106 protein-coding genes and 1 pseudogene (1 of these 107 only partly in view) are annotated in these 111,999 nt (G+C 70.5%); 66 read left to right on the top strand and 41 right to left on the bottom strand.

Going from position 1 to position 111,999, the window contains the following annotated elements; translation table 11 throughout:
* The 6 genes in view from ELI80_RS07220 to xylB are tightly spaced (at most 12 nt apart) and all read left to right on the top strand, a layout consistent with a single transcriptional unit that may run on beyond the window.
* On the top strand, positions 1–702 hold the 3' portion of the coding sequence (locus ELI80_RS07220) for a carbohydrate ABC transporter permease (protein ID WP_136650438.1). Its footprint begins 129 nt before the window's first position; the window shows 702 of its 831 coding nt (coding positions 130–831); the start codon falls outside the window, past its left edge; the stop codon is at positions 700–702.
* A gap of 12 nt (positions 703–714) precedes the next feature.
* Positions 715–1,713: an ABC transporter ATP-binding protein gene (locus ELI80_RS07215; protein WP_136650437.1), complete on the top strand. Its 999-nt coding sequence runs from the start codon at positions 715–717 to the stop codon at positions 1,711–1,713.
* Complete coding sequence (locus ELI80_RS07210; RefSeq protein WP_136650436.1) at positions 1,710–2,474, top strand: L-iditol 2-dehydrogenase; 765 nt, start codon at positions 1,710–1,712, stop codon at positions 2,472–2,474. The genes ELI80_RS07215 and ELI80_RS07210 overlap by 4 nt, the downstream gene beginning before the upstream one ends.
* Before the next feature lies 1 nt (position 2,475).
* Positions 2,476–3,936, top strand: coding sequence for a mannitol dehydrogenase family protein (locus tag ELI80_RS07205; RefSeq protein ID WP_136650435.1), 1,461 nt, complete (start codon positions 2,476–2,478; stop codon positions 3,934–3,936).
* Positions 3,933–4,598: an HAD family hydrolase gene (locus tag ELI80_RS07200; RefSeq protein ID WP_236641375.1), complete on the top strand. Its 666-nt coding sequence runs from the start codon at positions 3,933–3,935 to the stop codon at positions 4,596–4,598. Before ELI80_RS07205 ends, ELI80_RS07200 begins: the two co-directional genes overlap by 4 nt.
* A gap of 4 nt (positions 4,599–4,602) precedes the next feature.
* A complete protein-coding gene (xylB, locus tag ELI80_RS07195) occupies positions 4,603–6,030 on the top strand; it encodes a xylulokinase (protein ID WP_136650434.1) in 1,428 nt (475 codons plus the stop codon).
* Positions 6,031–6,044: 14 nt separating this feature from the next.
* On the opposite strand, the gene ELI80_RS07190 is transcribed toward xylB, so the two are convergent.
* Genes ELI80_RS07190 through ELI80_RS07180 form a run of 3 tightly spaced genes read right to left on the bottom strand, consistent with a single transcriptional unit; the run spans position 6,045 to position 10,336 of the window.
* On the bottom strand, positions 6,045–7,076 hold the full coding sequence (locus ELI80_RS07190; protein ID WP_136650433.1) for a siderophore-interacting protein: 1,032 nt from the start codon (positions 7,074–7,076) through the stop codon (positions 6,045–6,047).
* Positions 7,073–8,284 (bottom strand): MFS transporter, encoded by a 1,212-nt coding sequence (locus tag ELI80_RS07185; RefSeq protein WP_136650432.1) that lies wholly within the window; start codon positions 8,282–8,284, stop codon positions 7,073–7,075. The genes ELI80_RS07190 and ELI80_RS07185 overlap by 4 nt, the downstream gene beginning before the upstream one ends.
* Positions 8,285–8,287: 3 nt before the next feature.
* Positions 8,288–10,336 carry a TonB-dependent siderophore receptor gene (locus ELI80_RS07180; RefSeq protein WP_136650431.1) on the bottom strand — a complete coding sequence of 683 codons (2,049 nt, stop codon included), beginning with the start codon at positions 10,334–10,336 and terminating at the stop codon, positions 8,288–8,290.
* Between ELI80_RS07180 and ELI80_RS07175 the strand changes: the two genes are divergently transcribed.
* Complete coding sequence (locus tag ELI80_RS07175; RefSeq protein ID WP_136650430.1) at positions 10,293–10,547, top strand: hypothetical protein; 255 nt, start codon at positions 10,293–10,295, stop codon at positions 10,545–10,547. The two genes, ELI80_RS07180 and ELI80_RS07175, sit on opposite strands and share 44 nt — an antisense overlap.
* A gap of 40 nt (positions 10,548–10,587) precedes the next feature.
* Here ELI80_RS07175 and aat read toward each other — a convergent pair whose 3' ends face one another.
* The 7 genes from aat to tkt form a co-directional block, all read right to left on the bottom strand.
* Positions 10,588–11,205, bottom strand: coding sequence for a leucyl/phenylalanyl-tRNA--protein transferase (gene aat / locus ELI80_RS07170; protein WP_136650429.1), 618 nt, complete (start codon positions 11,203–11,205; stop codon positions 10,588–10,590).
* Between the two features lie 59 nt (positions 11,206–11,264).
* Positions 11,265–11,648 (bottom strand): VOC family protein, encoded by a 384-nt coding sequence (locus tag ELI80_RS07165; RefSeq protein WP_136650428.1) that lies wholly within the window; start codon positions 11,646–11,648, stop codon positions 11,265–11,267.
* A 119-nt stretch (positions 11,649–11,767) separates the two neighbouring features.
* A complete protein-coding gene (gene accC, locus ELI80_RS07160) occupies positions 11,768–13,114 on the bottom strand; it encodes an acetyl-CoA carboxylase biotin carboxylase subunit (RefSeq protein WP_136650427.1) in 1,347 nt (448 codons plus the stop codon).
* A 1-nt stretch (position 13,115) separates the two neighbouring features.
* The gene (gene accB, locus ELI80_RS07155; protein WP_136650426.1) at positions 13,116–13,652 is read right to left on the bottom strand and encodes an acetyl-CoA carboxylase biotin carboxyl carrier protein; all 537 of its coding nucleotides are present in this window, start codon (positions 13,650–13,652) and stop codon (positions 13,116–13,118) included.
* A gap of 71 nt (positions 13,653–13,723) precedes the next feature.
* Positions 13,724–14,752 (bottom strand): lysophospholipid acyltransferase family protein, encoded by a 1,029-nt coding sequence (locus tag ELI80_RS07150; protein ID WP_136650425.1) that lies wholly within the window; start codon positions 14,750–14,752, stop codon positions 13,724–13,726.
* A complete protein-coding gene (locus ELI80_RS07145) occupies positions 14,752–15,750 on the bottom strand; it encodes a DMT family transporter (protein WP_236641374.1) in 999 nt (332 codons plus the stop codon). The genes ELI80_RS07150 and ELI80_RS07145 overlap by 1 nt, the downstream gene beginning before the upstream one ends.
* Positions 15,751–15,850: 100 nt before the next feature.
* A complete protein-coding gene (tkt, locus tag ELI80_RS07140) occupies positions 15,851–17,872 on the bottom strand; it encodes a transketolase (protein ID WP_136650424.1) in 2,022 nt (673 codons plus the stop codon).
* 132 nt (positions 17,873–18,004) lie between these two features.
* Here tkt and ELI80_RS07135 point away from each other — a divergent pair, with 132 nt between their 5' ends.
* Positions 18,005–20,026, top strand: coding sequence for an O-fucosyltransferase family protein (locus ELI80_RS07135; protein ID WP_136650423.1), 2,022 nt, complete (start codon positions 18,005–18,007; stop codon positions 20,024–20,026).
* Here ELI80_RS07135 and ELI80_RS07130 read toward each other — a convergent pair.
* The 3 genes from ELI80_RS07130 to ELI80_RS07120 are packed head-to-tail and all read right to left on the bottom strand — an operon-like array spanning position 20,023 to position 23,037.
* Entirely contained in the window at positions 20,023–21,024 is a 1,002-nt protein-coding gene (locus tag ELI80_RS07130; RefSeq protein ID WP_136650422.1) for a site-specific tyrosine recombinase XerD, read from the bottom strand. The two genes, ELI80_RS07135 and ELI80_RS07130, sit on opposite strands and share 4 nt — an antisense overlap.
* Positions 21,021–22,688, bottom strand: coding sequence for a hypothetical protein (locus ELI80_RS07125; protein WP_136650421.1), 1,668 nt, complete (start codon positions 22,686–22,688; stop codon positions 21,021–21,023). Before ELI80_RS07125 ends, ELI80_RS07130 begins: the two co-directional genes overlap by 4 nt.
* Entirely contained in the window at positions 22,675–23,037 is a 363-nt protein-coding gene (locus ELI80_RS07120) for a hypothetical protein (RefSeq protein ID WP_236641373.1), read from the bottom strand. Before ELI80_RS07120 ends, ELI80_RS07125 begins: the two co-directional genes overlap by 14 nt.
* Before the next feature lie 44 nt (positions 23,038–23,081).
* Between ELI80_RS07120 and ELI80_RS07115 the strand changes: the two genes are divergently transcribed.
* Together ELI80_RS07115 and aroB are read left to right on the top strand one after the other, a co-directional pair.
* Entirely contained in the window at positions 23,082–23,627 is a 546-nt protein-coding gene (locus ELI80_RS07115; RefSeq protein ID WP_201740577.1) for a shikimate kinase, read from the top strand.
* On the top strand, positions 23,624–24,721 hold the full coding sequence (gene aroB / locus ELI80_RS07110) for a 3-dehydroquinate synthase (protein WP_136650419.1): 1,098 nt from the start codon (positions 23,624–23,626) through the stop codon (positions 24,719–24,721). Before ELI80_RS07115 ends, aroB begins: the two co-directional genes overlap by 4 nt.
* A 38-nt stretch (positions 24,722–24,759) precedes the next feature.
* On the opposite strand, the gene ELI80_RS07105 is transcribed toward aroB, so the two are convergent.
* The 4 genes from ELI80_RS07105 to hisA all read right to left on the bottom strand — a co-directional run bounded on the left by ELI80_RS07105 (position 24,760) and on the right by hisA (position 28,963).
* Positions 24,760–25,587: a hypothetical protein gene (locus ELI80_RS07105; RefSeq protein WP_136650418.1), complete on the bottom strand. Its 828-nt coding sequence runs from the start codon at positions 25,585–25,587 to the stop codon at positions 24,760–24,762.
* Between the two features lie 112 nt (positions 25,588–25,699).
* Positions 25,700–27,346, bottom strand: coding sequence for a CTP synthase (pyrG, locus tag ELI80_RS07100; protein WP_136650417.1), 1,647 nt, complete (start codon positions 27,344–27,346; stop codon positions 25,700–25,702).
* A 149-nt stretch (positions 27,347–27,495) separates the two neighbouring features.
* A complete protein-coding gene (gene secG, locus ELI80_RS07095; RefSeq protein WP_136650416.1) occupies positions 27,496–28,137 on the bottom strand; it encodes a preprotein translocase subunit SecG in 642 nt (213 codons plus the stop codon).
* Between the two features lie 109 nt (positions 28,138–28,246).
* Positions 28,247–28,963, bottom strand: coding sequence for a 1-(5-phosphoribosyl)-5-[(5-phosphoribosylamino)methylideneamino]imidazole-4-carboxamide isomerase (hisA, locus tag ELI80_RS07090; RefSeq protein ID WP_136650415.1), 717 nt, complete (start codon positions 28,961–28,963; stop codon positions 28,247–28,249).
* Positions 28,964–29,139: 176 nt separating this feature from the next.
* Between hisA and ELI80_RS07085 the strand changes: the two genes are divergently transcribed.
* A complete protein-coding gene (locus tag ELI80_RS07085; RefSeq protein ID WP_136650414.1) occupies positions 29,140–29,526 on the top strand; it encodes a DUF2147 domain-containing protein in 387 nt (128 codons plus the stop codon).
* 124 nt (positions 29,527–29,650) lie between these two features.
* Here the strand turns inward: ELI80_RS07085 and edd are convergent, their stop codons facing one another.
* Positions 29,651–31,453 carry a phosphogluconate dehydratase gene (gene edd / locus ELI80_RS07080; protein ID WP_136650413.1) on the bottom strand — a complete coding sequence of 601 codons (1,803 nt, stop codon included), beginning with the start codon at positions 31,451–31,453 and terminating at the stop codon, positions 29,651–29,653.
* 156 nt (positions 31,454–31,609) lie between these two features.
* Here edd and ELI80_RS07075 point away from each other — a divergent pair, with 156 nt between their 5' ends.
* Genes ELI80_RS07075 through ELI80_RS07065 form a run of 3 tightly spaced genes read left to right on the top strand, consistent with a single transcriptional unit; the run spans position 31,610 to position 33,760 of the window.
* Entirely contained in the window at positions 31,610–32,902 is a 1,293-nt protein-coding gene (locus ELI80_RS07075) for an adenylosuccinate synthase (RefSeq protein ID WP_136650412.1), read from the top strand.
* Between the two features lie 4 nt (positions 32,903–32,906).
* Positions 32,907–33,113 (top strand): DUF2842 domain-containing protein, encoded by a 207-nt coding sequence (locus tag ELI80_RS07070; RefSeq protein ID WP_136650411.1) that lies wholly within the window; start codon positions 32,907–32,909, stop codon positions 33,111–33,113.
* A complete protein-coding gene (locus ELI80_RS07065; protein WP_136650410.1) occupies positions 33,110–33,760 on the top strand; it encodes a thiamine diphosphokinase in 651 nt (216 codons plus the stop codon). The genes ELI80_RS07070 and ELI80_RS07065 overlap by 4 nt, the downstream gene beginning before the upstream one ends.
* 33 nt (positions 33,761–33,793) lie before the next feature.
* Here ELI80_RS07065 and ELI80_RS07060 read toward each other — a convergent pair whose 3' ends face one another.
* The 4 genes from ELI80_RS07060 to ELI80_RS07045 all read right to left on the bottom strand — a co-directional run bounded on the left by ELI80_RS07060 (position 33,794) and on the right by ELI80_RS07045 (position 39,384).
* Entirely contained in the window at positions 33,794–34,717 is a 924-nt protein-coding gene (locus tag ELI80_RS07060; protein WP_136650754.1) for an ABC transporter permease, read from the bottom strand.
* Positions 34,718–34,796: 79 nt separating this feature from the next.
* Positions 34,797–35,804, bottom strand: coding sequence for an ABC transporter permease (locus ELI80_RS07055; protein WP_136650409.1), 1,008 nt, complete (start codon positions 35,802–35,804; stop codon positions 34,797–34,799).
* 91 nt (positions 35,805–35,895) lie between these two features.
* Complete coding sequence (locus tag ELI80_RS07050; protein ID WP_136650408.1) at positions 35,896–37,596, bottom strand: peptide ABC transporter substrate-binding protein; 1,701 nt, start codon at positions 37,594–37,596, stop codon at positions 35,896–35,898.
* An 84-nt stretch (positions 37,597–37,680) separates the two neighbouring features.
* Positions 37,681–39,384: a peptide ABC transporter substrate-binding protein gene (locus ELI80_RS07045; protein WP_136650407.1), complete on the bottom strand. Its 1,704-nt coding sequence runs from the start codon at positions 39,382–39,384 to the stop codon at positions 37,681–37,683.
* A gap of 261 nt (positions 39,385–39,645) precedes the next feature.
* Here ELI80_RS07045 and ELI80_RS07040 point away from each other — a divergent pair, with 261 nt between their 5' ends.
* From ELI80_RS07040 to ELI80_RS07025, 4 genes are all read left to right on the top strand, one after another.
* Positions 39,646–41,487 carry an ABC transporter ATP-binding protein gene (locus ELI80_RS07040; RefSeq protein ID WP_136650406.1) on the top strand — a complete coding sequence of 614 codons (1,842 nt, stop codon included), beginning with the start codon at positions 39,646–39,648 and terminating at the stop codon, positions 41,485–41,487.
* A 28-nt stretch (positions 41,488–41,515) separates the two neighbouring features.
* Positions 41,516–42,859 (top strand): NAD(P)/FAD-dependent oxidoreductase, encoded by a 1,344-nt coding sequence (locus ELI80_RS07035; protein ID WP_136650405.1) that lies wholly within the window; start codon positions 41,516–41,518, stop codon positions 42,857–42,859.
* Between the two features lie 52 nt (positions 42,860–42,911).
* Positions 42,912–44,078: a M20 aminoacylase family protein gene (locus ELI80_RS07030; protein WP_136650404.1), complete on the top strand. Its 1,167-nt coding sequence runs from the start codon at positions 42,912–42,914 to the stop codon at positions 44,076–44,078.
* A 70-nt stretch (positions 44,079–44,148) separates the two neighbouring features.
* Positions 44,149–44,355: a hypervirulence associated TUDOR domain-containing protein gene (locus ELI80_RS07025; RefSeq protein ID WP_136650403.1), complete on the top strand. Its 207-nt coding sequence runs from the start codon at positions 44,149–44,151 to the stop codon at positions 44,353–44,355.
* Positions 44,356–44,365: 10 nt separating this feature from the next.
* Here ELI80_RS07025 and ELI80_RS07020 read toward each other — a convergent pair whose 3' ends face one another.
* Genes ELI80_RS07020 through ELI80_RS07000 form a run of 5 tightly spaced genes read right to left on the bottom strand, consistent with a single transcriptional unit; the run spans position 44,366 to position 50,159 of the window.
* Positions 44,366–45,067, bottom strand: a complete 702-nt coding sequence (locus tag ELI80_RS07020; RefSeq protein ID WP_136650402.1) for an SDR family oxidoreductase — start codon at positions 45,065–45,067, stop codon at positions 44,366–44,368.
* A 10-nt stretch (positions 45,068–45,077) separates the two neighbouring features.
* Positions 45,078–46,469, bottom strand: coding sequence for a dihydrolipoyl dehydrogenase (lpdA, locus tag ELI80_RS07015; protein WP_136650401.1), 1,392 nt, complete (start codon positions 46,467–46,469; stop codon positions 45,078–45,080).
* 42 nt (positions 46,470–46,511) lie between these two features.
* Entirely contained in the window at positions 46,512–48,341 is a 1,830-nt protein-coding gene (locus tag ELI80_RS07010) for a DUF924 family protein (protein ID WP_161596434.1), read from the bottom strand.
* Positions 48,335–49,396: a tRNA preQ1(34) S-adenosylmethionine ribosyltransferase-isomerase QueA gene (queA, locus tag ELI80_RS07005; RefSeq protein ID WP_136650400.1), complete on the bottom strand. Its 1,062-nt coding sequence runs from the start codon at positions 49,394–49,396 to the stop codon at positions 48,335–48,337. Before queA ends, ELI80_RS07010 begins: the two co-directional genes overlap by 7 nt.
* 46 nt (positions 49,397–49,442) lie before the next feature.
* Entirely contained in the window at positions 49,443–50,159 is a 717-nt protein-coding gene (locus ELI80_RS07000) for an HAD-IA family hydrolase (protein WP_136650399.1), read from the bottom strand.
* Between the two features lie 104 nt (positions 50,160–50,263).
* Between ELI80_RS07000 and glmU the strand changes: the two genes are divergently transcribed.
* The 3 genes from glmU (at position 50,264) to ELI80_RS06985 (ending at position 54,216) form a co-directional block, all read left to right on the top strand.
* The gene (gene glmU / locus ELI80_RS06995) at positions 50,264–51,715 is read left to right on the top strand and encodes a bifunctional UDP-N-acetylglucosamine diphosphorylase/glucosamine-1-phosphate N-acetyltransferase GlmU (protein WP_136650753.1); all 1,452 of its coding nucleotides are present in this window, start codon (positions 50,264–50,266) and stop codon (positions 51,713–51,715) included.
* Position 51,716: 1 nt separating this feature from the next.
* Complete coding sequence (gene glmS, locus ELI80_RS06990; RefSeq protein ID WP_136650398.1) at positions 51,717–53,534, top strand: glutamine--fructose-6-phosphate transaminase (isomerizing); 1,818 nt, start codon at positions 51,717–51,719, stop codon at positions 53,532–53,534.
* Between the two features lie 79 nt (positions 53,535–53,613).
* On the top strand, positions 53,614–54,216 hold the full coding sequence (locus ELI80_RS06985; protein WP_136650397.1) for a phosphatase PAP2 family protein: 603 nt from the start codon (positions 53,614–53,616) through the stop codon (positions 54,214–54,216).
* Positions 54,217–54,285: 69 nt separating this feature from the next.
* Here ELI80_RS06985 and ELI80_RS06980 read toward each other — a convergent pair whose 3' ends face one another.
* Complete coding sequence (locus ELI80_RS06980; protein WP_328592240.1) at positions 54,286–54,747, bottom strand: hypothetical protein; 462 nt, start codon at positions 54,745–54,747, stop codon at positions 54,286–54,288.
* Between the two features lie 165 nt (positions 54,748–54,912).
* Here ELI80_RS06980 and moaA point away from each other — a divergent pair, with 165 nt between their 5' ends.
* The gene (gene moaA / locus ELI80_RS06975; RefSeq protein WP_136650751.1) at positions 54,913–55,950 is read left to right on the top strand and encodes a GTP 3',8-cyclase MoaA; all 1,038 of its coding nucleotides are present in this window, start codon (positions 54,913–54,915) and stop codon (positions 55,948–55,950) included.
* Between the two features lie 8 nt (positions 55,951–55,958).
* Here the strand turns inward: moaA and ELI80_RS06970 are convergent, their stop codons facing one another.
* Positions 55,959–56,309, bottom strand: a complete 351-nt coding sequence (locus ELI80_RS06970; protein ID WP_136650396.1) for a GFA family protein — start codon at positions 56,307–56,309, stop codon at positions 55,959–55,961.
* A gap of 136 nt (positions 56,310–56,445) precedes the next feature.
* On the opposite strand from ELI80_RS06970, the gene uvrA reads away from it, so the two are divergent.
* The 28 genes from uvrA (at position 56,446) to aroA (ending at position 84,021) form a co-directional block, all read left to right on the top strand.
* Positions 56,446–59,352, top strand: a complete 2,907-nt coding sequence (gene uvrA, locus ELI80_RS06965) for an excinuclease ABC subunit UvrA (RefSeq protein WP_136650395.1) — start codon at positions 56,446–56,448, stop codon at positions 59,350–59,352.
* Complete coding sequence (locus ELI80_RS06960) at positions 59,349–59,690, top strand: hypothetical protein (RefSeq protein WP_136650394.1); 342 nt, start codon at positions 59,349–59,351, stop codon at positions 59,688–59,690. Before uvrA ends, ELI80_RS06960 begins: the two co-directional genes overlap by 4 nt.
* A 391-nt stretch (positions 59,691–60,081) precedes the next feature.
* Positions 60,082–60,447 carry an NADH-quinone oxidoreductase subunit A gene (locus tag ELI80_RS06955; protein WP_136650393.1) on the top strand — a complete coding sequence of 122 codons (366 nt, stop codon included), beginning with the start codon at positions 60,082–60,084 and terminating at the stop codon, positions 60,445–60,447.
* Entirely contained in the window at positions 60,438–61,085 is a 648-nt protein-coding gene (locus ELI80_RS06950) for a NuoB/complex I 20 kDa subunit family protein (protein ID WP_328592239.1), read from the top strand. The genes ELI80_RS06955 and ELI80_RS06950 overlap by 10 nt, the downstream gene beginning before the upstream one ends.
* A 3-nt stretch (positions 61,086–61,088) precedes the next feature.
* Positions 61,089–61,736, top strand: coding sequence for an NADH-quinone oxidoreductase subunit C (locus ELI80_RS06945; RefSeq protein WP_136650392.1), 648 nt, complete (start codon positions 61,089–61,091; stop codon positions 61,734–61,736).
* A complete protein-coding gene (locus tag ELI80_RS06940) occupies positions 61,736–62,974 on the top strand; it encodes an NADH-quinone oxidoreductase subunit D (RefSeq protein ID WP_136650391.1) in 1,239 nt (412 codons plus the stop codon). Before ELI80_RS06945 ends, ELI80_RS06940 begins: the two co-directional genes overlap by 1 nt.
* A 37-nt stretch (positions 62,975–63,011) precedes the next feature.
* The gene (gene nuoE, locus ELI80_RS06935; protein ID WP_136650390.1) at positions 63,012–63,884 is read left to right on the top strand and encodes an NADH-quinone oxidoreductase subunit NuoE; all 873 of its coding nucleotides are present in this window, start codon (positions 63,012–63,014) and stop codon (positions 63,882–63,884) included.
* Positions 63,885–63,890: 6 nt separating this feature from the next.
* Positions 63,891–64,667, top strand: a complete 777-nt coding sequence (locus ELI80_RS06930) for a hypothetical protein (RefSeq protein WP_136650389.1) — start codon at positions 63,891–63,893, stop codon at positions 64,665–64,667.
* The gene (locus tag ELI80_RS06925) at positions 64,664–64,900 is read left to right on the top strand and encodes a DUF5337 domain-containing protein (protein WP_236641372.1); all 237 of its coding nucleotides are present in this window, start codon (positions 64,664–64,666) and stop codon (positions 64,898–64,900) included. Before ELI80_RS06930 ends, ELI80_RS06925 begins: the two co-directional genes overlap by 4 nt.
* 13 nt (positions 64,901–64,913) lie before the next feature.
* On the top strand, positions 64,914–66,209 hold the full coding sequence (gene nuoF / locus ELI80_RS06920) for an NADH-quinone oxidoreductase subunit NuoF (RefSeq protein ID WP_136650388.1): 1,296 nt from the start codon (positions 64,914–64,916) through the stop codon (positions 66,207–66,209).
* 137 nt (positions 66,210–66,346) lie between these two features.
* Positions 66,347–66,781 (top strand): DUF5333 domain-containing protein, encoded by a 435-nt coding sequence (locus tag ELI80_RS06915; RefSeq protein ID WP_236641371.1) that lies wholly within the window; start codon positions 66,347–66,349, stop codon positions 66,779–66,781.
* On the top strand, positions 66,778–67,011 hold the full coding sequence (locus ELI80_RS06910) for a hypothetical protein (protein ID WP_143803205.1): 234 nt from the start codon (positions 66,778–66,780) through the stop codon (positions 67,009–67,011). The genes ELI80_RS06915 and ELI80_RS06910 overlap by 4 nt, the downstream gene beginning before the upstream one ends.
* 28 nt (positions 67,012–67,039) lie before the next feature.
* Complete coding sequence (gene nuoG, locus ELI80_RS06905; RefSeq protein ID WP_136650386.1) at positions 67,040–69,073, top strand: NADH-quinone oxidoreductase subunit NuoG; 2,034 nt, start codon at positions 67,040–67,042, stop codon at positions 69,071–69,073.
* Between the two features lie 4 nt (positions 69,074–69,077).
* Entirely contained in the window at positions 69,078–69,890 is an 813-nt protein-coding gene (locus tag ELI80_RS06900; RefSeq protein WP_136650385.1) for a YNQ4 family lipoprotein, read from the top strand.
* Positions 69,891–69,908: 18 nt separating this feature from the next.
* The gene (gene nuoH / locus ELI80_RS06895) at positions 69,909–70,973 is read left to right on the top strand and encodes an NADH-quinone oxidoreductase subunit NuoH (RefSeq protein WP_136650384.1); all 1,065 of its coding nucleotides are present in this window, start codon (positions 69,909–69,911) and stop codon (positions 70,971–70,973) included.
* A gap of 3 nt (positions 70,974–70,976) precedes the next feature.
* A complete protein-coding gene (locus ELI80_RS06890) occupies positions 70,977–71,174 on the top strand; it encodes a hypothetical protein (RefSeq protein ID WP_136650383.1) in 198 nt (65 codons plus the stop codon).
* Between the two features lies 1 nt (position 71,175).
* A complete protein-coding gene (gene nuoI / locus ELI80_RS06885) occupies positions 71,176–71,667 on the top strand; it encodes an NADH-quinone oxidoreductase subunit NuoI (protein ID WP_131673199.1) in 492 nt (163 codons plus the stop codon).
* A 51-nt stretch (positions 71,668–71,718) separates the two neighbouring features.
* Positions 71,719–72,126, top strand: coding sequence for a carboxymuconolactone decarboxylase family protein (locus tag ELI80_RS06880; protein ID WP_131673198.1), 408 nt, complete (start codon positions 71,719–71,721; stop codon positions 72,124–72,126).
* Complete coding sequence (locus ELI80_RS06875) at positions 72,123–72,725, top strand: NADH-quinone oxidoreductase subunit J (RefSeq protein WP_136650382.1); 603 nt, start codon at positions 72,123–72,125, stop codon at positions 72,723–72,725. Before ELI80_RS06880 ends, ELI80_RS06875 begins: the two co-directional genes overlap by 4 nt.
* Before the next feature lie 138 nt (positions 72,726–72,863).
* Entirely contained in the window at positions 72,864–73,169 is a 306-nt protein-coding gene (gene nuoK, locus ELI80_RS06870; protein ID WP_136650381.1) for an NADH-quinone oxidoreductase subunit NuoK, read from the top strand.
* 10 nt (positions 73,170–73,179) lie between these two features.
* Positions 73,180–75,486: an NADH-quinone oxidoreductase subunit L gene (nuoL, locus tag ELI80_RS06865; RefSeq protein ID WP_136650380.1), complete on the top strand. Its 2,307-nt coding sequence runs from the start codon at positions 73,180–73,182 to the stop codon at positions 75,484–75,486.
* Position 75,487: 1 nt separating this feature from the next.
* The gene (locus tag ELI80_RS06860; RefSeq protein WP_136650379.1) at positions 75,488–77,035 is read left to right on the top strand and encodes an NADH-quinone oxidoreductase subunit M; all 1,548 of its coding nucleotides are present in this window, start codon (positions 75,488–75,490) and stop codon (positions 77,033–77,035) included.
* A gap of 12 nt (positions 77,036–77,047) precedes the next feature.
* On the top strand, positions 77,048–78,559 hold the full coding sequence (gene nuoN, locus ELI80_RS06855; RefSeq protein WP_136650378.1) for an NADH-quinone oxidoreductase subunit NuoN: 1,512 nt from the start codon (positions 77,048–77,050) through the stop codon (positions 78,557–78,559).
* Positions 78,552–79,334 (top strand): biotin--[acetyl-CoA-carboxylase] ligase, encoded by a 783-nt coding sequence (locus ELI80_RS06850; RefSeq protein ID WP_136650377.1) that lies wholly within the window; start codon positions 78,552–78,554, stop codon positions 79,332–79,334. Before nuoN ends, ELI80_RS06850 begins: the two co-directional genes overlap by 8 nt.
* A 1-nt stretch (position 79,335) precedes the next feature.
* Entirely contained in the window at positions 79,336–80,115 is a 780-nt protein-coding gene (locus ELI80_RS06845) for a type III pantothenate kinase (protein ID WP_136650376.1), read from the top strand.
* Positions 80,108–81,781 carry a ribonuclease J gene (locus tag ELI80_RS06840; protein ID WP_136650375.1) on the top strand — a complete coding sequence of 558 codons (1,674 nt, stop codon included), beginning with the start codon at positions 80,108–80,110 and terminating at the stop codon, positions 81,779–81,781. The genes ELI80_RS06845 and ELI80_RS06840 overlap by 8 nt, the downstream gene beginning before the upstream one ends.
* Before the next feature lie 64 nt (positions 81,782–81,845).
* Entirely contained in the window at positions 81,846–82,541 is a 696-nt protein-coding gene (trmB, locus tag ELI80_RS06835) for a tRNA (guanine(46)-N(7))-methyltransferase TrmB (RefSeq protein WP_136650374.1), read from the top strand.
* A 148-nt stretch (positions 82,542–82,689) separates the two neighbouring features.
* Positions 82,690–84,021 (top strand): 3-phosphoshikimate 1-carboxyvinyltransferase, encoded by a 1,332-nt coding sequence (gene aroA, locus ELI80_RS06830; RefSeq protein WP_136650373.1) that lies wholly within the window; start codon positions 82,690–82,692, stop codon positions 84,019–84,021.
* Positions 84,022–84,069: 48 nt separating this feature from the next.
* Here aroA and ELI80_RS06825 read toward each other — a convergent pair whose 3' ends face one another.
* On the bottom strand, positions 84,070–86,352 hold the full coding sequence (locus tag ELI80_RS06825) for an NADP-dependent malic enzyme (protein ID WP_136650372.1): 2,283 nt from the start codon (positions 86,350–86,352) through the stop codon (positions 84,070–84,072).
* 61 nt (positions 86,353–86,413) lie between these two features.
* Between ELI80_RS06825 and ELI80_RS06820 the strand changes: the two genes are divergently transcribed.
* From ELI80_RS06820 to ELI80_RS06810, 3 genes are all read left to right on the top strand, one after another.
* The gene (locus ELI80_RS06820; RefSeq protein ID WP_268939852.1) at positions 86,414–86,890 is read left to right on the top strand and encodes a cytidine deaminase; all 477 of its coding nucleotides are present in this window, start codon (positions 86,414–86,416) and stop codon (positions 86,888–86,890) included.
* Positions 86,891–86,970: 80 nt separating this feature from the next.
* Positions 86,971–87,609, top strand: coding sequence for a uracil phosphoribosyltransferase (gene upp, locus ELI80_RS06815; RefSeq protein WP_136650370.1), 639 nt, complete (start codon positions 86,971–86,973; stop codon positions 87,607–87,609).
* A 45-nt stretch (positions 87,610–87,654) separates the two neighbouring features.
* Positions 87,655–88,782 carry an SPOR domain-containing protein gene (locus tag ELI80_RS06810; protein ID WP_136650369.1) on the top strand — a complete coding sequence of 376 codons (1,128 nt, stop codon included), beginning with the start codon at positions 87,655–87,657 and terminating at the stop codon, positions 88,780–88,782.
* 125 nt (positions 88,783–88,907) lie between these two features.
* Here ELI80_RS06810 and ELI80_RS06805 read toward each other — a convergent pair whose 3' ends face one another.
* The 3 genes from ELI80_RS06805 to ELI80_RS06795 form a co-directional block, all read right to left on the bottom strand.
* Positions 88,908–89,963 (bottom strand): hypothetical protein, encoded by a 1,056-nt coding sequence (locus ELI80_RS06805; protein WP_236641370.1) that lies wholly within the window; start codon positions 89,961–89,963, stop codon positions 88,908–88,910.
* Positions 89,964–90,163: 200 nt separating this feature from the next.
* Entirely contained in the window at positions 90,164–91,069 is a 906-nt protein-coding gene (rpoH, locus tag ELI80_RS06800) for an RNA polymerase sigma factor RpoH (protein WP_136650368.1), read from the bottom strand.
* A gap of 65 nt (positions 91,070–91,134) precedes the next feature.
* Positions 91,135–92,169, bottom strand: a complete 1,035-nt coding sequence (locus ELI80_RS06795; protein WP_136650367.1) for a pseudouridine synthase — start codon at positions 92,167–92,169, stop codon at positions 91,135–91,137.
* On the opposite strand from ELI80_RS06795, the gene ELI80_RS06790 reads away from it, so the two are divergent.
* Positions 92,168–92,473 (top strand): DUF6476 family protein, encoded by a 306-nt coding sequence (locus ELI80_RS06790; protein WP_136650366.1) that lies wholly within the window; start codon positions 92,168–92,170, stop codon positions 92,471–92,473. The genes ELI80_RS06795 and ELI80_RS06790 overlap by 2 nt on opposite strands.
* A 2-nt stretch (positions 92,474–92,475) precedes the next feature.
* Here the strand turns inward: ELI80_RS06790 and ELI80_RS06785 are convergent, their stop codons facing one another.
* On the bottom strand, positions 92,476–92,748 hold the full coding sequence (locus tag ELI80_RS06785) for an accessory factor UbiK family protein (RefSeq protein WP_136650365.1): 273 nt from the start codon (positions 92,746–92,748) through the stop codon (positions 92,476–92,478).
* A gap of 191 nt (positions 92,749–92,939) precedes the next feature.
* Between ELI80_RS06785 and lgt the strand changes: the two genes are divergently transcribed.
* The 3 genes from lgt to pgeF are packed head-to-tail and all read left to right on the top strand — an operon-like array spanning position 92,940 to position 95,627.
* Positions 92,940–93,824, top strand: a complete 885-nt coding sequence (lgt, locus tag ELI80_RS06780) for a prolipoprotein diacylglyceryl transferase (RefSeq protein WP_136650364.1) — start codon at positions 92,940–92,942, stop codon at positions 93,822–93,824.
* Entirely contained in the window at positions 93,821–94,879 is a 1,059-nt protein-coding gene (locus ELI80_RS06775) for a class I SAM-dependent methyltransferase (protein ID WP_136650746.1), read from the top strand. The genes lgt and ELI80_RS06775 overlap by 4 nt, the downstream gene beginning before the upstream one ends.
* On the top strand, positions 94,863–95,627 hold the full coding sequence (pgeF, locus tag ELI80_RS06770) for a peptidoglycan editing factor PgeF (RefSeq protein WP_136650363.1): 765 nt from the start codon (positions 94,863–94,865) through the stop codon (positions 95,625–95,627). Before ELI80_RS06775 ends, pgeF begins: the two co-directional genes overlap by 17 nt.
* Positions 95,628–95,637: 10 nt before the next feature.
* Here pgeF and ELI80_RS06765 read toward each other — a convergent pair whose 3' ends face one another.
* On the bottom strand, positions 95,638–96,138 hold the full coding sequence (locus ELI80_RS06765; protein WP_136650362.1) for an Lrp/AsnC family transcriptional regulator: 501 nt from the start codon (positions 96,136–96,138) through the stop codon (positions 95,638–95,640).
* A gap of 150 nt (positions 96,139–96,288) precedes the next feature.
* Between ELI80_RS06765 and trxB the strand changes: the two genes are divergently transcribed.
* From trxB to ELI80_RS06745, 4 genes are all read left to right on the top strand, one after another.
* Positions 96,289–97,290 (top strand): thioredoxin-disulfide reductase, encoded by a 1,002-nt coding sequence (gene trxB / locus ELI80_RS06760; protein ID WP_136650361.1) that lies wholly within the window; start codon positions 96,289–96,291, stop codon positions 97,288–97,290.
* 206 nt (positions 97,291–97,496) lie between these two features.
* Positions 97,497–99,206 carry a bifunctional sulfate adenylyltransferase/adenylylsulfate kinase gene (locus ELI80_RS06755; protein ID WP_136650360.1) on the top strand — a complete coding sequence of 570 codons (1,710 nt, stop codon included), beginning with the start codon at positions 97,497–97,499 and terminating at the stop codon, positions 99,204–99,206.
* Positions 99,207–99,331: 125 nt separating this feature from the next.
* Positions 99,332–100,126: a hypothetical protein gene (locus tag ELI80_RS06750; protein WP_136650359.1), complete on the top strand. Its 795-nt coding sequence runs from the start codon at positions 99,332–99,334 to the stop codon at positions 100,124–100,126.
* The gene (locus tag ELI80_RS06745) at positions 100,123–101,076 is read left to right on the top strand and encodes a glycosyltransferase family 8 protein (protein WP_136650358.1); all 954 of its coding nucleotides are present in this window, start codon (positions 100,123–100,125) and stop codon (positions 101,074–101,076) included. The genes ELI80_RS06750 and ELI80_RS06745 overlap by 4 nt, the downstream gene beginning before the upstream one ends.
* Here the strand turns inward: ELI80_RS06745 and ELI80_RS06740 are convergent.
* Positions 101,063–101,290, bottom strand: a complete 228-nt coding sequence (locus ELI80_RS06740; RefSeq protein WP_136650357.1) for a DUF1150 family protein — start codon at positions 101,288–101,290, stop codon at positions 101,063–101,065. The two genes, ELI80_RS06745 and ELI80_RS06740, sit on opposite strands and share 14 nt — an antisense overlap.
* A gap of 12 nt (positions 101,291–101,302) precedes the next feature.
* A complete protein-coding gene (locus ELI80_RS06735) occupies positions 101,303–101,713 on the bottom strand; it encodes an Hsp20 family protein (RefSeq protein WP_136650356.1) in 411 nt (136 codons plus the stop codon).
* A 191-nt stretch (positions 101,714–101,904) separates the two neighbouring features.
* Between ELI80_RS06735 and ELI80_RS06730 the strand changes: the two genes are divergently transcribed.
* The 3 genes from ELI80_RS06730 to ELI80_RS06720 all read left to right on the top strand — a co-directional run bounded on the left by ELI80_RS06730 (position 101,905) and on the right by ELI80_RS06720 (position 103,754).
* Positions 101,905–102,123 carry a YdcH family protein gene (locus tag ELI80_RS06730; RefSeq protein WP_136650355.1) on the top strand — a complete coding sequence of 73 codons (219 nt, stop codon included), beginning with the start codon at positions 101,905–101,907 and terminating at the stop codon, positions 102,121–102,123.
* A gap of 88 nt (positions 102,124–102,211) precedes the next feature.
* Positions 102,212–102,697, top strand: coding sequence for a 5-(carboxyamino)imidazole ribonucleotide mutase (gene purE / locus ELI80_RS06725; RefSeq protein ID WP_136650354.1), 486 nt, complete (start codon positions 102,212–102,214; stop codon positions 102,695–102,697).
* Complete coding sequence (locus ELI80_RS06720) at positions 102,690–103,754, top strand: 5-(carboxyamino)imidazole ribonucleotide synthase (protein WP_136650353.1); 1,065 nt, start codon at positions 102,690–102,692, stop codon at positions 103,752–103,754. Before purE ends, ELI80_RS06720 begins: the two co-directional genes overlap by 8 nt.
* Positions 103,755–103,870: 116 nt before the next feature.
* On the opposite strand, the gene ELI80_RS06715 is transcribed toward ELI80_RS06720, so the two are convergent.
* From ELI80_RS06715 to ELI80_RS06705, 3 genes are read right to left on the bottom strand one after another with little or no spacing between them, the layout of a single operon-like run.
* Positions 103,871–105,049, bottom strand: a complete 1,179-nt coding sequence (locus ELI80_RS06715; protein ID WP_136650352.1) for a dipeptidase — start codon at positions 105,047–105,049, stop codon at positions 103,871–103,873.
* Positions 105,046–105,549, bottom strand: coding sequence for a GNAT family N-acetyltransferase (locus tag ELI80_RS06710; RefSeq protein WP_136650351.1), 504 nt, complete (start codon positions 105,547–105,549; stop codon positions 105,046–105,048). The genes ELI80_RS06715 and ELI80_RS06710 overlap by 4 nt, the downstream gene beginning before the upstream one ends.
* Complete coding sequence (locus ELI80_RS06705; RefSeq protein ID WP_136650350.1) at positions 105,546–107,366, bottom strand: M3 family oligoendopeptidase; 1,821 nt, start codon at positions 107,364–107,366, stop codon at positions 105,546–105,548. The genes ELI80_RS06710 and ELI80_RS06705 overlap by 4 nt, the downstream gene beginning before the upstream one ends.
* Positions 107,367–107,591: 225 nt before the next feature.
* Between ELI80_RS06705 and ELI80_RS06700 the strand changes: the two genes are divergently transcribed.
* Positions 107,592–108,893, top strand: a complete 1,302-nt coding sequence (locus tag ELI80_RS06700; RefSeq protein ID WP_136650349.1) for an O-acetylhomoserine aminocarboxypropyltransferase/cysteine synthase family protein — start codon at positions 107,592–107,594, stop codon at positions 108,891–108,893.
* Positions 108,894–108,956: 63 nt separating this feature from the next.
* Here the strand turns inward: ELI80_RS06700 and ELI80_RS06690 are convergent, their stop codons facing one another.
* Positions 108,957–109,919 carry an SIMPL domain-containing protein gene (locus ELI80_RS06690; RefSeq protein WP_201740576.1) on the bottom strand — a complete coding sequence of 321 codons (963 nt, stop codon included), beginning with the start codon at positions 109,917–109,919 and terminating at the stop codon, positions 108,957–108,959.
* Positions 109,920–110,112: 193 nt separating this feature from the next.
* Between ELI80_RS06690 and ELI80_RS06685 the strand changes: the two are divergent.
* Positions 110,113–111,999: pseudogene (locus ELI80_RS06685) on the top strand (hypothetical protein); the annotation flags it as partial.

Genomic DNA, 111,999 nt, shown 5'->3' with positions numbered 1-111,999 from the left:
GCGAGCCCGCCGCGGTTCCTCGACTTCGACTGGACGCTGCAGAGCTATGCCGAGGTGCAGTCGCGGTCGAACTACTTCAGCCACTTCCTCAATTCCGTCATCATCGCTCTGGGATCGACGGCGGTCGGGTTGCTGGTCGCAATTCCCGCGGCGTGGTCGATGGCGTTCCAGCCCGCGCGCCGCACCCGCGACGTGCTGATGTGGATGCTGTCCACCAAGATGATGCCGGCGGTCGGCGTGCTGATCCCGATCTACATCCTGTTCCAGCGCTTCGGGCTTCTGGACAGCCGGGTGGGCGTGCTGGTCGTCCTGATGCTCATCAACCTGCCGATCATCGTCTGGATGCTCTATACCTACTTCCGCGAGATCCCGGCCGAGATCCTGGAAGCCGCGCGGATGGACGGGGCGCGGCTCTGGGACGAGATCCGCCACGTCCTTGCCCCGATGGCAGTGCCGGGGATCGCGTCGACCGCGCTGCTGAACGTGATCCTTGCGTGGAACGAGGCGTTCTGGACGCTGAACCTGACGACCGCGAATGCCGCGCCGCTCACGACGTTCATCGCCGGCTACTCCAGCCCCGAGGGGCTGTTCTACGCGAAGCTTTCGGCAGCCAGCACGATGGCGATCGCGCCGATCCTGATCCTCGGCTGGTTCAGCCAGAAGCAACTTGTCCGCGGCCTGACGTTCGGCGCGGTGAAATAAGAAGGAACGGTGATGGGCAGCATCACGCTTCAGGGCGTCCGCAAGGTCTTCGGCGATGTCGAGGTCATCCCCGGCGCCGACCTGCAGATCGAGAACGGAGAGTTCGTCGTCTTCGTCGGCCCATCGGGCTGCGGGAAATCGACGCTGCTGCGGCTGATCGCGGGGCTCGAGGACGTGACCTCGGGCCGGGTGCTGATCGACGGGCGCGACGTGACGCAGGCGCCGCCGGCGCGGCGCGGGCTTGCGATGGTGTTCCAGTCCTATGCGCTCTATCCGCACATGACGGTGCGCAAGAACATCTCCTTTCCGCTGCGGATGGCGGGCATGGATGCCGCCGAGCAGGCGCGCCGGGTGGACCACGCGGCGGGGATCCTGAACCTGACGCCCTATCTCGACCGCCGTCCGGGCCAGCTGTCGGGTGGCCAGCGCCAGCGCGTGGCCATCGGCCGCGCGATCGTGCGCGAGCCGTCGGCCTTCCTTTTCGACGAGCCCCTGTCGAACCTCGACGCCGCGCTGCGCGTCAACATGCGGGTGGAGATCAGCGAGCTGCACAACAAGCTGAAGACGACGATGGTCTATGTCACCCACGACCAGGTCGAGGCGATGACGATGGCGGACAAGATCGTGGTCCTGCGCGCGGGCCGGGTAGAGCAGGTGGGCAGCCCGCTGGACCTTTACCGCAGCCCCGCCAACCGCTTCGTCGCGGGCTTCATCGGCAGCCCCAACATGAACTTCATCGAGGGCGAGGCGGCGGCCCGCATGGGCGCCCACGCCATCGGCGTCCGCCCCGAACACTGGAACCTGTCCACGACCGACGGCGCCTTCGCGGGCCGCGTCGGCGTGGCCGAGCACCTGGGGTCCGACACCTTCCTGCACGTCGATCTTGACGGCGGCACGCACGTCATCGCGCGGGCGGCGGGCGAGATCCCCGTGGATCACGGCGACCGCATCTGGCTGACGCCGCAGGACGGGCGCATCTACCGCTTCGGCGCGGACGGGCTGGCGGCATGAGGTTGCAGGGAAAGACCGCGCTCATCACCGGGGCGGCGCGCGGGATCGGGCGGGCTTTCGCGGAAGCCTATATCCGCGAGGGCGCGCGCGTCGCCATCGCCGACATCAACGAAGCGGGCGTGCGGGCGACGGCCGCGGAGATCGGCGCGCATCCGGTCGTGATGGACGTGACCGACCAGTCCAGCATCGACGCGGGCGTAGCCGACGCGGTGGCGGCGCTTGGCCATCTCGACATCCTCGTCAACAACGCGGCGCTGTTCGACCTTGCCCCCATCGTGGACATCACCCGCGACAGCTACGACCGGCTGTTCGCGATCAACGTGGGCGGGACGCTTTTCACGATGCAGGCGGTCGCGCGGCACATGATCGATCGCGGGCAGGGCGGACGGATCATCAACATGGCGAGCCAGGCGGGCCGCCGCGGCGAGCCGCTGGTCGCCGTCTACTGCGCGACCAAGGCCGCCGTCATCAGCCTCACGCAGTCCGCCGGCCTGGACCTGATCCGGCACGGCATCAACGTGAACGCCATCGCGCCCGGCGTGGTGGACGGCGAGCACTGGGACGGCGTCGACGCGAAGTTCGCGGAATACGAGGGCAAGCCGCGCGGCCAGAAGAAGGCCGAGGTCGGCGCCGCCGTTCCCTTCGGCCGCATGGGCACCGCCGCCGACCTCACCGGCATGGCGATCTTCCTCGCCTCGCCCGAGGCCGACTACATCGTCGCCCAGACCTACAACGTCGACGGCGGCAACTGGATGAGCTGAGATGAAACTTTCGAACTCCACCCTTGGCGGCCTGCCGGTCGCCGTCCCGTCCTACGACCGCGCCGCGCTGACCGGCGGGATCGTCCATTTCGGCCTCGGCAACTTCCACCGGGCGCACCAGGCGGTCTATCTCGACCGGCTGATGAACGCAGGCAAGGGGCACGACTTCGCCATCATCGGCGCGGGCGTGATGCCGTCCGATGCCCGGATGCGCGAGACGCTCATGGCGCAGGGCTGCCTTTACACCGTGGTCGAGCAATCGGCGGAACGGTCCGACGCGCGCGTGATCGGCGCGATGGTGGACTACCTGCCCGCCGCCGACGCCGCCGCAATCGTGGCGCGGCTGGCCGCGCCGGAAACGAAGATCGCCAGCCTGACGATCACCGAGGGCGGCTATTTCATCGACGCCAGCACGGGGCATTTCGACCCGGCGCATCCCGACATCGCCGCCGATGGCGCGAACCCCGATGCGCCGCGGACGGTGTTCGGGATGCTCGTCGCCGGTCTGCGGGCGCGGCGCGCGGCGGGGCTGCCGCCATTCACGGTCATGTCCTGCGACAACATCCCCCATAACGGAGTCGTCACGCGCGAGGCCGTCGTCGAGACCGCGCGCCTGTCGGACGCGGACCTCGCGGACTGGATCGCGGGGAACGTCGCCTTCCCGAACGGCATGGTGGACCGGATCACGCCCGCGACCAGCGACCGCGAGCGGGCCATGATCCGCGACGACTTCGGCGTGGACGACGCGAGCCCCGTCTTCGCCGAGGACTTCATCCAGTGGGTGCTGGAAGACAACTTCCCCGCCGGCCGCCCGCCGCTGGAGGATGCGGGGGTGGAGTTCGTCGCCGACGTGACCCCGTGGGAGATGATGAAGATCCGCATCCTCAACGGCGGCCACGCCACGCTGGCCTATCCGGCCGGTCTGATGGGCATCCACTTCGTCCACGAGGCGATGGAGGACGACCTCGTCCGCGCCTTCCTCGACAAGGTCGAGACGGAGGAGATCATCCCCGTCGTCCCCGAGGTCCCGAACACCGACCTGAACGCCTATTTCGAGAAGGTGAAGGAACGCTGCGCCAACCCCAAGATCGGCGACACGGTGCGGCGGCTCTGCCTCGACGGGTCCAACCGGCAGCCGAAGTTCATCATCCCGACGATCGCCGACCGCCTGAACCGGGGCCTGCCCGTGGATGGGCTGGCGCTCGAATCCGCGCTCTGGTGCCGCTACTGCGCGGGCACCGCCGACGACGGAAGCGCGATCGAACCCAATGATCCGAACTGGGACCGCCTGACGGCAGCTGCGCAGGCGGCGCGGACCGACCCGCAGGCGTGGCTCGGCATGACCGACATCTACGGCGCGACAGGGCAGGATGCGCGCTTCGCCGGGCCGTTCGCGCGCCGGCTTGCCATGCTGTGGGACCGCGGCACGGCGGCCACGCTGCGGGACTATCTGGGATCGTGACCGCGCTCATCTTCGATTGCGACGGGGTGCTGGTCGACAGCGAGCCGCTGTCGGTGGCCGAACTCGGCGCGCTGCTGCGCGGCGCGGGCGTCCCCGTCGAGGATGCCGACATCTTCGACCGCATGATCGGTCGTCCCCTGTCCGAGATCCTCGGCATCTACCAGGGCGAGCACGGGATCGACGTCACCTCGCAGCTCGACGCCTACCGGGCCAGCCTCGCCGCGCGGTTCCGGGCCGAGTTGCAGCCGATCCGGGGCATCGCCCGCGCGCTCGACCTGATGGACCACATGCCGCGCGCCTGCGCGTCGTCCTCGACCCTGCCGAGGCTTGAGCTGACGCTGAAGCTGACCGGTCTGTGGGACCGCTTCGCGCCGCATATCTATTCGGCGACGCAGGTGGCGCGCGGCAAGCCCGCGCCGGACCTGTTCCTGTTCGCCGCGGAACGGCTTGGCGTCGCACCCGCCGACTGCATCGTGATCGAGGACAGCGCCGCGGGCGTGCGCGCGGCGAAGGCGGCGGGGATGCGGGTGATCGGCCTTACCGCCGGCAGCCACGCGGTCCAGGCGCGGCTGGCCGAGCGGTTGCCTGCGCTCCACCCCGATGCCATCGTGGCGGACGCGGCCGAACTGCCCGCGACCATCGCGCGGCTGCTGGGGGACTAGGCGCATGTATCTGGGCATCGATCTGGGCACGTCCGGGGTGAAGGCGCTGCTGATGGACGATGGCGCGAACGTCGTCGCCTCGGCCACGGCGCCGCTGACCGTCTCGCGCCCGCGCCCCGGCTGGTCCGAGCAGGCCCCCGCCGACTGGATCGAGGCGACCCGCGCGGCGCTGGCCCAGCTGCGCGCGGGCCATGACCTTTCCGCCGTCCGGGGCATCGGCCTGTCGGGCCAGATGCACGGTGCGGTGACGGTGGACGCGGGCGACCAGGTGATCCGCCCCGCGATCCTGTGGAACGACGGCCGCAGCGCCGCGCAGGCCGCGCGGCTGGACGCGGACCCGCAATTCCGCGCGGTTTCGGGCAACATCGTCTTTCCCGGCTTCACCGCGCCGAAGCTGGTCTGGATGGCCGAGAACGAACCCGCTGCCTTTTCCCGCGTGGCCAGGGTGCTGCTGCCCAAGGACTACCTGCGGCTGTGGCTCACCGGCGGGCACGTGGCCGAGATGTCGGACGCCGCCGGCACCAGCTGGCTCGACACCGGCGCGCGGGCGTGGTCGGACGCGCTGCTTTCGGCGTCCGGCATGCGCCGCGACCAGATGCCGGACCTGGTCGAGGGGAACGCCCCGTCCGGCCAGCTGCGCGCTGGCCTGGCGCGGGAACTGGGCCTGCCCCCCGGCATCGTCGTCGCGGGCGGCGCGGGCGACAACGCCGCGACTGCCGTCGGCGCAGGCACCGTCGCCGAGGGGCAGGGGTTCGTGTCGCTCGGCACCTCGGGCGTGATCTTCGCCGCGACCGACCGCTACCTGCCGCGCCCGGAAAGCGCGGTCCACGCCTTCTGCCACGCGCTGCCCGGCATGTGGCACCAGATGAGCGTGATCCTGTCGGCCTCGGCCGCGGTCGAATGGCTCGCCTCGATCACCGGGGCGCGCGCGGCCGAGCTGACGGGCGGGCTGGGACCGTTGCAGGCGCCGGGCGAGGTCACGTTCCTGCCCTATCTCTCGGGCGAGCGGACGCCGCACAACGACGCGACGGCGCGCGCGCGGTTCGAGGGGCTGTCCGCCTCGACCGACCGGGCCGCGCTGACGCGCGCGGTGCTCGAAGGGGTGGCCTTCGCGCTGGCCGACTGCATGGACGCGCTGAGGGCGGCGGGGTCGGACCCGCAGGCGCTGCTGGCGCTCGGGGGCGGGGCGCGCTCGGACTACTGGCTCGGCGCGATCGCGACCGCCCTGGGGCTGCCGGTGCTGGTGCCCGAGGCGGGCGACTTCGGCGCCGCCTTCGGTGCCGCGCGGCTGGGGATGATGGCGGCGACCGGCGCGGACCCGGCGCAGGTCTGCACGCCACCCCGCATCGCGGCCGAGATCGCGCCCGACCCGGCCCTGGCCGCGGCGTTCGCGGACCGGCTGGCGCTGTTCAGGTCGCTGTATCGGGGCTGAGCGGCCGACGGCGGTCAGTCGTCGGCGGATCCCGCCGCGTTCCAGTAGGCGGCGAGATGGGTCCGCGACTTTGGCACCGCGAGGGTGTCGAGGATCGCGCGCCTCAGGGGCGCCAGCCGCGGCTTTTCCGTCGCGAACCAGTAGTGGTCGGCTGGCGGCGCCGTCGCGATCTCGGCGGCGACGGCGGCCTCGGCGCGGGGACGATGGCTGGTCACGAGGCCGGGATGGGCCGGAAACGGGTAATCCGCCCGGTCGCCGAACAGCTGCGCCGTGATCCGCGCATGGGCTGCTTGCGCCGCGATGATGCGGGCGAGCGCGGGGTAGGCGGTCTCGTCCCCGCCGATCGACAGGGTCGCCGCGCGCGGGATGCCGCCGCCTCCCGGGCCGGTCAGACCCACCTCGGCCCCCGGAGGCGTGCGTTGGGCGAAGTCGCAGGTCCGTCCGCCCGCGTGGATGAAGATGTCGGTTTCCAGCCAGCCGGCGTCCGGGTCGATGGCGCTGACCGTGTAGGCCGGGCGGTGCAGGCCGGGGGGCCATTCCGTCCGCCCGTCGGCCCCGACCCGCGGCCAGCGGGCGGGCGTGTCGGCCGCGCCGGGCAGGACGAAGCGGAAATGGATCATGTCGCGGTCCAGCCGGGCAAGGTTCGCGCCTTCCAGCCTGACCCGCAGGAAGTCGCCCGACAGCCGGGTCACGCGGACCATGCGGGCAAGGCTGAAGTTCGGCGGCAGCCTGTGGGCGGCCCGCGCCCCGGACCATTGCAGCGCGGCCGTGCCGGGCAGGTGATGGGCCAGGTGCTCGTCAACGGTTTCGCCGATCGCGTGCAGCCAGTCGGGCCCCTGCGCGTGGACCAGCAGGACGCAACCCGACCCGTCGGGGCGGATGCCCAGTTCGCCCCCTTCGACCTCGGCCCAGACCGAGCCGTCCGGGGCAGTGCCCAGCGCAAGGTCGTGCTCCTCGGCCTCGTGGCGCAGCAGCGCCTCGAACGCGGCGAAGGGGATGGCGGACCGGGCCTCAGACCGGCAGGGGTGCAGCGATGTCTCGATCATGCGGCGTGCCCTGCAAGCCTTGCGTGCGCGACCGGCAGGACCAGCGCCATCAGCCCGGCGGCGCCCGCGCACAGCGTGAACAGCGCGCCGAAGCCCCAAGCCTCGGCCACGATCCCGGCTGCGACGCCAAGCCCCATGCTGATCGCGCCGTCGAGGCACTGGAACAGCGTGAAGTCCACGCCCCCCTGCGCCGGGTCGGCCCAGTCCATGAACTGCGCGTAAAGTGCGGTGAAGCCGATCGCCATCACCGCCGACCCGGCCAGCAGCGCCGACCCGACCAGGACCGGGCGCGGCAGGTCGATGCCCCCGGCGCTCAGCGCCATCACGCCCAGCAGCAGCGCCTGCAGCGCCAGCGCGACCCGCAGCGTGGCGGCGATCCCGATCGTGCGGACCAGCGCGCCGCCTGCGACCGCGCCGGCAAGCCCCAGCCCAAGGCTCGCGCCGCCCGCCAGCAGCCCCACCGTGGCCAGCGGCAGGCCGAGGTCGATGAGGTAGGGGCCGAACATTCCCATCGCGGCCTTCTGCGCGACGACGAAAGCGGCGGTCAGGACGAGCCCGCGCCGGATTTCCGGCCGCGACCAGGCGCGGCGCAGGCTCGGCCGCGCCACGGCGGCGGGCGCGGGGGTGGCGTCGCGGCTGACGGCGATGAACGCACCCAGCAGCACTGCCACCAGCGCCGCCATGGCCAGCGTTCCCGCCGTCCAGCCCCAGCGCGCGACCATGACGACGAACAGCCCGCCGCCGATGGCCGAGCCGACATAGGCCCCGCCCACCTGCGCGGCGTTGCCCCAGCCCAGCGAGCGGCCCTCCAGCGCGCCGACCGCATGGCCGTCCACCGCGATGTCCACGGTTGCGGTTGCGAAGGCCACGACCAGCAGCGCCGCGAGCACGGGCAGCAGCGGGTGCAGCGGCAGAAGCCCGGTCACGACCAGCCCCGCGACGGCGGCGGCGCCGCCGGTCGTCACGACGGCCGCCGTGCGGACGGCGCGGCCGGGCGGCACGCGCGCGGCCTCGACCCACGGGCTCCACAGGAACTTGACCGCCCAGGGCAGGATCAGAAGCGACAGCAGGCCGATCCGGTCCAGCGGCAGGCCCCGGTCGCGCAGCACCGCCGGCAGGCCGCCCCATGTCAGCCCGCCGATAACGCTTTGCGCCGCGTAGGCGGCCCAGAGACCCCCCAGCAACCTGCCCTGGCCCGCCTGTCCCATCCGTCAGAACCGCTTGCGCAGGCTGGCGGTCCAGGTGCGGCCCTCGTCGCGATAGCAGAAGGCCGAGGTGCAGGTCTGCTTCTCGCTGTCGAAGACGTTCTTGACGTTCAGCTGCGCCTGCACGCCCGGCGCCTGCGGCACGTCCCAGGTCGCGGCCAGGTCCACGAACACGCGATCGTCGTTCCGGATCGTGTTCAGGTCGTCGCCGTAGCTCTCGCCGACATAGCGGATGCCCGCGCCCAGCCCCAGACCCGCGGCCCGGCCATCCTTGAAGTCGTACTTGCCCCACAGCGACAGCACGTCGTTGGGCGTGCCGGAAAGCTCGTTGCCGTCGGTGCCGGCGGCGCCTTCCTCGATCTTCAGGCGCATGTGGGTGTAGCTCGCGACGGTGGACCAGCCATTGTCCCACGACGCGGCCGCTTCCAGCTCGATCCCCCGGCTGTTCAGGTCCAGCTGGCGCTGCTTGTTGGGCCCGGTCGAGGCGTCGTAGACCACGCCGTCGCGCTGGTCGATGTCGAAGAGCGAGGCGGTGACCAGCAGGTTGGTGTCGTCGGGGGCGTATTTCAGGCCGATCTCGCACTGGGTGGACCGGGTCGGGTTGGCGGGGCGGGTCACGTCGGTCGTCACGTCGTCATAGACGACGCCGATGTTGGGCGCGAAGGACGTGGACAGGTTGCCATAGGCGACCAGTCCCGAATCCCAGCGGTAGCTGGCGCCGATCCGCCCGGACCGGCCGCTGTCGTCCTGGGTGGTGCGCGTGCGGTCAGACGCGATCGAGGTCGTGTCCACCCTGTCGAAGCGGACGCTCGCAAAGCCGCTGAGCCGGCCCCAGCTCATCTGGTCGTGCAGGTAGATGCCCTTCTGCACGGTGTCCTGCCCGTTGGCGAACGGCACGTCCTGCGCGTCTGCGGAGGCGGCAGAGACGTAGTCCAGAAGGCTCCGCGCCTCGTAGTCGGCACGGGTCACGTCGATGCCCGCCAGCACCTCGTGCGTGACCGCGCCGGTCTGGCCGTTCCACTGCAGCGCGGTGTCGACAGACGTGCTGTCCACCTCTTCGAGGTAGTGGCCCCAGTAGCGCGCGAGCGTCGCCCCGGCCGGGTAGTGGCCGCTGTATTCAAGGTCCGCGTCCACATGCGTGATCCGCGCGTTCTGGCGCAGGGTGATCGCGTCGGTCAGGCGATGCTCGACCTCGTAGCCAAGGCGCCACTGCTGCTGGCGGAAGTCGTTGTAGTCCGGGTCGCCCTCATACAGGTCCGAGACCTCGCCCAGCGCCGGGTTGAAGAACGCCGCCGTGCCGCCGGTCAGCGTCTCCGACAGTTCCGCCAGCACCGTCACCTTCGTCACGCCATCGTCGTAGCGGAGCGCCGGGGCGAGGTAGGTCTTGTCGTCGGCGTAGCCGGGCAGATCGGTGTTGGCGTTCCGGTGCAGCGCGGTCAGCCGGTAGCTGAAGCGGTCGTCCCGCATCGGCCCCGACAGGTCGAAGGCCAGCTGCGCGCGGTCGTTGGCGCCGGTCGCGGCCTCGATCTCGCGGTAGGGCCTGTCCAGCGGCCGCTTGGTCACGATGTTGACGATCCCGCCCGGGCCGCTCACGCCATAGAGCGACGAGGCCGGACCCTTGAGGATCGCGATCCCCTCGGTCCCGTAGGGCTCGGCCTTGTAGATCGCGGTGGGCGAGTTGAAGACGCGCAGCCCGTCGCGGAAGACGCCGTTGTAGTAGGCCGGGAAGCCGCGCAGCGTGAAGGCGTCGAAGCGGGTGTCGAAGCCGTAGTTGTTGGAGTTGGCGCTGGCGGTGTAGTTCAGCGTCTCGTTCAGCGTGCGCGGGCGCTGGTCCTCGATCTGGTCCTGCGTGACGACCGTCACCGCCTGCGGGATCTCGGCCACCGGCGTGTCCAGCTTGGTCGCCTGCCGCGACACGGTCGCGACATAGCCCGACTGGGTCAGCGTGTCGTCGCTTTCCGCCTCCAGCACGACGGTGTCGAGCACGATGCTGTCCTGCGCGGACGCGGGCATGGCGACGCTCGCCATCAGCAGGAAGGGAAGGGAGCGGCGCATTCTTGACCTTTCAAGCCTGTCGGACGATGCCCCGGAGACCGCGCCGCCCCGCCTCGCATGGCCCGGCTGGGCTGAGAGGGGGCAGACGACACCGGGCAGCGCGATGGTGATCCGCCGCGACGTGACGCCGGACGTTTTCGATTTCCACGGGCGCTGGCGGCGGCTGGCGCGATGCGTGCTGGATATTAATCTTGATTGTTTGAGTCAATGATCCTGTTCATGGCGCTGTGGCGCGCGCTGCCGGGACAGGTTCAGACCGCAGGCAGCAGCTCCGCCGCGTCGGGGACGGGCCGCGCATGAAAGTCCGCCACGCGGGTGAGCGCGTGCCGCAGTTGCCGCTGATAGGCGTGGCGCGTGATCTCGACCCCGCCCATGCTGGCGAGGTGCGGGGTCAGGAACTGGCTGTCGAACAGGGTGAAGCCGCAGTCGGCGAGGTGCCGGGACAGCCAGACCAGCGCCATCTTGGACCCGTCGGTCCGGCGCGAGAACATGCTTTCGCCGAAGAACGCGGTCCCCAGCGACACGCCGAACACGCCCCCGGCAAGCTGCCCCTCGTGCAACACCGCCAGCGCGTGCGCGTGCCCCGATGCGTGAAGCTGCGCGTAAAGGCGGGTCAGCGGCGCGTTGATCCAGGTCTCGTCCCGATCGGCGCAGGCGGCCACGATCGCCGAGAAATCGCCGCCGATTTCGGCCCGCCATCCGCCGCGGCGCAGGTTGCGCCTGAGAGAGCGCGAGGCATGCACGCCGCCCACCGGCAGGACGCCGCGGCGGGGCGGGTCGTACCAGTGCAGTTGCGGGTCGTCCGCCGCCCGGGCCATCGGGAAGATGCCGTTCGCGTAGCTCGCCAGGAGTTGTTCGGCCGAAAGCATGCGCGGAGGCGTTCCTTTACCAGCAAGCGCCCGCGGCGCGCGTCGTCCCCGGACCCGGCTCAGCCGTGCGTGCTGATCCACCAGGTCGTGCCGTTCCCGTCCGAGATGCCGCCGCGCATGTCTCCGTCGGGGCCGCGCCCGGGTTCCTGGACGACCGTCCCCCCGGCCGCCCGCGCGCGGTCGAACGTGGCGACCGCATCCGGGACATAGACGTGGACGTTGATGTCGGACGCATCGGCCGCGCCGCCGCCCGGCGCCTCGCCCAGCATCACCACCGTGTCGTCGATCCACGCCTCGGCGTGCATGGTGCCGCCGCCCTCGCGCGGGATGACCTGGATGCGGCGGGCGTCGAAAACCGCCTCCATGAACGCAAGGGCCCGCTCGGCATCCTGCACGATCAGGTAGGGACTGACGCTGCTGTAGCCTTCGGCCTTCCACGACATGGCCGGACCTCCGTCAGGGCGGTTGCACCTGCCGGGAAGCGTAGAACGCAGCCCGCCCCGTGCGCAACCCGTCCGCCGGCGCGGGCTTGCGTCGGGCCGGAAAGCGCCGGCGCCGGCCGTCAGCGGTAGTGCCGTTCCAGCCAGCGTTCCAGCCAGTGGATCGAATAGTTGCCGCTCTGGATGTCCGGATCCTTCAGCAGTTCCCGGAACAGCGGCACGGTCGTGTCCACCCCGTCCACGATCAGCTCGCTCAGCGCGCGGTTCAGCCGCGCCAGCGCCTCGGGCCGGTCGCGCCCGTGGACGATCAGCTTGCCGATCAGCGAGTCGTAGTACGGCGGGATGCTGTAGCCGTCGTAGATCGCGGAATCGACGCGGACGCCAAGCCCGCCGGGCGCGTGGTACTGCGTGACCCGGCCGGGGCAGGGGGCGAAGTCGGGGACGCGCTCGGCGTTGATCCGCACCTCGATCGCGTGGCCACGGATCGACAGGTCCTCCTGGCGCAGCGTCATCTCGTTCCCGGCCGCGACGCAGATCTGCTCGCGCACAAGGTCGACGCCGAAGATCGCCTCGGTCACCGGGTGTTCCACCTGCAGGCGGGTGTTCATCTCGATGAAATAGAACTCGCCGTCCTCGTACAGGAACTCGATCGTGCCCGCGCCGGCATAGCCGAGCTGCGCCATCGCGTCGGCGCAGACCTTGCCGATGCGCGCGCGCTCCTCGGCGGTGATGGCGGGGCCGGGCGCTTCCTCCAGCACCTTCTGGTGGCGCCGCTGCAGCGAGCAGTCGCGCTCGCCCAAGTGGACCGCGCGGCCGCGCCCGTCGCCGAAGACCTGGATCTCGATATGGCGGGGCTTCTGCAGGTATTTCTCGATATAGACGTCGGGGTTGCCGAAGGCGGCCTTCGCTTCGGTCCGCGCGGTGCGGAAGGCGACTTCCAGCGCGCCGTCGTCGTGGGCGACCTTCATGCCGCGGCCGCCGCCGCCTGCGGTGGCCTTGATGATGACGGGATAGCCGATCCCGGCCGCGACCTGGCGGGCGGTTTCCACGTCTGCGACCCCGCCTTCGGACCCCGGCACGACCGGGATGCCCAGCTGCGCGGCGGTTTCCTTGGCGGTGATCTTGTCGCCCATGATGCGGATATGTTCCGCCCGCGGGCCGATGAAGGTCAGGCCGTGATCCTCGACCATCTGCACGAAGGTCGCGTTTTCCGACAGGAAGCCGTAGCCGGGATGGATCGCCTGCGCGCCCGTGATCTCGCACGCCGAGATGATCGCGGGCATCGACAGGTAGGACGAGGCCGAGGGCGGCGGGCCGATGCAAACGGATTCGTCGGCCATGCGGACGTGCATGGCGTCGGCGTCGGCGGTGGAGTGGACCGCGACCGAGGCGATCCCCATCTCGCGGCAGGCCCGGATGACGCGAAGCGCGATTTCGCCGCGGTTGGCGATCAGGATCTTGTCGAACATCTTATTCGATGACCATCAGCGGCGTGCCGAACTCCACCGGTGTGCCGTCGTCGACGAGGATCCGGCGCACCGTGCCCGCGCGCGGGGCGGGGATGTGGTTCATGGTCTTCATCGCCTCGACGATCAGCAGCGTGTCCCCTTCGGCGACCTGCTGGCCCAGCGTGGCGAAGGGCGCGGCGCCGGGTTCGGCGGCAAGGTAGACCGTGCCGACCATGGGCGATGTCACCGCGCCGGGCAGCACGGCGGGATCGCCGCTGGCCGCGGGGGCGGCGCCGCCGGCGGCCGCCGGGGCGGGCGCGCCCGGGATCGCGGCCGGGCCGGGCGGGGCGGCATAGGCGGGGGCGGGGGCGTAGGCGGGCGCGTTCGACTGCATCACGACCTGCTGCGGGCCCTGCTTGGACAGCTGCACGGTCAGCCGGTCGCTTTCGCCGTATTCGCGCTCGACCGACAGTTCCGTCAGATCGTTGCGGTTCAGAAGCTCGGCGAGGGCCTGGATGAAGGCCACGTCACCTTCGTGGTTCTTGTCTTTGTCGGTCATTCGGTCTCTGCCCTGTGCCGTACTGATGTGTCGTTCTGACGTGCCGTTCTGAGGCTGCGGCGCTGGCGCGCTTATAGACGCTTGTCGGAGTCAATGGAAACCGTTTCGGACCCGCCCGCCGGCACGCCCGATCCGGATATCGGCAAGCCCGGCCCGGACATCGGCAGGTCGGGATCGTCGCCGGGCCCGGCCTTGCGGCGCCTGGGCTTCCAGCGGCGGTGGATCCAGAACCACTGGTCCATGTGCGCCCGCACCACCCGTTCCAGGTCGTCGTTCAGGGCCTGCATCATCGCCTCGGGCTCGCCCGGCGGGACGGGCTCGCCCACCTGCACGGCGAAGCGAAGCCCGTCGGGCTGGCGGATCGCCGCAATCGGGATCAGCGCGGCGTCGTAGCGCAGCGCGAGCTCGGCGGGCGTCAGCACGGTCTCGCTCGGCAGGCCGAAGAACCGCAGCGTGCGTCCGTGCCGGTCGAACTGGTCGAAGCCGAGGCACAGGATCCCGCCGCCGCGCAGGAACCGGATCATCGCCGACAGCCCGGCGCGCCCGCGCGGGAACAGCGGCTCGGCGATCGACGTCATGGCCGGGATGTAGTGGCGGTTGAAGGCGCGGTTGTTCATCGGCCGGTAAAGCCCGCCGACCGTCCAGCCCCGCGCGCCGAGCGCCGCGCGCGCCGCGTCGTAGTTGCCGAAATGCGCGCAGGCGAGGATCACCGGCCGTCCGGCCGCGACCGCCTGTTCCAGCGCCGGAAGGCCCGGTCCGGTCAGCGGGTCGGCGGCGGCGACGCGGGCCGCGAACTCGGGCCCCGAGTAGATCTCCATGATCGACCGCCCGGCGTTGTCGGGGACGGCGTAGGTCAGGCGCCGCACCTCGGCCGGGTCGAGGTCGGGGCGGGCGAGCGCGAGGTTGTCGCGGATGCGCCGCCGCCATCCGGCCAGCGGCGCGGCGAGATGGGCGAAGGCCCAGCCCATCGCGGGGATCCGGCGGCGGTAGGGCAGGAGCCGCAGCACCCGGATCAGGCCGATGAAGGCGGCGCTGGTCAGGCGGTCGGTCAGGGGCACCGGGTCCGGCCGCGCCGCCGATTGTGCCGCTGGCCGCGCCATCAGGGGGCGAAGCCGTCGGGACCGGCGGCGTCCACCTGCGCCGCGCGCGACCGCGCCTCGCGCTGGGCGGACCGCGCGGCCTGCGCCTCGCGCGCCCAGACATACAGGCCGGCCGCCACGATGATCGCCGCGCCGACGAAGGTCCAGAGGTCGGGTACGACGCCGAAGAACAGCCAGCCCCACAGCCCCGCCCAGATCAGCCCGGTATAGCCGAACGGCGCGACCGCCGCCGCCTCGGCCAGCGAGAAGGCGCGGATCAGCAGCGCCTGCGCCATCGTGCCCAGAACGCCCATCACCACGAAGGCCCAGAGGTCGCCCGTCTGGATCGGCTGCCACACGAAGGGCGCGACCAGCGACGCGCCGATCGTGGCTACGCCGGTGGACCACAGGATCGACGTCGCGGTGCTGTCGCCCCGGACCATCCGCGTCATCACGGCGCCCGCGGCGTAGCTGACCGCCCCGATCAGCGGCAGGACCGCGGCCGGGTGCAGCACGCCCGCGCCGGGGCGGATGATGATGAGCGCGCCCGCCAGCGCGACCGCGATCCCGATGATCCGGCGGATGCCGATGCGCTCACCCAGGAACAGCGCCGCCCCCAGCGTGATGAGGACCGGGTTGATGTCCATGATCGCGGTCGCCTCGGCCAGGCCGATGAACTGCAGCGCGGTGAAGAAGCAGGCGATCGAGCCGAGCTGCGTCAGCCCGCGCCCGACCTGAAGCGCGGGCGAGCGCGACCGGATCACCTGCCCGAGCCGGGGGGCGAGGATCACGAGCACGATCACGAGGTTCAGCGCCATGCGCGCCCAGATGATCTGCCCGGGATGGTAGCGTTCGGTGAGGTGCTTGCCCGTCGCGTCCATCAGCGTGAACAGCAGGACCGAGACCAGCAGCAGAAGGATGCCGGTGGTCTGGGTGTCGCGCGGGCGCGCCGAGGCGGGCAGGCGCGCGCCGTCCGCCTCGCGTCCCATCAGGGCCATGGCGCGGGGCAGCGGGCGCATCAGCGCCGGCCTCGGCGCGCGGCCTTGCGCTGATCGTCGGGGCCGGACGCTCCGCGGGGGATACTTGGGGACAGAAGATCGGTGGGCGCGCCCGGGGGGGTCACAGCAGGGCCTTGACCTTGGCCACCGTGTCCTCGGGCGTGATGCCGAATTCCCTGTAGAGCCGCTCGGCCGGGGCGGACGCGCCGAAGCCGGTCATGCCGACGAAGTCGCAGCGCTTCCAGTCGCCGCGCTCGCCCATGAGCAGCCAGTCCCACGGCTGGCGCACCGCCGCCTCGATCGCGACGCGGACCGGACCTTCGGGCAGGATCTCGGCGCGGTAGGCTTCGTCCTGGTCGCGGAACAGTTCCATGCAGGGGACCGAGACGACCCGGGTGGGAACGCCGTCCGCTTCCAGCTGCTCGGCGGCTTTGACCGCGATCTCGACCTCGGAGCCCGAGGCCATGAGGATCGCGCGGGCGTCGGCCGAGGCCTCGCGCAGGATGTAGGCGCCGCGGGCGGTCAGGTTCTCGTCGCTGTGGGTGGTCCGCACGGTGGCGAGGTTCTGGCGCGACAGGGCCAGGACGGAAGGCGTGCTGTCGGTCGTCAGCGCGAGTTCCCAGGCCTCTGCCGTTTCCACCACGTCGGCGGGGCGGAAGGTCCAGGTGTTGGGCGTGGCGCGCAGCATCGCCAGATGCTCGACCGGCTGGTGGGTCGGGCCGTCCTCGCCAAGCCCGATGGAATCATGCGTCATCACGTAGACGACCGGCGCGCCCATCAGCGCCGACAGCCGCATCGCGCCGCGGGCGTAGTCCGTAAAGGCAAGGAAGGTGCCGCCATACGGCCGGAAGCCGCCGTGCAGCGCCAGCCCGTTCATCGCCGCCGCCATCCCGTGTTCGCGGATGCCGTAGTGGATGTAGCGGCCCAGCCGGTTCTCGGCCGAGAACACGCCAAGGTCCTTTGTGCGGGTGTTGTTCGACCCGGTGAGGTCGGCCGAGCCGCCGAGGGTTTCGGGCAGGATCGGGTTCACGACCTCGAGCACCAGCTCGGACGCCTTGCGGGTCGCGACCTTGGGCCGGTCGGCGCTGGCCTTGCGCTTCAGCTCCGCGATCGCGGGGGCGAGCCTATCCGACGGCTCGCCCGAGACGCGGGCGGCAAAGGCGTTGCGCCTGTCCTCGTCAAGGCCGTCGACGCGGGCGGCCCACGCCTCGCGGTCGGCCGCGCCGCGGCGGCCGAGTTCGCGCCAGCGCGCCACCAGTTCGTCCGGCAGCTCGAAATCGCCGTGGTCCCAGGCATAGGCGAGGCGGGTCGCCGCGATCTCCTCGATCCCCAGAGGCGAGCCGTGGACGCCCGAGGTGCCGCCCTTGGCGGCCGAGCCGAAGCCGATGATGGTCTTGCACGACACCAGCACCGGGCGGCCGTCGTCCTGCCGGGCCTGCGCCAGCGCGCGGTCGATGTCGGCCGGGTTGTGGCCGTCGCAGCTGAGCGTGCGCCAGCCCGACGCCTCGAACCGCTTCAGCTGGTCGGTCGAATCCGACAGCGACACCGCGCCGTCGATGGTGATGTCGTTGTTGTCCCAGAGCACGATCAGGCGGCCGAGCTTGAGATGCCCGGCAAGCGCGATCGCTTCCTGGCTGATCCCTTCCATCAGGCAGCCGTCCCCGGCGATGACCCAGGTGCGGTGGTCGCACAGGTCCGCGCCGAACTCGGCCCGCATCTTCTCCTCGGCCATCGCGAAGCCGACCGACGCGGCAAGACCCTGGCCCAGCGGCCCGGTGGTCGTCTCGACCCCCTCGGCGTGGCCGTATTCGGGGTGGCCGGCGGTCGCCGCGCCCCACTGGCGAAAGTTCCTGATCTGGTCCAGCGTCATCTGCTCGAACCCGGTCAGGTGCAGCAGCGAGTAGAGCAGCATCGACCCGTGGCCCGCCGACAGGATGAAGCGGTCGCGGTCGAACCAGTTGGGCGCGGCCGCGTCGAACTTCAGGTGCCGGCCCCACAGCACGGTCGCCACGTCCGCCATGCCCATCGGCATGCCCGGGTGGCCCGAGTTCGCGGCCTGCACGGCGTCCATCGACAGCACGCGGATCGCGCTGGCGAGGCTCCAGTGATCGGGGTCAGCCAGGCGGTGCGAGGTCAGATCCATGGCGGCGGTCCTTCATGCGCGGGGGTCGGCCCCTGATAGGCAGGGGGCGGCCCGGTTGCAAGCGGGCGCGCCGGTTGTGCCGCTGCCGCCCGCCGGCTAATCAGGGCCCGACACGTCATCGGGGCCACAGCATTGACCCAGGAACCGGCGATCATCGGATTCCGGCAGGACCGGGTGGGCGCGCGCATCACCGGGATCGTCAGCCTGATGCGGCTGGCCCATGCCTTCGGCGCGACGACGCGCTTCGCGTGGCTCGCGCAACCGGACGGCCCCTGGCCCGAGCTGTCCGACCCCACGGCCTTCTTCACGCCCGATTTCGTGGCCAGTCACATCGTGGTCGTGGACCGCGCGCCGCCGCTGGACGGCCGCCGCAGCCTGCACGCCGAATCCGCCCATCTGAACCGCGCGAACTTCGCGCGGGCGCTGGCGAACGGGGTCCGGTTCCACAGCGACGCGGCCTTCGCGGTGGCGACCTTCCAGGGCGAGCCCGCGGCGCAGGTCGAGGCCGAGGTGCGCGCCGTCGCGGCGCAGCTGCAGCTGGCCGCACCGCTGGCCCGCGCGCTCGACCGCATGGACGCGGCGATCCGGGCGATCGGCGGCGGCCCGGCCTCGGCCATCCACGTGCGGCGCGGCGACATCCTCGACAGCTTCCCGTGGTCATACAGCGCGTGGCCGGGCAAGTTCGTCCCCGACGAGTTCCTGCGCGCCTTCGCGGAAGGGCAGGACGGCGCGGTGATCGCGTTCTCGGACACGCCCGCCGCGGTCCTGCACCTCGCGCAGGGGAACGGGCGGATCATTCCGGTGGACCGGCTGCTGGCAGAGCACGCGCCGGACGTCGCCCGCGACAGCGCCGCGCGGGACGTGCTGGAGCTGATGCTGATGGCGCGCTGCGCGACGGTCGGCGCCCCGTCGCAGAGCGCCTTCTCGCAGGCGGCCAACGTCATCGGCGGGGTGCGGATCGTTCCGCTGCCCGCAGGCCTGCCGCGCGGCGTCGCGATTGCGTCGCACGACGCTTTGCTGGACCGCCTGATCGCGGCGCCCGGCAGCTTCTTCGCGCCGGGCGACATGGCGCAGTCGGTGGCCTACGCCGCGCCGCATGCCCGGTCGGTCGGCCGCGTGCCCGAACTGATCGCCGCCTTCGCGGACCGGCCCGGGATCATGGCGCGGTTCCCGTTCGTGCCGCGCCACCTCGCGGCCGCGGCCGAGGCTGCGGGGCTCGGCGAGGCCGCGGTCCATCTGGCAAGGCTGGCTCTGGGGCAGAAACTGCTGCGCGCGCGGGACCGGGTCTATTGCGACAGCATCGTGCTGCTGGCCGATGCGCGGCGCCGGGCCGCCGGCGATGCCGGGGCGATGCCTGAACCGACGCTGCATGCGCGCTTTGTCGAGCAGGCGTTAGAGGGTCGGTCGAACGACGGGCAGGCGGCGAAGGCGACGGCCTCGCTGATCCTGTCGCGGCCGGGCGTCGCGTCCGACCAGCTGATGTTCCCGCCGCGGCTGCACCAGATCCTGGCCCGGCACGCGGACGGATCGGACGGGCAGATGCCGCTTCACGCGTTCCTGTGCGACTGGGACGAGCTGGTGCAGGACGACAGCACCCGCGCCAGCCTGCGCCGCTGGCCGGTGCTGGATCTCAAGCTCGGACCCGCCCTGACGCCGCTGACCGTGTTCGAACAGGCGGTGGCCGCGGGCGTGGCCATGCCGCAACCCGACGAGGATGTAGCAATCCTGCTGGGGTTCGCGGCAAGCGTCCTGACGCTGCATGGCCGGCTCAGGCGGTCGTTCGCGGTGCTGGAGTGGCTGGACCGGGTGCGGCCGGGCCAGGCCATCACGGCCAAGCGGCTGGCCAACGCCTATTTCCAGAACGGCAACACGGGCGCCGCCTGGAAGCACATGGACCGGGCGATCGCAGCCGCGCCCGGCAATGCGCTTCTGCACCTTTCGGCGGCGGTGCGGGCGCAGGACGATGCCGAGCGGCGGCTGGCGCACCTGACCGCCGCGGCCGCGAACTGGCCCGAGCTGGCGCGCCCGGCGCGCGCCCTCGCACGGCTGAGGAACGCGGCGGCGAAGGACCGGAAAGCGGCCGGGAAAGCAACGGGGAAAGCGGCGGCGAAGGCGGCGGCGAAAACGGGCGGGCGGGCAGGCGGAGCCGCCTAGCCCCCGCGCGCCAGCGGGTGATGCTTCAGGACCAGATCGCGTTTCCGCTCGTCCAGGACGTGGGTGTAGATCTCGGTGGTGCCGAGGTCGGCGTGGCCCAGCAGGGTCTGGATCGACCGCAGGTCGGCGCCGCCTTCCAGCAGGTGGGTGGCGAAGGCGTGGCGGATGACATGCGGCGTCACCCGGTCGGGCGCGATCCCCGCCGCGACGGCGATCCTGCCCAGCAGCGCGTGGAACGCCTGCCGCGTCATGTGGCCCGCCGCGCCCTTCGCGGGGAACAGCCAGCGCGCGCCGTTCCCCCGCACGAGCCTGCCGAGCGCCGTGTCCGCCCCCGCGCCTTCGCGGTGCGATAGCCAGTCCCGCAGCGCAGCCCGCGCGGGGCGGGTCAGGGGGACCATGCGTTCCTTGCCGCCCTTGCCCCGGATCATCAGCAGCCGCGGATCGCCGCGGCAGGCATCGACGGGCAGGCCCACGAGCTCGCTGACCCTCATCCCGGTGGCGTAGAGCAGTTCCAGCGCGCAGACGGTGCGGGCGCGGTCGGGCGCGCCCGCGTCGACGGTCGCGGCCGCGTCCAGAAGCGCGGTCATCTCGGCCGGCGACAACGTGCGCGGCAGGCGCTGCGCGCGGCCCGGGCCGGCGATGCGGATCGCGGGGTCGTCGCCGCGCCATCCTTCGTCCAGCGCGAAGCGGAAAAGCTGGCGGATCGCGCTCAGCCGCCGGGCGCGGGTCGCGCGCGACAGCCCGATCGCGTCGCAGCGGGCCAGGTAGCGTTCGATGTCGTCGCGGCCGGTGGCGTCCAGCGCAATGTCATGGGCCGCCAGCCATCCGGCGAAGTCGCGTAGATCGCGGCCATAGGCGAGGATCGTGTTGCGCGCCGCCCCCGCCTCTGCCGCCTGCGCGTCGAGGAACGTGGCGATCCGGCGCAGGTCGGCAGATGGCGGGTCGGCGGACGGCGGGCCAGCAGATGGCGGGTCGGCCGGGGCTGCCCGCGCCGTCATTCCGCCGCCCGCGAGAGCTGCGGCAGGATCATCAGCTCGACCGCCGCCTGCCGCGCGGTCGCGGCGTAGCCCAGTTCCGAAAGCCGGCGCAGGCCGCGTGCGGCGCGGTCCACGTCGCCGTCGAGCCCCGCGTCCACGTCGGCCATGGCGGCGAGCGCCGGGAGCCCGGAACCGGGCTGCGGGGCCGCGCCCGCGAGTGCCGGATCGACCCCGGCGGCCAGCGCGGCTGCGCGGCCCTGCGGATCGTTGGGCGCCGGCCCCGCGTGGGCGGTGCCCGCCGCCACATCCACCAGCCAGCGCAGTTGCGGCAGCGTCCCTTCGGGCGCATCGACGGGCAGGCCCGCGAGCAGGCGCAGGGTCACGATCCCGTCGGCGCCATCGCCATCGGGCGGCGGCTCGGGCAGGCCCGTGGCTACCATCCGCGCCAGGTGCGGGGCGAGCCCCGCCTCGCCGAAGCGCGCGAGGGCGGGGGGAACGGCGGCGGCCACCGCCTCGATGTCGCCCGCGTTCATCGCGGCCGTCAGCGCCTGCAGCGCGGCCGCGCGGTCCCAGACGCCGCCGGATGCCGCCGGGCGCTGTTCGGTGTAGATCGCGGCGAGCTGCGCGGGCGGCAGGACGCCCGCGCGGCCCAGCCGCTCGGCCGCCTCCAGCCGCGCCTTCCAGCCGCCGTTCGGGCCCAGGTCCGACCACGCGAAGATCAGCGGCAGCGGCCCGGTCGCCAGCGGCTGCCCGACCGCCTCGTGCAGGTGAAAAACCAGCGGAGTCACCGTTTCGGGCGCGGGCAGCGTGTCCGCAACGTCGGAATAGCTGTCGTCGAGGAACCGCGCCAGCAGCGCCGCCGTGGCCGGATCGACCAGCCCCAGCGGCTCGGCCCCTTCCAGCGTCAGGGCGGCCCCGCCCCAGTCGCCGTTGAGCGCGAGGCAGTAGATCCGCATCGCCATGTCGCGGGCGAGGCCTGGCCGCCGGGCCAGCGCGCCGCAGGCACGCAGGTCCTCGCCCGTGAGCATGTCGAGGTCGAACATCCGGGCGAAGCGGCCGGCGTCGTCCGCGCCCGCGGATTGCAGCAGCGCACGGGCGAAGGGCAGGTTGCCCATCTGCAACAGCCGGTCCACGCGGGCAAGCAGAAGCGCGCCGTCCGGCAGGTCCTCGCGCGCGGGGACGGCAAGCTGCGCGGTCAGGAAGCGGTCGAACAGGTCCTGCGTGGCGGGCAGGCGGGGCGCGCTGCCCGCGATCGCCTGCGCGACCTCGGCCGCCGTCGCGCCGTCCCAGAGCGCCGCGGGCAACCCCGCCGAGCGGGCGGAGCGCAGGCCCGCCGCGTCGGCATCGGCCTGCCCCAGCCGGGTGACGGTGACGGGCGCCGCGCTGGCGTTGCCCGCGACGGGCGCGGTCGGAACGGGGGTTCCATCGGGGTTGAGCGCGGGCTTGCGGCTGTCCGGGCGCGCGGGCGGCGGCCGCCTTTGCGCCGCGTCCGGGGGCACGCCGTCCGAAGGCCGCCAACCGGACGACGTCCTGGGCGCGGGTGCCGTTCCGGCGACCCAGTCGTTGGCCGACAGCGGCGCCTGCGCCGCGCCGGGGCCTGCCGGCACGGTGCAGGCCATCAGGGCCAGCAGGGCGGCGCGGACGGTGCCGGCCCCGCGCCGGGCCGTGCCGTCAGTCGATGTCATCGGATGCCCCGGCCGGTGGCGCTTCGGTCCCGCCCGCTTCTTCTGCACCCGCATCCGCATCCGGTGCCGCGGGAACGGCGGGTGCGGTGACGGGCGCGTTCGGCTCGACCGCGGTGTCTGCGTCGGGATCCTGCAGTTGCAGTTCGACCGGGACCCGCATCTCGGTCGGGTCCGCCGCCATGTCGCCGAAGAAGGCGTACCCCGCGAGGCCCAGCAGCCCCAGTATCAGAAGGGTCGCCAAGACCCGCAAAAGCCGCATCTCTGTCGCCTCATGGTTGCTCTTTTTCCGGTCTGCCCGCCGGTTCGGCGCGATTATAGATGGAATTTCCGGAAAGATCACGCCATTCACGACAACCGGCAGGAAACGGCGGGCCTGCGGGGCCGGGGCATGGAATGCGGAAGTTGAGGCAGAGCATCGTTCTGATCGGCATGATGGGCGCGGGTAAGACCGCGGTCGGGACCGAGCTCGCGCGTCGGCTGTCCGCGAAGTTCGTCGATTCGGACGCCGAGATCGAGACCGCCGCGGCCCTGACCGTCAGCGAGATCTTCCAGCGCTACGGCGAGGGCTTTTTCCGCGACCGCGAGACGCAGGTGCTGGACCGGCTGCTGTCGGGACGACCGGGCGTCCTCGCGACCGGCGGCGGCGCCTGGGTCCAGCCGCGCAACCGCGAGCTGATCGCGCAATCGGGCGTGTCGGTCTGGCTTGACTGCGACGTTGAAACCCTGTGGCGGCGGGTCCGCGCCCGGCCCAACCGGCCGCTGCTGCAGACGCCCGATCCGCGCGGCACGCTGGAACGGCTGCTGGACGCGCGCCGGCCGGTGTATGCGCAGGCCGACGTCGCCGTCGCGGTCGCGCCGGACGACGCGTTGGCCGCGACGGTCGAGAAGGTGCTGACGGCGATCCGCACCGCCCGTCCCGAAGTGCTGGAGCCTGCATGACCATCGACACCGTCCCCGTCGCGCTGGGCGAGCGTTCCTACGAAGTCCGCATCGGCCGCGGCCTGATCGCTGGCGCAGGCACCCATCTGGCGCCGCTGCTGACACGTCCGCGGGTGGCCATCCTGACCGACGAGACCGTCGCGGCCATCCACCTGCCGCCGTTCGTGTCGGCGCTGGAAGGGGCCGGGATCGCCGCGTCGTCCTTGGCGCTGCCAGCGGGCGAGGCGACCAAGTCCTGGCAGCATCTCGGCCGTGCGGTCGAATGGCTGATCGGCGAAAAGGTCGAGCGCGGCGACCTGGTCGTGGCGCTGGGCGGTGGCGTGATCGGCGATCTCGCGGGCTTCGCCGCCGCGATCCTGCGCCGCGGCGTGCGGTTCGCGCAGGTGCCGACGACGCTGCTGGCGCAGGTGGACAGTTCCGTGGGCGGCAAGACCGGGATCAACTCGCCCCAGGGCAAGAACCTGATCGGCGCGTTCCACCAGCCGAGCCTCGTTCTGGCCGACATCGACGCGCTGGCGACGCTGCCGGGCCGCGACTTCCGCGCGGGCTACGGCGAAGTCGCGAAGTACGGGCTTCTGGGCGATGCCGCGTTCTTCGCCTGGCTCGAGGCGAACGGACCCGCGCTGCGCGACGACCCGGCGGCGCTGCAGCACGCGGTCGCCCGGTGCGTCGCCATGAAGGCCGGCATCGTCGCGCGGGACGAGACCGAGCAGGGGGAGCGCGCGCTGCTGAACCTCGGCCACACCTTCGGGCACGCGCTGGAATCGGCCACCGGCTATTCCGACCGGTTGCTGCACGGCGAAGGGGTGGCGATCGGCTGCACCCTCGCGTTCCAGCTGTCCGCCCGCATGGGCCTTTGCCCGCAGGAAGACCCTTCGCGCGTTGCCGCCCATTTCGCCGCGATGGGGCTGCCCTCGCGGCCTTGCGACATTCCCGGCGACCTGCCCGATGCCGAGGCGCTGATCGCCCTGATGGGGCAGGACAAGAAGGTGGTGGACGGAAAGCTGCGGATGATCCTCGCCCGCGGGATCGGGCAGGCGTTCGTCACCGACCGGGTGGACAGGGCGGAGTTGCGGGCGGTGCTGGGCGGCTGACGCCGCTTGTCGCGGGGCCCGCCCGGCTGGGCGCGTCTTCACCCGAGCGGTTCGGCAAGGGCGGGTGCCGCGGCCGGGTCGATGCCATGTGCCCTTGCCCGCCGCGCGAGCCACGAACCCGGCGGCGGCAGGCTGCCGTGATGCGTGGTGAGGAAGCGCTTGGTGTAGCCGAAGATGTGAACCGACAGCGTGTCGGGTGACCGCACGATGTCGCTGTCCGCCATGCCCGGCGTCCAGAGCCGGCGCAGGCTGTCGCGGAACAGGGGATAGAAGACCTCCTGCGCCGCGGCGTGGTGCTTCGTGCCCGTCAGCTCCAGCGCATGGGTCAGGGCGCGCGGTCCGGTGTCGCCCCACGGGAGGGCTGCGGGCGCGAGCCGCCCCGCCTCGCGCCGGGGGGCGATCCACTTCGCGCCGCGCCACGGCGGGACGAGCTCGGCCTGGAACAGGAACGCCTCGAGCCACCGCAGCGGGGCCGAGCCGACGGGCAGGGCAACGACCCCCGACAGCACCCCGGTGCCGTCGTTCAACCCGAAGAGATAGCCCGTCGACGTGGCGTAGGGCGCGAGGCAGTAGGCGTCCATGTCCACCCAGATCACCTCGCGGCGCCGCAGCAGCGCCACGCGGAACAGGTCGGACCAGACGGCGAGTTCGTGCCGTGTCGGCGGCCCGCTCACAAAACCGGGCTTCGGCAGGATCTCGGATGCGTCCCTGACCGCCACCCCTGCGGGAATGCCGCCCACCTCGCCCGCGACATAAAGCGTGAAGTCGCAATCCTGCTCCAGGTACGAGGCAAGGACCATCTGCTCGATGAACGACAGATCGCCACCGGCCCAGAACGACGCGACGGGATGGGACCAGCGGGTCATGACGCGGCGTTCACGCGCGCGCGGGAAGCGGCAGCGGCGCAATGCACGGGAAATCTGCCGGCGTCCTGCACTTGCCCTGCGATATGCGCCGCGCCGTCGCCATCAGTCGCGATCAGACCATCCGCTCCAGATCCTTCGCCGCGCGGACGAAGTCGCGGAACAGCGGCGCGGGGGCGAAGGGCTTCGACTTCAGTTCCGGGTGCGACTGCACGCCGATGAACCACGGATGGTCCCTGACCTCGACCACCTCCGGCAGCCGCCCGTCCGGCGACATCCCCGAGAACCACAGCCCGCACGCCTCGAGCGGCTCGCGGTAGCGGGCGTCGATCTCGTAGCGGTGGCGGTGGCGGTCCTCCATCTCGGACGCGCCGCCATAGACCTCGCTGATCTTCGATCCGGGCGCGAGCGACGCGGTGTAGGACCCCAGCCGCATCGTGCCGCCCTTGTCGTCGGTGATCTTGCGCTCGACGCGGCTGTTGCCCTGCACCCATTCCTTGAGGTGGTAGACGACCGGGGTGAAACGGTCCTCGCCCGCCTCGTGGTCGAACTCCTCGGACCCGGCGTCGGTGATCCCGGCAAGGTTCCGCGCCGCCTCGACCACGGCCATCTGCATCCCGAGGCAGATGCCCAGATATGGCACCTTCCTTTCGCGCGCGTATTTCGCGGCGGCGATCATGCCTTCGGTTCCGCGCTCGCCGAAGCCGCCGGGGACGAGGATCCCGTGATAGCCGTCGAGCAGGTGGATGCCGTCGGGCTTTTCCAGCCTCTCGGCGTCGATCCATTCGGGGCGGACGCGGACGCGGTTGGCCATGCCCCCGTGCGTCAGCGCCTCGGAGATGGATTTGTAGGCGTCTTCCAGCTGGGTGTACTTGCCGACGATGGCGATCCTGACCTCGCCCTCGGCGTTGGTCAGACGGTCGTTCACGTCTTCCCAGCGGCGCAGGTCGGGGCGGGGGGCCGGGCTGATCTGGAAGGCGTCCAGCACCGCGCGGTCAAGGCCGACGCGGTGATAGGCCAGGGGCGCCTCGTAGATCGACTTCAGGTCGTAGGCGGGGATGACCGCGTCGGGCCGGACGTTGCAGAACAGCGCGATCTTGGCGCGCTCGCGGTCGGGGATCGGGTGCTCGGACCGGCAGACCAGCACGTCCGGCTGCAGGCCGATGGCGCGCAGTTCCCGGACGCTGTGCTGGGTGGGCTTGGTCTTCAACTCGCCCGAGGCGGCGAGATAGGGGATCAGCGTCAGGTGCATCAGGATGCACTGGCCGCGCGGGCGGTCCTGGCTGAACTGGCGGATCGCCTCGAAGAAAGGCAGGCCCTCGATGTCGCCGACGGTGCCGCCGATCTCGCACAGCATGAAGTCCACCTCGTCCTCGCCGATCGCGAGGAAGTCCTTGATCTCGTTGGTGACGTGCGGGATCACCTGGATCGTCTTGCCGAGATATTCGCCGCGGCGTTCACGTTCCAGCACGTTGGAATAGATCCGCCCCGCGCTGACCGTGTCGGTGCGCCGCGCGCTGACGCCGGTGAAGCGTTCGTAGTGGCCGAGGTCGAGGTCCGTTTCCGCGCCGTCGTCGGTGACGAAGACCTCGCCATGCTCGAACGGGCTCATCGTGCCGGGATCGACGTTCAGGTAGGGGTCGAGCTTGCGCAGCCGCACGGTATAGCCCCGCGCCTGCAGAAGCGCGCCGAGCGCGGCCGAGGCGAGCCCCTTGCCAAGCGAGGACACGACGCCGCCGGTAATGAAGATGTAACGCGCCATGCGGGCCCCCGTGATGTTGTCTTGCAATGGAAACGCGCGGTCCCGAAGACCGGCATCACGGGAGCCGGGACATACCCGATTCTCCGCCATCCCGCAACGGACCGCGACAATTTGTGGGGGCGCCCGGAAGCGCCCTCAAGCTGTGGTGTTCAGTTCGTGGCCGGTGCCGCGGCCCCGGCGGGGGCGTTCAGCGGAACGGTGGTCTGGTTCGCGGCATCGGCCGGGACGGCGGGCGCGTCGCCGATCGGGACGGTGTAGCTGGTGGGCGCGCTGCCCGCGCTTCCGTCGGCGGCGGGCGTCGGGGTGCTGGTCGCCGGGGTGCTGGCGGCCGTTGTGCTGGCGGCCGGGGCGCGCTCCGCAGCGGGCTCCGGTGCGGCAACGGTCGCCGGGGTTCCGCCGGATACCTGCCCCGGCGCCGCGGCGGCGCCCGGCGGCAGGATCGGCTGACCGGCGGCGGGCGGCGGGGCATAGTCGGGCAGCGCCGGCATGCCGGCCGGCGCGTTCAGGGGCGCGCCGGTCGTGTCGCCCGCGGGTGCGATCCGGTCCAGCACCGAACCCGTCGCCGAGTTGCGGGCGGCGATGACCGTCAGCGCGATGGAGGTGACGAGGAAGCCCGCCGCCAGCAGCCAGGTGGCGCGCGTCAGCGCGTTCGCGGCCTGCCGCCCGCTCATCACGCCGCTGCCGCCGCCCGAGCCGATGCCAAGGCCACCGCCTTCGGACCGTTGCAGCAGCACCACGCCGATCAGCAGCACGGCGAGGATCAGATGCACAGTAAGGACGACGTTCTGCACGGGGTGGCCTTTCTCGTCTCGCGGGACGCGTCTTACTAGTCACGGGCGGGGGTGATGGCAAGCAAGGCCGAACGTGCCGGAACCGGACCTGCCGCGGCGAACGGCGGGGTCAGGCCAGCGCGGCCAGCGCCTCTGACAGGTCCAGCGCGCCGTCGTAGAGCGCGCGGCCGGAAATCGCCCCGGCTATGGAGCCCGCATCGCGCAGCGCGATCAGGTCCGCGAGCGACGAGACGCCGCCCGACGCGATCACCGGGATCGAAACGGCGCGGGCCAGCGCGTGGGTCGCGGCGACGTTGGGGCCCTGCATCGCCCCGTCGCGGTCGATGTCGGTATAGATGATGGCCGCGACGCCCGCGTCCTCGAACCGGCGGGCGAGGTCGGTCGCGGCGATCCCGGTCTGCTCGGCCCAGCCGCGCGTGGCCACCCGGCCGCCCCGGGCGTCGATCCCGACCGCGATCCGCCCCGGGAACGCGGCGGCCGCTTCCGCCACGAGATCCGGGTTCTCGACCGCGACGGTGCCGAGGATCACGCGGGCGACGCCGCGGCCCAGCCACCCCTCGATCGTGCCCATGTCGCGGATGCCGCCGCCAAGCTGGACCGGCAGGTCGACCGCCTGCAGGATCGCCTGCACCGCCTCGCCGTTGACGGGCCGCCCGGCGAAGGCGCCGTTGAGGTCGACGAGATGCAGCCACCGGGCGCCTGCCGCGGCGAAGCGCGCGGCCTGCGCCGCCGGGTCGGTGCCGAACACGGTCGCCGCGTCCATGTCGCCGCGCAGCAGCCGCACGCAGGCCCCGTCCTTGAGGTCGATGGCGGGGTACAGGATCATCTCGCGGCTCCTTCGATGCGGCCGGGCGACCGGCGTCGCGGCCCCCCTTGCCACAGCGGGGCCGCCGGGGAAAGCCGCTGCCCTGCGACGGCGGGCGGCGGCGGGACCCTACGTCACGCTTGCGGGAATCGGCGCGCCCGGGCCTGCTTTCGCCAAGGATCACGGGAGGGACCACCATGAAGACACTCGCACTCGCCGCCGCTTTCGCGCTGTCGGCGTCGGCCGCGATGGCCGCCGACCCGATCGAGGGGATATGGCAGACGCAGGCCGACGAGGGCGCGCTTGCGATCGTCAGCATCGCGCCCTGCGGCGGCGCCTTCTGCGGCACGATCGTCAAGACCTACAAGGCCGGGGCGGAATACGCGTCCCCCAATGTCGGCAAGCAGATCGTCCGCAGCATGAAGGCGACCGGCGGCGGCAACTACGAGGGGCAGGTGTGGCGGCCCGCCAACGACAAGGTCTACAACGGCAAGGCGACCGTCGGCGGCACGTCGATGAAGCTGTCGGGCTGCGTCGCGGGCGGGCTGATCTGCAAGGCGCAGACCTGGACCAAGCTGAAGTAGGCTGCCGCGCCCCGCTTGACCCGGCGAACCGCCTCGGCCCCCGCCCGCCGCCCGCTGCTGCGCAGCCGGCAGGTGCCGCGCGTGGTGAACCCGCCCGCGCCGGTCGGACCGGCGGGGCCTTCCGTCACCTGACCGCGATGCCCGCGCCTTCGTCGGCGGGGCCGACATGGGCGCGGAACGCCTCGAACAGTTCGCGGCCCATGCCGTGCGCGCTGGGGGCGGGGTCGTAGGTCGCCGGGGTGCGGGTGGCGAAGTCCGGCTCGAGGCAGTCGAGCGTCCCCGCCACCGCGTCCACCCGGACGAGGTCGCCGTCGCGGAGCCGGGCGAGCGGTCCGCCCGCCGCCGCTTCGGGCGTGGCATGGATCGCGGCCGGCACCTTGCCCGACGCGCCCGACATGCGCCCGTCCGTGACCAGCGCGACCCGCAGGCCGCGGTCCAGCAGGACCGACAGGGTCGGCGTCAGGCTGTGAAGTTCCGGCATGCCGTTCGCGCGCGGCCCCTGGAAGCGGACGACGACGACGGTATCCCCGGTGAATTCGCCCGCCTGGAACGCGGCCTTCACCTGGTTCTGGTCGTCGAAGACCCGGGCGCGCGCCTCGACCACGTGCAGTTCGGGCTTCACCGCCGACACCTTGATGACCGCGCGGCCGAGATTGCCCGCGAGCATGTGCAGGCCCCCGGTGGCCGCGAACGGACTTGCCGCCGGGCGCACGATGCGGTCGTTGAGCGACGCGCCGGGGCCGTCCACCCACTCGATCCCGGCATCCGTCAGCTTCGGCTCCGTGGTGTAGCGGCCAAGGCCCTCGCCCGCGATCGTGGTGACATCCTCGTGCAGCAGTCCCGCCGACAGAAGCTGCCCGATAAGGAAGCCCAGCCCGCCCGCCGCGTGGAAGTGGTTCACGTCGGCGAGGCCGTTCGGATAGACCCGCGCCAGCAGCGGGGTCACCTGGCTGAGGTCGTGGAAATCCTGCAGGTCGATCAGGATCCCCGCCGCCCGCGCCATCGCGGGCAGGTGGATGACGTGGTTCGTGGACCCGCCCGTCGCCATCAGCCCGACCATCCCGTTGACGAAGGCGCGTTCATCGAGGATCGCGCTGACCGGGATGTAGTCGTTCCCCAGCCGCGTGATCTGCGCGGCCCGCGTCACGCCCGCGACCGTCAGCGCCTCGCGCATCGGCGTGTTCGGGTTGACGAAGCTCGCGCCCGGCAGGTGCAGGCCCATGAACTCCATCAGCATCTGGTTGCTGTTCGCCGTGCCGTAGAAGGTGCAGGTGCCGGGCGAGTGGTAGGACGCCATCTCGGCCTCCATCAGCTTGTCGCGGCCGACGCGGCCGGCGGCGAAATCCTCGCGCACGCGGGCCTTTTCGTCGTTGGGCAGGCCCGAGGGCATCGGGCCGCCCGGCAGGAACACGGCCGGGACATGACCGAAGGTCGCGGCGGCGATGACGAGGCCCGGGACGATCTTGTCGCAGATCCCGAGCCACACGGCCGAATCGAAGGTGTCGTGCGACATCGCGACCCCCGCCGCCATCGCGATCACGTCGCGGGAAAAGAGCGACAGCTCCATCCCCGCGCGCCCCTGGGTGACGCCGTCGCACATGGCGGGCACGCCGCCCGCCACCTGCGCCGTGGCGCCCGCCCGGTGGGCGGCGCGGCGGATCAGGTCGGGATAGCGCTCATAGGGCTGATGCGCCGACAGCATGTCGTTGTAGGCCGTGACGATGCCGATGTTGGGACGCGCGGTCAGCGCCATGTCGGCCTTGTCGTCCATCGCGGCATAGGCGTGGGCCTGGTTGCCGCAACTGAGATGGGCGCGCCGCGGTCCGTTCTCGGCCGAACGGGCGACGGTGGACAGGTAGGTGGCGCGGCGGTCGGCCGAGCGTTCGCGGATCCGGTCGGTGACGCGGGCGATGGTGTCGTTGAGCATGGCGGTTCCCCCGATGGGCGCTGCCTCAAGACATAGGAAGTTAGCGATAACGGCGCAACGTGTCCCCCGCGCCGGGCAGGGACGCGCGTTTTCGGCGCTTTCCGCGCGGCCCGCCTGCGGCTATACCGCCGCCGGGTTGACGCGAAGGATCTTGGAATGGCGAACGTGGTGGTGGTCGGCGCCCAGTGGGGCGACGAGGGCAAGGGCAAGATCGTCGACTGGCTGTCCGAACGCGCCGACGTGATCGCGCGCTTCCAGGGCGGCCACAACGCGGGCCACACCCTCGTCATCGGCAACGAGGTCTACAAGCTGTCGCTGCTGCCGTCGGGGATCGTGCGGCAGGGCAAGCTGGCCGTGATCGGCAACGGCGTCGTGCTGGACCCGTGGGCGCTGTTCACCGAGATCGACAAGCTGACCGGGCAGGGGGTCGAGATTTCCACCGAGAACCTGATGATCGCGGAAAACACGCCGCTGATCCTGCCGCTGCACCAGGACCTCGACCGCCTGCGCGAGGACGCGGCGGGCGCGTCGAAGATCGGCACCACCGGGCGCGGCATCGGCCCCGCCTACGAGGACAAGGTCGGTCGCCGCACGATCCGCGTGGCCGACCTCGCCGACGAGGAGACGCTGGACCAGCGGCTCGACCGGCTGCTTGCCCATCACGATCCGCTGCGGCAGGGGCTGGGCGCGACGCCGGTGGACCGGGCGGAGCTCAAGCGGACGCTTCTGGAAATCGCGCCGAAGCTGCTGCCCTTCGCGCAGCCGGTGTGGAAGGTGATGGCCGACGCCCGCAAGGCGGGCAAGCGCATCCTGTTCGAGGGCGCGCAGGGATCGCTTCTGGACATCGACTTCGGGACCTATCCCTACGTCACCTCGTCCACCACCATGTCCGGCATGGCCGCGTCCGGCACCGGCATGGGGCCGGGCGCGATCGGCTACGTGCTGGGGATCGTCAAGGCCTACACCACCCGCGTCGGATCGGGCCCGTTCCCGACCGAGCTGGAGGACGGGATCGGCCAGAAGCTGGGCGAGCGCGGGCACGAGTTCGGCACCGTCACCGGGCGCAAGCGCCGCTGCGGCTGGTTCGACGCGGCGCTGGTGCGCCAGACCTGCGCCATTTCCGGCGTGAACGGCATCGCGCTGACCAAGCTCGACGTGCTGGACGGGTTCGAGACGCTGAAGATCTGCACCGGCTACACCGTGGACGGGCAGCACTACGATTACCTCCCCACCGCCGCCGCCCTGCAGGCGCGGGCGGTGCCGGTGTACGAGGAGATCGAGGGCTGGTCGGAATCGACCGAGGGCGCGCGGTCGTGGGCCGACCTGCCCGCCGCCGCGATCAAGTATGTCCGCCGGATCGAGGAGCTGATCCAGTGCCCGGTCGCGCTGCTGTCCACCAGCCCCGAACGCGACGACACGATCCTCGTCCACGATCCCTTCGCGGACTGATCCGATGGACCTGCAACGCCGCAAGCGCTGGGCGCTGTTCCTTCTGGTCGTCTGGCTGCCGGTCTATCTGATCGCGGCGTGGTGGTTCCTGAACTGGATCGACGACCGCTGGGGCAGGCTGCCGATCTGGGCAGAGGTGCCGCTGTATGTCTTGCTCGCGTTCCTCTGGGCGATCCCGTTCAGGCGGGTGTTCCACAGCACCGGCAAGTGACGCCGCTGTTTCGCAGCGACCGCCCCGTGACGCTGATCGGCGGCGGCGACGTGCTGGCCGTCGATGCGGCCGCCGCCGTGGCGCTGGCGCCGGTGGTGATGGCGGCGGACGGCGGGGCTGACACGGCGCTGGCGCTGGGGCTGATGCCCGATGCGGTCGTGGGGGACTTCGACAGCATCGGCGACGCCGCCCGCGCCGCGATCCCGGCGGAGCGGCTGCACCGGATCGCCGAGCAGGACAGCACCGATTTCGACAAGTGCCTGCGCAACATCGACGCGCCGTTCGTCCTCGCGCTCGGCTTTGCGGCCCCCCGGATGGATCACGCGCTGGCGGTGCTGTCGACGCTGTGCCGCAGGCCGCATCCTTCGTGCGTGGTGGTCGGGGCTGCGGACGTGGTCTTTGCCGCGCCGTCCCGGCTGGCGCTGGACCTGCCCGCCGGGGCAAGGTTGTCGCTGATGCCCTTTGGCCGCGTCACCGGCACCAGCGAAGGCCTGCGCTGGCCGATCGACGGGGTGGAGCTGGCCCCGGCAGAGCGGGTCGGCACGTCCAACGAGGTGACCGGGCCTGTGCGGCTCGCCCTCGACGGCCCGTGCCTCGTGATCCTGCCGAAGGAACATTTGCCGGCGGCGCTCGTCGCGCTGCAATGAGAAAGGGCGCCGCAAGGGCGCCCTTTCCATGTCTCAGCGGCCGCGGATCCGCGGATCCATCGCATCGCGCAGCCCGTCGCCGATGTAGTTCACCGTCAGCACCGTCAGCGAGATGAAGATGCCGGGCAGGATCACCCGCCAGGGATACATCTGCATCTGCTCGATCGCGTCGTAGAGAAGGCGACCCCAGGTCGGGAAGTCCGGCGGGAAGCCGAGGCCCAGGAAGGACAGCGCCGATTCCGTGATAATCGCGGTCGCGATCCCGAGCGTCGCCGCCACCATGATCGGGGACAGCACGTTCGGCAGCACGTGCCGCGTCATCATGCGGAAGTTGGGGGTGCCGATGGACCGGGCGGCCAGGATGAACTCGCGTTCCTTCAGGCCCAGCACGTCGCCGCGCACGATCCGGGCGGCCTGCATCCAGCTGGTCGCGCCGATGGCGGTCACGATCAGCAGGAAGGTGCCGAGGCCGGGCCCCATCGCCTGGCTCAGCGGCTCGCGGAACAGCGTCACCATCAGCAGCAGAAGCGGCAGCAGGGGCAGCGCGAGGAACAGCTCTGTCATCCGCATCAGCGGCGCGTCGAGGCGGCGGAAGAAGCCCGACAGGATGCCGATCAGGCTGCCCAGCGTCACCGCGATCAGCATCGCGGTCAGCCCGACGGCCAGCGACACCTGCCCGCCCTTCATCAGCCGCGCCAGCATGTCGCGGCCAAGCTGGTCGGTCCCCAGCGGGTGGGCGGCGCTGAAGCTCTGGTTGCGGGCGCGGATGTCCACGTAGGTCGCGTCGATCGTCCAGATGTAGGGGCCGATCGTCACGAACAGCACGATTCCGGTGAACAGGACCAGCGCCACCATCGCGCCCCGGTGACGCCGGAACTGGCGCCACACGTCGCGCCACTGGCTGCGGCTGGCAGGCGTCGTGTTCACCGTCGAGACCGGCTGGTCGGGCGGCAGCATCCCGGCCGCGGGCGTGGGCGCGTTCGAGGCCGTCTCGCGGATCAGCTCCGCCTCGTTGCGGGCGGTTTCTTGGGCCTTGTCAATCATAGCGGATCCGGGGGTCGAGGATGCCGTACAGGATGTCGGCGATCAGGGTGAAGACGACGATCAGGATGGCGAAGATGAAGGTCAGCGTCAGCACCATCGGGATGTCGTTCGAATGGATGGCCGAGATCAGAAGCTGGCCCAGGCCGTTCACCTTGAACACCTGCTCGGTGATGATCGCGCCGCCGAAGACCGCGGGCAGCCCCAGCGCGATCACGGTCACGACCGGGATCAGGCTGTTCCGCAGCACGTGCTTCAGCACGACCGTTCGTTCCGACAGGCCCTTGGCGCGGGCCGTGCGGACGTAGTCCTGCCCGAGGTTGTCCAGCATCGAGGCGCGCATGAAGCGGCTGATCTGCGCCGCGTTGTAGAGCGCGAGCACCGTCACCGGCATCGCCATCTGCCGCACCTGCTGCAGGAAGCTGTTCCAGTCGGTGACCTTCAGCGTGGTGTCGTAGATCGACGGGAACCACTGCAGGTTCACGGCGAAGACGATGATGAACACGACGCCCGTGAAGAAGGTGGGCATCGAGAAGCCGACCATCGACACGAAGGTGCCGAGCTGGTCGAACCACGAATACTGCCGGTAAGCCGAGATGATCCCGATCGGGATCGCGATCAGCACGCCGACGAGATAGCTGAAGCCCACGACCTTGAGCGTCTGCGGGATCCGCTCGGCGATCACGTCGAACACGGGGCTGCGCGACTGGAAGCTGATGATCCGCTGCGCGCCCCGGCTGAAGTCGGTGCCGAACACCTGGTCGAACCAGTGCAGCGGCTCGACCCAGAAGAACTGCTTCAGCCACAGGACATAGCGGATGTACCAGGCCTGGCCCAGGCCAAGCGCCTCGCGCATCTTCTCCTTGACCTCGGGGGGCACCGTCAGGGGCACGTCCCCCAGGGGGTCGCCCGGGGACAGTTCCAGCAGCAGGAAGATCACCAGCGAGATGAAAAGCAGCGTCGGTATCGCCAGCATGATCCGCCGCACAGCGTAAGTCAGCATCGGGTCCTTGGTCTCCGGTCGGGCGTCGCGGACGCTTGGTCGCGGGCCGGGATGGCGGACCCGGGCCGGGGGGCCCGGGTCCGACGGGGTGTCACTGCGCGCGGGTCCAGTCGGCCACGTTCCACAGTTCGGTGTCCCACGGGTTCATCTCGAAACCGGCGAGCGAGTTCGACACGGCCGACACGCGGCCGCGCCACGTCAGCGGCAGCATCGCCATGGACTGCGTCGTGAGCATCGCGTTCATCTGCTTGGCAAGCTCGGCTCGGCGGGCGGGGTCCGACGTCTCGCCCATCTCGTCGATCAGCGCGTCGTAGGCCGGATCGCAGTAGCGGCCGGTGTTCTCGCCCTGCCACTGGTTCGAGGGCGCCGGGATCTTGGAGCAGGCGCGCTCGGCCAGGAAGGTGCCCGGATCGGTGCCCTCGTAGACGTCGGTGAACATCTCGACGTCGGCATAGAACTTGTTGATCGTGTCGGGCGAGCCCGGGTCGGTCCCGAAATAGACCGCCGCGTCCACGGTCTTCAGCTCGGTCCCCACGCCGATCTCGGCCCACCACTGCTTGATGAGCGCCTGGTAGTCCTGCCGGACCGGGTTGACCGAGGTCTGGAACAGCAGCTGCAGCTTGCGCCCGTCCTTCTCGCGGATGCCGTCGCCGCCGACGGTCCAGCCGGCCTCGTCCAGAAGCGCCTTAGCGCCCTCGATGTCCTGCGCCATGCAGTCCTGCGTGTTCGACGCGAAGGCCTCGGGCGCGTTGATTACGTCGCAGGTCGCGCGGCCGGTCTCGCCGTAGCCGATTTCCGTCAGGAGCTGCCGGTCGATCGCCTTGGACAGCGCCTGCCGCACCTTGATGTCGCTGAGGATCGGGTGCGGGTGGGCCACCGTGGACCGCTCGCCCTCGGGCAGCTGCGGCGAGGGGTCGGTCAGGTTCAGGAAGATGTGCTCGACCTGTGCGCCGAACGCGGTCGGGAAGTCGCCCCGCCCTGCCGCAACCATCTGGCCCATCGTCTCGGGCGCGAGCTGCATGTTCCAGGCATAGTCGTATTCGCCGGTCTCAAGCACCGCGCGCGCCGCGCCGGCGGAATCGCCGCCGCCCTTCAGGTTGACGGTCGCGAAGGCGGGCTTGTCGGCCTCGCGGTATTCGGGGTTCGCCTCGAACGTGGCCACGTCGTTGGTGCGGAACGCGGTCACGCGGAACGGGCCGGTGCCGATCGGGCCGAAGTTCTGCTGGGTGCAGGTCGGGGCGCGCTCGCCGGTGCAGTCCTGGAACTGCGCCTTCTGGATGATCGGCGCCTGCCCGCCCACGAAGGCGGAATAGGGGTAGGGCCGGGCCTCGGTAAAGTTGATCTTCACGGTCAGCGGGTCCACGACCTCGACCGACGAGATGCCGGTGAACTTCGCGGCCTGGGCACAGCCGCCGCTTTCGTCCATGCAGTATTCGGCGGTGAACTTGACGTCCTCGGCGGTCAGGGGCGTGCCGTCCGACCACTTCACGCCGTCCTTCAGCTTCCAGGTGATCGACTTTCCGTCCTGCGCCACGCCCCCGTTTTCCAGCGTCGGGATCTCGGCCGCGAGCTTCGCCACCAGGTCGCCCTTGGCGTCGAAGTTGGCGAGCGGCTCCAGCACCAGCGACGCGGCGGTGATGTCCTTGGTGCCCGTGGACAGGTACAGGTTCAGCGTGCTCGGGGCCTGCCAGAAGATCATGTTCAGTTGCCCCTGCGCGCCGCGCTCGGCATGGGCGGCAGAGGAGAAGGCGGTCACGGCGGCGCCGGCAAGAAGGAGTGCTCTGGTGTTCATGGTGGGCCCTTTGCGGCTTGATGGGTTGAGGACTGCCCGGCCGCACGGGACGCGCGCGGCCGGATCATCGCGGTCAGGCCGCGATCATTTCATGCGGTACCAGTCGCTCGCGTTCCACAGCTCGCTGTCCCAGGTGTTCAGGACCACGCCGCCCAGCGTGTTCGACTGCGCCGACAGGCGGCCGCGATCGACCAGCGGAACGACGGTCATGCTGTCCTTCGTCAGCATGTCATTGAGCTTGCGGGCGAGGGCGCCGCGTTCCTCGATGCCCGCCGTGCGCGACAGTTCGGCCACCATCCTGTCGTACTCGGGGTCGCAGTAGCGGTTGTTGTTCTCGCCCTGCCACTGGTTCTCCGGGCTCGGCGCCTTGTCGCAGGTGTACATGGACAGGTAGGCTTCCGGGTCGGTGCCCGGGAAGTTGTTGGCGTACATCTGCACGTCGGCATAGAACTTTTCCAGCGTGTCGGGCGAGCCCGCGTCGCCGCCGAAGAAGACCGAGGCGTCGATCGTCTTCAGCTCGGCCTCGACGCCGATTTCCGACCACCACTGCTTGATCAGCGACTGGAAGTCCTGCCGGATCGGGTTGACCGAGGTCTGGTAGACCAGGCTCAGTCGCCGGCCGTCCTTTTCACGCACGCCGTCCGCGCCGGGAACCCAGCCGGCCTCGTCCAGCAGCTTCTTGGCGCCCTCGATGTCCTGCGTCAGGCAGCCGGTGTTGTCGGTCGAGGCATAGGGGTCGGGCGCGGGCACCAGGTTGCAGGTCGGGCGACCGGCCTGCCCGTAGCCGATCTCGACCAGCAGGTTGCGGTCGATCGCCATGCTGAGCGCGCGGCGCACGTTCACGTCCGACAGGAAGGGGTTCGGATGGGCCTTGGTGGACCGCTCGCCTTCCGGCAGGTTGGGCGAGGCGTCGGTCCAGTTCATCTCCAGCCGCTCGACCAGGGTGCCGAAGGCGGTGATGAACTTGCCGGTGCCGCCGCTTTCCATCTGGGCCTGGACCTCGGGCGAGATCTGGGTGTTCCAGGCATAGTCGAACTCGCCCGTTTCCAGCACGGCGCGGGCGGCCGCGGCCGCGTCGCCGCCGCCCTTCAGCGTCACCGTCGCGAAGGCGGGCTTGGCCGGGTCGCGGTATTCCGGGTTGGCTTCAAGCTGCACGACGTCGTTGGTGCGGAACTCGGTCACGCGGAACGGGCCGGTGCCGATCGGCCTGAAGTTCGCGTCCGTGCAGGAGGCTGCCGCGGCGCCCATGCAGGGCGTGAACTGCGCCTTCTGGACGATCGGGGATTCAGAGCCCACGAAGGCCGTGAACGGGAAGGGCTTGGGATCCCTGAACGTGACCTTGACCGTGGTCGGATCGACCGCCTCGACCTTCTCGATGCCGTCGTATTTCGCCAGCTGCGCGCAGCCCCCTTCGGGGTTCATGCAGTACTCGGCCGTGAACTTCACGTCCTCGGACGTGAAGGGGGTGCCGTCGGACCATTTCAAGCCCGGGATCAGCTTCCATGTGACCGACTTGAAGTCCTCGGCGATGCCGCCGTTCTCGAGCGTCGGCAGCTCGGTCACGAGGCGCGGGAACATCTTGCCCGTCTCGTCGTAGCCCGCCAGCGGCTCGAGGACGAGCGATCCGGCCTCGATGTCCTTGGTGCCCGACGACAGGTACGGGTTCATCGTGGAAATGGCCTGGTAGTACAGGATGTTGACCTGCCCGTCGCTGCCGCGCTCGGCGAAGGCGGCGGGGGTCATCGCCACCGTGGCGGCGGCGCCCAGCAGCAGGGTTCTGATCTTCATGAAACGCTCCTTGTTGGTGTTCCCCGCGAGGGGTTTCGGATCGGCTGGCCGTGACGCCTTGAAGGCGTTCTTGTCGGCATCTGTCGATGGTCCCCAATCCGTTCTGCTGGCAGGTTGCCCTTGCGGAATGTCCGAATTGTTAGAACCCGTCACGAAAACGCAAGCCGGTTTTGTTGTTGCAAACACGGCCCGCTCGCTTAGCCTGCGCCGACGTGCTGCCGACACATCCCCGGCACGCCGCAGGAAAGAAGGTGCCCCCTTATGCTGGATGACGCCGCGCCGCTGGTTTCGATCGAGGGCCTCAGGGTCGATTTCCAGACCCAGGACGGCCCCGTCACGGGCGTCCACGACATCAGCTTCGACATCCGTCCCGGCGAGTGCGTCTGCGTCGTGGGCGAATCCGGGTCGGGCAAGTCGGTCAGCTCGCTGTCGCTGATGCGGCTGGTCGAGTTCGGCGGGGGCGAGATCGCGCAGGGGCGGCTGATGTTCGATGCGGGCAAGGGCCGCATGATCGACCTTGCCAGGCAGCCCGCCGACGTGATGCGCGACGTGCGCGGCAACGAGATCGGGATGATCTTCCAGGAGCCGATGACCTCGCTCAACCCGGTCTTCACGGTGGGCGAGCAGCTGGCCGAGGGGCTGATGGTCCACCGGGACATGAACCGCGCCCAGGCCCGCGCCCGGTCGCTGGAACTGCTGCGCGAGGTGCGGATCCCCGAACCGGAGCGCCGGCTGGACCAGTATCCGCACGAGCTTTCGGGCGGCATGCGCCAGCGGGTCGTGATCGCGATCGCGATGGCGTGCCGGCCGCGGCTGCTGATCTGCGACGAGCCGACGACCGCGCTCGACGTGACGATCCAGGCGGAAATCCTGGCCCTGATCGACCGGCTCAAGCGTGAAAACGGCATGGCGGTGATGTTCATCACCCACGACATGGCCGTGGTCGCGCAGATGGCCGACCGCGTCGTTGTCATGTACCGCGGCAACAAGGTCGAGGAAGGCACCGTCACCGAGATCTTCGAGAACCCGCGCGAGGACTACACCAAGGCGCTGCTCGCCGCCGTGCCGCGGCTGGGCGAGATGGCGGGCAAGCCCGCGCCCGAGCCGATGCGCCTGATGCGCAACGCCGACGGCAGCACCGCGCCGCGCCCGATCGTCGTGGCCGATCCCAGGCCGCTGCTCGAGGTGCGCAACCTGTCCACCCGCTTCGCCGTCAAGGGCGGGCTCCTGCGCCGCACCGTGGCGCAGGTTCACGCGGTCGAGGACGTGAGCTTCACCGTCATGGGCGGCGAGACGCTGTCGCTGGTGGGCGAATCGGGCTGCGGCAAGTCCACCACCGGCCGTTCGATCCTGCGGCTGGTCGAGCCGACCTCGGGCGAGGTCCGGCTGGGCGGCACCGACGTCATCGGCCTGTCCCAGTCCGCGCTGCGCCGTGCGCGGGCCGACATGCAGATGATTTTCCAGGACCCGTTCGCGTCGCTCGACCCGCAGATGCGCCTGTTCGACCAGGTCGAGGAGCCGATGCTGAACTTCGGCATCGGCAACCGCTCGGAACGCCACGACCGCATCGCCGGGCTGTTCGACCGGGTCGAACTTCCCCGCAGCTTCATGCGCCGCTACCCGCACGAGATGTCTGGCGGCCAGCGCCAGCGCATCGCCATCGCCCGCGCGCTCGCGCTGAACCCCAAGCTCATCATCGCGGACGAGGCGGTGTCGGCGCTGGACGTGTCGGTGCAGGCGCAGGTGCTGAACCTGCTGATGGAGCTGCAGCAGGATCTCGGCATCTCGATGCTGTTCATCAGCCACGACATGGCGGTGGTGGAACGTGTCAGCCACCATGTCGCGGTCATGTATCTGGGCCGGATCGTGGAGATCGGGACCCGCAGCCAGGTGTTCGAGAACCCGCAGCACAGCTATACCCGGCAGCTGATGGCCGCCGTGCCGGTGGCGGATCCGCGCAGGAAGAAGATCAGCGAGGACCTGAAGTTCAAGCCGATCCCGTCGCCGATCTTCCCGGTCGGGCACGACGCGCCGCGCTCGACCTACCGCGAGGTCGCGCCCGGCCACCGCGTGCTCGTCGATCCGGTCACGCACGGAACCTGAGGCGCGGCAGGGAAGGGGGAGGGGATCGATGCTGACGGGTGGTCCCATCGCCGCGACCGAGGCGGTCCGCTTTCCCGGACCCATCCCCGACGCCACCGACGTCGCCGTCATCGGCGGCGGCATCGCCGGGATCGCGACGGCGCTGTATCTCGCCCGCGCGGGCGTCGCGGTCACGGTCTGCGAAAAGGGCCGCGTCGCCGCCGAACAGTCGTCGCGCAACTGGGGCTGGGTGCGCCAGCAGGGCCGCGACCTGGACGAACTGCCGATCATGATCGAGGCGCTGCGGCTCTGGGAAGGGCTGCAGCAGGAACTGGGCGAGGCCGCGGGGCTGCGCCGCACCGGCGTCACCTACCTTGCCCGGACCGAGGCCCAGTTGGCCGCCTACGAGGGCTGGCTGGTCCACGCGAAGGCGCACGGGCTCGACACGCGCCTGCTTTCGCGGGCGGAACTGGACCGCGTGCTGCCGAACGCCGCCGGGTGGCTCGGCGCGCTCACCACGCCGTCGGATGCGCGGGCCGAGCCGTGGACGGCGGTGCCCGCGATGGCCCGCCTCGCCGCCGACGCCGGCGCGGTGATCGTCGAGGACTGCGCGGTCCGCACGATCGAGACGGCCGCCGGCCGCGTCAGCGGCGTCGTGACCGAGAAGGGGACGATCCGCGCCCCGCTCGTGCTGCTGGCGGGCGGGGCGTGGTCGTCGCTTTTCGCAGGGAACGCCGGGCTGTCGATCCCGCAGCTGTCCTCGCGCGCGACGGTGGCCGCGACCGAGGCCATGCCCGACTTCTGGCCCAGCAACGCCGCCGACGACCGCTTCGCCTTCCGCAGGCGCGCGGATGGCGGCTACACCCTCGCCCCCGGCACCGTCAGCGACTTCTGGATCGGACCCGGTGCCTTCCGCCACGTCCGCAGCTTCGGCCGCCAGTTCCTGCGCGACGTGACCAACACCCGCCTGCACCCGTTCGCGCCCGCAGGGTTTCCCGACGCCTGGCGCACCCCGCGGCGCTGGCGCGCCGACGAGGAATCCCCGTTCGAACGGATGCGCGTGCTCGACCCGGCCCCGAACCTACGGCTGGTCGAAAAGCTGCAGCGCGACTTCGCCGCGACCTTCCCGAACCACGGCCGGCCGCGCATCAAACGCGCCTGGGCTGGCATGATCGACGCCACCCCCGATATCGTCCCCATCCTCGACGAGACGCCGATCCCCGGGTTCTTCGTCGCCACCGGACTGTCGGGCCACGGCTTCGGCATCGGCCCCGGCATCGGCCGCGTCATGGCCGACCTGATCCGCGGCCGGGACCCCGGGCACGACCTGACCCGCTTCCGCTTCGGCCGCTTCTCGGACGGCTCGCCGGTGACGCTCGGCCCCACCTTATGACTTGCGGCGCGGCGACGGCCGCGCGAACCTGCCGCCAGAACAGGAGACAATCATGCCCGTCAAGAACCGCATGGCCGAGTTGCTGCCCGAGATCACAGCCTGGCGCCGCGACTTCCACGAGAACCCGGAACTGCTCTACGAAGTCCACCGTACTGCCGGCAAGGTCGCCGAGCTGCTGCGGAGCTTCGGCGTGGACGAGGTGGTCGAGGGCGTCGGCCGCACCGGCGTGGTGGGCGTCATCAAGGGCCGCAGCGACAGCAGCGGCCGGGTGATCGGCCTGCGCGCCGACATGGACGCGCTGCCCATCAACGAGATCACGGGCGTCGACTACGCGTCCAAAACCCCCGGCGTCATGCACGCCTGCGGCCATGACGGCCACACCGCGATGCTGCTGGGCGCGGCCCGCTATCTCGCCGAGACGCGCAATTTCGACGGCACCGCGGTCGTGATCTTCCAGCCCGCCGAAGAAGGCGGCGCCGGCGGGCTCGCCATGGTCGAGGACGGGCTGGTGGACCGCTGGGGCATCCAGGAATTCTACGGGATGCACAACATGCCGGGCATCCCCACCGGCAGCTTCGCGATCCGCGAGGGCGCGATGATGGCGGCTGCCGACCAGTTCGACATCGTCGTCACTGGCAAGGGCGGGCACGCGGCAAAGCCCCACGATTGCATCGACACCACGCTGGTGTCGGCGCAGATCATCGTCGCGCTGCAGTCGATCGTGTCGCGCAACGTGGATCCGCTGAAGAACGCGGTCGTGTCGGTCTGCGTGGTGCAGACGGATTCCACCGCCCACAACGTCATCCCGCAGACGGTGAGGCTGAAGGGCACCGCCCGCAGCCTTGACGCAGGCGTGCGCGACCAGCTGGAAGCCGGGATCAGGCGCGTGTCCGAAAACATCGCCGCCGCCTTCGGCGCGACCGCCGACGTGGACTTCCGCCGCGGCTACCCGGTCACGGTGAACCACGCGGACGCGACGGAACACGCGGCGGCCGTCGCGCGCGAGGTCGCGGGCGACATCGACATGACCGTCGAGCCGATGATGGGCGGCGAGGACTTCAGCTACATGCTGGAACAGCGCCCCGGCGCCTATATCTTCGTGGGCAACGGCGACAGCGCCATGGTGCACCACCCGGCCTACAACTTCGACGACGACGCGATCCCCGCAGGGTCGAGCTGGTACGCCGGCATGGTCGAGGCGCGGATGCCCGCCGCCTGATCCGCCCCCTTGCCCAAGGGAACCCCGGCCTTTGCGCCGGGGTTCTTCGTCGGATCAGAAGGAGCGCGCGATGGCCGCGGATTTCCACAAGGGACAGCGGGTCAGCTGGAACAGCTCGGGCGGAACGGCGCACGGCAAGATCGTGCGCAAGATCACCTCGCGCATGAAGATCAAGGACCACGAGGTCGCCGCGTCCGAGGACGATCCGCAATGGCTGGTCGAGACGGACGAGGGCGCACAGGCCGCGCACAAGCCGGGCGCGCTGAAGGCGGAGTGATGGAGGCCGGTCAGACCGACCGCGTCAGTCCGCCATCCACCCGCAGGTTCTGCCCGGTGATGTAGCCGGCGCCGTCCGAAACAAGGAACGCGACCGTCGCCGCGATCTCGTCGGCGCGACCGTAGCGCCTCATGGGCACCGTATCGCGCCGCTCGTCGGTGGCGGGCAGGCTGTCGATCCAGCCCGGCAGGACGTTGTTCATCCGCACGTTCTGGCCCGCGTAAGTGTCGCAGAAGATCTTCGTGAAGCTCGCGAGCCCCGCCCGGAACACCGCCGAGGTCGGAAACATCGCCGAGGGCTCGAACGCCCAGGCGGTGGAGATGTTGACGATCGCGCCGCCGCCCGCGTCGGCCATGATCGGCGCGACCAGACGGACCGGGCGGATCACGTTCAGAAGGTAGACCTCCATCCCGCGGTGCCAGTCGTCGTCGCTGATGTCGAGGATCGCCGCGCGTGGCCCGTGCCCGGCAGAGTTCACCAGCGCGTCGATCCGGCCCCAGCGGTCCATCGCCGCGTCGACCAGCCGCGCAAGGTCATCCGGCGACTGGTTCGACCCGGTGACGCCAAGGCCGCCAAGCTCGGCCGCGAGCGCCTCGCCCTTGCCCGAGGACGACAGGATCGCGACCCTGTAGCCGTCGTCGGAAAGCCTGCGGGCCGCCGCCGCGCCCATGCCCGACCCGCCGGCGGTGATGATCGCAACCTTGTCGGACATGGCTTCCTCCTCAGAAATGGATCGCCCGCTTGTAGGCGTCCAGCACCGCCTCGTGCATCGCTTCGGACAGGGTCGGGTGGGCGAAGACCGTTTCCATCAGCTCGGCCTCGGTTGTCTCCAGCGTGCGGCCGATGACGTAACCCTGGATCAGCTCGGTCACCTCGGCGCCGACCATGTGCGCGCCCAGCAGTTCGCCGGTTTTCGCGTCGAACACCGTCTTGACCAGCCCCTCCGGCTCGCCGAGCGCGATCGCCTTGCCGTTGCCGATGAAGGGGAAGCGGCCGACGCGGACCTCGTGCCCGGCTTCCTTCGCGCGCGCCTCGGTCAACCCGACCGAGGCGACCTGCGGCTGGCAGTAGGTGCAGCCGGGGATCGAGTTCGGGCGGATCGGGTGCGGCTCGCCGCCCGCGACCAGCTCGGCCACCATGACGCCTTCGTGGCTGGCCTTGTGAGCAAGCCAGGGCGCGCCCGCGACGTCGCCGATGGCATATACGCCGTCGACGCCCGTGCGGCAGAGCTCGTCGACGACGATATGGGTGCGGTCGATCTTCAGCCCCGCCTCCTCGAACCCGCAATCCTCGACGTTGCCGACGATGCCCACGGCCGAGATGACGGTGTCGAACTCCTGCGTCTGGACCTTGCCGCCGACCTCGACATGGGCGGTGACCTTGTCCTTGGCGCGGTCGAGCTTCTTCACCGTCGCGCCTTCAAGGATCGTCATCCCCTGCTTGACGAACTGCTTCTTCGCGAAGGCCGAGATCTCCTCGTCCTCGACCGGCAGCACGCGGTCCATCACCTCGACCACGGTCGTTTCCGCGCCGAGCGTGTTGTAGAAGCTCGCGAACTCGATCCCGATCGCGCCCGAGCCGATGACGAGCAGCTTCTTCGGCATGTGCTTGGGGACCAGCGCCTCGCGGTAGGACCAGACGCGGTCGCCGTCCGCTTCCAGCCCCGGCAGGTTGCGGGCCCGGGCGCCGGTGGCGACGACGATCGCCCTGGCCGCGACCTCCTCGGTGCCCTTGTCGGTCGCGACCGAGATCCTGCCCGCGCCCGCCAGCTTCGCGGCGCCCTGGATGACCGTGACCTTGTTCTTCCTGAGAAGGTGCGAGACGCCGCCCGACAGCTGCTTGGCGACCCCGCGCGAGCGTTTCACGATCGCGTCGAGGTCGAAGCCGATCCCGTCCGCCTTCAGGCCGAAATCCTTCGCCCGTTCCATCAGGTGGAAGATCTCGGACGACCGCAGCATCGCCTTGGTCGGGATGCAGCCCCAGTTCAGGCAGATGCCGCCCAGCTCGGCCCGTTCGATCACGGCGACGTTCAGCCCCAGCTGCGCGCCGCGGATCGCGCAGACATAGCCGCCGGGCCCCGAGCCGATCACCACCATGTCGAAGTCCTTGGGCATCGCTGTCGTCCTTCCCTCTGTGTCGTGCGAAGTTTCGCAGCGTCACCCGGGATCGGCAAGCTTGACCTTGCCGGAAACCAGCGCGCCATAGCCGCCGGCGTCCAGCAGCGCCTGCTCTGCGGGCGTCGTTTCGCGGCCGAGCGCCGCGTTGCGCCACGGGAAGCGGCCGAAGGTGGCGATGGTGTCGCGGTGCAGCTGCGCGTGGATCAGGTTCTCGCCCGGCATCCGTTCGGCGAACAGCGCGACCGCGCGGTCCTGCAGGGCCAGGTCCTCGGCATGCTCGAACGGCATGTAGAAGAACTGCCGGGCAGGTTCGGGCGTGGCGAGGTCGTGGCCCGCGGCGATCGCGCTCTCGGCGATCGAGATGGCGAGCGGATCGGTCGCGAAGGACCGGCTGTCGCCGCGGAACATGTTGCGCGGGAACTGGTCGGTCAGGATCAGCGACGCGAGCGTCCCTTCGGGCGTGTCGGCCCACGCGCGGGTCAGTTGCCGCGCGTCCTGCCACGCGGACATGAAGCGCGCGCGGACCTGCTGGTCCAGCTCGTCGGACTGCTCGTACCAGCCCTTCGGGCCGACCTCGTCCAGCCAGAAGCGGTTGATCTCTTGCGGCGTCATGCGGAACTCCTCCTCCGGGTGGGTGGCGGGGTCGCCGGCCTGCGCCAGCGCGGTCTCGACGGCGAGCGTCGTCGCGGTCGGCGACAGCATCGCGAAGGCGCCGGTGTCGGCGACGGCGGGCGACGCGCGGCGCGTCATGCGCCACGCGGCATAGCCCGACAGCGCCAGCAGCAGCACGCCCATGTAGGCCCAGAACCCGTCCGGGCCCATCGCCGCCATGAGCCAGGCGGTGACGATCGGGCCGAAGAACGACCCGGCCCCGTTGATGAGCAGCAGGCCCGCCGAGCCGGCCGCCATGTCGGACGCGTCGAGGAAGTCGTTGGTATAGGCGATCAGCAGCGAATAGGTCGGGTTCGCGACCCCGCCCAGCAGGGCCGCGGCCAGCAGGTAGCCCCAGATCCCGACATCGAACGCGAAGACGACGATCGTGATGGCTGCGCCGAACATCGCCAGCGTCATGATCAGGACGCGGCGGTCGGTCCGGTCAGACAGCCAGCCGATCGGGTACTGGCAGGCCAGCCCGCCCAGCCAGATCGCCGCGACGAAGGCCGACACGTCGCGCACGTTCATCCCGATGACCGAGCCCCAGACCGGCGACATCCCCTGCAGCGCCGCGAAGACGCCCCCCATCAGGAAGATGCCGACGCATCCCAGCGGAGAGGCGCGGAACAGCTTCCTCATGCTCATCGGCGCGATCGTCTCGAACCGCGGCGCGGGGGTGGTCGCCAGCAGGATCGGCGTGAAGGCCAGGGACACGAGCACCGACGGCACCACGAACAGCATCCAGCCGCCGGGGTCGCCGAAGTTCATCAGGAACTGCGCGGTCACCAGCCCCGACATCTGGACGATCATGTAGGTGGACATGGTCAGGCCGCGGTTCTCGTTCGTGGCGCCGGCGTTGAGCCAGCTTTCCGCGACGATGTAGACGCCGCAGAAGCAGAACCCGATCAGGAAGCGCAGCAGCGCCCAGGCAAGCCAGTGGGGTGCCGCCGCGTACATGACCAGGACGGCCGAGATCATCGACGCGAGCGCCGCGAAGACGCGGACGTGGCCCACGCGCTGGATCAGCCCCGGCACGGTCCGGCTGCCGACCACGAAGCCGCCGAAATATCCCGCCATCACCAGCGCCATGAGGCTGGTCGGGATCCCCTCGATCCCGCCGCGCACGCCCAGGAGCGTCCCCTGCATGCCGTTCCCGACCATCAGCAGCAGGACGCCCAGCAGCAGCGGCCAGCTGGATCGGAAGACGGTCAGCATGCCCGGTCCGGGATCAGCAGCGAGGCGTCGCCGTAGCTGAAGAAGCGGTAGCCGCCCCGCACCGCGTGGGCATAGAGGCGGTCGATGCGGTCCTTGCCCATCAGCGCCGACACCAGCATCAGCAGGGTCGAGCGGGGCAGGTGGAAGTTGGTCATCAGCGCGTCGGTCACGCGGAAGTCATAGCCCGGATAGATGAAGATTTCCGTGACACCGTCATAGGGGCGGACGGTCCCGTCCCCGGCAGCCGCGCTTTCGATCAGCCGCAGCGCGGTGGTGCCCACGGCGATGACGCGGCGCCCCTCGGCCCGGGCGGCGTTGATCGCGCGGGCGGCGGCCTCGTCCACGATCCCGCGCTCGCCGTGCATGCGGTGGGTGGTCACGTCCTCGACCTTGACCGGCAGGAAGGTGCCCGCGCCGACGTGCAGCGTGACGGTCGCGAAGTTCACGCCCATGCCGCCCAGCCGGTCCAGCAGCGGCTGGTCGAAATGAAGGCTGGCGGTCGGGGCCGCGACGGCGCCCGATCGGCGCGCCCAGACGCTCTGGTAGTCGGTCCGGTCCTGGTCGTCGGGCGCGCGCAGCGCGGCGATGTAGGGCGGCAGCGGCATCGCGCCGACGCGGGCCAGCGCCTCGTCCAGCGCCGCGCCTTCCGCGTCGAAGCGCAGCGTCAGGTCGGTCTCGGCCATGCCGTCCACGACGGCCGACAGCGTGTCGCCGAAGCGCACCGTCTCGCCCGTCCGGAGCTTGCGGAGCGGCTTGGCGAGCGCGCGCCAGGCGCCGTCGGCCGTCGGCTCCAGCAGCGTGATCTCGACCTTCGCGGTGGCGTCGCCCTGCGGGGTCGCGCGGGTGCGGGTGCCGCTGAGACGCGCCGGGATCACGCGGGTGTCGTTCAGGACCAGCAGGTCGCCGGGCCGCAGGAAGCGCGGCAGGTCGGCGACCGTCGCGTCCTCGACCGCGTCGCCCTGCGCCACCAGCAGCCGGGCCGCCGTCCGCGGCCGCGCCGGGCGGGTGGCGATCAGCCCCTCGGGCAGGTCGAAGTCGAAATCGGACAGGCGCATGTCGGGGTTGTCGGCGCGGGCACCGGCAAGGTCAACCCTTGCGCGGTCAAGCCTGGTTTGCGGCGCGGGAACAGCCCTGCGCCGCGTCCGCCGCGAGCCAGCGTTGCGCCAGTTCCGGCAGCCCCGCGAAGTCGGGCAGCAGGTAGTCCGGCCCCAGCCGCTCGATCCCCGGCCCTTCGGGGCCAAAGCCCACCAGCGCCACCCTGACCCCGGCGGCACGGGCGGTCTTCACGTCCGTTTCCGTGTCGCCCACCAGGAACGACCGCGCCACCGTGCCGCCCGCGCGCAGCACCGCCTCGCGGTAGGCGACCGGATCGGGCTTCCTCACCGGCAGCGTGTCGGCCCCCACCAGCGCCGCGAAGCGGTCGCGGATCCCCAGCACCGACAGCAGCTTTTCCGCCAGCGCGCCCGGCTTGTTGGTGCAGATCGACAGGATCAGCCCCATGTCCTGCAACCGCGCCAGCGCGTCGTCCACGCCGTCGTAAAGCCGGGTGTGCCGGGCGATGTCGGCCTCGTAGAAGTCGAGCAGGCGCAGGAAGTCCACGTCCTCGGCGTCGTGCGGCAGGATCACGTCGCCGGGCATCCGCGCATAGCCCGCCCGCAGCATCGCCCGCCCGCCGTGGAACGCGATCCCCGCATCCGCGACCGGGTCCAGCAGCGCGCCAAGGCCCCGCGAGGAAAAGCAGCCGTTCGCCGCCGCCACGAGGTCGGCGGCCGTGTCCGCCAGCGTCCCGTCCAGGTCGAAGACCACCGTTCCCGTCATCGTCCGTAACCTTCCGTCAAAGCTTGTGAATGACCGGCCCTTGCCGCCGTGGCCGGTGGCTAGTTAGAACGCCCGCAGTGAAACCGGAACCGGGAAATGGCGGCATGACGGAACAGGCGACGGCCTTGGTGGTGCTTGCCGCGGGGCAGGGCAGCAGAATGCTTTCGGACCTGCCGAAGGTCCTGCACCGGCTGGGCGGCGTGCCGCTGGTCGGGCACGCGCTTGCCGCGGGCCGGACGCTGGACCCCGAGCGGGTGATCGTCGTGGCGGGCCACGGCGCGGACGCGGTGACGAAGGCGGTCGGCAAGCTCGACCCCGACGCGCAGGTGGCATTGCAGGAACAGCAGCTCGGCACCGGCCACGCGGTCGCGCAGGCGCTGCCGCTGCTGGACGGGTTCGACGGCAAGGTGGTCGTGCTTTACGGCGACACGCCCTTCATCGGCGCGGATACGCTGGCGGCGCTGGCGTCCCACAGCGCCGACGTGGTCGTTCTGGGGTTCGAGGCGGCCGACCCGGGCCGCTACGGGCGCCTTGTCGTGCGGAACGGCGCGCTGGACCGGATCGTCGAGTTCAAGGACGCCGACGAGGCCACGCGGCGGATCGCGCTCTGCAACTCGGGCGTGATGGCCGCCGACGCGGGGCTGCTGCGCGACCTCGTGGGCCGGCTGGGCAACGACAACGCGGCCGGCGAGTATTACCTGACGGACGTGGTGGGCCTTGCCCGCGCCGACGGCCGCAGCGCCGCCGTCGTCACCTGCGACGAGGCCGAGACGCTCGGCATCAACACCCGAGCCGAGCTTGCCTCCGCCGAGGCGCAGTTCCAGGCCCGCGCCCGCGCGGCTGCGCTGGACAGCGGCGTCACCATGTCCGACCCGGCCACGGTCTGGTTCGCGCTGGACACCGTGATCGGCCGCGACGCGATCATCGGCCAGAACGTCGTCTTCGGCCCCGGCGTCACGATCGAGAGCGGGGCCGAGATCCTGCCCTTCTGCCATCTCGAGGGCTGTCACGTCTCCTCGGGCGCGACGGTCGGGCCGTTCGCGCGGCTGCGGCCGGGGGCGGAGCTTGGCGGCGACGTGCACGTGGGGAACTTCGTGGAAATCAAGAACACCGTCCTCGACGAGGGGGTGAAGGTCGGGCACCTGACCTATCTGGGCGACGCGCATGTGGGCGAGCGCACGAACATCGGCGCGGGCACCGTGACCTGCAACTACGACGGCGTCGGCAAGCACCGGACCGAGATCGGCGCGGACGCCTTCATCGGGTCCGACACGATGCTGGTCGCGCCGGTTCGGGTGGGGGCAAGGGCGCTGACCGGTTCGGGGTCGGTCATCACCGAGGACGTGCCGGACGACGCGCTGGCGATCGGCCGCGCGCGGCAGGTGGTGAAGCCGGGGCTGGCTGTGCGGATGATGCAGGCGCTGCGCGCGGCCAGGGCGCGCGGGGCGGATGGGAACGGGACCCGCGTAGCGGATGGGGACGGGACCCGCGAAGCGGGCAGGGACGGAATCCGCGAAGCGGACAGGGCCGCGGCGTCGGTCGGAAAGGACGGCTGAGATGTGCGGCATCGTTGGGATCCTGGGCAGCCATCAGGCCGGCCCGCAACTGGTCGAGGCGCTGCGGCGGCTTGAATATCGCGGCTATGACAGCGCAGGCATCGCCACCATCGACGACGACGGCGCGCTGGACCGCCGGCGCGAGGTCGGCAAGCTCGTGAACCTGTCCGACGCGCTGGTGCTGGACCCGCTCGAGGGACGCAGCGGGATCGGCCACACCCGCTGGGCGACCCACGGCGCGGCGACGCAGACCAACGCCCACCCGCATCGCTACGGCCCCGTCGCCGTCGTCCACAACGGCATCATCGAGAACTTCCGCGAGCTTCGCGCCGAACTCGCCCGCGACGGCATCGTGCCCGAAACCCAGACCGACACCGAAACGGTCGCGCAGCTGACGGGTCACCTGATGGGCCAGGGCATGTCGCCGGTCGAGGCGGTGCGGGCCACGCTGGAGCGCCTGCACGGCGCCTTCGCGCTCGCCTTCCTGTTCGAGGGGCAGGGCGATCTGATGATCGGCGCGCGCAAGGGCTCGCCCCTGGCGGTGGGGCACGGCTCGGGCGAGATGTTCCTTGGGTCCGACGCCATCGCCCTTGCGCCCTTCACCGACCGCGTGACCTATCTCGAGGACGGCGACCACGTCGTCCTGACCCGCGCCGGGGCGGAGATCTTCGATGCCGAGGGGCGGCCCGCCAACCGCGCCGTCGCGCGCATCGACGTGGGCTCGACCGCGATCGACAAGGCCGGGCACCGCCACTTCATGGCCAAGGAGATCGCGCAGCAGCCGGTCGTCCTGGGCGACGCGTTGGGCCACTATATCAAGGACGGCCGCATCGTCCTGCCGGAATCGCTCGATTTCTCGCAGGTGGACCGGCTGACGCTGGTCGGGTGCGGCACCGCCCATCTCGCCGCCAGCGTCGCGAAATACTGGTTCGAGCGGCTGGCCGGCCTGCCGTGCGAGGTCGATATCGCGTCCGAGTTCCGCTATCGCGAGCCGCCGCTTTCGCCCCGGAGCTGGGCCATGTTCGTCAGCCAGTCGGGCGAGACGGCGGACACGCTGGCCGCGCTGCACTATTGCCGCGACAAGGTGGCCAGAACCGTGGGCGTCGTGAACGTCGGCACCTCGGCCATCGCGCGGGAATCCGACATCGCGCTGCCGATCCTCGCGGGGATCGAGGTCGGGGTCGCGTCGACCAAGGCCTTCACCTGCCAGCTTGCCGTGCTGGCGGTGCTGGCGCTGAAGGCGGCGCATGATCGCGGCCGGCTGGACGACGCTGGCCTTGCGGCGCAGGTCGCGGACCTCCTTGCGGTGCCCGGCCTCGTCAGCCAGGCGGTCGCGTCCGGGGACGACTGCCGCCGGATCGCCTCGTGGCTGGCCGAGGCGCAGGACGTGCTGTTCCTGGGCCGGGGCGCGATGTACCCCATCGCGCTCGAGGGCGCGCTGAAGCTGAAGGAAATCAGCTACATCCACGCCGAAGGCTATGCGTCGGGCGAGCTGAAGCACGGGCCGATCGCGCTGATCGACCGCAACGTCCCCGTGATCGTGCTGGCCCCGACCGACCCGCTGTTCGAAAAGACCGTGTCGAACATGCAGGAGGTGATGGCCCGCCACGGGCAGGTGCTTCTTGTATCCGACGCGGCCGGGATCGAGGCGGCGGGCGAGGGCGTCCACGCCACGCTGACCATGCCGGCCGGGGGCGGGGTGTTCGCGCCCATCGTCTATGCCGTGCCGATGCAGTACCTCGCCTACTACACGGCGGTCGCCAAGGGCACCGACGTGGACCAGCCCCGCAACCTCGCGAAGTCGGTCACGGTCGAGTAGCGTTCCTGGCGGTCGCCTGAAACCTGCATCTGCACACACGTGTCAGGCAACTTTCCTGCGGCTGCGTGGTTGATGCGGCATGGACGACAGCAAGAACGACAACAGCATCATCGACGACCTGCACGACGCGGACGTGGATCTGGCCCTGAACGCGGGCCAGCTGCGCCACACCACCTTCATGTCGGTCGCCGGAACGGTAAGCGAGATCGCGGACCAGCCGCCCGCCTTCACGCTGGCGACCGCCGCCATGATCGGCGGGCTCGTGACGGGGCGGCCGCGTCTGGCCCGGACGGCGGCGCGCGTGCTCGCGTCCCTGGCGGTCGCGACGTGGATCAAGGCCACGATCAAGTCGAAGGTCGTGCGGACCCGCCCCCACAAGCTTCTGGACGAGGGTCACTACGAGACCGGGCTGGATGGCCCCGACGAGGGGCCCTACAACTCCTTCCCGTCCGGCCACACGGCGAACGCCGTGGCGGCGGCGCGGGCGATCGCGCGCACGGCGCCGGATGCGCGGGCGCCGCTTTACCTGGGCGCGGCGGCGCTGGGGGCGGTGCAGGTGCCCCGTGGCAGCCACTTCGCCGCCGACGTGGTCGCGGGCGCCGTGGTGGGGCTGGTGTCCGAGGCGCTGGTCGATGCGGCCTTCAAGGCGTTCGTGCCCGACGACGACGACGATGACGACTGAACGCGGCCGCAGGCGCGTAGCTAGGGGAAAAGGGGCGCGGCGGCGCCCCTTTTCATGCCGCGGCGCGCGTCAGGTCCGCCACACCTCGATCGTCGGCAGGTCCGTCAGGCTGGCGCCCAGGGCCTGCAACGCGGGCAGCGAGACCTGGCTGCCGCCCGAGGCGGGCCCGCCCAGCGGGATCAGGTCGACATTCGTCGACTTGCCCGTGGCCGGGTTCACGATCCGCCCCTTGCCGGGCGCGGTCACGAGCGGCGTCTTGATCCACAGCCCCGCCTGCGATGCGTCGCCCAGCGACGCGACCGTGGTGCCGATGCGGCCGGCGGCCGCGGGCGCGGCCTTGGCCCCTGCGCCGGTTCCGGGCGGGGTCGCGATCACGACGGCCGCGCCGTCGGCGGTGGGGGCGGCGGTCACGGTCGTGCCGCCCGGGGTGGTGGCCGAGGTGACGACCGGCTCGGCCGACTTCATCGGCGGCATGTCGCAGGCCGCGACGGCGAGGACGGGCAGGACGAGGCTCAGGCGGGACATCTTCATGGCGGGATCCTTCTTGGCGATGACATTCAAGGCGGGGCGCTTTGACGCGAGGCGCTTCAAGGCCCTGTTCCCCTTGCGTGACACGCGGGGACCGTTCCGTCCATCCGCGACCTTCACGCGGCCCGCCGCTTGTGCCGTGCGGGCCACGGTCCTATCTTGACCGGCATGAACGCGCCGTCGCACCCGCCGTCTTTCGCGCCGTCCGGCGCCGCGCCGCTGATCGACCCGTTCGCGCGGGCCATCACCTACCTGCGCGTGTCCGTCACCGACCGCTGCGACTTTCGCTGCACCTACTGCATGGCCGAGCACATGCAGTTCCTGCCCAAGGCCGACCTGCTGACGCTAGAGGAGCTGGAGCGGCTGAGCCACAGCTTCATCGACCTCGGCGTCAGGAAGCTGCGGATCACCGGGGGCGAGCCGCTGGTCCGGCGCAACATCATGTCGTTCTTCCGCGCCATGTCGGAACGGCTGGGAAGCGGTCTGGACGAGCTGACGCTGACCACCAACGGCAGCCAGCTTGCCCGCTTCGCGGACGAGCTGGCCGGAATCGGCGTGCGGCGGATCAACGTCTCGCTGGACACGCTGGACCCCGACAGGTTCGCGGCGATCACCCGGTGGGGCCGGCTGCCGCAGGTGCTGGACGGGATCCGGGCCGCCGCCGCCGCGGGCATCCGCGTCAAGATCAACACCGTCGCACTGAAGGGCTTCAACGAGGACGAGCTGTTCCCGCTGCTCGACTGGTGCGCGGATCAGGGCCACGACCTGACGTTCATCGAGGTCATGCCGATGGGCGACATCGGCGGCGAGGACCGGCTGGACCAGTACTGGCCGCTGAGCGACCTGCGCGCGCGGCTGGCCGAACGCCTGACCCTGACCCCGCTGGCCGAGCGGACCGGCGGCCCCGCCCGCTATGTCCGGGTCGAGGAGACGGGGCAGAAGATCGGCTTCATCACGCCGCTGACGCACAATTTCTGCGAAAGCTGCAACCGGGTCCGCGTGACCTGCACTGGCGAGCTGTTCATGTGCCTGGGGCAGGAGGACCGCGCCGACCTGCGCGCGGCGCTGCGGGCGAGCGACGACGAGGCGCTGCTGCAGTCCGCAATCCGCGAGGCGATCGCGCGCAAGCCCAAGGGCCACGACTTCGACTATTCGCGCGGCGTCGGCGGCAAGGTGTCGCGGAACATGAGCCACACGGGCGGCTGACCTGCCGTTCAGGCCGCCGCGCCGTCGTAGTGAAATGACTCAAGCGCGCGGGGATCGACCCCGTCCAGGCAGTTGACGTTGATCGCCACGATCGCCTCGCCGTCCTTTTCCCCCAGCGAATAGGGCTGGATCCCGCAGGTCGGGCAGAAGCGGTGCGAGATGACGTGCCCGGCGAAGCGGTATTCCGTCGTCGGCCCGTCCGCCGTCAGCATGAAGTCGGCCGCCGGCACCATCGCCAGGACCGAGCCGAGCCGCCGGCAGCGCGAGCAGTTGCAGGTCACGGTCTGATCCAGGTCCGCCTCGACCTGGAAGGCGATGGCGCCGCACTGGCAGCTGCCGGTATAGGGTCGCTTGGTCATGGTGTCCTCCGCCTGTCGGGCAAGGCCAGCGTGGCACGTTTCGCCCCGCCTGAGAAGTTCCTTGTTCGTTCCAGTTCGAGGTTGCCTTTCGGACGCGGCTGCCTATCTCATGCGCTTGTCCAGCGAAGGTCGACCCATGGAACAGAAGTTCATCGAGATCCGCGGTGCGCGGGAACACAACCTCAAGGGTGTCGACATGGACATCCCGCGCGATTCGCTGGTCGTGATCACGGGTCTGTCGGGGTCGGGGAAGTCGTCGCTCGCCTTCGACACGGTCTATGCCGAAGGGCAGCGGCGCTATGTCGAAAGCCTGTCGGCCTACGCGCGCCAGTTCCTCGACATGATGGGCAAGCCCGACGTCGAACACATCAGCGGCCTGTCGCCCGCGATCTCGATCGAGCAGAAGACGACCTCGAAGAACCCGCGCTCGACGGTGGGCACCGCGACCGAGATCTACGACTACCTGCGCCTTCTCTTCGCGCGCGCGGGCACGCCGTTCTCGCCCGCGACCGGCCTGCCGATCGAGGCGCAGCAGGTGCAGGACATGGTGGACCGGGTGATGGAGATGGCGGAGGGGTCGCGCGCCTACCTGCTCGCCCCCATCGTCCGCGACCGCAAGGGCGCCTATGAAAAGGAGCTGCTCGACCTACGCAAGCGCGGCTTCCAGCGAGTCAAGATCGACGGCGCGTTCCACGAACTCGACACCCCGCCGGCGCTCGACAAGAAGCTGCGCCACGACATCGACGTAGTGGTGGACCGCATCGTCGTCCGCGAAGGGCTGGAAACGCGGCTTGCGGACAGCTTCCGCACCGCCCTGAACCTCGCCGACGGCATCGCGATCATCGAGACCGCCCCGGTTGAGGGCGAGGGCGAGCCCGAGCGCATCACCTTCAGCGAGAAGTTCGCCTGCCCGGTCAGCGGCTTCACCCTGCCCGAGATCGAGCCGCGTCTGTTTTCCTTCAACGCGCCGATGGGCGCCTGCCCCGCCTGCGACGGGCTGGGGGTCGAGCTGTTCATCGACGACCGGCTGGTGGTCCCGGACGAGGGGCTGTCGCTGGCGCAGGGCGCGCTCGCGCCGTGGGCCAAGTCGAAATCGGCCTACATTACCCAGACGATCAACGCGCTGGCCACGCACTACGGATTCGACCGCCGGACACCCTGGCGCGACCTGCCCGAGAACGTGCGCGAGATGTTCCTGCGCGGCTCCGGGTCCGAGGAGATCCGCTTCCGCTTCGACGAATCCGGCCGCGTCTACGAGGTCACGCGCAGCTTCGAAGGCGTGATCCCCAACATCGAGCGCCGCATGCGCGAGACCGACAGCAACTGGGTCCGCGAGGAGTTCGAGCGTTACCAGAACAACCGCCCCTGCCATGTCTGCAACGGCTACCGCCTGAAGCCCGAGGCGCTGGCGGTCCGGATCGCCGGCTTCCACATCGGCCAGCTGACCGGACTGTCGATCCGCGAGGCGCTGGCTTGGGTCAACGCCGCGCCCGCGCACCTGTCCCGGCAGAAGATGGAGATCGCGACCCCGATCCTGAAGGAGATCCGCGAGCGGCTGGGCTTTCTCGTCAACGTCGGGCTGGACTACCTGACACTCGCGCGGGCCGCGGGGACGCTGTCGGGCGGGGAAAGCCAGCGGATCAGGCTTGCGAGCCAGATCGGATCGGGGCTGACGGGCGTGCTGTACGTGCTGGACGAGCCGTCGATCGGGCTGCACCAGCGCGACAACGACCGGCTGCTGGACACGCTCAAGGGCCTGCGCGACGCGGGCAACAGCGTGCTGGTCGTGGAACACGACGAAGATGCGATCCGCCACGCCGACTACGTCTTCGACATGGGGCCGGGGGCGGGCGTCCACGGCGGCACGGTCGTGGCCGAAGGAACGCCCGAGCAGATCGAGGCGAACCCCGCCAGCCTGACCGGCCAGTACCTGTCGGGCGCGAAGCGGATCGACCTGCCGGCCGAGCGCCGGGCGGGCAACGGCAAGGCCGTGACGATCGAGGGGGCGACGGGCAACAACCTCAAGAACGTGACGGTTGACTATCCGCTGGGCAAGTTCGTCTGCGTCACCGGCGTGTCGGGCGGCGGCAAGTCCACCCTGACCATCGAGACGCTGTTCAAGACCGCCTCGATGCGGCTGAACGGCGCGCGCCAGACGCCGGCACCCGCGCGCGCGGTGAAGGGGCTGGAACATCTCGACAAGGTCATCGACATCGACCAGCGCCCGATCGGCCGCACGCCCCGGTCGAACCCCGCGACCTACACCGGCGCCTACACCCACATCCGCGACTGGTTCGCGCGGCTGCCCGAATCCAAGGCCCGCGGCTACGGGCCCGGGCGGTTCAGCTTCAACGTCAAGGGCGGCCGCTGCGAGGCGTGCCAGGGCGACGGCGTCATCAAGATCGAGATGCACTTCCTCCCCGACGTCTACGTCACCTGCGAGACCTGCCACGGCAAGCGCTACAACCGCGAGACGCTGGAGGTGGAGTTCAAGGGCCACTCCATCGCCGACGTGCTGGACATGACCATCGAGGACGCGCAGGAGTTCTTCAGGGCGGTGCCTTCGATCCGGTCCAAGATGGACGCGCTGGTGCAGGTCGGGCTGGGATACGTCAAGGTCGGGCAGCAGGCGACGACCCTGTCGGGGGGCGAGGCTCAGCGGGTCAAGCTCGCCAAGGAACTCAGCCGCGCGTCGACGGGAAAGACGCTCTACATCCTCGACGAGCCGACGACGGGGCTGCACTTCGACGACACGCGCAAGCTGCTGGAGGTGCTGCACAGCCTTGTCGACCAGGGCAACACGGTGGTGGTGATCGAGCACAACCTAGACGTCATCAAGACCGCCGACTGGATCATCGACATCGGCCCCGAGGGCGGCGACGGCGGCGGCCGGATCGTGGCCGAGGGCACGCCCGAGGCGGTCGCGCAGGTGGCCGGAAGCCACACCGCGACGTATCTGGCGCCGATGCTGCGCGGCCGCGAGGTTCCCGCGCCGGTCGCGCTGCCGAAGGCCGGCGCCCGCCGCAGGAAGGCCGTCGCGTGACGATGCGGTTCCCTCGCAGCCCCGACCGCAAGGGGCGCGCGTGGGGCCCGTCCGGCGGAAAGCCCGCCGAGATCTGGGAACGCTTCTCGCCCGATTACGAGGCGCAGGCCGAGCGGATGGCCCGCGCCATCGAGGCGCGCGGCCTGACCGCGCGGTTGGGCGGCGCGGGCAGCGAGGACGGCGAATATCTCGCGGCGCTGCGGGACGGCGAACTGGTCATGCTGCAGCATCTGGAAGACCCGGCGGAGGCGCGCAGGCTGGCGGCGCTGGACGACGCCGCGCTGGAGGCGATGCTGGACGAACGCCTGCCCGGCGCCGGACGACTGCGCCACAGCTGATCGAGACGCCGCGCGGCCGGGTCGCGGGGGCGGACGACGCGCGGGCTTCGATCGTGATGTCAAGCCGCGCACCCCGCGCCATCTCCGAGCCGGCAGGGCAGGGGGCGATCCCGCCTGGCGAGGCAAAGGGCGGGGATCGCGGCCCTCGTCGCTGATATTTATCAAGCCGCCGGCGACGGGCCGCCAGCGAAGGGCCCCGGCCCGCATTCTCCGACCCGGGCCCACGCCCAGCGTCGGCTACTGGAGAGGGGCCGCGACGTGGCGGCGCGGCGTCCGCGCCGCGCCCGCAAACATTCCGGGTCGCATTGACCAAGGTGCGCCACGGGGCTACATGACGCTCTGCCAAGCCACCTGCGGCACTTGCCGCCGCGTCGTCCAGGGGAGCCGCTGCGTGGACTATCTTCTGTCCGAATATCTGCCGATTCTGGTGTTCCTCGGGATGGCGTCCGCGCTGGTGATCCTCCTCGTGGTCGCCGCGGCCGTGATCGCCGTCCGCAACCCCGACCCCGAGAAGGTCAGCGCCTATGAGTGCGGCTTCAACGCGTTCGACGACGCGCGGATGAAGTTCGACGTGCGGTTCTACCTCGTGTCGATCCTGTTCATCATCTTCGATCTCGAAGTGGCGTTCCTGTTCCCGTGGGCGGTCAGCTTCGTCAGCCTCAGCGAGGTCGCGTTCTGGTCCATGATGGTGTTCCTGGCCGTTCTGACGGTGGGCTTCGCCTATGAATGGCGGAAAGGGGCGCTGGAATGGGCTTGATGGACAAGGCCGGCCCCGCGCATGCCGGGGCGGGCACGATCGCCAACCCCGCGCATCACGGCGCGCACCCGACCGGCGTGCAGTCGGGGCTGATCCGGCCCGACGCCGGGTTCCAGACCGGCGCGAACACCGCAGGCGCCGACCGCGACGTGGCCACGCGCGAGCTGAACCGCGAACTGCAGGACAAGGGCTTCCTGCTGACCACGACCGAGGACATCATCAACTGGGCCCGCAACGGCAGCCTGCACTGGATGACCTTCGGGCTGGCCTGCTGCGCGGTCGAGATGATGCAGACCTCGATGCCGCGCTATGACGTGGAGCGCTTCGGGACGGCGCCCCGCGCCTCGCCCCGGCAGTCGGACCTGATGATCGTCGCGGGCACGCTGACCAACAAGATGGCCCCCGCGCTGCGCAAGGTCTACGACCAGATGCCCGAGCCGCGCTACGTGATCTCGATGGGATCCTGCGCGAACGGCGGCGGCTACTATCATTATTCCTATTCCGTCGTGCGCGGCTGCGACCGGATCGTGCCGGTGGACATCTACGTCCCGGGCTGTCCGCCCACGGCCGAGGCGCTGCTGTACGGCATCCTGCAGTTGCAGCGCCGGATCCGCCGTACCGGCACGCTGGTGAGGTAAGCCATGGCCGTCTATCCCGATCCCGCGGCGCTGGCCGAGCTGGGCAGCATGATCGCCCATCGCCGGCAGAACGACGTGCTGTCGCACAAGGTCGAGTTCGAGGAGCTGACGCTGAACGTCAACGCCGGCGGCATCGCGGGGCTGGTCGAGTTCCTTCGGACCGAGCCCACCTGCCGGTTCAGCACGCTGGTCGACATCACCGCGATCGACCACCCGAACCGACCGGCGCGCTTCGACGTCGTTTGGCAACTGCTGTCCATGTACACCAACCAGCGTATCCGCATCAAAGCCGCGGTGCGCGAGGATGACCTGGTCCCGTCGCTGACCCGTATCCACCCCTGCGCCGACTGGTTCGAGCGCGAGGTGTTCGACATGTTCGGGATCATGTTCTCGGGCCACCCGGACCTGCGCCGCATCCTCACCGACTACGGTTTTCAGGGATATCCGCTGCGCAAGGACTTTCCCACCACCGGCTATGTCGAGGTGCGGTGGAGCGATACCGAGAAGCGCGTCGTCTACGAACCCGTCAGCCTGACGCAGGAATACCGGCAGTTCGATTTCCTGTCGCCGTGGGAAGGCGCGAAATACGTGCTGCCCGGCGACGAAAAGGCGCCCGCGACCATCGGCGTCACCGCAGAAGGCAAGAAGTGATGGACGGCGACATCCGCACGAACGTCTATGACGACGGCAGCGTCGACACGCTGACCGGCGAGCAGCGCATCCGCAACTTCAACATCAACTTCGGCCCCCAGCACCCGGCCGCGCACGGCGTGCTGCGGATGGTGATCGAGCTCGACGGCGAGATCGTCGAACGCTGCGATCCGCATATCGGCCTGCTGCACCGCGGCACCGAGAAGCTGATGGAGAGCCGGACCTACCTGCAGAACCTGCCGTATCTCGACCGGCTCGACTACGTGTCGCCGATGAACCAGGAACACGCCTGGTGTCTCGCGATCGAGAAGCTGGCCGGGGTGCAGATCCCGCGCCGCGCCAGCCTGATCCGGGTGCTGTATTCCGAGATAGGCCGGGTCCTGAACCACCTGCTGACGCTGACCACGGGCGCGCTGGACGTGGGCGCGCTGACGCCGCCGCTCTGGGGCTTCGAGCAGCGCGAGCAGCTGATGGTGTTCTACGAGCGCGCGTCGGGCGCCCGCCTGCACGCGGCGTATTTCCGCCCCGGCGGCGTCCACCAGGACCTTCCGCCGAAGCTTCTGGACGACATCGACGACTGGGCGATCCAGTTTCCCAGGACGATCCGCGATCTCGACACGCTGATCACCGAGAACCGCATCTTCAAGCAGCGGACGGTGGACATCGGCATCGTCAAGGAACAGGACGTGCTGGAGCGGGGCTTTTCCGGCGTGATGGCGCGCGGCTCGGGCCTCGCCTGGGACCTGCGCCGCTCGCAGCCCTACGAATGCTATGACGAGTTCGAGTTCGACGTTCCCGTCGGCACCAATGGCGACTGCTACGACCGCTACCTGTGCCGGATGGAGGAGATGCGGCAGTCCACCCGCATCATCCGCGACTGCGTCGCCAGGCTGAAGGCCGAGCCCGCGGGCGAGGTGCTGGCGCGCGGCAAGCTGACGCCGCCTAGGCGCGCCGACATGAAGCGCGACATGGAAAGCCTGATCCACCACTTCAAGCTCTACACCGAAGGCTTCAAGGTCCCGGCGGGCGAGGTCTATGCCGCGGTCGAGGCGCCCAAGGGCGAGTTCGGCGTCTACATGGTCAGCGACGGCACCAACAAGCCGTACCGGGCCAAGCTGCGCGCGCCGGGCTTCCTGCACCTGCAGGCGATGGACTGGATGGCGCGCGGCCACCTTCTTGCCGACGTGACCGCGCTGATCGCGACCACGGACATCGTGTTCGGCGAGGTGGACCGGTGAACGCTGCCACGACATACGTTTCCGGAGTGCCCGCCTGATGCTGCGCCGCCTGTCCCCCGTCCAGCCCGAGTCGTTCGAGTTCCTGCCGCAGAACCTCGCATGGGCGCGCGCGCAGATGACGAAGTTCCCCGAGGGGCGCCAGCAGTCGGCGGTGATCCCGCTCCTGTGGCGCGCGCAGGAACAGGAAGGCTGGCTGTCGCGCCCGGCGATCGAGTACGTCGCCGACATGCTCGGCATGGCCTATATCCGGGTGCTGGAAGTCGCCACCTTCTACTTCATGTTCCAGCTGCAACCCGTTGGCCGGATTGCCAACATCCAGATCTGCGGCACTACGACCTGCATGATCTGCGGCGCGGGCGAGCTGATCGAGGTCTGCCGCCAGCGGATCGCGCCGACCCCGCACACCGTGTCGGCGGACGGCAACTTCTCGTGGGAAGAGGTCGAGTGCCTGGGCGCCTGTTCCAACGCGCCGATGGCCCAGATCGGCAAGGACTACTACGAGGACCTGACCGCCGCGAAGCTGTCGGCGCTGCTCGACGCACTCGCCGCGGGGCAGCTGCCGGTGCCGGGCCCCCAGAACGGCCGCTTCTCGTCCGAGCCGCTGGGCGGCCCGGTCGCGCTTGCGGCGGCGAAGGGCGGCGAGAGCGACAACGCCTCGGTCGCGCTGGCGCTGAAGCTGCGCGACACGGTCAAGCGGATCGACGGGACCGAGGTGCCGATCCTCAGCCCCTGGCAGCGCCGCCCGGCGGAAGCCGAAGGCCATGGCGAGACCGACCCGCGGCCGTCCGCCGGCCGGCCGGCCGACGAGACCGGCGTGACCGAGCAGGAAGCGCCCGGCACGTCGGCGGCACGGCCGATTTCCAAGCGCGAGCCGGCGGGGCAGCCCGCCGACGCCAAGGACACGGAGTAAGGATCCATGCAACCAAGCGTCTGCAAGCGGAACTGCTGGATGGCCGGGGCGGTCATCGGGCTGATCGTGCTGCTGTTCGGCCTTCCCGGCATGGGCGCGGCGGCCGCCGTGGTCGTCGGCGTGGTCGCGGCGCTCTTTGCCGGCGGGTTGCTGCAGTGGCTGCTGTGCAGCGGCCATTCCGAAGACAGCGCGGGCGACCGCGACCGCAACGAGGCGATCGAGGGGCGCGACATCGGCATGGACCGCCATGCCGATCCCGGACCCGAAGGCACCGTCATCACCGGGTCGGGGTCCGAGGAACGGACAGTCGCGCCGCTGGGCAGGCTCGCGCCGCCCTCGGGCATCATCGCGGGCGCCGCGCGCACCATGTCCGAGGGCGCGGTGCTGGCGTCGGCACGCAACGGCCAGGCGCCGACATTCGGCAACGTGCCCGCGGCCGACCTCGCGCAGCAGTCGGCCGGCGCGGCACCCCTTGCAGAGCCCGCGCCGCTGGCGCAGGACAGCCCGCTCGAGGATACGCGCTCGGTCATGGCCGTGCCGTCACAGTCTGAGCATCACGACATGCCGGGCGAGGCCGTCCCGGTCGCCGAACCCGGCGGTGCGCAGGACGAGCTGCCGCCCAACGGCCCGTCCGAGCGGCTGGCGGCACAGCGGGACGATGACGCAGGGCACTCCGCGCGCCTGCGCGGCGGCAAGATCCGCGTGACCGGCGGCGAGGGCGGCGGAAGTGGAAGTGGCGGCGGCAACATCGACGGCGGCTCCTCCGGAGGGAACGCCGTTTGAACGGCCACCCGCCCCGGGACGACAGCGGCCAGATGCGGCTGGTCGGCGCGGTGATCGCGCTCACCATGCTCGCCTGGCTCGCGGTGAACTGGGCCGGGCGGCGATATGGCTGGCCCGTGGAATACGCTTTCCTCGCCGATCTGGCGGCGATGGGGGCGCTGGTCTGGTCGCTGCTGGTGACCTGGCGGATCTGGCGGCGCCGCGACGGCGGCGGCCTGCCGCGCAAACGATAGGACGACGACGCGAATGCTGAGCGATCAGGACCGGATCTTCACCAACCTCTACGGCATGGCCGACCGTTCGCTGCGCGGGGCGCGGGCGCGCGGCCACTGGGACGGGACCGCCGAGCTGATTGCGCGCGGGCGCGACGGCATCATCGACGAGATGAAGAAGTCGGGCCTGCGCGGGCGCGGCGGGGCAGGCTTCCCGACCGGCATGAAGTGGTCCTTCATGCCCAAGGAAAGCGACGGCCGCCCGTCCTACCTCGTCATCAACGCCGACGAATCCGAGCCCGCGACCTGCAAGGACCGCGAGATCATGCGCCACGATCCGCACACGCTGATCGAAGGCGCGCTGATTGCGTCCTTCGCGATGGGGGCGCACGCGGCCTACATCTACATCCGGGGCGAATACATCCGCGAACGCGAGGCGCTGCAGGCCGCGATCGACGAATGCTACGACGCGGGCCTTCTGGGCGCGAACGCGGCGAAATCGGGCTGGGACTTCGACCTGTACCTGCATCACGGCGCGGGCGCCTATATCTGCGGCGAGGAAACCGCGCTGCTGGAAAGCCTGGAAGGCAAGAAGGGGATGCCGCGCATGAAGCCGCCGTTCCCGGCCGGCGCGGGGCTTTACGGCTGCCCGACCACCGTGAACAATGTTGAATCGATCGCCGTCGTCCCCACCATCCTGCGCCGCGGGGCCGAGTGGTTCGCGAGCTTCGGCCGCCCCAACAACGCGGGCGTGAAGCTGTTCGGCCTGACCGGGCACGTCAACACCCCCTGCGTGGTCGAGGAAGCCATGTCGATCCCGATGCGCGAGCTGATCGAGAAGCACGGGGGCGGCATCCGCGGCGGGTGGAAGAACCTCAAGGCGATCATCCCCGGCGGCGCGTCCTGCCCGATCCTGCCCGCGCATCTGTGCGAGGACGCGATCATGGACTTCGACGGCATGCGCGAGTTGAAGTCCAGCTTCGGCACCGCCTGCATGATCGTCATGGACCAGTCGGTCGACGTGGTGAAGGCGGTGTGGCGCCTGTCGGCGTTCTTCAAGCACGAAAGCTGCGGCCAGTGCACGCCCTGCCGCGAGGGCACCGGCTGGATGATGCGCGTCATGGACCGCCTCGTCCGCGGCGAGGCGGAGGTCGAGGAAATCGACATGTTGCTGGACGTGACCAAACAGGTCGAGGGCCACACCATCTGCGCCCTCGGCGACGCCGCCGCCTGGCCGATCCAGGGCCTGATCCGGCACTACCGCGAGGAGATCGAGGACCGGATCAAGGCCAAGCGCACCGGGCGCATGGGCGCGATGGCCGCGGAATAATCGATGACGGGCCGGATCCTCCCCCTCGACGAGCAGACCGGCGGAGGTCTCGCGGCTCACGCGGGCCTGACCGTCTCGTGTGCGGCAGGCCGGCGCGAGAATCCCTATGTTGCAGGCATCTGCAACGAGGACACGCCATGACCACCACACGAAAGACCCTTGCCGCCCTGAGGACCGCCGTGGCGGCCGCCGTGATGACCGTGGGGGCGCTCGCCGCCACCGCCTTCGCGCTCGAGCCGCTATCCAGCGAGCGCTACATCAACGACCGCCTGATCGCCGCGCGGATCGCCGACCAGATCCGGCGCAACTGCCCCAGCATCGAGGGGCGGATCATCTTCGCGTTCCAGCAGGCCCGCGCGCTCGAGCGGTATGCGCTCGACAAGGGCTACAGCAAGCAGCAGATCGACAGCTTCCTCGACAGCAAGCCCGACCGGCAGCGCATCTACGCCGTGGCCGAGGACTACATGGCCTCGAAGGGCGTGCAGAAGGGCGATGCGGGCAGCTACTGCACGCTCGGCCGGGCCGAGATCGCGGCGAACAGCGTTACCGGCTCGCTTCTGGTGGCGAAATGAAGCGGGTGGTGCGCTGGGTGGGGATCGCCATCACGGCCGCCGCCGCGGCGACGATGCTGCTGGCGGACGCCGTGCTCGCGAAGGCCGCAGCCACGGCCCTTGCGCCGCCCGCGGCGGTGGCGCAGACCGCGACACGGACCACAATGCAACAGCCCGAGTCGGCATTCGCGATCCCCGTCGAAACGGGCGCGTCGACCGGGTATAAGGACGGCAGGCCCGGGTCCCCGTGACCCGAGGCAGAGCGCAAGGCACGGCAGGATGAGCAATCTTCGCACCATCAAGATCGACGACCAGCTGATCGACGTCGATCCCAACCTGACCCTGATCCAGGCCTGCGAACAGGCCGGGATCGAGGTGCCGCGCTTCTGCTATCACGAGCGGCTGTCGATCGCCGGCAACTGCCGCATGTGCCTGGTGGAGATCGTGGGCGGCCCGCCCAAGCCCGCCGCCTCGTGCGCGATGCAGGTCAAGGACCTGCGCCCGGGCCCGGACGGCGCCCCGTCCGAGGTCCGCACCAACTCGCCCATGGTCAAGAAGGCGCGCGAGGGGGTGATGGAGTTCCTGCTCATCAACCACCCGCTGGACTGCCCGATCTGCGACCAGGGCGGCGAATGCGACCTGCAGGACCAGGCCATGGCCTACGGCGTGGACTTCAGCCGCTACCGCGAGCCCAAGCGCGCCAGCGAGGAGCTGAACCTCGGCCCGCTGGTCGAGACGCACATGACCCGCTGCATCAGCTGCACCCGCTGCGTGCGCTTCACGAGCGAGGTCGCCGGCATCACCCAAATGGGCCAGACCGGGCGCGGCGAGGACAGCGAAATCACGAGCTATCTCAACAACACGCTGGAATCGAACCTGCAGGGCAACATCATCGACCTGTGCCCGGTGGGGGCGCTGGTCAGCAAGCCCTATGCCTTCACGGCCCGCCCCTGGGAACTGCGCAAGACCGAGACGATCGACGTGATGGACGCGCTCGGCTCGAACATCCGCGTGGACACCAAGGGGCGCGAGGTCATGCGGATCCTGCCCCGCAACCATGACGGCGTGAACGAGGAATGGATCAGCGACAAGACCCGCTTCGTCTGGGACGGGCTGCGCCGCCAGCGGCTCGACCGGCCCTACGTCCGTGAGAACGGCCGCCTGCGCCCGGCCACCTGGCCCGAGGCGCTGGAGGCCGCGGCGAACGCCATGAAGGGCCGCAAGGTCGCGGGGCTTGTGGGCGACCTGGCCCCGGTCGAGGCGGTGTTCGCGCTGAAGAACCTGGTCGAAGCGATCGGCGGCACGGTCGAATGCCGCACCGACGGGGCGAAGCTGCCCACCGGCAACCGCTCGGCCTATGTCGGCACCGCGTCGATCGCGGACATCGACGGCGCGCAGATGATCCAGCTTGTCGGCACCAACCCGCGGGTCGAGGCGCCGGTCCTGAACGCCCGCATCCGCAAGGCCTGGCTCCACGGCGCGAAGGTCGGGCTGGTGGGCGAGGCCGCCGATCTGACCTACGACTACGCCCATGTCGGCACCGACCGGGCGGCGCTGGAAGGCCTGTCGGGGCGGACGATCTCGGACGAGACGCGCGAGAAGCCGACGATGGTGATCGTGGGGCAGGGCGCGCTGCGCGAGGCCGACGGCGAGGCGGTGCTGGGCCACGCGATGAAGCTTGCGCAGAACTCTAACTCGGGTCTCCTGATCCTGCACACGGCGGCGAGCCGGGTGGGCGCGATGGACGTGGGTGCCGTGACCGAGGGCGGGCTTGCCGCCGCGATCGAAGGCGCGGAGGTGATCTACAGCCTGGGCGCGGACGAGGTGGACATCACCCCCTGGGATGCGGGCGGCCCCTTCGTCATCTACCAGGGCAGCCACGGCGACCGGGGCGCGCACCGCGCCGACGTGATCCTGCCGGGCGCCTGCTATACCGAGGAAAACGGTCTCTTCGTCAACACCGAAGGACGGCCGCAGCTGGCGCTGCGCGCGAACTTCGCGCCGGGCGAGGCCAAGGAGAACTGGGCGATCATCCGCGCGCTGTCGCCGCTTCTGGGCGAGGCCCAGCCGTGGCAGAGCCTTACCGAGCTGCGCCGCGCGCTGGTCGATGCCGTGCCGCACCTCGCCCGCATCGACGAGGTGCCGGAGAACGCCCTGACCCCGGTCGAGGCCGGCCCGCTCGGCGGCGCCGACTTCCGCCCGGCACTGAACGACTTTTACCTGTCGAACCCGATCGCGCGCAGCTCGGCCCTGATGGGCCAGCTGTCGGCCATGGCGGCCGAGCGCTCGGCGCCGGCAATGGCGGCGGAGTAACACGATGGCCCGGCACGCAGCACGCCCGGCCGCAGCTTTCCTGGCTTGCGCGGCGGTCGCCGCGATGCTGGCCGGCTGCGGCACGACGAACGATCCACGGCCCTCGGCCAAGCCCGGCGAGCTGGGCGTGGCCGTGGTCAAGAACGGCAAGGGCGGCATGCAGATGTCGCGCGGCCGCGTGTCCACCAAGTCGGGCGACATCCTGATCCTGGAACCCGACGGGACCGTGAGCGAGGTCGCGCTGGACAGCGCGAGCGGCCGCGACGCCTTCGACGTGTCCGAGGAAGAGCTCGAGGCGCTGTCCGTGAACCTCGGCATCGACCTGTCGGCGGCCCCGGTCGTCGCCGGGTTCCCGAACGGCCGGCGCGACGGCGGCGGCGCCCGCGGCGCCCGCAGCGCCCCGCGCGGTCCCACCGCGCAGGAAAAGGCGCTGAAGGACTTCGCTGCCCGGACCCAGCCTGCGCTGCCCAGGCTGCCCGACGGTTTCAAGGCCGACCCCAAGGACTTCATCGCCGTCAAGGTCCAGACGCTCGGCAGCGACAAGCGCGGCTCGCTGGTCGAGGTCACGGCGAACCTGCGGCCGGGGGTGGACGCCGACGTGGCAATGGCCTATGCCACCTGCGCGCTGGCGGGCTGGGCGCAGGACGAGGGAAGCGACTTCGCGCGCCACATCCGCACCCTGCAGGACGAGCGCAACGGCAAGCTGCTGATCGGGTCCGTCTTCACGACCTCGAGCAAGAAGCCGATGGGCCTGCGGGTCATGGAAACCAACGCAACCTTGCGCGAGTGCAAGGATCGCGGCATCCCCGCCGCGTGAACGAAGGTATGGACGTGAATGGCTGAGTTCCTGGCATCCCCTCTCGGGGCGACCCTGATCCTTCTGGCGCAGGGCCTTGCGATCATCGCCTTCGTGATGATCTCGCTGCTGTTCCTGGTCTATGGCGACCGCAAGATCTGGGCCGCCGTGCAGATGCGGCGCGGGCCGAACGTCGTGGGTCCGTGGGGCCTGCTGCAGACCGTGGCAGACGCGCTGAAATACGTGCTCAAGGAAATCGTCGTCCCGGCGGGCGCGGACAAGTTCGTGTTCTTCCTGGCCCCGTTCCTGTCCATGATGCTTGCGCTGTTCGCGTTCGTCGTGATCCCGTTCTCGGACGGGTGGGTGATGGCCAACATCAACGTGGGCGTGCTGTTCATTTTCGCCGTCAGCAGCCTCGAGGTGTACGGCGTCATCATGGGCGGCTGGGCCTCGAACTCGAAATACCCGTTCCTCGCCTCGCTGCGGTCGGCGGCGCAGATGATCTCGTACGAGGTGTCGCTGGGCCTCATCATCGTGGGCGTCATCATCTCGGCCGGGACGATGAACCTGTCGGGGATCGTCGAAAGCCAGCGCGGCGCCTACGGGCTGTTCAACTGGTACTGGTTCGCGCATCTGCCGATGCTGGTGCTGTTCTTCATCAGCTGCCTGGCCGAGACGAACCGCGCCCCCTTCGACCTGGCCGAGGCTGAATCGGAACTGGTCGCGGGGCACATGACCGAATATTCGTCCACGCCCTACCTGCTGTTCATGGGCGGCGAATACATCGCCATCTGGCTGATGTGCGCGCTGATCTCGCTGCTGTTCTTCGGCGGCTGGCTGTCGCCCATCCCCGGCCTGCCCGACGGCGCGCTGTGGATGTTCCTGAAGATGGCGTTCTGGTTCTTCATGTTCGCGATGGTGAAGGCGATCGTGCCGCGCTATCGCTACGACCAGCTGATGCGGATCGGCTGGAAGGTGTTCCTGCCGCTGTCGCTCGCCTGGGTGGTGCTGGTCGCGTTTCTCGCGCGCTACCAGGTTCTCGGCGGCGCGTGGGCGCGCTGGGACCACCTGACGCAGATCGGCGCAACCGTAGTCGGAGGATAAGCCATGACCAACAATGAGATCGCGATCGCGCTGACGAACGCCACCGAGATCGAGAAGGCGGAGCTTGCGCAGCACCTGCTGGACGCGCTGGCGCCGCACGGGCTGGTGCAGGACGAGGTCGCCAAGCACGTCATCGTGGGCGCGCTGTCCCGTTTCGGCGCCCCGCAGGACGCGCCCGAGCGTGACGGGGGTCCGCTGTAAGATGGCCGTCGATCTGGTCCGCGCGACCAAGTATTTCCTGCTGTGGGACTTCATCAAGGGCTTCGCGCTCGGGATGCGCTACTTCGTGTCGCCCAAGGCCACGCTGAACTACCCGCATGAAAAGGGCCCGTTGTCGCCCCGCTTCCGCGGCGAACACGCGCTGCGCCGCTATCCCAACGGCGAGGAACGCTGCATCGCCTGCAAGCTGTGCGAGGCGATCTGCCCGGCGCAGGCCATCACCATCGACGCCGAGCCGCGCGAGGACGGGTCGCGCCGGACCACCCGCTACGACATCGACATGACCAAGTGCATCTATTGCGGCTTCTGCCAGGAAGCCTGCCCGGTCGATGCGATCGTCGAAGGCCCCAACTTCGAGTTCGCGACCGAGACGCGCGAGGAGCTGTTCTACGACAAGCAGAAGCTCCTGGACAACGGCGCCCGCTGGGAGGCCGAGATCGCCCGCAACCTGCAGATCGACGCGCCCTACCGCTGAGCCTGCCTAACGGACCCCGCCTGAACGACGATGCCGGAAGATCCCCGCCCGATGAGCGACGCCTTCACCAAGATGTTCTCGCAGATGCTCGCCTCGGGGCAGGAAATGGCGCGCGCGTTCAATCCGGGGCTGGAAAACCTCGACACCCGCGCGATCGAGAAGATGTTCCCCACGATGTCCGCCGACATGATGGAGATGTGGTTCGGCCGCACCTTCAACCGCGAGGGGCTGGACGCCAAGACCCGGCTGCTGCTGACGATCGGCGCGCTGACGGTGCAGGGCGCCGTGGCCGAGCCGCAGCTGCGCCTTGCCGTGCGCCACGCGCGCGAGGCCGGCGCCACCCCGCGCGAGATCGCCGAGACGATCTGGCAGATGAGCATGTTCGGCGGGATGCCCGCCATGCAGAAGGCGCTGGACGTGGCCCAGTCAGTCTTTGCCGAAGAGGACGACCGGAAATGATGACCTTCGCCTTCTACCTGTTCGCGCTGTCCGTGGTGGTCGGCGGGTTCATGGTCGTGATCTCGCGCAACCCGGTCCATTCGGTCCTGTGGCTGATCCTGACGTTCCTCGCCTCGGCGGGACTGTTCATCCTGCTGGGGGCGGAGTTCGTCGCGCTTCTGCTGGTGATCGTCTACGTGGGCGCGGTCGCGGTGCTGTTCCTGTTCGTCGTGATGATGCTCGACGTGGACTTCGCCCAGCTCAAGGGCGAGCTGGCCCAGTACCTTCCGCTGGGCGGGCTGATCGCGCTGGTGATGCTGGCGATGCTCATCGTGGGCTTCGGCGCCTGGGAATCGTCCACGAATGCCGGCGCTGCCCGCGCCGTGCCGATCGTCGAGAACACGCTCAACACCCATGCCATCGGGGCGGTGCTGTACGACCGCTACCTGCTGGCGTTCCAGTTGTCCGGGCTGATCCTGCTGGTCGCCATGATCGGCGCGATCCTGCTGACCCTGCGCCACCGCCGCGACGTCAAGCGGCAGGACGTGCTGCAGCAGATGTGGCGGGATCCGGCGAAGGCGATGCGGATGACCAACCCGAAGCCGGGGCAGGGGCTGTGAGGCAGCGGCTTCGGCCTCGGGCGCGTGCGCTCCGGGGCCGCTAGCGCGGGGCTGTTCGATGCGAACGGCGTGAGATAGGACGGCGCGGAAACCACGCCCGACAGACAACACCGGCAAGGCGACCGGAGGGACAGACAGATGATCGGACTGACACATTACCTTGTCGTGGGGGCGATCCTGTTCGTCACCGGCGTGTTCGGCATCTTCGTGAACCGCAAGAACGTGATCGTCATCCTGATGTCGATCGAGCTGATCCTTCTTTCGGCGAACATCAACTTCGTCGCGTTCTCGGCGCATCTGGGCGATCTTTCGGGGCAGGTCTTCACGATGTTCGTGCTGACGGTCGCGGCGGCCGAGGCGGCTATCGGGCTTGCCATCCTCGTGGTGTTCTTCCGCAACCGCGGCACCATCGAGGTCGAAGACGTCAACGTGATGAAAGGCTGAGGGCACGGGCATGGAAAAGTTCATCCTCTTTGCGCCCCTGGTCGCCTCGATCATTGCGGGATTCGGCTGGCGCGTGATCTCGGAAAAGGGCGCGCAGTATCTCGCCACGGCGGTGCTGTTCGCGGCCTGTGCGATGTCCTGGGCCGTGTTCCTGGGCTTCGACGGCACCGTGCGCCACATCCACGTCATGGACTGGATCGTGACCGAGGGCTTCCACGGCGAGTGGGGCATCCGCATCGACCGCCTGACCGCGATCATGCTGATCGTGGTGACGACCGTCTCGGCGCTCGTCCACCTGTATTCGCTGGGCTACATGGCCCACGACGACAACTGGACCGAGGACGAGCCCTACCGCGCCCGCTTCTTCGCCTATCTGTCGTTCTTCACCTTCGCCATGCTGATGCTGGTGACGGCCGACAACCTGCTGCAGATGTTCTTCGGCTGGGAAGGCGTGGGCCTCGCGTCCTACCTGCTGATCGGCTTCTACTACAAGAAACCCAGCGCCAACGCCGCGGCGATGAAGGCGTTCGTCGTCAACCGCGTCGGCGACTTCGGCTTCCTGCTGGGGATCTTCGCGCTCTACTGGCTGACCGGGACGATCCAGTTCGACGAGATCTTCGCGCAGGTCGGGCGGATCGCGGACACGCAGATGCACTTCCTGTGGCGCGACTGGAACGCGGCCGAGGTCGTGGCGGTGCTGCTGTTCATCGGCGCGATGGGCAAGTCGGCGCAGCTGGGCCTGCACACCTGGCTGCCCGACGCGATGGAGGGGCCGACGCCCGTTTCGGCGCTGATCCACGCCGCCACCATGGTGACGGCGGGCGTGTTCCTGGTCTGCCGGATGTCGCCGCTCTACGAATTCGCGCCCGACGCCAAGGCGTTCATCGTGCTGATCGGCGCCTCGACCGCGTTCTTCGCGGCGACGGTGGGCCTCGTCCAGAACGACATCAAGCGCGTGATCGCCTACTCGACCTGCTCGCAGCTCGGCTACATGTTCGTCGCCGCGGGCGTCGGCGTCTATTCGGTCGCGATGTTCCACCTGCTGACCCACGCCTTCTTCAAGGCGATGCTGTTCCTCGGCGCGGGGTCGGTCATCCACGCGATGCATCATGAACAGGACATGCGGAACTACGGCGGCCTGCGCCGCAAGATCCCGCTGACCTTCTGGGCGATGCTGATCGGGACGCTCGCGATCACCGGCGTCGGCATCCCGCTGACAACGATCGGCTTCGCGGGCTTCCTGTCCAAGGACGCGATCATCGAAAGCGCCTTCGGCGCAGGCGCGACCTACGCCTTCTGGCTGCTGGTCATCTCGGCCATGTTCACCAGCTTCTACAGCTGGCGGCTGATGTTCCTGACCTTCTTCGGCGAACCCCGCCCGCAGCAGGTCTGGGACCCGCAGATCAAGGCCGAGGAAGAGGTCCAGACCTCTGCCGCCGCCGCCGATCATCAGCACGGCCACGGCCACGGCCATGCCCACGGCCACGACGACCACGGGCACCACGACCACGGCCATCACGGCGGCCTGCACGCCTACGAACACGCCCATGAAAGCCCCGCCGTCATGCTGGTGCCGCTGGGCGTGCTGGCGATCGGCGCCGTCTTCGCGGGGATGGTCTGGTACGGGCCCTTCTTCGGCGACCACCACCGCGTGAACGAGTTCTTCCACGTCGCGCAGGCCGGGGGCCACGGCGAGGCGGGCGCGCCCGCCGGGGCCGGCCACGCCGCGACGGGGGCGACCCAGCCGGCCGACCACGCAACCGCCCCGGCCGAGACCGCCGAACCCGCCGTGGCCCATGCCGCGGAAGGCGAGGGCACGCCGGTCGACGGCGAGGACACCGGCGTCCGCACCGACGTTCCGGCCCCGGTCGGCGGCGCGATCTACATGCACCCCGACAACCACGTGCTGGACGAGGCGCACCACTCCCCGGTCTGGGTCAAGGCCTCGCCCTTCTTCGCGATGCTCGCGGGCTTCGCGCTGGCGTGGATCATGTATGTCCGCAATCCGTCGGCGCCCGCGCGGCTGGCCGCGACGCAGAAGCCGCTCTACCGCTTCCTTCTCAACAAGTGGTACTTCGACGAACTCTACGACTTCGTCTTCGTCCGCCCCGCGCGCTGGATCGGGCGGGCGCTGTGGCACGGCGGCGACGGGCGGACCATCGACGGCGCGATCAACGGCGTGGCGATGGGGCTGATCCCGCGCGTCACGCGCTTCGCCGGCCGGGTGCAGTCGGGATATCTCTTCCACTACGCCTTCGGCATGGTGATCGGCCTCGTCGGCCTTCTGATCTGGGTGATGATGCGGGGCACGCTCTGATATGACCAACCTTCTGTCCGTCATCACCTTCCTGCCGATCGTGGCGGGGCTGATCCTCGCGCTGTTCCTGCGCGGCGAGGACGAGGCCGCGGCCCGGAACGCCCGCTGGTTGGCGCTGGTCGCGACCACGGCCACGTTCATCCTGTCGTGCTTCGTCCTGGCCGGGTTCGATCCGAACGACACCGGCTTCCAGTTCGTCGAGGACCAGCCATGGATCATGGGCCTGCGCTACAAGATGGGCGTGGACGGCATCTCGATCCTGTTCCTGATGCTCACGACGTTCCTGATGCCACTGGTGATCCTGTCCACCTGGCGCGTCACCGACCGCGTCAAGGACTACATGATCGCCTTCCTGGTACTGGAAGGGCTGATGATCGGCGTCTTCACCGCGCTGGACCTGTTCCTGTTCTACCTGTTCTTCGAGGCCGGGCTGATCCCGATGTTCCTCATCATCGGGATCTGGGGCGGGGCGAACCGCATCTACGCCACGTTCAAGTTCTTCCTCTACACCTTCCTCGGCTCGGTCCTGATGCTGGTGGCGATGGTCACGATGGTCTCGCTCGCGGGCACGACCGACATCCCGGCGCTGATGGGCTTCGACTTCCCGAGCGAGCCGATCCCCATGTTCGGCACCTACCTGCTGGGCGGCACGCAGACGCTGCTGTTCCTCGCGTTCCTCGCGAGCTTCGCGGTCAAGATGCCGATGTGGCCGGTCCACACCTGGCTGCCCGACGCGCACGTTCAGGCGCCGACCGCCGCCTCGGTTCTGCTGGCGGCGGTCCTGCTGAAGATGGGCGGCTACGGCTTCCTGCGCTTCAGCCTGCCGATGTTCCCCGAGGCGTCCGCCATCGCCCAGCCCGCGGTCCTGTGGCTGTCGGCCATCGCCATCGTCTACACGAGCCTCGTCGCGCTGGTGCAGACCGACATGAAGAAGCTGATCGCCTATTCCTCGGTCGCGCACATGGGCTACGTCACCATGGGGATCTTCGCGGCGAACCAGGCGGGCGTGGACGGCGCGATCTTCCAGATGATCAGCCACGGCTTCGTGTCGGGCGCGCTGTTCCTGCTGGTGGGCGTGATCTACGACCAGCTCCACACGCGCGAGATCGACGCCTATGGCGGGCTGGTGAACCGGATGCCGATCTATGCGCTGATCTTCCTGTTCTTCACCATGGCGAACGTGGGCCTGCCTGGCACGAGCGGCTTCGTGGGCGAGTTCATGACGCTGCTCGGCACCTTCCGGGTCAACACCTGGGTCGCGCTGTTCGCGACCTCGGGCGTGATCCTTTCGGCCGGCTATGCGCTGTGGCTCTATCGCCGCGTGGCGCTTGGCGACCTGATCAAGGGCAGTCTCATGTCCATGCGCGAGATGTCCCCGCGCGAGCGCTGGATCTTCGTCCCGCTGATCGCCATGACGCTGCTTCTGGGGGTCTATCCGCGCGCCGTCACCGACATCACCCGGCCCGCCGTCGCGGCGCTGCTTCAGGACTATCACGCCAGCCAGCCTGCGCCCGCGCCCGTCGCGGTCGTGGCCACGGCCGGCCACTAAGGGGGCGCGGCCATGACCTCGCTTGATTTCTGGACCATCATGCCGGAAGCGGCGCTGGCGCTGTTCACGCTGGTCGCGCTGCTGCTGGGATCGTTCACCGGCAAGGACGCGCAGGGCCGGACGATCCTGTGGCTGACCGTCGTCGCGCTGCTGGTCGCCGCCTTCGCGATCGGCCGCGGCTGGCACGGCGGCTTCGGCACCGCCGCGGGCGGGCAGGCGTTCTTTGGCATGTTCATCGACGACGGCTTCGCCCGTTTCGCCAAGATCGTGATCCTGCTGTCCGCCGCCGCCGTCCTGGGGATGAGCGTCGACTACCTCACTCGCCACGGCATGATGCGGTACGAGCTGCCGCTGCTGGTCGTCCTCGCCGTCATCGGCATGATGGTGATGGTGTCGGCGGGCGACCTGCTGACGCTCTACATGGGGCTGGAGCTGCAGTCGCTCGCGCTCTACGTCGTGGCGGCGCTGCGCCGCGACAGCGTCCGTTCGTCCGAGGCGGGGCTGAAGTATTTCGTGCTGGGCTCGCTCAGCTCGGGGATGCTGCTCTATGGCGCGTCGCTGGTCTACGGCTTTTCCGGCACGACCAACCTCGCCGCGATCGCGGGCGCGGTGTCCGGCGGCGAGCTTCCGATCGGGCTGCTGTTCGGGATGGTGTTCCTGCTGGTGGGGCTTGCCTTCAAGGTCAGCGCGGTGCCGTTCCACATGTGGACGCCCGACGTCTACGAAGGCTCGCCCACCCCCGTGACCGCATTCTTCGCGACCGCGCCCAAGGTGGCGGCGATGGCGATGCTCGCGCGGCTGATGTTCGCGGGCTTCGGCAACGTCGTCGGCGACTGGACCCAGATCATCGCGCTGCTTGCGGTGCTGTCGATGTTCCTCGGCTCGATTGCCGGGATCGGGCAGCGCGACATCAAGCGACTGATGGCCTATTCGTCGATCTCGCACATGGGCTTCGCGCTCGTCGGGCTTGCCGCCGGCACGGTGGTCGGGGTCGAGGCGATGCTGCTCTACATGGCGATCTATGCGGTGATGGGCGTGGGGGCCTTCGCCTTCATCCTGGCGATGGAGCGCAACGGCCGCGCCGTGACCGCCCTCGACGACCTGAACCTGCTCGCGCGGACCGAGCCGCTGAAGGCGGCGGCGATGCTGGTCCTGCTGTTCAGCCTTGCCGGCGTGCCGCCGTTCCTCGGCTTCTTCGCCAAGTTCGCGGTGCTGTCGGCCGCGGTCGATGCCGGCCTCGGCTGGCTTGCGGTCCTGGGCGTGATCGCGTCGGTGATCGGCGCCTTCTACTACCTGCGGATCGTCTACTACATGTATTTCGGGACCGCGCGCGACGGCGTGCTGACCACCCGGATGGGCGGGTTCCAGTGGGCGGCGCTGGTCGGGTCGGCCGCGATCATGACGCTGGGCGCGGTTACCATGCTGGGCGTGGACGACGCGGCGGGCCGCGCGGCGGCGGCGCTGGTGGCGGCCCAGCCCGCCGTTGCGGACCCGGTCGCGGTGGCGACGGCCCACGTTGACTGACACCCGCCCTGCGGCGTGGCCGACGGGCGTGGCGCGCCACGTCTTCGACCGCATCGACAGCACGAACGCGCAGGCGATGCGGCTGGCGCCTTCGCTCAGCGGCCCCGCGTGGATCATGGCGCGGGACCAGACCGCCGGGCGCGGGCGGCGCGGGCGGACATGGGTGATGCCCGCCGGCAACTTCGCGGCGACGCTGGTGATGCGGTCCCCGGGGCAGGCGCAGGACGCGGCGCGGCTGGGCTTCATCGCCGGGCTGGCCGTCCACGACGCGCTGGCGGCGGCCTGCGGGCCTGCCGCGCGGCTCGCGATCAAGTGGCCCAACGACGTTCTGCTGAATGGCGGCAAGGTGTCCGGCATCCTGCTGGAAGGGCTCGGCGGGGGCGGCGCGGCGGGCGTGGACCTGCTGGCGGTGGGGATCGGCGTCAACCTTGCCGCGGCACCCGGCGCAGGCGAGGTCGAACTTGGCGCGCTGCCGCCCGTCTCGGTCGCGTCGGAAACCGGCCACGCGGTCTCGCCCGACGACTTCCTCGACCTGCTCGCCCCGGCCTTCGCCGACTGGCAGGCGACACTGGCGCGCGGCGGCTTCGCGCCCATCCGCGCCGCGTGGATGGCGCGCGCCGCGAAGCTGGGCCAGACGATCACCGCCCGGACCGGGCCCCGCACCCGGACCGGTCGCTTCGACGGAATCGACGAGTCGGGCGCGCTGGTGCTGACGACCGCGGAGGGGCGCGAGGTCGTGCCCGCCGCCGACGTCTACTTCGCGGAAGGCGCCTGACATGCTTCTGTGCATCGACACCGGCAACACCAACACGGTCTTTTCGATCTGGGACGGGAACAGCTTCCTCGGCCACTGGCGCATCTCGACCAATCACCTGCGGACCGCCGACGAATACTTCGTCTGGCTGTCGTCGATGATCGCGCTCCGGAAGCTCGAGGTGGCGATCGACGGCTGCATCATCAGCTCGACCGTGCCGCGCGTGGTGTTCAACCTCCGCGTCCTCTGCAACCGCTACTTCGACCTGCGCCCGCTGGTGGTGGGCAAGCCCGACTGCCTGCTGCCGGTGCAGCCGCGCGTGGACGAGGGCACGACCGTGGGGCCTGACCGGCTGGTGAACACCTGGGCCGCGTTCGACCGCTACGGCCCCGACCTGACGGTGGTCGATTTCGGCACCGCCACGACCTTCGACGTGGTGGACACCGACGGCGCCTATGTCGGCGGGGTGATCGCGCCCGGCGTGAACCTGTCGCTCGAGGCGCTGCACATGGGCGCGGCGTCGCTGCCGCACGTGGACGTCACGCAGCCGCAGCAGGTGATCGGCACGAACACCGTTGCCTGCATCCAGTCGGGCGTGTTCTGGGGCTATGTCGGCGTCGTCCGCGAGATCTGCGCGCGGATCGAGGGCGAGCGCGGCCGCAGGATGACGGTGATTGCAACCGGGGGGCTGGCCCCGTTGTTCGACCAGGCGGACGGGCTGTTCCACAGCTGGGACGACGATCTGACGATGCACGGGCTTCGGCTCATCCACGATTACAACAAGGAGATGGGCAATGGCTGAGCGCCTGATCTATCTGCCGCTAGGCGGCGCAGGCGAAATCGGCATGAACGCCTATGTCTACGGCTACGGCGAGCCGGGGCGGGAACGCCTGATCCTGGTCGATCTGGGCGTCACCTTCGGCGACATGGACAGCGCGCCGGGGATCGACCTCATCATGGCCGATCCCGGCTGGCTCGAGGACAACCGCGACCGGCTGGAGGCGATCTTCATCACCCACGGGCACGAGGATCACGTGGGCGCGCTGGGGCTGCTGTACGGCCGCCTCAAGGTGCCGGTCTACGCCCGCCGCTTCACCGGCACGCTCGCCCGCATGAAGATGGAGGAGGCGGGCCAGCCGACAGACCAGCTCCGCATCGTCGCCGCCCGGCCCGAGATCGTGCACGCCGGCCCCTTCGACGTGCAGTTCGTGCCGCTGAGCCACTCGATCCCCGAAAGCTCGGCGCTGGTCATCGACACGCCGGCGGGCCGGATCGTCCACACCGGCGACTTCAAGCTGGACGGAACGCCGGTGGTGGGCGAGCCGTTCGACCCGATCCTCTGGCACGAGATCGCGAACGAACGCCCGGTGAAGGTGCTCGCGTGCGATTCGACCAACGTGTTCAGCCCCAACCCGGGCCGGTCCGAGGCGATGCTGGCGAACCCGCTTCTCGACTTCGTGGTCGCGCAGAAGCAGATGGTGGTGGCGACCACCTTCGCGTCGAACGTGGCGCGGCTGAAGACGCTGGCCGACGCAGGGATCGCCGCGGGCCGGCAGATCTGCCTGCTGGGCCGCGCGATGCGCAAGATGGTGACGGCCGCGATCGAAACCGGGGTGCTGACCAGCTTTCCCGACGTGATCGGCCCCGAACAGGCAGCGGAGCTTCCGCGCAACAAGGTCATGCTGATCGTCACCGGCAGCCAGGGCGAACGCCGCGCCGCGTCGATGCAGCTGTCGATGGGCCGCTATCTGGGGATCGAGCTGAAGGAAGGCGACAGCTTCCTGTTCTCGAGCCGCACGATCCCGGGGAACGAGCGCCCGGTGATCCGCATCATGAACAACCTCAGCCGCCGGGGCGTGGACGTGTTCGACGCCGACGACGGGTTCTACCACGTCTCGGGCCACGCGAACCGCCCCGACCTGCAGGCGGTCCACGACCTGCTGAAGCCCGAGATCCTGATCCCGATGCATGGCGAGCACATGCACCTGCGCGAACACGCCTCGCTGGGCGAGGCGAAGGGGATCGCCACCGCCATCGCCACCAACGGCACGATGCTGGACCTGACCGGCCCGGCGCCGCGCGTGGTGGACGACGTGGCGACGGGCCGGCTGTACCTGGACGGGACCGTCCTGATCGGCGCGATGGACGGGATCGTCCGCGACCGGATCCGCATGGCGCTGAACGGGCACGCGACGGTGTCGATCATCATCGACGAGAACGACGAGCCGCTGCCCGACGCGTGGGTGGAAACGATGGGTCTGGCGGGGCAGGGCCGCGCCGGGGTGCCGCTGGTCAGGCATCTCGAATCCGAGCTGGCCGAGTTCCTCGACCGCGCCGATGCCCGCACCGTCATGGACGACAAGAAGCTGGACGAGGCGATCCGCAGGATCACCCGCAACGTCGCCATGGACGAGATCGGCAAGAAGCCCGAGGTAAAGGTCATCATCAGCCGTCTCGCCGCGGACTGACGGCGGGCGCGGGTGGGCGGGGCGGCCACTTGACCTTCCCGCCGCCGCGCGGCATCGCCCGGCCATGACCGAGTTCGACCCGACCCCGCCCCGCCGCAACTTCTACGGCCGCCGTCACGGCAAGACCCTGCGGCAGAGCCAGAAGGGCTACCTGTCCGAGGACCTGGGCGACCTGCGCCCGCGCGGGATCACGATCCACGAGAACCCGAACCGCGCGCCGGTCGATCCGCGCGCGATCTTCGGGGACGACCGGCCGCTGTGGCTCGAGGTCGGCTTCGGCGGGGGCGAGCACATGGTGGCGATGGCCGCCCGCTATCCCGACATCGGCATCATCGGCTGTGAGCCGTTCATCAACGGCGTCGCGATGCTGCTGGGCAAGATCCGGGCGGCGGGAGTGACGAACGTCTCGGTCCATCCCGGCGACGCGCGCGACCTGATGGACGTGCTGCCCGACGCGTCGATCGCGCGGGCGTTCCTGAACTATCCCGATCCGTGGCCCAAGGCACGCCACCACCGCCGCCGCTTCGTCACGCCCGAGCATCTGGTGCCGCTGCACCGGGTGATGGCGCCTGGGGCCGAGTTCCGCGTCGCGACCGACATCCCCGACTACATGCGCCAGACGCTGGAGGAGGTGCCGAAGGCCGGCTTCGCGCTGGTGGCCGAGGGGCCGGCGGCGTGGGACGACTGGCATTCGACCCGCTACGAGCAGAAGGCCCTTCGCGAAGGCCGCGTGCCGCACTACGCGACGTTCCGGCGCTAGGGCGGCGGGCCCGGCGGCAGGGTCCGGCGGCCGACCCGGCGGCGGATTCGACTGCAGGGCGGGAGCCTCCGGCGGGGATATTTCGGGACAGAAGATGGAAGGGCGCCCCGACCCGCGCTAGTGTCGCGCCGAAAGACGAGGAGCCGCCATGCCGCACGACACCGAACCGATGATGTTGACCGCCTGCCGCACCGGACCCCTGACGGGCGAGGCGCGGGTGCCCGGCGACAAGTCGGTCAGCCACAGGGCGCTGATCCTGGGCGCGCTTGCGGTCGGCGAGACGCGGATCACCGGGCTTCTCGAAGGGCAGGACGTGCTGGACACCGCGCGTGCGATGCAGGCTTTCGGGGCCGAGGTCGAACGGGTGAGCGAGGGCAGCTGGTCGGTGCACGGCGTGGGCGTCGGCGGGTTCGCCGAACCGTCCGGCGTGATCGACTGCGGCAACTCGGGGACCGGCGTCCGGTTGATCATGGGGGCGATGGCGACCACGCCGATCGTCGCGACGTTCTCCGGCGACGCCAGCCTTTCGCGGCGGCCGATGGGGCGGATCACCGATCCGCTGCGGCAGTTCGGTGCCGAGGTGACGGCGCGCGAGGGGGGGCTGCTGCCGGTGACGATCCGGGGGGCGGCTGATCCGGTGCCGGTGCGCTACAGGACGCCCGTCGCAAGCGCGCAGATCAAGTCGGCGGTGCTGCTCGCCGGGCTGAACGCGCCCGCGCAGACCGTGGTGATCGAGGCGGAGCCCACGCGCGACCATACCGAGCGGATGCTCGCGGGCTTCGGGGCGGCGATCTGCACCGAGGTCACCGAGGAGGGCCGCGTCATCACCCTGACGGGCCAGCCCGAGTTGCGGCCGCAGGAGGTGGCGGTGCCGCGAGACCCGAGTTCGGCCGCGTTCCCGGTGGCGGCGGCGCTGATCGTGCCCGGGTCCGAGCTTCGGGTGCCTGGGGTCAGCCGCAACCCGACCCGCGACGGGTTCTACGTCACGCTCGCCGAGATGGGCGCCGACCTGACCTGGCAGAACGAGCGCGAGGAGGGGGGCGAGCCGGTCGCGGACCTCGTCGTGCGCCATTCGGCGCTGCGCGGGGTCGAGGTGCCGCCTGAGCGCGCCGCCAGCATGATCGACGAGTTTCCGATCCTGTCGGTCGTGGCCGCGCTTGCCCAGGGCACGACGGTCATGCACGGCGTGGCCGAGCTGCGGGTCAAGGAAAGCGACCGGATCGACGCGATGGCGCGGGGCCTCGAGGCGAACGGGGTCGTGGTCGAGGAAACCCGCGACAGCCTGACCGTTCACGGGATGGCCGAGGTGCCCGGCGGCGCGACCTGCCGGACCCATCTGGACCACCGCATCGCGATGAGCTTCCTGGTCCTCGGCCTTGCCGCCCGCGCGCCCGTGACGGTCGACGACGCGGGGCCGATCGCGACCAGCTTCCCCGACTTCCTGCCGCTGATGCGCGAACTGGGGGCGGATATCGGCTGAGCCGGCCCGCCCCCCGGGCCCCCCGGACCGGCCCTCGAACCGCCCCGGTCAGCCGTAATGGGCGACCGGGGTGCCCGCGAGGGCCGAGATGTTCAGAAGCCCCCGCGTCGTGATCGAGGGCGTCACGATATGGGCGCGGTTGCCCATGCCCATCAGGATCGGCCCGACCTCCAGCCCCTCGGCGCGGGTCTTGAGAATGTTGCGCACCCCCGACGCCGCGTCGGAGCCTGCGAAGATGAGGACGTTCGCCGCGTCGTTGCCCAGCCGCGAGCCGGGGAAGATCCGTTCCCGCACCGACGGGTCGAGTGCCGCGTCCACGTGCATCTCTCCCTCGTAGATGAAATCGACCTGGGCCGCATCCAGCAGCGCCAGCGCCGCGCGCATCTTGCGGCCCGAATAGGTGTCGAGGTTGCCGAACTGCGAGTGGCTGCACAGCGCGATCCGGGGCGTCAGCCCGAAGCGGCGGACATGGCGCGCCGCGCCCACGGCGGACGCCGCGACCTGTTCCGGGGTGGGATCGTGGTTCACCTGCGTGTCGGCGATGAAGATCGGCTCGTCCTGCAGGATCATCATCGACAGCGCGCCCACCGGGTCCAGCCCGTCGCGGCCCAGCACCTGGCGGATGAAGTCGAGATGCCACGAGAACTGCCCGACCGCGCCGCAGATCAGGCTGTCTGCCTCGTTCCGGTGAACCATGATCGCGCCGATCGCGGTGGTGTTGGTCCGCATGATCGACCGCGCCACGTCCGGCGTGACACCGCGCCGCGCCATCAGCCGGTGGTAGGTTTCCCAGTAGTCCCGGTAGCGCGAGTCGCTTTCCGGGTTCACGATCTCGAAGTCGGTCTCGGGCCGGATCGGCAAGGCCGCGCGTTCGCAGCGGGTCGCGATCACGTCGGGGCGGCCGATGAGGATCGGCACCTCGGTCGTTTCCTCCAGCATGGCGTTGGCGGCGCGCAGGACGCGCTCGTCCTCTCCGTCCGCGAAGACGATCCGGCGGGTGGCGGTCGCCGCCGCCTCGAACACCGGGCGCATGATCAGGGCCGAGCGGAAGACCGAGTTGTCGAGGCTGCGCTTGTAGGCGTCGAGATCGGCCAGGGGCCGCGCCGCCACCCCCGACTGCATCGCCGCGCGGGCGACGGCGGTCGCGACCACGCCGATCAGGCGCGGGTCGAACGGCTTGGGGATCAGGTACTCCGGCCCGAAGCTCAGCCGTTCGCTGCTGTAGGCCGCCGCGGCCTCGGCGCTGGTCGTGGCGCGGGCGAGCGCGGCGATCCCTTCGACGCAGGCGATCTGCATCTCGTCGTTGATGCAGGTCGCGCCGACGTCCAGCGCGCCGCGGAAGATGAAGGGAAAGCAGAGGACGTTGTTGACCTGGTTCGGGAAGTCGCTGCGGCCGGTGGCGATGATCGCGTCGGCGCGGGCGGCGCGCACGTCCTCGGGCATGATTTCGGGCTGCGGGTTGGCGAGCGCGAAGACGATCGGCGGACCCGCCATCCGCGCCACCATCCCGGGCGTCAGCACGCCGGGGCCGGACAGGCCGAGGAACAGGTCCGCGCCGTCGATCACGTCGTCGAGCGTGCGCAGGTCGGTGGCCTGGGCGAACGCCGCCTTTTCGGGGTTCATGTCGATGTCCCGGCCCTCGTGGACGAGGCCGTGGATGTCGCACAGCCAGACATTCTCGCGCCGGACGCCCAGCTTCAGCAGCATGTTGAGGCAGGCGATCCCCGCCGCGCCGCCGCCGGTGGACACGACCTTGATGTCCTGGAACCGCTTGCCCGCGACCAGAAGCGCGTTGGTCGCCGCCGCGCCCACCACGATGGCCGTCCCGTGCTGGTCGTCGTGGAAGACGGGGATGTTCATCGACTCGCGGCACAGCTTTTCCACGATGAAGCAGTCGGGCGCCTTGATGTCTTCAAGGTTGATCGCGCCGAAGGTCGGCTCCAGCGCGCGGACGATGGCGGCGAGGCGCTCGGGATCGGATTCGTTCACCTCGATGTCGAAGCAGTCGATGTTGGCGAACTTCTTGAACAGGACCGCCTTGCCCTCCATCACCGGCTTCGAGGCGAGCGGGCCGATGTTCCCCAGCCCCAACACCGCCGTCCCGTTGCTGACCACGGCGACGAGGTTGCCGCGCGCGGTGTAGCGGGCAGCCGCCGCGGCGTCGCCCCTGATCTCGATGCAGGCCTCGGCCACGCCGGGGGAATAGGCGCGGCTCAGGTCGCGGCCGTTCGCGAGCGGCTTCGTCGCCCGGATTTCCAGCTTTCCCGGGCGCGGAAACTCGTGATAATCGAGCGCCGCCTGCCGGGCCGTGTCCTGCCGCCGTTCGTCCATGTCTGTCCCCGTTGTCCGTTGTGTCGAACGCTAGCCGCGTTCGCCGTCCTGTCCAACCCCGATGCGCGACGTGCGCGCGCCCGCACGCGCCGCCGCCCGGATCTCGCAAGGAGAAACCGCCATGCCGCTGATCGACGACGCCCGCAAGGTGCGGGAACTGGCCTACGCCCCGTATTCCCGCTTCAAGGTGGGGGCGGCCATCCGCGGCCGCGACGGCGTCGTCTATGTCGGCTGCAACGTCGAGAACGTGGCCTATCCCGAAGGCACCTGCGCCGAGGCGGGCGCGATCGCCGCGATGGTCGCGGGGGGCGAGACCGAGCTGGTCGAGGTCTGCGTGATCGCCGATAGCGGCAGCCCGGTCCCGCCCTGCGGCGGCTGCCGCCAGAAGCTGGCCGAGTTCGGCGGACCGGACGTCCCGGTGCTGCTGGCGACCACCGGCGGGCTGACGCTGTCCACCACCATCGGCGAGCTGTTGCCGGGGCGCTTCGATGCCGCCCACATGGCGGGCTCCCATGTTGCGGATGCCGCGCCCGGCTGATGCTGCCCGCCCGCGGCGCTTGGCTCACCGGCCGGGATGGGGCAATAACGCCGACAGACGCCAGCCTGGAAGGACCCCGCATGACCGACGTTCCGCACCTGACCGTGATCGATCATCCGCTGGTCCAGCACAAGCTGACGATCATGCGCGACAAGCGCACCTCGACGTCGGGTTTCCGCAAGCTCCTGCGGGAAATCAGCCTGCTCCTGGCCTATGAGATCACCCGCGAGCTGGACCTCACGACGACCGCGATCGAGACGCCCCTGTGTCCGATGGAGGCCCCGGTGCTCGAGGGCAAGAAGCTTGCCCTGATCTCGATCCTGCGGGCGGGGAACGGGCTTCTGGACGGGATACTCGAGCTGATACCGGCGGCGCGGGTGGGCTTCATCGGGCTCTACCGCGATCCGGTCACGCTGTTGCCGGTGCAGTATTACAGCAAGGTGCCCGCCGACCTGGACCTGCGCATGGTGATCGTGGTCGATCCGATGCTGGCCACCGGCAACAGTTCGGCCGCGGCCATTGACCTGCTGAAGAAGGCGGGGGCGAAGAACCTGCGCTTCCTGTGCCTGCTGGCGGCGCCCGAAGGCGTGGCCCGGATGCGCGAGGCGCATCCCGACGTGCCGATCTTCACCGCCGCGCTGGACGACCGGCTGGACGAGCACGGCTACATCCTGCCGGGCCTGGGCGACGCGGGCGACCGGATGTTCGGGACCAAGTAGGCCGCTTAACCCGGGATTAGCGGGTCGCCCGGTAACGTCGGCAGAATGCTGACGAATCGGGGTGGCATCATGCGGATCGACGGGTTGGGGGCGCTTCTGGCCGCGATCATGGGGACGTGGGCGCTTCTGCTCGCGTGCCAGTGCGGCCACGCCGCGACCGTGGGCGAGGCGCGGCCGGCGGAACTGCCGCCGCAGGATTTCGCGGCTGCGCAGTACATCGACAGCGCGGGCTGCGTCTTCGTGCGCCAGGGCGACGGCTGGATCGCCCGGCAGGCGCGCGACGGCACGCCCGTCTGCGGCTACCCGCCGACCCTGTCAGCCCGGCGCACCGCACCCGACCGCCTGGCGCCGCTGTTCGCAGCGGCGGCGGAGGACGAAGGCACCCGCATCCGCCGCGAACTGACCGAGACGGTCATGGCCGGGCTGCACACGGGGGAACTGGCGGGCGAAGGCTTCGGCGCGCCGGCCGCCGGGATCCAGGATCAACGGCCAGCCGTGCAGGATGCGGCGCCCGCCGCCTCTGCTCCGTTGGCGACGCCGGGGCTGGACACGTCCGCATCGCTGCCCGGGATGATCGCGGCGGTGCCCCGCTTGCGCGCCGGGATCGCCGGTGCGAGCGCGGGCGAGCATACCGCGCAACTCTGCAGGCTGCTCGGCGGACGGTCCGGTGCGAACGCCGGGCTTGGCGCGCAGGACACGCTGGGCATGTGCGGGGGCATGGAGCCCTTGACCCTGCACGCCCGCACGGTCGCCGCGCTGCCGTCGGCCGGCCGCGCCGCTGCTGCGACGTCCGGAAGCCGCGCCGCAGGCCGGGATGCGGCGAGCAGCCACCGTCCGTCAAAGACCGCGCCAAGGGGCGGGGGTGCGCCGAAGGATGCGACGACGCGCCGGGCCGGCAAGACGGACCGCGGCGCGGATCCGTTCTCGGCGACGCCGCTGATCCCGGCGGGCGCGCGCTTCGTCCAGGTGGGCCTGTTCAAGGACCCGGGCGACGCGGCACGGGCGGCGCGGAAGCTGTCGGCGATGGGGCTGCCCGTGTCGCGGGGGCAGAGCACGGGGCCGGGCGGGCCGTTGCAGGCGATCATGGCGGGACCGTTCGACAGCCGGCAAGGGATCGTGCGGGCACTGGACCGGGTGCGCAGGGGCGGGTTCCCCAGCGCCTATCCGCGTTGAGGCGCCTAACGGAGGCGGGGCCGGAATCGGGTTGCCGTCCCATGCGCGGCCACCGGCCATGTCGGGTCCGGACTGGTCAGGCTGAGGCAACACCGCCGCGCTGACCGGCGCGGCGTCGCGGAAACTCAGGCGGGCGGCGGGTCGGGGTCGCAGATGCGCTGCAATTGCACCCATTCGCCGTCGGTGAGCACCGGCGTTTCCGGCGCGCCCATGCGGAACGGGTCTGCCTCGATCAGGCCCAGCACGGATTCGCCGCTGGGGTCGATCGAGCGGGCGTAGGGGGTGGTCGGGATGCCGGCTGCCTGGAATGCCGTCAGCAGCGCCTCGTCCGGCGCCCGGTCGGGGGGATGCGACAGCAGCGCCTCGCCGTAGCCTGCAAGCGCGCCGTCGGGCAGCGTGCCCGAGGTGAGAAGCCTCACGGCCGCGCGAAAGCCGGCGTAGCCCAGCACCGCGCCCAGCGGATCCTGCGCGTCGGCGCCGGCGCGGGCCGCCACGACATGGCCGATCGCGATCTCGGGCGCGGCCTGGCCCGCGACGAGTTCATTGCCGAGCACGATCAGCTTGCCGGGCAGGGCCCGCGCGCCGCGCAGCGTCGTCGGCAGCACCATGAGCCGCGCATCCGGCCCGAGCGTCCGCTGCGCCACCCGGTCCAGCACCGCCGATCCCGCAGCCCGCGCGCAGGGCGCGCCGGTCGATGTTTCAAGCTGGGCGAGGATCTGGCGCCCCACCGCCTCGCGCTGCGCGGGGGGCGCGATCAGGGCGGCGTGGCGGATCACAGCGCCCGGCAGCCAGACGACGCCCGCCGCCACCAGCGCCAGCACCGCCGCCGCCACCAGCCCGCCGCGCACGCGGCCGGGCCGCGGGCGGCTGGCGCGGATCGCGAGATGGACCTTCTCGATCGCCGAGATCATCAGGTCGTCGTCGATTTCCAGGATCTCGTCGTTGTCGGGCGGGCCGGGGGCGAAGATCGCGGGGCGCTGGCCGGGATTGAGCCGCGTCACCGCCGGCAGCGACCAGTGCGACAGCGGCCGTTCCGACCGCGGGTCGCTGAGGACCAGCGTCGCGTCCCCGACCGAGACGACAACGTCCTGCAGCCGCGCGCCCGGTCCCTCGCGCCAGACGCCGGGCGATTCCAGCCGCTGGAACGCGTTCAGCGCCGTCACGACACGCCGTCCGACCATGACACGGGACGCGTCACCGCCCGGTCCGCCTCGCGGCCTCGCGCGGCAGCGGCGGCCCGCACACGGAAGCGCACGCCCCAAGCGGCCCGTCGGTCGCGTCCGCCCTGTCGCTGCGCCGTCATGCCGCCCTCATGCCATCCTCGGACCGCCCGTGCCGTCAGGATAAGGCGACGGCGCGCGCGCCCGCAATGGCCGCGACTTCAGCCCTCATGCGAGATCGTCATCCCGCGGTCGCGGGCGAGGTCGCGCATGCGGTCCTGCAGCTTCTCGAAGGCGCGGACCTCGATCTGGCGGATCCGCTCGCGCGAGACCTCGTAGCGGCCCGACAGCTCTTCAAGCGTCAGGGGATCGTCGCGCAGGCGCCGCTCCATCAGGATGTCGCGCTCGCGTTCGGTCAGCACGTCCATGGCCGCCGTCAGCATCGAGCGGCGGGTCTGCAGCTCATCGGCCTCGGCGAAGTCCGAGGCCTGGTCGGCGCTCTCGTCCTCCAGCCAGTCCTGCCACTGCGCGGTGGAATCCCCGTCCGCCGACCCGACCGTCGCGTTCAGCGACGCGTCGCTGCCGGCGAGGCGGCGGTTCATCTCGATCACTTCCTGCTCGGTCACGCTCAGGTCGTGGGCGATCTGCTTCACGTTCTCGGGCCGCAGGTCGCCTTCTTCCAGCGCGCCGAGCTTGGCCTTGGCCTTCCGCAGGTTGAAGAACAGCTTCTTCTGGGCCGAGGTGGTGCCCATCTTCACCAGGCTCCACGACCGCAGGATGTATTCCTGGATCGAGGCGCGGATCCACCACATGGCGTAGGTCGCAAGACGGAAGCCCCGCTCGGGATCGAAGCGCTTCACGGCCTGCATCAGCCCGACATTCGCCTCGGATATCACCTCGGCCTGCGGCAGGCCGTAGCCGCGATAGCCCATCGCGATCTTCGCCGCGAGCCGCAGGTGCGACGTGACCAGCTTGTGCGCCGCCTCGCTGTCCTGGTGGTCCACCCAGGCCTTGGCGAGCATGTATTCCTCTTCCGGCTCCAACAGGGGGAACTTGCGGATTTCCTGCAGGTAGCGGTTCATCCCCTGTTCGGGGCTTGGCGCGGGAAGGGAGGTGTAGTTTGCCATGAGAGTCCTTGGCGGGTGCGTGTCGACAGGTGCCGTGGTGCGGGCGGGGGCCAGATCGAACGTCCTCAGTTCCCCGGGGTTCCTGAACGCAAGATTTGTAACAGGGCCGCCATGTCCTGCGGCAAGGGGCTTTCGAAGTCCAGCCAAATGCCCGTGACCGGGTGGGCGAAGCCCAGCTGCGCCGCGTGCAGCGCCTGGCGGGGGAACGCCTGGACGGCGGCGGCGGCATCGGGGCCGAGCGCCCTGCCGGACGCCCTGCGCGCGCCGCCATAGGTCGGGTCGCCAACCAGCCCCAGCCCGCAATGGCCCAGATGCACCCGGATCTGGTGGGTCCGCCCGGTCTCGAGCCGGCATTCGACCAGCATCGCCGACGGCGGCGCGCCGAAGCGTTCCAGCATCCGCGCGCGGGTCACGGCGTGGCGGCCGCGCTCGAAGCTGACCGCCTGGCGCTGGCGGTCGGTCGGGTGGCGCCCCAGCTTCGTCGTGATCCGCAGGACGCCGCCCGGCTCGAACGCGACGCCGGGCAGGCCGCGCAGGCGCGGGTCGGCCGGGTCGATCGTCCCGTGGGCCAGCGCCAGATAGCGCCGGGCGGCGCTGTGATCCGCGAACTGCCGGGCCAGGCCCTGGTGCGCGCGGTCGGACTTCGCCGCGACCAGCAGGCCGGAGGTGTCCTTGTCGATGCGGTGGACGATCCCCGGCCGCGCCTCGCCGCCGATGCCCGACAGGCTGCCCGCGCAATGGGCGAGGAGGGCGTTCACCAGCGTGCCGGACGGGCTGCCGGGCGCGGGGTGGACGACCATGCCGGCGGGCTTGTCGATCACGATCAGCTCGTCATCCTCGTAGACGACGGCCAGCGGGATCGCCTCGGGCAGCGTCTCGACCGGCGCGGGGTCGCCCAACGCGATGCGGTAGGTCTCGCCCGCCGTCGCGCGGGCCTTGCCGTCGCGGACCGGGCCTGCGGGACCGTGGACCGCGCCCTCTGCGATCAGCCTGGCAAGCCGCGACCGTGACAGCGCGGCATCGTCTGGCGCAGCCTGCGCCAGCGCCTTATCAACACGGTCGGGCGGATCGTCGGGAATGGTCAGGAAAAGGTCGGGCATGGGTCGGAACGATACGCGCGGCGACGATCTGGCGAAAGTGCCCGAACTGCGCTGGCTGAGGGTGCTGGTGACGCTGCTGGCGGGCACCATGGCGCTGGGCGTGATCGCGATCGCGGCGATCCTGTGGCTGCGCCTGTCCGAGCCGCCGCTGCCAGCGCTGCCCGCCAACCTCGCGCTGCCCGCGGGGACGGCGCCCGCCGCCGTCACCTTCGCGCGCGACTGGACGGTGGTGGTGACGGACGGTGGCGAGATCCTGCTGTTTGCGCGCGACGGGTCGCTGGCACGGCGCGTGCCGCCCGAGTGACGTCAGCCGACCGGGGTCGCGCCGTTGTCGGGCCGCTCGGGCCGCCGCAGATCCTCGATCATCGCGCGCAGTTCGGCGTTTTCCGTCCGCGCCTTGACGGCCATGTCGCGCACCGCCTCGAACTCCTCGCGGGTCACGAAGTCGCGGTCGGCGAGCCAGCGGTCCACCATGCCGCGGAACGCGGTCTCGGCTTCGTCCCTGGCGCCCTGCGCCACGCCGACCGCGTTGGTCATCAGGCGCGAGAGGTCGTCGAACAGGCGGTTCTGCTGGGTCATGGCTGGTCCTTGGTCAGAGCTTGCGCGCTCGGGGATCGGTTGGCCGACTATATGGCCCCGCAGGCCGGGCGCTTCAATGCGCGACGTGCCCGGCAGACGTTGACTTGGGCACCCGCGGCGTCCAAGCGTGCGCCATGCCGCGGCGCCCCCTTCCGGGGTGCGCGTGACCCGATCACATCGACCGAGCCCGCATGATCCCGTTTCCCGACATCTCGCCCGAAATCTTCTCGATCACCGTGGCGGGGCGCGAGTTCGCGCTGCGCTGGTATGCGCTGTCCTACCTCGCCGGGCTGCTGATCGGCTGGCGGATCATGGTGGCGCTGATGCGGCGTTCCCGGCTGTGGGGCGGGCAGGCGCCGATGGCGCCCGAGCAGGTCGAGGAGCTGCTGACGTGGATCGTCGTCGGCGTCGTGCTGGGCGGCCGGCTGGGGTTCGTGCTGTTCTACGAGGCCGACTACTACCTCGCGAACCCGGGCGAGATCCTGCGCGTGTGGCAGGGCGGCATGTCGTTTCACGGCGGCTTCCTGGGCGTGGTGCTGGCCGCATGGCTGTTCGCGCGGCGCAACGCGATCCCGCCGCTGCGGCTGGCGGACGCGCTGGCGGTCGCGACGCCGGTCGGGCTGGGCCTCGGCCGCCTCGCCAACTTCATCAACGCCGAGCTGTGGGGGCGGCCGACCGACCTGCCGTGGGGGGTGATCTTCCCGGGCGAGGCCGCGCAGGCCTGCGCCACCGCCACGATGGCCTGCGCGCGCCACCCGAGCCAGCTGTACGAGGCCGCGCTGGAAGGCGTGGTGCTGCTCATGGCCCTGCTGTGGCTGGTCCGGCGGGGCGGGTTGCGCCGGCCGGGGCTGGCGCTGGGCGTGTTCCTTGCGGGCTACGGCCTTTCGCGGTTCGTGGTCGAGTTCTTCCGCCAGGCCGACGCCCGCTTCATCACCCCGGACAACCCGCTCGGTCACGTGCTCGGCGGGCCGGTGTGGGGCGTGACGATGGGGCAGCTCCTGTCGCTGCCGATGGTTGTCGTGGGCGCGGGCTTCATCCTGTGGGCGCGTCGCCCGGGCCGGGCGCCCGCGTCGTGACGCCGCTCGGCCGCCTGATCGCCGCGCGGATCGCGCAAAGCGGGCCGATGCGGCTGGACGACTACATGCAGACCTGCCTGCTGCATCCGCAGCACGGCTATTACAGCACCCGCGACCCGTTCGGGGCGGCGGGCGATTTCACCACCGCGCCCGAGATCAGCCAGATGTTCGGCGAGATGGTGGGGCTGGCGCTCGCACAGGCGTGGCTGGACCAGGGCGCGCCCGCGCCGTTCACCCTGGCCGAGATCGGGCCGGGGCGGGGGACGCTGATGGCCGACATGCGCCGGGCCATGCGGGTGGTGCCCGGGATAGACGGGGCGGCGCAGGTCGCGCTGGTCGAGGCGTCGCCGCACCTGCGGCAGGTGCAGGCGGCAAGGCTGGGCGCGGTCACGCATCTGGACAGCGTCGCGGACCTGCCCGAGGCACCCCTGTTCCTCGTCGCCAACGAGTTCTTCGACGCCCTGCCGATCCGCCAGTTCGTCCGCGTCGAGGGCGGCTGGTCCGAACGCATGGTGGTCGCGCAGGACGGCGCGCTCGGCTTCGCGCTTTCGGCGCCGGTGCCGTTGCCGCGCGAGGCGCCGCCTGGCGAGGTGTTCGAGGATCGGCCGGCGGCGGCGCCCATCGTCCGCGAAGTCGCGCGGCGGATCGCCCGGCAGGGGGGCGCCGCCATCTTCATCGACTACGGCACCTGGGACGGGCGCGGCGACAGCCTTCAGGCGCTGCGCCGGCACGGGTTCGAGGATCCGCTGGCCCGTCCGGGGCAGGCCGACCTGACCTCGCACGTCGATTTCGCCCCGCTGGCGGCCGCCGCCCTTGCCGAAGGCGTGGCGGCGTCGGCCCCCGTTCCCCAGGGCGAATGGCTCCGCGCCCTGGGGATCGAGCGGCGCGCGGAACGCCTGACGGCGGCGGGCGACGCGGGCGCGCGGGACGCGCTTCACCGCTTGACCGACCCTGCCGCCATGGGTCACCTGTTCAAGGCGATGGCCATCTGGCCGCGCCACGCGCCCGCCCCTCCGGGGTTCGCCGGACTGGAGGATCATGCAGCCCACGCTTGAAATCCTGACCCATCCCGCGCTCGCGCCCGTGCGGCACGGCTTCTTCACCCGCAAGGGCGGGGCCTCGTCGGGGCTGTTCGCCGGGCTGAATTGCGGCCGGGGATCGTCGGACCAGATGGACGCCGTGGCGGTCAACCGCGCCCGCGTGGCCGAGGCGATGGGCGTCGGCGCGGAACGGCTGGCGACCGTGCAGCAGGTCCATTCCGTGCGGGTCGTGACGCTGGACGCAAATGCCGATCCCGTGGCGCTCGCCGCCGAACGGGCGGACGCGCTGGTCACGGCGACGCCGGGCATGGCGATCGCGGTGCTGACCGCCGATTGCCAGCCGGTGCTGTTCGCGGACCCGGAGGCGGGCGTGATCGGCGCGGCCCATGCCGGGTGGAAGGGAACGCTGGGCGGTATCCTCGACGCGACCGTGGACGCGATGCGGGCGCTCGGCGCGACGAGGATCCGCGCGGTGGTCGGGCCGTCGATCAGCCAGCGCGCCTACGAGGTCGGCGACGACTTCATGGACCGCTTCCTCGTCGAGGATCCCGACAGCGGCCGCTTCTTTTCCGGCGGGCCGAACGGCAGGCCGATGTTCGACCTGCCCGGGTTCGGCGTGTCGCGGCTGCGAGATCTCGGCGTCGAGGCGGAGTGGTCGGGGCATTGCACCTATTCCGACCCGGACCGCTTCTTCAGCTATCGCCGCAGCACCCATCTGGGCGAGGCGGATTACGGCCGCCTGATCTCGGCGATCGCGCTCTAGGCTTCCCGCGTCAGGCGCTGGCCCGCGCCCGCGCCTCGACCACGTCGAACGGAACGCCCGGCTCGTCCTTGGCGCCGCGGATCACGAGGCTGGTCTTGACGCTCGCCACGTTGGGCGCGGCGGTCAGTTCCTCGGTCAGGAAGCGCTGGAAGGTGGACAGGTCCGGCGAGACGCATTTCAGGATGAAGTCCACCTCGCCGTTCAGCATGTGGCACTCGCGTACGAGCGTCCAGCCGCGGGCGAGCTGCTCGAACGCGGACAGGTCGCGCTCGGACTGGCTGATCAGGCGGACCATCGCGAAGACATGGACCTCGAACCCAAGGGCGCGGGGGTCGATGTCGGCGTGGTAGCCGCGGACGTAGCCCTGTTCCTCGAGCGTGCGGACGCGGCGCAGGCACGGGGGCGCCGAGATGCCGACGCGCCGCGCGAGCTCGACGTTGGTCATGCGGCCGTCGGCCTGCAGCTCGGCCAGGATCCTGCGGTCGATTTCATCGAGCTTGGCGCCGGCCATGCTTCCCTCAACTCTCGAAACAGTGCGGGAAACTACCGGCGCGGGCGGGTGTGCGCAATATTGTTTCTTGCCGCCCGGCGCTGTTGCACGCCGCGGACGCGCGGCATACCTGTGCCGGACCGTTGATCCGCCCCGAAAGGCTTTGCGCCGATGACCGTCCCCGCCGCCCCCCGCCACGTCCGCCTGCTCATCATCGGCTCCGGCCCGGCGGGCTACACCGCCGCCGTCTACGGCGCGCGGGCGATGCTGCAGCCGGTGCTGATCCAGGGGATGCAGCCGGGCGGGCAGCTGACCATCACCACGGATGTGGAAAACTGGCCCGGCGACACCGCGGTCGAGGGCCCCGCGCTGATGCAGCGGATGGAAGATCACGCCCGCGCGATGGGGGCCGAGATCGTGACCGACCTCGTGACCCGGCTCGACCTTCAGCGCCGGCCGTTCGTCGCCGAATGCGACAGCGGCGCGCGGTGGACCGCTGACGCCGTGATCCTTGCCACGGGCGCGCAGGCCCGCTGGCTGGGGCTGCCGAGCGAGGGAAAGTTCCAGGGCTTCGGCGTCAGCGCCTGTGCGACCTGCGACGGCTTCTTCTATCGCGGCAAGCCCGTCGTCGTCGTCGGCGGCGGCAACACCGCGGTCGAGGAGGCGCTGTTCCTCACCAACTTCGCGACCAGGGTGACGCTGGTCCACCGCCGCGACAGCCTGCGGGCCGAGCGGATCATGCAGGACCGCCTGTTCCGCAACCCGCGGGTCGAGGTGATCTGGAACCACGAGGTCGACGAGGTGCTGGGGACCGAGGCGCCGCTGGGCGTCACCGGCGTCCGGCTGAAGTCCGTGATCGACGGCAGCACGCAGGTCGTCGAGGCGGACGGGATGTTCGTCGCGATCGGGCACACGCCGGCATCGGGACTCGTCGCGGGCCAGTTGCCGCTGCGCGACGGCGGCTATGTCGAGGTCCAGCCGGGCACCACCCGCACCGCGATCCCCGGCGTCTTCGCGGCGGGCGACCTGACCGACGACGTCTATCGCCAGGCCATCACCTCGGCCGGGATGGGCTGCATGGCGGCGCTGGATGCCGAGCACTGGCTGGCCGCGCAGGGCGAGGCGGAGGCCGGGCCGGACGCGCCCACGATGGCCGAGATCGTCGCCGGCTGACCTTCCGCGAACGCCGCGATCCTGCCGGATCGGCGCTTCCGGCCCGTTCCGGCGCTGTCCGCGCGATACCATGCAGACACGGCACGGCACCCATGCGCCGGCCGCTTCTACGCCCGGTTGCACGCGCGGCGCGGGCCGCGTAAGGGCGGGTGGCCTGCCGTGCCCTTCCTTTCGCGGCATTTCCGATCAACAACCGAAGTACCGCCATGACGCAGTCCAACATCACGCCGATCCCGGAACTCTACGTCAACGCTGACTCGGCGCAGAAGCTGAAGGTCGCGGCCGGCGAGATGCCGTCGTGGGACCTGACGCCGCGCCAGCTCTGCGATCTCGAACTGCTGATGAACGGCGGCTTCTACCCGCTCAAGGGCTTCCTTACGCAGGCCGATTACGACAGCGTCGTGGACAACATGCACACGGCTGCGGGCGACATCTGGCCGATGCCCGTCACGCTCGACGTGTCCGAGGCGTTCGCGGGCCAAGTCGAGCCGGGCACCGACATCGCGCTGCGCGACCAGGAAGGCGTGATCCTCGCCATCCTGTCCGTCACCGACAAGTGGACGCCCGACAAGTCGCTCGAGGCGGAAAAGGTCTTCGGCGCGGACGACGTGGCGCACCCGGCGGTCAACTACCTGCACAACGTGGCGGGGCCGGTCTACCTGGGCGGCCCGATCACCGGCATCCAGCCGCCCACGCACTACGACTTCAAGGCGCGGCGCGACACGCCCAACGAACTGCGCGCGTTCTTCCGCAAGATGGGCTGGCGGCGGATCGTCGCGTTCCAGACCCGCAACCCGCTGCACCGCGCCCACCAGGAACTGACCTTCCGCGCCGCGCGCGAGGCGCAGGCGAACCTGCTGATCCACCCGGTCGTCGGCATGACCAAGCCCGGCGACGTGGACCACTTCACCCGCGTGCGCTGCTACGAGGCGGTGCTGGACAAGTACCCGGCCGCGACCACGCATCTGTCGCTGCTGAACCTCGCCATGCGCATGGGCGGCCCGCGCGAGGCGGTGTGGCACGGCATCATCCGCCGCAACCACGGGCTGACCCACATGATCGTCGGCCGCGACCATGCGGGACCGGGCAAGAACAGCCAGGGCCAGGATTTCTACGGCCCCTACGACGCGCAGGATCTGTTCCGCAAGCACCAGGACGAGATCGGCGTCGAGATGGTCGACTTCAAGCAGATGGTCTACGTGCAGGAGCGTGCCCAGTACGAACCCCGCGACGAGGTCGAGCTGGGCGCCACGATCCTCGACATCTCGGGCACCGAGCTTCGCCGCCGGCTGCGCGAAGGGCTCGACATCCCGGAATGGTTCAGCTTCCCCGAGGTGGTGAAGCAGCTTCGCCGCACCTCGCCGCCGCGCGACAGGCAGGGCTTCACCGTGTTCTTCACCGGGCTTTCGGGGTCGGGCAAGTCCACCATCGGCAACGCGTTGATGGTCAAGCTGATGGAGATGGGCGGCCGCCCCGTGACGCTGCTTGACGGCGACGTGGTCCGCAAGCACCTGTCGTCGGAACTGGGGTTCAGCAAGGAACACCGCGACATCAACATCAAGCGCATCGGCTATGTCGCGTCCGAGATCACCAAGAACGGCGGCATCGCGATCTGCGCGCCGATCGCGCCCTACACCGCGACCCGCCGTGCCGTGCGCGAGATGGTCGAGGCCGCCGGCGCCTTCGTCGAGGTGCACGTGGCGACGCCGCTGGAGGAATGCGAGCGCCGCGACCGCAAGGGTCTCTACAAGCAGGCGCGCGAGGGCAAGATCAAGGAATTCACCGGCATCTCGGACCCCTACGAGGAACCGGTGAACCCCGAGCTGCGCGTGGACACGAGCGACATCGACGTGGACAACGCCGCCCACCAGGTGCTGCTGAAGCTGGAACAGATGGGCCTGATCGGGACGTCCTGAGGCGTTTGCGCAGGCGCCCATGTGGCGGCCCGTGCGGCCCTGCCCGTTGACAAGACAAGCGTCCCCCGGACACACCGGGGGACGCTTTCGTTCAACGGGGCCGCGCCGCCCCCGGATGCCCGTCGATGACAGACCCGGTCCTGATCCTGTGCATGAAGTGGGGCACGCTCTACGGCGCCCGCGACGTGAACAACCTTGCGCGCGGCGTGCGCCGGCACCTCGCGCGCCCGCATCGCTTCATCTGCTTCACCGACGATCCGTCCGGCCTGCATCCGGGGATCGAGGCGCTGCCGCTGCCCGACCTCGGCCTGCCGCCGGGCAGTGGCGACACCCGCTGGCAGAAGCTCGCGCTGTTCCGGCGCGACCTCGGCGGGCTTGAAGGGACGGCGCTGTTCCTGGACCTCGACCTCGTGATCGTCGGGCCGCTCGACCCGTTCTTCCACCAGCCGGGCGACGTCTGCATCATCCGCGACGACGACCTGTTCCGGCCCAAGCGGCTCAGGCGCATCCGGCGCAGGCGCGACCGCTTTCTCCGCATGGTCGGCAATACCTCGGTCTTCCGCTTCCGCCTCGGCAGCCACCCGGAGGTGCTGGAGACCTACCTGGAAGACCCGGCAGCCGCCGCCGCGTCCTACGAGCACGAACAGCAGATGGTCAGCGACATCCTGGACAGGCAGGGCGCGCTGACCTACTGGCCGCGCGGCTGGTGCGTCAGCTTCAAGAACCATTGCGTCGGCCGCGGGATCGGCAGCTACCTGAGGAATCCGCGCTGTCCGAAGGGCGCGCGCATCGTCCTGTTCGCGGGCAGTCCCAAGATGGCCGACGTGCTGGCGGGCAAGGGCGGGCGCTGGTACCGCCGGATCGGGAACGTGGACTGGCTGCGCCGCGCGTGGGAAGGCGAGGGGCGCCGCAGGCGATGACGCTGCACATCGTGACCGGTGCGGACGACAACTATGCCCCCGGCGTTCTGGTGCTGATCGCGTCGGCCGCGTGGCACAACCCGGGCGCGCGCTTCACCGTGCTGGACATGGGGATCTCGGACGCGAACCGGGGCAGGATCGACGCGCTGGGGGCCGCGCTCGGCCTGCGGGTTGCGCGCATCGTCATCGACGAGACCCGGCTCGCCGCCCTGCCGGTCGTGCGCGCGCACCTGACCCGCAGCACCTTCCTGCGCCTTCTGATCCCCGACCTGATGCCGGCCGAGCATCGCGTCGTCTACATGGACTGCGACATGGCCGTGACCGGGTCGCTGCAGCCGCTGGCGGCGCTCGACCTGGGCAACCACCCGGTCGCCGCCGTGCCGGACCCCAGCCCCGACGCGCGCGAACTGGCCGCCACCGGCACGGGGTTGGGGGGCTACGTCAACGCGGGGCTCCTGGTCATGAACCTGCCCGTCTGGCGGCGCGAGGGCGTGGCCGGGCAGTGCATCGCGCTGCTGTCCGATCCCGCGCGCCCGCTACGGGCCGAGGACCAGTCCGCCGTGAACATCGCCTGCCGCGACCGCATCCTGCCCCTTCCGGCAGAGTTCAACGTCTTCACCGACCCCGCCGCGTGGACGCCTGCGTCCCTGCCGCAGCGGATGGTGGTCGCGCACTACGTCGTCAACCAGAAGCCCTGGCGGGCGCGCGCGAAGATGGGCGGGATCTGGCAGTTCCACGCGGACCGCATCGCGGCCTTCATGCCGCCGCTGCCGCCGGTGTCGCTGAAAAGCCGCCTGTCGGCCCTGAACCGCGATCGACGCATCGCGATGGGTCTGCTGACGGGAAGAAGAAAATACCGCGACCGGCTGGCGGTCGCGGCATTGATGGAACGCAGGTTCGTGCGGCCCTACCTGGCCGGGCAGCGCGCCCGCGCGGTCAGTGGACGCTGACCGGCTCCAGCTCGTTCTGGCGGGCCAGCACGAAGGCGAGGTTGCGATCGCGGACCAGCGCCAGCCGTTCGCCATCGACGCCGTGGACGGCGTAGAGCGAATCGAGGTCGGGCACCTGCTGGCGCACTTCGTCAGGCAGTTCGGTCAGGTCGACCCGGCGGACATAGACGATGTTGCCCTCGGCCATCGCCGGAAAATCATGCTTCATGTTCATTTCGATCCCCTTTCACTGGCGGCTGATCGGTATGGTCTTGACGATGGTGTCCGGCCTGAGCCGGCGCAGGTCGATATGAAGGAGCCCGTTCTCCAACGCGGCAGCCTCGACCTCGATCCCTTCCGCCAGCACGAAGCTGCGCTGGAAGGCGCGCGAGGCGATGCCGCGATGCAGGTAGATCCGCTCATCGGACGTCTCGACCTGGCGGCCGCGGATCACCAGCTGGCGGTCCTCGACGGTGATCGACAGGTCCGCCTCGGCGAAGCCCGCGACGGCGAGCGTGATTCGGAACCCGTCCGGGGCGACATGCTCGATGTTGTAGGGCGGGTACCCCTCGGCTCCCTTCGAGGCACGCTCGGCCAGCCGTTCCAGCTGGTCGAACCCCAGCAGATAGGGGTGAGCCCCAAGACCCGTTTTCGACATCGGACAAGCCCTCGCACAGCGACTTCATCGCGACGGGCCCCTGATGCGGCGACCCGGCTCGACCGATATGGGATCGGCGACCGCGGATCGCAAGAAGCGCAAGATTTGCTTCACGAAATCGGGCGCGGGCATGTAGGATGGGGCACGCCCGGCCTTCATCGACCAGCCCAGCAGGAACAGCGGATCGCCCCATGAACGCGCATTACGAGATGTCGCACGACGAGATCGCCCGCACCCGGCTGAACGGACTGAAGCGTCAGCACCGCGAACTCGACGAGGCGATCGGGCAGCTGGCTTCTGACGGGGTGGTGTGCCCGATGACGCTGGGCCGGATGAAGAAGCGCAAGCTGGCGCTGAAGGACCAGATCGCGCGGCTGGAAGACGAGCTGACGCCGGACATCATCGCCTGAACGGCGCCTCGCGCGACGTGGCCGGGCCGGATTGCGCGCGGCGGAAGGCGCGCTAATATGCCGCCCTTGCAGCCGGAAAGGGCAGGACATGACGGCACCCGTCGGGATCATCATGGGCAGCCAGTCCGACTGGCCCACCATGCGCGAGGCGGCGCAGATCCTCGATGAGCTGGGCATCGCCTACGAGACCCGGATCGTCAGCGCCCACCGTACCCCCGACCGGCTGTGGAGCTACGGGGTCGAGGCCGCGGGCCGGGGACTTCAGGTCATCATCGCCGGGGCGGGCGGGGCCGCGCACCTGCCGGGCATGATGGCGTCCAAGACGCGGGTCCCGGTGATCGGGGTGCCGGTCCAGACCCGGGCGCTGTCCGGGGTGGATTCGCTTTATTCGATCGTGCAGATGCCCAGGGGCTATCCGGTCGCCACGATGGCGATCGGGGCGGCGGGCGCGGCCAATGCCGGGCTGATGGCGGCGGGGATCCTCGCGCTTTCGGACCCCGCGCTGGCGCGGCGGCTGGACGACTGGCGCGCGGCGCTGTCCGCCTCCATCCCCGAGGAGCCGTCGGATGACTGAGCCGCTCGCGCCCGGCGCCGTCATCGGCATCCTCGGCGGCGGCCAGCTGGGCCGGATGCTGTCGGTCGCGGCGAGCCGGCTCGGCTATCGCTGCCATGTCTACGAGCCGGGGCCCGCGCCCGCAGGCGACGTGGCCGCGCGCGTGACGACCGCCACCTACGACGACGAGGCGGCGATCCGCGGCTTCGCCCGTTCGGTCGATGTCGTCACATACGAGTTCGAGAACGTGCCCGCAGCCGCGCTGGACCTGATCGAGTCGATCGTCCCGATCCGTCCCGGCAGGCGCGCGCTGGCCGTGAGCCAGGACCGCGTGGACGAAAAGGATTTCCTCACCGGCCTTGGCCTGACCACCGCGCGCTATGCCGCGGTGGATTCCGCCGACGACCTCGCCGCCGCCATGGCGGGGCAGGGGCGCGCGATCCTCAAGACGCGGCGGCTGGGCTACGACGGCAAGGGGCAGGTCCGGCTTGCCGCCGGGGACGACCTCGCCGCCGCCTGGGCGCAGGTGAACGCGCCCTCGGTGCTGGAAGGCTTCGTCGATTTCAGCGCCGAGATCAGCGTCATCGTCGCGCGCGGGCTGGACGGGTCGGTCGCGGCCTTCGATCCCGGCCTCAACGTCCACGAGGGCGGCATCCTGCGCCGCACGACCGTCCCCTGCGGCCTGCCCGCGCGGCTGGTGCCGGATGCGGTGCTGATCGCCTCGCGCATCGTTTCGGCGCTGGACTATGTCGGGGTGATGGGGGTGGAGCTGTTCGTGACGCCTGCGGGTCTCGTCGTGAACGAGATCGCGCCGCGCGTCCACAATTCCGGCCACTGGACGCAGGCCGGATGCGCGGTGGACCAGTTCGAGCAGCACATCCGCGCGGTCGCGGGGCTGCCTTTGGGCGACGGCCGGCGCCACGCCGACGTGGTCATGGAAAACCTGATCGGCGACGACATGGACCGCCTGCAGGACCTGCTGCGCGCGCCCGACACGCAGGTGCATCTCTACGGCAAGGCCGAGGTGAAGCCGGGCCGCAAGATGGGCCACGTCAACCGGATCCTGCGGAACGGCTGATCGGCCGGCGGCGTCGGCGGCCACGCTCGCGGCGACGTTCCGCGAAGTTTGCCGTGCCGGGCGTGATGCTGCCCGGCGCAACCCGTCTGCGTCGGTGCCCGGGGCAACGCCACGCCTCAGCCCGGCGGCAGCGTTTCGGACAGGTAGCGCATCATGTTGCCGCCCATGACCTTGGCGATCCGCTCCTCGGGCATGCCTTCGTCGACCAGCGCCTGCGTCAGCGCGGGCAGCCCCGCCGCGTCGAAGGTGGTCGGCACCGAGCCGTCCCAGTCGGACCCGAGCGCGACGGCATCCTCGCCCAGCAACTCGACCGCGGCGACGATCGACCGCGCGATCCCGGCGGGCGAGTCGTCGCAGGTCGCTTCCTCCCAGAAGCCGATGCCGACGATGCCGCCCTTCGCCGCGACCTGCCGCATCAGGTCGTCGGGAAGGTTGCGGTGGTTGTCGCAGACGCTGCGGATGCCGGTGTGGCTGACGATGGGCCGCGTGCCGGGCATCGCCAGCACGTCGCGCACCATCTGCGGCGAGGCGTGGGCGAGGTCGATGATGATCCGGCGGTCCACCATCTCGCGCACCAGCGCGCGGCCGAAATCGGTGAGCCCCGCGTTGCTTTCGCCATGCAGCGACCCCCCCGCCTCGTTGTCGAAGAAGTGGGTGAGGCCGATCAGCCGGAAGCCCGCGCCCTCCATCACCGTGAGGTTGGCAAGGTCGCCTTCCAGCGGGTGCGCGCCCTCCATCCCAAGCACCGCGCCGATGACGCGGCTGCCGCCGGCGCGTTCCGCGAGGAGCGTTTCAAGATCGGCGCGGCTGTGGATCAGCCGCAGCTTGTCAGGATACTCTTCGGCCATGCGGTTCAGCCGGTGGGCCTGGTCCAGCGCGCGTTCCTTCAGGCTGAACCACGACTGGACCGGGCGCAACTGCCCGATCACCAGCGGCGTGATGTTGTCCGAGGTCCGGGCGCTGTTCGTGTCGTAGTTCTGCCCCGACGGGCTTTTCGTCACCGTCGTGAAGACCTGCACCGCGATGTTGCCTTGGTCGAGCCGCGGCAGGTCCACATGGCCTTCGGACCGCTCGCGGGTCAGGTCGCGGTCCCACAGCAGCGGGTCGGCGTGCAGGTCGCCGATGACGAGCCGCCGGTGCAGCGCGCGGGCTTCTTCCGACACCGGCCATTCCCGGCTGCGATCCACCGGGTTCAGGGTGTCGGCGATGTATCCGGGCCCGAACGCCAGCACCATCCCGCCCGCGAGGACGACGAGCAGCAGAAGCCAGAGGATGATCCGTCGCAGCCGCCTCATAGCGCAAGCCTCATGATGCGCTGGGGCCCGCGCGCGCCGCCAAGGAAATCCTCGCCGTCGTCGCGGAAGCCCGCGGCGAGATAGACCGCCCGCGCGCCGGGATTGAGGTGGTTGACCGTCAGCACGACCTCGCGCGCGCGGGGAAAGCGTGCGCGGACGTAGCCCCCGAGCATTCCCATCGCCTTGCGGCCGATGCCGGTCCCCTGCGAGCCTGCATCGACCAGCACGCCGCGCAGGCCGATGCTGAAGGCGCGCGCGAAGTCGTGGCGTTCGTGATAGAGCGGGTCGAGCTTGAAGCAGCCCACGATCTCGTCCCCGCGCCGGATCTCGTGGAACGAGATGCCCGCCGCGTCGTCGCGGATCATCTCGGCCCCATCGGCGGCGTACTGGCCCGGAAGCTGGCGCAGATGCGCCAGCCGGTCCAGCCGCGCGGGCGGGCAGGGCGCAAGCGTTATCGCCGCAGTGGCCGTGCCGCCCGGGGGCCGGGTGAAGGCGATCACGCCTCCAGCGCCTCGAGTTCGTCGATGAAGCCCTCGATCATCGACAGGCCCTTGTTCCAGAACGCCGGGTCGGCCGCGTTCAGTCCGAAGGGCGCGAGGAGTTCGGAATGGTGCTTCGACCCGCCCGCGCGGAGCATGTCGAAATACTTGTCCTGGAAGCCCTGCGGCTGGTCCTCGTAGGCGGCGTAGAGCGCGTTCACCAGCCCGTCGCCGAATGCATAGGCGTAGACGTAGAAGGGCGAATGGACGAAGTGCGGGACGTAGGTCCAGAACGTCTCGTAGCCCGGCATGAACTCGAACACGTCGCCCAAACTTTCGATCTGGACCTCCATCCAGATCGCGTTGATGTCGTCGGGGGTCAGCTCGCCCTCGGCGCGGGCGGCGTGCAGGCGGCATTCGAAGTCGTAGAACGCGATCTGGCGCACGACGGTGTTGATCATGTCCTCGACCTTGCCCGCGAGCAGCGCCTTGCGCTGGGCGGGGTCGGTGGTCCTGGCCAGAAGCGCGCGGAAGGTCAGCATCTCGCCGAACACGCTTGCGGTCTCCGCCAGGGTCAGCGGGGTCGAGGACAGCAGTTCCCCCTGTTCCGCCGCAAGCCGCTGGTGGACGCCGTGGCCCAGTTCGTGCGCCAGCGTCATCACGTCGCGCGGCTTGCCGAGGTAGTTCAGCATGACATAGGGGTGCGCGGTCGTCACGGTCGGGTGCGCGAAGGCGCCCGGCGCCTTGCCGGGCTTCACGCCCGCGTCAATCCAGCCCTTGTCGAAGAACGGCTCGGCGAGCTGGGCGAGCTGCGGGTCGAACCCGGCATAGGCGTCAAGCACCGTCGCCCGCGCCTCGTCCCAGCCGATCATGCGCGGCGTTTCCGTCGGCAGCGGCGCGTTGCGGTCCCAGACCTGCAGCTTGCCCAGCCCGAGCCAGCGCGCCTTCAGGCGGTAGTAGCGGTGCGAGAGCCGCGGATAGGCCGCGACGACCGCGTCGCGCAGCGCCTGCACGACTTCGGGTTCGACGTGGTTCGACAGGTGCCGCGCCGTCTGCGGCGTCGGCATCTTGCGCCACTTGTCCTCGACCGCCTTTTCCTTGGCGAGCGTGTTGTGGACGCGGGCGAACAGCTTCACGTTCTCGCCAAACACCTTCGCCAGCGCCCGCGCCCCCGCCTCGCGCCGGGCCCGGTCGTGGTCGGTCAGCAGATTCAGCGTGGCCTCCAGCCCCAGCGTCTCGCCGTCCACCTCGAACGTCAGGCCAGCCGTGGTCTCGTCGAACAGCCGGTTCCACGCCGCCGCGCCGACGACCGAGTTGTCGTGGAGGAACCGTTCCAGCTCGTCCGACAGCTGGTAGGGGCGCATCGCGCGCATCCGGTCGAACACCGGCTTGTAGCGGGCGGGACCGTCCGGCGCGGTGAAGACGCGCGCGTAGGTCTCGTCGGGGATGCGGTTGAACTCGAGGCTGAAGAACACGAGCGGCGTGGTGAAGTCGGTGATCTTCGACTGCAGGTCGCCAAGCGCCTTGGCGCGGCCCGCGTCCATCGTGTCCTGGTAGTAGCGCAGCCCCGCGTAGGACATGAGCCGGCCGGAGGTCAGGTCGATCCGCTCGTAGCGCTCGATGCACTCCAGCATCCCGGCGGGCGACAGCTCGGCCAGCTTGCCTTCGTAGTCGGCGGCGAAGCGGGCGCAGGCGGTTTCCACCTCGGCCAGGTCGCGGGCGATCTCGGGGGCGTCGGGGGCGGGATAGAGGTCCGTCAGGTCCCAGTCCGGCAGCTTGCCCAGGGTCGCATCGGTGGCGCCGACGTTCTCGGCGTCGCGGACGGGAAGGCGGGTCATCGGCTGCTCCTGGTCTTTGGGATCTTGCGGGCAACACTTGGACCTTTGCAGGACCGGGTTCAAGCGCGGCGGCCCGGACCGGCGGGAACGGCGTTCCCGAAGCCCGGCGTGACGTGGACGATCTTCCCGTCGTCCGGCGCATCGGCACCACCCGTCGTCGCGACCGATTGCGCGGCACAAAGGCGCCGCCTAGCCTTCCGGCCAGCGCCACTGAAAGGGTTCCCCATGACAGACACGACCACGCCCGACCGCCGCCAGGGCTTCGACACGCTCGCCGTCCATGCGGGCGCCGCGCCCGACCCGGCCACCGGCGCGCGGCAGGTGCCGATCTACCAGACCACCGCCTACCAGTTCCGCGACGCCGACCACGCGGCGCGCCTGTTCAACCTGCAGGAAGTCGGTTTCATCTATTCGCGGCTGACGAACCCGACCGTCGCGGCGCTGCAGGACCGGATCACGGCGCTGGAAGGCGGCGCGGGGGCGGTCTGCTGCTCGTCGGGGCACGCCGCCCAGATCCTTGCGCTGCTGCCGCTGATGGGGCCGGGGCTGAACATCGTGGCCTCGACCCGGCTCTATGGCGGCACGGTCACGCAGTTCGGCCAGACGATCCGCCGCTTCGGCTGGTCCGCCACCTTCGTCGATCTCGACGACGAGGCCGCGGTGCGCGCCGCGATCGACGAGAACACGCGGGCGATCTTCGTCGAGTCGATCTCCAACCCCGGCGGCTATGTCACCGACATCCCGGCCATCGCGAGGATCGCGGACGAGGCGGGCATCCCGCTGATCGTCGACAACACGCTGGCGAGCCCCTATCTGTGCCGGCCGATCGAGCATGGCGCGACGCTGGTCGTCCACAGCCTGACGAAATACCTGACCGGGAACGGCACCGTCACCGGCGGCGTCGTCGTGGACAGCGGACGGTTCGACTGGTCGGCGTCGGACAGGTTCCCCTCGCTGTCACAGCCCGAGGCCGCCTATCACGGGCTGAAGTTCCACGAGACGTTCGGCCCCGCCGCCTTCACCTTCCACGGCATCGCCATCGGCCTGCGCGACCTGGGCATGACCCTGAACCCGCAGGCCGCCCACTACACGCTGATGGGGATCGAGACGCTCGCCCTGCGGATGCCCCGCCATGTCGAGAACGCGGTGAAGGCGGCCGAATACCTCGCCGGGCACGACCGGGTCGCGGCGGTGAGCTATGCGGGGCTTGCCGACAGCCCGTGGCGCGAGCGGGTGGAGCGGCTTTATCCCAAGGGGGCGGGGGCGCTGTTCACGGTGCAGCTGAAGGGCGGCTACGGCGCCTGCGTCCGCTTCATCGGCGCGCTGAAGCTGTTCAGCCACGTCGCGAACCTGGGAGATGCGCGGTCGCTCGCGATCCATTCGGCGTCCACCACGCACCGGCAGCTGACCGGGGAACAGCAGGTCGCGGCGGGCGCGGGCCCGGACCTCGTCCGCCTGTCGATCGGGATCGAGGATCCCGCCGACATCATCGCCGACCTGCAGCAGGCGCTCGCCGCCGCTGGCTGACGCGATGGCACGGCGTGGAAAGGGGCGCCGCTGCGGCGCCCCCTTGTCGTTCGCGCCGACGGTTCAGTTGGTCGCGGGGGTGGCTGGGCCGCCTGCCGGTGCCGGACCGTCGGCCGGCATCGGCGCGGCGGGCGGGACGGGCGGCTCGGGTTCCGGCGCCGGGCCGGGCGGCACGGGCTGGGGCGGGGCGGGTTGAGGCGGGGCGGGCGGGGACGCGGCAGGCGGAGACGGGGGCGCCATCCCGCAACTGCCCTGCATCGCGCCTTCGCCCGTCAGTTCGAAGGTCGCGCCCACGTTCGCGGTGAAGCTCAGCTCTCCCGCTTGGATGGGCGTGCCGGCGGCGGCGCTCTCCTGCGCGGCCATGCGGTACATCGGCGCCGGCGGGCTGACGTAGCCGCCGTTGTTCAGGCTGACGAGGCCACCCAGTTCCAGCCCCGCGGCTTCGGCCAGGATCCCGGCGGTGTGGCGCGCGTTCTCGACCGCCTTGCGCAGCGCCTCGTCCTCGGTCGCCTGTGAATCGTCGCGGCCGAAGCTGATCCCCTGCACCTCGTTGGCGCCCGCCGCGACCAGCCGGTCGAGCACGCCGCCAAGGCCGCCGAGGTCGCGCACCGTGATGGTGACGATGTTCTGCGCCTGGTAGCCGGTGATGACGGGTGGCTGCCCCTCGCGGGAATAGTCCTGCAGCGGCGACAGGTTCAGCCCCGAGGTCTGGATGTCGCGCGGCTCGACCCCCTGCGCCCGCAGCGCGTCGATCACGGCCTGCTGGCGGGCGGCGTTGTCGGTCATCGCGGCCTGCGCGGTCGGCGCCTGCACCGTCACGCCCACGCTGACCGTCGCCATGTCGGGCTGGACATGCGCCTCACCCGTGCCCTGCGTGGTCAGCGTGGCGGTCGGACCGCAGGCGGGCGCGGCCAGGGCCGTCGCGGGGATCATCGCGGAAAGCGCAATGGTGGGCAGAAGCCCCGCGGCTGGAATGGCGGTGCGGAACCGCAAGACGCGTTTCGCGGCGGACGCTTCGATCGACATGGATGACCCCTCGAATGGCTGATTGGACGGCGCAGCGTCGCATGAACCGGCAACGCGGAAAAAAACGTTCGGGTGTCCTCACGATATGGTGTTTCGCTTTTCACGAAACCCGTTCTGCGGTACGTGTTGAGAGAGCAGCAAACGGATCGCACCGCGGACCAACGACGGGCGGCCAAGAACGAAAAGACCGGCCATGACCACGCAAGCAGCGTCTCAGTTCGCCCTGTCCTTCAGCAATGACGCCGTGCATCTTCTGGAACGCACGGCTCCGCCCGAAAGCGCGGCTCCGTGGCGGGAAAGGGGACGGGCGCTGTTCGACGCGCACGACTTCCGCGTGCAGATCGGCGTGCTGCGCGACGCCACCCGGCAGGCGAACGGCAACTCGGCCCCCGTGGCGCTGGTGATCCCCGACGACCAGATCCTGTACACCTCGGTCGAGGCGGCCGGCGTGCGCGACGGGACAAGGGTCGGCGAGGCGCTGGACGGGCTGACGCCCTATGCCGTGGACGAACTCGCCTGGGACTGGCGCGCGGACGGGGCCGACGCGGTGCGCGTCGCCGCCGTGGCTCGGCAGACCCTTCGCGAGGCAGAGGATTTCGCCCGCCGCTACGGCTTCGCGCCCGGCGGCTTCGTGGCCAACCCGCCGGCAGGCGTCTATCCGGGCGCGCCGCGCTTCTCGATGTCGTCGGAGGATGTGAAGTCGCCGCTGAGCGACGACGACACGCTGCCGGGCGACGAGCTTGCTGCCGGCGGTGATGCCGCTGGCGATGCTGCGGACAAGCAGGGTGACGACGCGGCCGTTGGCGCACGGGCCGACGGCGCGAACGTTGAAGGCGCGGACGGCGCCAAGGCTCAGGACGCCGGAGAAGAGGACAGCGAGGCGAAGGGCGACGCGAAAGACGCCGCCGCCGAGCCGGTGGCTGAGGAGAGTGGGGCGGTCGCGGCTGCGGCGGTGCCGGGCGATGAACCGGCCGGGCAGACGGCTGCGCCGGTTGAGCCCGCCCCCGAGGCGGGCGCCGAGCCTGTGGTCGAACCCGTCGCCAAGCCCTTCGCCAGGCCCGTGGCGGACGTGCTTGCCCCCGCAGCGTCCGGTCCGGTCGCGGCCACGGTCGGCCTCGCTCAGCCAGATATGGGCGGGGCGCATGTGACCTCGCGCCACCCGGACGGAACCGACAAGATCGAACGCGCCGACGCGCCCGCCCAGGACCCGGCGCCTGAGAGCGTTCCTGCGGCGACCCCCGGTCCGAAGGCTGAGGCGGCACCTGCAGTCGTGACGACCCCACCGGCCCCGGCGGCCCCCGCGGCCCAGTCCCTGAACGAGCGCGCGCAGGCCGTGCTGGACCGGGCCGAGCGTGCGCGCGCCCTTCGCGCCGAGGGCGACCTGGTGGCGGCTCCGCGCAAGCCCGGACAGCGCGGCGGCGTCGGCAGCCTGCTGCTGATGCTGGGGGCGCTGATCGTGGCCCTTGCGCTGATCTGGGGCTTCACGAGCGGCGGCCAGCGGCCCGAGTCCGTCGCGCCGGTGCAGGTCGCCTCGCCCGACGTCGAACCGACCGCCGCGCCGGTCGAGGACGAGCCGGCGGTCGCCGAACCGGCGTCCAGCACGGCAATCGCGACGGCGCCCACGACGGCACCTGCCACGGCGCCCACCGCGGCGCCTGCTACGGCGATCACCGCTCCGGTCGAGACGCCCGTCACCCCGCCTGCCGCCGCGCCCGCATCTGCGCCGGTGATTGCCGAGGCAGCCGCACCGCAAACGCCGGCGCCGCAGCCGGCGGTTACCGCTCCTGCTCCCGCCCCCGTGTCGACGGCGCCCGCGACCGCAAGTACGACCGCACCCGCCGCGTCGGGGGCTCCGGCGCCTGCCGCCACCACGACCGCGGCCCCGGCGGAACCCGCGCCTGCGCCGGCTGCGGCACCCGCGCAACCGGCCTCCGCGCCGACTGACGCGCCGGTGGCTGCCGATCCCCCCGCGGCGTCCGCCGGCCCTGCACCGGCCGAAGCCGACCCACCGGCCGCAGCCACGGCCACGGACGTCGACACTGCCGGCATCGAGGCCGCAGTGGCCGAGGCGAACGGCACG

It is taken from the genome of Paracoccus aeridis (assembly GCF_004923205.2).
Classification (GTDB): domain Bacteria; phylum Pseudomonadota; class Alphaproteobacteria; order Rhodobacterales; family Rhodobacteraceae; genus Paracoccus; species Paracoccus aeridis.
The sequence above is the reverse complement of the archived record's forward strand: the minus strand, read 5'-3'. Positions and strand labels throughout refer to the sequence as shown.

Coding starts and splice junctions, on each gene's coding strand:
- ELI80_RS07215 (WP_136650437.1), top strand. CDS start 715: ATGGGCAGCATCACGCTTCAGGGCGTCCGCAAGGTCTTCGGCGATGTC.
- ELI80_RS07210 (WP_136650436.1), top strand. CDS start 1,710: ATGAGGTTGCAGGGAAAGACCGCGCTCATCACCGGGGCGGCGCGCGGG.
- ELI80_RS07205 (WP_136650435.1), top strand. CDS start 2,476: ATGAAACTTTCGAACTCCACCCTTGGCGGCCTGCCGGTCGCCGTCCCG.
- xylB (WP_136650434.1), top strand. CDS start 4,603: ATGTATCTGGGCATCGATCTGGGCACGTCCGGGGTGAAGGCGCTGCTG.
- ELI80_RS07190 (WP_136650433.1), bottom strand. CDS start 7,076: ATGATCGAGACATCGCTGCACCCCTGCCGGTCTGAGGCCCGGTCCGCC.
- ELI80_RS07185 (WP_136650432.1), bottom strand. CDS start 8,284: ATGGGACAGGCGGGCCAGGGCAGGTTGCTGGGGGGTCTCTGGGCCGCC.
- ELI80_RS07175 (WP_136650430.1), top strand. CDS start 10,293: ATGGCGACGCTCGCCATCAGCAGGAAGGGAAGGGAGCGGCGCATTCTT.
- ELI80_RS07180 (WP_136650431.1), bottom strand. CDS start 10,336: ATGCGCCGCTCCCTTCCCTTCCTGCTGATGGCGAGCGTCGCCATGCCC.
- aat (WP_136650429.1), bottom strand. CDS start 11,205: ATGCTTTCGGCCGAACAACTCCTGGCGAGCTACGCGAACGGCATCTTC.
- ELI80_RS07165 (WP_136650428.1), bottom strand. CDS start 11,648: ATGTCGTGGAAGGCCGAAGGCTACAGCAGCGTCAGTCCCTACCTGATC.
- accC (WP_136650427.1), bottom strand. CDS start 13,114: ATGTTCGACAAGATCCTGATCGCCAACCGCGGCGAAATCGCGCTTCGC.
- accB (WP_136650426.1), bottom strand. CDS start 13,652: ATGACCGACAAAGACAAGAACCACGAAGGTGACGTGGCCTTCATCCAG.
- ELI80_RS07150 (WP_136650425.1), bottom strand. CDS start 14,752: ATGGCGCGGCCAGCGGCACAATCGGCGGCGCGGCCGGACCCGGTGCCC.
- ELI80_RS07145 (WP_236641374.1), bottom strand. CDS start 15,750: ATGCGCCCGCTGCCCCGCGCCATGGCCCTGATGGGACGCGAGGCGGAC.
- tkt (WP_136650424.1), bottom strand. CDS start 17,872: ATGGATCTGACCTCGCACCGCCTGGCTGACCCCGATCACTGGAGCCTC.
- ELI80_RS07130 (WP_136650422.1), bottom strand. CDS start 21,024: ATGACGGCGCGGGCAGCCCCGGCCGACCCGCCATCTGCTGGCCCGCCG.
- ELI80_RS07125 (WP_136650421.1), bottom strand. CDS start 22,688: ATGACATCGACTGACGGCACGGCCCGGCGCGGGGCCGGCACCGTCCGC.
- ELI80_RS07115 (WP_201740577.1), top strand. CDS start 23,082: ATGCGGAAGTTGAGGCAGAGCATCGTTCTGATCGGCATGATGGGCGCG.
- aroB (WP_136650419.1), top strand. CDS start 23,624: ATGACCATCGACACCGTCCCCGTCGCGCTGGGCGAGCGTTCCTACGAA.
- ELI80_RS07105 (WP_136650418.1), bottom strand. CDS start 25,587: ATGACCCGCTGGTCCCATCCCGTCGCGTCGTTCTGGGCCGGTGGCGAT.
- pyrG (WP_136650417.1), bottom strand. CDS start 27,346: ATGGCGCGTTACATCTTCATTACCGGCGGCGTCGTGTCCTCGCTTGGC.
- hisA (WP_136650415.1), bottom strand. CDS start 28,963: ATGATCCTGTACCCCGCCATCGACCTCAAGGACGGGGCCTGCGTGCGG.
- ELI80_RS07085 (WP_136650414.1), top strand. CDS start 29,140: ATGAAGACACTCGCACTCGCCGCCGCTTTCGCGCTGTCGGCGTCGGCC.
- edd (WP_136650413.1), bottom strand. CDS start 31,453: ATGCTCAACGACACCATCGCCCGCGTCACCGACCGGATCCGCGAACGC.
- ELI80_RS07075 (WP_136650412.1), top strand. CDS start 31,610: ATGGCGAACGTGGTGGTGGTCGGCGCCCAGTGGGGCGACGAGGGCAAG.
- ELI80_RS07070 (WP_136650411.1), top strand. CDS start 32,907: ATGGACCTGCAACGCCGCAAGCGCTGGGCGCTGTTCCTTCTGGTCGTC.
- ELI80_RS07060 (WP_136650754.1), bottom strand. CDS start 34,717: ATGCTGCCGCCCGACCAGCCGGTCTCGACGGTGAACACGACGCCTGCC.
- ELI80_RS07055 (WP_136650409.1), bottom strand. CDS start 35,804: ATGCTGACTTACGCTGTGCGGCGGATCATGCTGGCGATACCGACGCTG.
- ELI80_RS07050 (WP_136650408.1), bottom strand. CDS start 37,596: ATGAACACCAGAGCACTCCTTCTTGCCGGCGCCGCCGTGACCGCCTTC.
- ELI80_RS07045 (WP_136650407.1), bottom strand. CDS start 39,384: ATGAAGATCAGAACCCTGCTGCTGGGCGCCGCCGCCACGGTGGCGATG.
- ELI80_RS07040 (WP_136650406.1), top strand. CDS start 39,646: ATGCTGGATGACGCCGCGCCGCTGGTTTCGATCGAGGGCCTCAGGGTC.
- ELI80_RS07035 (WP_136650405.1), top strand. CDS start 41,516: ATGCTGACGGGTGGTCCCATCGCCGCGACCGAGGCGGTCCGCTTTCCC.
- ELI80_RS07030 (WP_136650404.1), top strand. CDS start 42,912: ATGCCCGTCAAGAACCGCATGGCCGAGTTGCTGCCCGAGATCACAGCC.
- ELI80_RS07025 (WP_136650403.1), top strand. CDS start 44,149: ATGGCCGCGGATTTCCACAAGGGACAGCGGGTCAGCTGGAACAGCTCG.
- ELI80_RS07020 (WP_136650402.1), bottom strand. CDS start 45,067: ATGTCCGACAAGGTTGCGATCATCACCGCCGGCGGGTCGGGCATGGGC.
- lpdA (WP_136650401.1), bottom strand. CDS start 46,469: ATGCCCAAGGACTTCGACATGGTGGTGATCGGCTCGGGGCCCGGCGGC.
- ELI80_RS07010 (WP_161596434.1), bottom strand. CDS start 48,341: ATGCTGACCGTCTTCCGATCCAGCTGGCCGCTGCTGCTGGGCGTCCTG.
- queA (WP_136650400.1), bottom strand. CDS start 49,396: ATGCGCCTGTCCGATTTCGACTTCGACCTGCCCGAGGGGCTGATCGCC.
- ELI80_RS07000 (WP_136650399.1), bottom strand. CDS start 50,159: ATGACGGGAACGGTGGTCTTCGACCTGGACGGGACGCTGGCGGACACG.
- glmU (WP_136650753.1), top strand. CDS start 50,264: ATGACGGAACAGGCGACGGCCTTGGTGGTGCTTGCCGCGGGGCAGGGC.
- glmS (WP_136650398.1), top strand. CDS start 51,717: ATGTGCGGCATCGTTGGGATCCTGGGCAGCCATCAGGCCGGCCCGCAA.
- ELI80_RS06985 (WP_136650397.1), top strand. CDS start 53,614: ATGGACGACAGCAAGAACGACAACAGCATCATCGACGACCTGCACGAC.
- ELI80_RS06980 (WP_328592240.1), bottom strand. CDS start 54,747: ATGAAGATGTCCCGCCTGAGCCTCGTCCTGCCCGTCCTCGCCGTCGCG.
- moaA (WP_136650751.1), top strand. CDS start 54,913: ATGAACGCGCCGTCGCACCCGCCGTCTTTCGCGCCGTCCGGCGCCGCG.
- ELI80_RS06970 (WP_136650396.1), bottom strand. CDS start 56,309: ATGACCAAGCGACCCTATACCGGCAGCTGCCAGTGCGGCGCCATCGCC.
- uvrA (WP_136650395.1), top strand. CDS start 56,446: ATGGAACAGAAGTTCATCGAGATCCGCGGTGCGCGGGAACACAACCTC.
- ELI80_RS06950 (WP_328592239.1), top strand. CDS start 60,438: ATGGGCTTGATGGACAAGGCCGGCCCCGCGCATGCCGGGGCGGGCACG.
- ELI80_RS06945 (WP_136650392.1), top strand. CDS start 61,089: ATGGCCGTCTATCCCGATCCCGCGGCGCTGGCCGAGCTGGGCAGCATG.
- ELI80_RS06940 (WP_136650391.1), top strand. CDS start 61,736: ATGGACGGCGACATCCGCACGAACGTCTATGACGACGGCAGCGTCGAC.
- nuoE (WP_136650390.1), top strand. CDS start 63,012: ATGCTGCGCCGCCTGTCCCCCGTCCAGCCCGAGTCGTTCGAGTTCCTG.
- ELI80_RS06930 (WP_136650389.1), top strand. CDS start 63,891: ATGCAACCAAGCGTCTGCAAGCGGAACTGCTGGATGGCCGGGGCGGTC.
- nuoF (WP_136650388.1), top strand. CDS start 64,914: ATGCTGAGCGATCAGGACCGGATCTTCACCAACCTCTACGGCATGGCC.
- ELI80_RS06915 (WP_236641371.1), top strand. CDS start 66,347: ATGACCACCACACGAAAGACCCTTGCCGCCCTGAGGACCGCCGTGGCG.
- ELI80_RS06910 (WP_143803205.1), top strand. CDS start 66,778: ATGAAGCGGGTGGTGCGCTGGGTGGGGATCGCCATCACGGCCGCCGCC.
- nuoG (WP_136650386.1), top strand. CDS start 67,040: ATGAGCAATCTTCGCACCATCAAGATCGACGACCAGCTGATCGACGTC.
- ELI80_RS06900 (WP_136650385.1), top strand. CDS start 69,078: ATGGCCCGGCACGCAGCACGCCCGGCCGCAGCTTTCCTGGCTTGCGCG.
- nuoH (WP_136650384.1), top strand. CDS start 69,909: ATGGCTGAGTTCCTGGCATCCCCTCTCGGGGCGACCCTGATCCTTCTG.
- ELI80_RS06890 (WP_136650383.1), top strand. CDS start 70,977: ATGACCAACAATGAGATCGCGATCGCGCTGACGAACGCCACCGAGATC.
- nuoI (WP_131673199.1), top strand. CDS start 71,176: ATGGCCGTCGATCTGGTCCGCGCGACCAAGTATTTCCTGCTGTGGGAC.
- ELI80_RS06880 (WP_131673198.1), top strand. CDS start 71,719: ATGAGCGACGCCTTCACCAAGATGTTCTCGCAGATGCTCGCCTCGGGG.
- ELI80_RS06875 (WP_136650382.1), top strand. CDS start 72,123: ATGATGACCTTCGCCTTCTACCTGTTCGCGCTGTCCGTGGTGGTCGGC.
- nuoK (WP_136650381.1), top strand. CDS start 72,864: ATGATCGGACTGACACATTACCTTGTCGTGGGGGCGATCCTGTTCGTC.
- nuoL (WP_136650380.1), top strand. CDS start 73,180: ATGGAAAAGTTCATCCTCTTTGCGCCCCTGGTCGCCTCGATCATTGCG.
- ELI80_RS06860 (WP_136650379.1), top strand. CDS start 75,488: ATGACCAACCTTCTGTCCGTCATCACCTTCCTGCCGATCGTGGCGGGG.
- nuoN (WP_136650378.1), top strand. CDS start 77,048: ATGACCTCGCTTGATTTCTGGACCATCATGCCGGAAGCGGCGCTGGCG.
- ELI80_RS06845 (WP_136650376.1), top strand. CDS start 79,336: ATGCTTCTGTGCATCGACACCGGCAACACCAACACGGTCTTTTCGATC.
- ELI80_RS06840 (WP_136650375.1), top strand. CDS start 80,108: ATGGCTGAGCGCCTGATCTATCTGCCGCTAGGCGGCGCAGGCGAAATC.
- trmB (WP_136650374.1), top strand. CDS start 81,846: ATGACCGAGTTCGACCCGACCCCGCCCCGCCGCAACTTCTACGGCCGC.
- aroA (WP_136650373.1), top strand. CDS start 82,690: ATGCCGCACGACACCGAACCGATGATGTTGACCGCCTGCCGCACCGGA.
- ELI80_RS06825 (WP_136650372.1), bottom strand. CDS start 86,352: ATGGACGAACGGCGGCAGGACACGGCCCGGCAGGCGGCGCTCGATTAT.
- ELI80_RS06820 (WP_268939852.1), top strand. CDS start 86,414: ATGCGCGACGTGCGCGCGCCCGCACGCGCCGCCGCCCGGATCTCGCAA.
- upp (WP_136650370.1), top strand. CDS start 86,971: ATGACCGACGTTCCGCACCTGACCGTGATCGATCATCCGCTGGTCCAG.
- ELI80_RS06810 (WP_136650369.1), top strand. CDS start 87,655: ATGCTGACGAATCGGGGTGGCATCATGCGGATCGACGGGTTGGGGGCG.
- ELI80_RS06805 (WP_236641370.1), bottom strand. CDS start 89,963: ATGGTCGGACGGCGTGTCGTGACGGCGCTGAACGCGTTCCAGCGGCTG.
- rpoH (WP_136650368.1), bottom strand. CDS start 91,069: ATGGCAAACTACACCTCCCTTCCCGCGCCAAGCCCCGAACAGGGGATG.
- ELI80_RS06790 (WP_136650366.1), top strand. CDS start 92,168: ATGGGTCGGAACGATACGCGCGGCGACGATCTGGCGAAAGTGCCCGAA.
- ELI80_RS06795 (WP_136650367.1), bottom strand. CDS start 92,169: ATGCCCGACCTTTTCCTGACCATTCCCGACGATCCGCCCGACCGTGTT.
- ELI80_RS06785 (WP_136650365.1), bottom strand. CDS start 92,748: ATGACCCAGCAGAACCGCCTGTTCGACGACCTCTCGCGCCTGATGACC.
- lgt (WP_136650364.1), top strand. CDS start 92,940: ATGATCCCGTTTCCCGACATCTCGCCCGAAATCTTCTCGATCACCGTG.
- pgeF (WP_136650363.1), top strand. CDS start 94,863: ATGCAGCCCACGCTTGAAATCCTGACCCATCCCGCGCTCGCGCCCGTG.
- ELI80_RS06765 (WP_136650362.1), bottom strand. CDS start 96,138: ATGGCCGGCGCCAAGCTCGATGAAATCGACCGCAGGATCCTGGCCGAG.
- trxB (WP_136650361.1), top strand. CDS start 96,289: ATGACCGTCCCCGCCGCCCCCCGCCACGTCCGCCTGCTCATCATCGGC.
- ELI80_RS06755 (WP_136650360.1), top strand. CDS start 97,497: ATGACGCAGTCCAACATCACGCCGATCCCGGAACTCTACGTCAACGCT.
- ELI80_RS06750 (WP_136650359.1), top strand. CDS start 99,332: ATGACAGACCCGGTCCTGATCCTGTGCATGAAGTGGGGCACGCTCTAC.
- ELI80_RS06745 (WP_136650358.1), top strand. CDS start 100,123: ATGACGCTGCACATCGTGACCGGTGCGGACGACAACTATGCCCCCGGC.
- ELI80_RS06740 (WP_136650357.1), bottom strand. CDS start 101,290: ATGAACATGAAGCATGATTTTCCGGCGATGGCCGAGGGCAACATCGTC.
- ELI80_RS06735 (WP_136650356.1), bottom strand. CDS start 101,713: ATGTCGAAAACGGGTCTTGGGGCTCACCCCTATCTGCTGGGGTTCGAC.
- ELI80_RS06730 (WP_136650355.1), top strand. CDS start 101,905: ATGAACGCGCATTACGAGATGTCGCACGACGAGATCGCCCGCACCCGG.
- purE (WP_136650354.1), top strand. CDS start 102,212: ATGACGGCACCCGTCGGGATCATCATGGGCAGCCAGTCCGACTGGCCC.
- ELI80_RS06720 (WP_136650353.1), top strand. CDS start 102,690: ATGACTGAGCCGCTCGCGCCCGGCGCCGTCATCGGCATCCTCGGCGGC.
- ELI80_RS06715 (WP_136650352.1), bottom strand. CDS start 105,049: ATGAGGCGGCTGCGACGGATCATCCTCTGGCTTCTGCTGCTCGTCGTC.
- ELI80_RS06705 (WP_136650350.1), bottom strand. CDS start 107,366: ATGACCCGCCTTCCCGTCCGCGACGCCGAGAACGTCGGCGCCACCGAT.
- ELI80_RS06700 (WP_136650349.1), top strand. CDS start 107,592: ATGACAGACACGACCACGCCCGACCGCCGCCAGGGCTTCGACACGCTC.
- ELI80_RS06690 (WP_201740576.1), bottom strand. CDS start 109,919: ATGTCGATCGAAGCGTCCGCCGCGAAACGCGTCTTGCGGTTCCGCACC.